General features: G+C 46.2%; 98 protein-coding genes and 2 tRNA genes (1 of these 100 running past the window's edge). 60 read left to right on the forward strand and 40 right to left on the reverse strand.

What is annotated here, in order from left to right; genetic code table 11:
• The 4 genes from AC1DFM_RS22800 to AC1DFM_RS22815 all read left to right on the forward strand — a co-directional run.
• Positions 1-119: IS3 family transposase (locus AC1DFM_RS22800; protein WP_477079316.1), on the forward strand; the 119-nt coding region annotated here is incomplete at its 5' end.
• A 75-nt stretch (positions 120-194) separates the two neighbouring features.
• On the forward strand, positions 195-437 hold the full coding sequence (locus tag AC1DFM_RS22805) for a cysteine peptidase family C39 domain-containing protein (protein WP_477079069.1): 243 nt from the start codon (positions 195-197) through the stop codon (positions 435-437).
• Positions 438-623: 186 nt separating this feature from the next.
• Positions 624-1,592, forward strand: a complete 969-nt coding sequence (locus AC1DFM_RS22810; protein WP_477079070.1) for an IS481 family transposase — start codon at positions 624-626, stop codon at positions 1,590-1,592.
• Between the two features lie 47 nt (positions 1,593-1,639).
• Complete coding sequence (locus tag AC1DFM_RS22815) at positions 1,640-3,568, forward strand: peptidase domain-containing ABC transporter (protein ID WP_477079317.1); 1,929 nt, start codon at positions 1,640-1,642, stop codon at positions 3,566-3,568.
• 287 nt (positions 3,569-3,855) lie between these two features.
• On the opposite strand, the gene AC1DFM_RS22820 is transcribed toward AC1DFM_RS22815, so the two are convergent.
• A tRNA-Lys gene (locus AC1DFM_RS22820) sits at positions 3,856-3,928 on the reverse strand.
• A gap of 400 nt (positions 3,929-4,328) precedes the next feature.
• Between AC1DFM_RS22820 and AC1DFM_RS22825 the strand changes: the two genes are divergently transcribed.
• On the forward strand, positions 4,329-4,919 hold the full coding sequence (locus tag AC1DFM_RS22825; protein WP_477079071.1) for a YdeI/OmpD-associated family protein: 591 nt from the start codon (positions 4,329-4,331) through the stop codon (positions 4,917-4,919).
• A 30-nt stretch (positions 4,920-4,949) separates the two neighbouring features.
• Here the strand turns inward: AC1DFM_RS22825 and AC1DFM_RS22830 are convergent, their stop codons facing one another.
• From AC1DFM_RS22830 to AC1DFM_RS22840, 3 genes are all read right to left on the reverse strand, one after another.
• Positions 4,950-5,639: a nuclear transport factor 2 family protein gene (locus AC1DFM_RS22830; protein ID WP_477079072.1), complete on the reverse strand. Its 690-nt coding sequence runs from the start codon at positions 5,637-5,639 to the stop codon at positions 4,950-4,952.
• Between the two features lie 230 nt (positions 5,640-5,869).
• Entirely contained in the window at positions 5,870-6,070 is a 201-nt protein-coding gene (locus tag AC1DFM_RS22835; RefSeq protein WP_477079073.1) for a hypothetical protein, read from the reverse strand.
• 64 nt (positions 6,071-6,134) lie between these two features.
• A complete protein-coding gene (locus tag AC1DFM_RS22840) occupies positions 6,135-6,503 on the reverse strand; it encodes a YccF domain-containing protein (RefSeq protein ID WP_477079074.1) in 369 nt (122 codons plus the stop codon).
• Positions 6,504-6,923: 420 nt separating this feature from the next.
• Between AC1DFM_RS22840 and AC1DFM_RS22845 the strand changes: the two genes are divergently transcribed.
• Together AC1DFM_RS22845 and AC1DFM_RS22850 are read left to right on the forward strand one after the other, a co-directional pair.
• Positions 6,924-10,355, forward strand: coding sequence for a SusC/RagA family TonB-linked outer membrane protein (locus AC1DFM_RS22845; RefSeq protein WP_477079075.1), 3,432 nt, complete (start codon positions 6,924-6,926; stop codon positions 10,353-10,355).
• Between the two features lie 31 nt (positions 10,356-10,386).
• On the forward strand, positions 10,387-12,063 hold the full coding sequence (locus AC1DFM_RS22850) for a SusD/RagB family nutrient-binding outer membrane lipoprotein (RefSeq protein WP_477079076.1): 1,677 nt from the start codon (positions 10,387-10,389) through the stop codon (positions 12,061-12,063).
• Positions 12,064-12,158: 95 nt separating this feature from the next.
• Here the strand turns inward: AC1DFM_RS22850 and AC1DFM_RS22855 are convergent, their stop codons facing one another.
• From AC1DFM_RS22855 to AC1DFM_RS22865, 3 genes are all read right to left on the reverse strand, one after another.
• Entirely contained in the window at positions 12,159-14,150 is a 1,992-nt protein-coding gene (locus AC1DFM_RS22855; protein ID WP_477079077.1) for a glucosidase family protein, read from the reverse strand.
• A gap of 159 nt (positions 14,151-14,309) precedes the next feature.
• Positions 14,310-16,184, reverse strand: a complete 1,875-nt coding sequence (locus AC1DFM_RS22860) for a M1 family metallopeptidase (RefSeq protein WP_477079078.1) — start codon at positions 16,182-16,184, stop codon at positions 14,310-14,312.
• Positions 16,185-16,250: 66 nt separating this feature from the next.
• Complete coding sequence (locus tag AC1DFM_RS22865; protein WP_477079079.1) at positions 16,251-16,457, reverse strand: hypothetical protein; 207 nt, start codon at positions 16,455-16,457, stop codon at positions 16,251-16,253.
• Between the two features lie 190 nt (positions 16,458-16,647).
• On the opposite strand from AC1DFM_RS22865, the gene AC1DFM_RS22870 reads away from it, so the two are divergent.
• On the forward strand, positions 16,648-19,017 hold the full coding sequence (locus AC1DFM_RS22870; protein WP_477079080.1) for an ABC transporter permease: 2,370 nt from the start codon (positions 16,648-16,650) through the stop codon (positions 19,015-19,017).
• Positions 19,018-19,019: 2 nt separating this feature from the next.
• Here AC1DFM_RS22870 and AC1DFM_RS22875 read toward each other — a convergent pair whose 3' ends face one another.
• Complete coding sequence (locus AC1DFM_RS22875) at positions 19,020-20,006, reverse strand: GlxA family transcriptional regulator (RefSeq protein ID WP_477079081.1); 987 nt, start codon at positions 20,004-20,006, stop codon at positions 19,020-19,022.
• A 131-nt stretch (positions 20,007-20,137) separates the two neighbouring features.
• On the opposite strand from AC1DFM_RS22875, the gene AC1DFM_RS22880 reads away from it, so the two are divergent.
• A complete protein-coding gene (locus AC1DFM_RS22880) occupies positions 20,138-20,986 on the forward strand; it encodes a DUF899 domain-containing protein (protein ID WP_477079082.1) in 849 nt (282 codons plus the stop codon).
• Positions 20,983-21,303, forward strand: a complete 321-nt coding sequence (locus AC1DFM_RS22885) for a hypothetical protein (RefSeq protein WP_477079083.1) — start codon at positions 20,983-20,985, stop codon at positions 21,301-21,303. The genes AC1DFM_RS22880 and AC1DFM_RS22885 overlap by 4 nt, the downstream gene beginning before the upstream one ends.
• A gap of 16 nt (positions 21,304-21,319) precedes the next feature.
• Here AC1DFM_RS22885 and AC1DFM_RS22890 read toward each other — a convergent pair whose 3' ends face one another.
• Together AC1DFM_RS22890 and AC1DFM_RS22895 are read right to left on the reverse strand one after the other, a co-directional pair.
• Positions 21,320-21,835, reverse strand: a complete 516-nt coding sequence (locus AC1DFM_RS22890) for a GNAT family N-acetyltransferase (protein ID WP_477079084.1) — start codon at positions 21,833-21,835, stop codon at positions 21,320-21,322.
• 97 nt (positions 21,836-21,932) lie between these two features.
• Positions 21,933-22,946 (reverse strand): zinc-dependent alcohol dehydrogenase family protein, encoded by a 1,014-nt coding sequence (locus tag AC1DFM_RS22895; RefSeq protein ID WP_477079085.1) that lies wholly within the window; start codon positions 22,944-22,946, stop codon positions 21,933-21,935.
• A 116-nt stretch (positions 22,947-23,062) separates the two neighbouring features.
• Here AC1DFM_RS22895 and AC1DFM_RS22900 point away from each other — a divergent pair, with 116 nt between their 5' ends.
• Complete coding sequence (locus AC1DFM_RS22900; protein ID WP_477079086.1) at positions 23,063-23,431, forward strand: winged helix-turn-helix transcriptional regulator; 369 nt, start codon at positions 23,063-23,065, stop codon at positions 23,429-23,431.
• A 3-nt stretch (positions 23,432-23,434) separates the two neighbouring features.
• Here AC1DFM_RS22900 and AC1DFM_RS22905 read toward each other — a convergent pair whose 3' ends face one another.
• Both AC1DFM_RS22905 and AC1DFM_RS22910 read right to left on the reverse strand, forming a co-directional pair.
• Positions 23,435-23,917 (reverse strand): hypothetical protein, encoded by a 483-nt coding sequence (locus AC1DFM_RS22905; protein WP_477079087.1) that lies wholly within the window; start codon positions 23,915-23,917, stop codon positions 23,435-23,437.
• A gap of 30 nt (positions 23,918-23,947) precedes the next feature.
• On the reverse strand, positions 23,948-25,033 hold the full coding sequence (locus tag AC1DFM_RS22910; RefSeq protein ID WP_477079088.1) for an AI-2E family transporter: 1,086 nt from the start codon (positions 25,031-25,033) through the stop codon (positions 23,948-23,950).
• A 279-nt stretch (positions 25,034-25,312) separates the two neighbouring features.
• On the opposite strand from AC1DFM_RS22910, the gene AC1DFM_RS22915 reads away from it, so the two are divergent.
• Positions 25,313-27,715 (forward strand): ABC transporter permease, encoded by a 2,403-nt coding sequence (locus AC1DFM_RS22915; RefSeq protein WP_477079089.1) that lies wholly within the window; start codon positions 25,313-25,315, stop codon positions 27,713-27,715.
• On the opposite strand, the gene AC1DFM_RS22920 is transcribed toward AC1DFM_RS22915, so the two are convergent.
• Positions 27,707-28,087 (reverse strand): hypothetical protein, encoded by a 381-nt coding sequence (locus tag AC1DFM_RS22920; RefSeq protein ID WP_477079090.1) that lies wholly within the window; start codon positions 28,085-28,087, stop codon positions 27,707-27,709. The genes AC1DFM_RS22915 and AC1DFM_RS22920 overlap by 9 nt on opposite strands.
• Before the next feature lie 483 nt (positions 28,088-28,570).
• Complete coding sequence (locus AC1DFM_RS22925; protein ID WP_477079091.1) at positions 28,571-29,173, reverse strand: hypothetical protein; 603 nt, start codon at positions 29,171-29,173, stop codon at positions 28,571-28,573.
• A gap of 120 nt (positions 29,174-29,293) precedes the next feature.
• Between AC1DFM_RS22925 and AC1DFM_RS22930 the strand changes: the two genes are divergently transcribed.
• Positions 29,294-29,863 (forward strand): Crp/Fnr family transcriptional regulator, encoded by a 570-nt coding sequence (locus tag AC1DFM_RS22930; RefSeq protein WP_477079092.1) that lies wholly within the window; start codon positions 29,294-29,296, stop codon positions 29,861-29,863.
• 3 nt (positions 29,864-29,866) lie between these two features.
• Here AC1DFM_RS22930 and AC1DFM_RS22935 read toward each other — a convergent pair whose 3' ends face one another.
• The 3 genes from AC1DFM_RS22935 to AC1DFM_RS22945 all read right to left on the reverse strand — a co-directional run bounded on the left by AC1DFM_RS22935 (position 29,867) and on the right by AC1DFM_RS22945 (position 33,689).
• On the reverse strand, positions 29,867-32,230 hold the full coding sequence (locus AC1DFM_RS22935; protein ID WP_477079093.1) for an ABC transporter permease: 2,364 nt from the start codon (positions 32,228-32,230) through the stop codon (positions 29,867-29,869).
• 143 nt (positions 32,231-32,373) lie between these two features.
• Positions 32,374-32,862, reverse strand: a complete 489-nt coding sequence (locus AC1DFM_RS22940; protein ID WP_477079094.1) for a phosphatase domain-containing putative toxin — start codon at positions 32,860-32,862, stop codon at positions 32,374-32,376.
• 26 nt (positions 32,863-32,888) lie between these two features.
• A complete protein-coding gene (locus AC1DFM_RS22945; RefSeq protein WP_477079095.1) occupies positions 32,889-33,689 on the reverse strand; it encodes a class I SAM-dependent methyltransferase in 801 nt (266 codons plus the stop codon).
• Between the two features lie 185 nt (positions 33,690-33,874).
• Here AC1DFM_RS22945 and AC1DFM_RS22950 point away from each other — a divergent pair, with 185 nt between their 5' ends.
• The 5 genes from AC1DFM_RS22950 to AC1DFM_RS22970 all read left to right on the forward strand — a co-directional run bounded on the left by AC1DFM_RS22950 (position 33,875) and on the right by AC1DFM_RS22970 (position 38,760).
• The gene (locus tag AC1DFM_RS22950) at positions 33,875-34,339 is read left to right on the forward strand and encodes a GbsR/MarR family transcriptional regulator (protein ID WP_477079096.1); all 465 of its coding nucleotides are present in this window, start codon (positions 33,875-33,877) and stop codon (positions 34,337-34,339) included.
• 65 nt (positions 34,340-34,404) lie between these two features.
• The gene (locus AC1DFM_RS22955) at positions 34,405-35,727 is read left to right on the forward strand and encodes a TolC family protein (protein ID WP_477079097.1); all 1,323 of its coding nucleotides are present in this window, start codon (positions 34,405-34,407) and stop codon (positions 35,725-35,727) included.
• Between the two features lie 6 nt (positions 35,728-35,733).
• Positions 35,734-36,813: an efflux RND transporter periplasmic adaptor subunit gene (locus AC1DFM_RS22960; RefSeq protein ID WP_477079098.1), complete on the forward strand. Its 1,080-nt coding sequence runs from the start codon at positions 35,734-35,736 to the stop codon at positions 36,811-36,813.
• Positions 36,814-36,816: 3 nt separating this feature from the next.
• Positions 36,817-38,079, forward strand: coding sequence for an ABC transporter permease (locus tag AC1DFM_RS22965; protein ID WP_477079099.1), 1,263 nt, complete (start codon positions 36,817-36,819; stop codon positions 38,077-38,079).
• A 3-nt stretch (positions 38,080-38,082) separates the two neighbouring features.
• On the forward strand, positions 38,083-38,760 hold the full coding sequence (locus AC1DFM_RS22970) for an ABC transporter ATP-binding protein (protein ID WP_477079100.1): 678 nt from the start codon (positions 38,083-38,085) through the stop codon (positions 38,758-38,760).
• Between the two features lie 8 nt (positions 38,761-38,768).
• Here AC1DFM_RS22970 and AC1DFM_RS22975 read toward each other — a convergent pair whose 3' ends face one another.
• The gene (locus AC1DFM_RS22975; RefSeq protein ID WP_477079101.1) at positions 38,769-39,371 is read right to left on the reverse strand and encodes a lysostaphin resistance A-like protein; all 603 of its coding nucleotides are present in this window, start codon (positions 39,369-39,371) and stop codon (positions 38,769-38,771) included.
• Positions 39,372-39,653: 282 nt separating this feature from the next.
• On the opposite strand from AC1DFM_RS22975, the gene AC1DFM_RS22980 reads away from it, so the two are divergent.
• The gene (locus AC1DFM_RS22980; protein WP_477079102.1) at positions 39,654-40,367 is read left to right on the forward strand and encodes a hypothetical protein; all 714 of its coding nucleotides are present in this window, start codon (positions 39,654-39,656) and stop codon (positions 40,365-40,367) included.
• Between the two features lie 73 nt (positions 40,368-40,440).
• Here AC1DFM_RS22980 and AC1DFM_RS22985 read toward each other — a convergent pair whose 3' ends face one another.
• The gene (locus AC1DFM_RS22985; protein WP_477079103.1) at positions 40,441-41,067 is read right to left on the reverse strand and encodes a MarR family winged helix-turn-helix transcriptional regulator; all 627 of its coding nucleotides are present in this window, start codon (positions 41,065-41,067) and stop codon (positions 40,441-40,443) included.
• Between the two features lie 126 nt (positions 41,068-41,193).
• On the opposite strand from AC1DFM_RS22985, the gene AC1DFM_RS22990 reads away from it, so the two are divergent.
• The 11 genes from AC1DFM_RS22990 (at position 41,194) to AC1DFM_RS23040 (ending at position 55,329) form a co-directional block, all read left to right on the forward strand.
• The gene (locus tag AC1DFM_RS22990) at positions 41,194-41,658 is read left to right on the forward strand and encodes a hypothetical protein (RefSeq protein ID WP_477079104.1); all 465 of its coding nucleotides are present in this window, start codon (positions 41,194-41,196) and stop codon (positions 41,656-41,658) included.
• Positions 41,659-42,047: 389 nt separating this feature from the next.
• Positions 42,048-42,485: a MarR family transcriptional regulator gene (locus AC1DFM_RS22995; protein WP_477079105.1), complete on the forward strand. Its 438-nt coding sequence runs from the start codon at positions 42,048-42,050 to the stop codon at positions 42,483-42,485.
• A 15-nt stretch (positions 42,486-42,500) separates the two neighbouring features.
• A complete protein-coding gene (locus AC1DFM_RS23000; protein WP_477079106.1) occupies positions 42,501-43,730 on the forward strand; it encodes an MFS transporter in 1,230 nt (409 codons plus the stop codon).
• Between the two features lie 19 nt (positions 43,731-43,749).
• The gene (locus tag AC1DFM_RS23005; protein ID WP_477079107.1) at positions 43,750-44,649 is read left to right on the forward strand and encodes a hypothetical protein; all 900 of its coding nucleotides are present in this window, start codon (positions 43,750-43,752) and stop codon (positions 44,647-44,649) included.
• 139 nt (positions 44,650-44,788) lie between these two features.
• Entirely contained in the window at positions 44,789-45,301 is a 513-nt protein-coding gene (locus AC1DFM_RS23010; protein WP_477079108.1) for a hypothetical protein, read from the forward strand.
• A 77-nt stretch (positions 45,302-45,378) separates the two neighbouring features.
• Complete coding sequence (locus AC1DFM_RS23015) at positions 45,379-45,927, forward strand: RNA polymerase sigma-70 factor (protein WP_477079109.1); 549 nt, start codon at positions 45,379-45,381, stop codon at positions 45,925-45,927.
• Between the two features lie 74 nt (positions 45,928-46,001).
• Positions 46,002-47,045, forward strand: coding sequence for a FecR family protein (locus tag AC1DFM_RS23020; protein ID WP_477079110.1), 1,044 nt, complete (start codon positions 46,002-46,004; stop codon positions 47,043-47,045).
• A gap of 86 nt (positions 47,046-47,131) precedes the next feature.
• Positions 47,132-50,587: a SusC/RagA family TonB-linked outer membrane protein gene (locus AC1DFM_RS23025; RefSeq protein ID WP_477079111.1), complete on the forward strand. Its 3,456-nt coding sequence runs from the start codon at positions 47,132-47,134 to the stop codon at positions 50,585-50,587.
• A 21-nt stretch (positions 50,588-50,608) separates the two neighbouring features.
• Positions 50,609-52,309 carry a SusD/RagB family nutrient-binding outer membrane lipoprotein gene (locus AC1DFM_RS23030; RefSeq protein ID WP_477079112.1) on the forward strand — a complete coding sequence of 567 codons (1,701 nt, stop codon included), beginning with the start codon at positions 50,609-50,611 and terminating at the stop codon, positions 52,307-52,309.
• Positions 52,310-52,345: 36 nt separating this feature from the next.
• A complete protein-coding gene (locus AC1DFM_RS23035) occupies positions 52,346-53,701 on the forward strand; it encodes a PhoPQ-activated pathogenicity-related family protein (protein ID WP_477079113.1) in 1,356 nt (451 codons plus the stop codon).
• Positions 53,701-55,329 carry a glycerophosphodiester phosphodiesterase family protein gene (locus AC1DFM_RS23040; protein WP_477079114.1) on the forward strand — a complete coding sequence of 543 codons (1,629 nt, stop codon included), beginning with the start codon at positions 53,701-53,703 and terminating at the stop codon, positions 55,327-55,329. Before AC1DFM_RS23035 ends, AC1DFM_RS23040 begins: the two co-directional genes overlap by 1 nt.
• On the opposite strand, the gene AC1DFM_RS23045 is transcribed toward AC1DFM_RS23040, so the two are convergent.
• Positions 55,330-56,187: a glycerophosphodiester phosphodiesterase family protein gene (locus AC1DFM_RS23045; RefSeq protein ID WP_477079115.1), complete on the reverse strand. Its 858-nt coding sequence runs from the start codon at positions 56,185-56,187 to the stop codon at positions 55,330-55,332. It abuts the gene before it with no gap.
• Between the two features lie 238 nt (positions 56,188-56,425).
• On the opposite strand from AC1DFM_RS23045, the gene AC1DFM_RS23050 reads away from it, so the two are divergent.
• The 6 genes from AC1DFM_RS23050 (at position 56,426) to hisG (ending at position 61,233) form a co-directional block, all read left to right on the forward strand.
• Complete coding sequence (locus AC1DFM_RS23050) at positions 56,426-56,914, forward strand: group II truncated hemoglobin (RefSeq protein WP_477079116.1); 489 nt, start codon at positions 56,426-56,428, stop codon at positions 56,912-56,914.
• A 276-nt stretch (positions 56,915-57,190) separates the two neighbouring features.
• Positions 57,191-58,615 carry a hypothetical protein gene (locus AC1DFM_RS23055; RefSeq protein WP_477079117.1) on the forward strand — a complete coding sequence of 475 codons (1,425 nt, stop codon included), beginning with the start codon at positions 57,191-57,193 and terminating at the stop codon, positions 58,613-58,615.
• Between the two features lie 10 nt (positions 58,616-58,625).
• A complete protein-coding gene (locus AC1DFM_RS23060) occupies positions 58,626-59,687 on the forward strand; it encodes a phosphoribosylaminoimidazolesuccinocarboxamide synthase (RefSeq protein WP_477079118.1) in 1,062 nt (353 codons plus the stop codon).
• A gap of 33 nt (positions 59,688-59,720) precedes the next feature.
• Complete coding sequence (locus tag AC1DFM_RS23065; protein ID WP_477079119.1) at positions 59,721-60,044, forward strand: hypothetical protein; 324 nt, start codon at positions 59,721-59,723, stop codon at positions 60,042-60,044.
• On the forward strand, positions 60,004-60,582 hold the full coding sequence (locus AC1DFM_RS23070) for a hypothetical protein (RefSeq protein ID WP_477079120.1): 579 nt from the start codon (positions 60,004-60,006) through the stop codon (positions 60,580-60,582). The genes AC1DFM_RS23065 and AC1DFM_RS23070 overlap by 41 nt, the downstream gene beginning before the upstream one ends.
• Before the next feature lie 3 nt (positions 60,583-60,585).
• Positions 60,586-61,233, forward strand: a complete 648-nt coding sequence (gene hisG / locus AC1DFM_RS23075; RefSeq protein WP_477079121.1) for an ATP phosphoribosyltransferase — start codon at positions 60,586-60,588, stop codon at positions 61,231-61,233.
• Here hisG and AC1DFM_RS23080 read toward each other — a convergent pair.
• Positions 61,230-62,393: an acyltransferase family protein gene (locus AC1DFM_RS23080; RefSeq protein WP_477079122.1), complete on the reverse strand. Its 1,164-nt coding sequence runs from the start codon at positions 62,391-62,393 to the stop codon at positions 61,230-61,232. The genes hisG and AC1DFM_RS23080 overlap by 4 nt on opposite strands.
• Before the next feature lie 152 nt (positions 62,394-62,545).
• On the opposite strand from AC1DFM_RS23080, the gene AC1DFM_RS23085 reads away from it, so the two are divergent.
• Complete coding sequence (locus AC1DFM_RS23085; RefSeq protein WP_477079123.1) at positions 62,546-62,917, forward strand: iron chaperone; 372 nt, start codon at positions 62,546-62,548, stop codon at positions 62,915-62,917.
• 74 nt (positions 62,918-62,991) lie between these two features.
• Here AC1DFM_RS23085 and AC1DFM_RS23090 read toward each other — a convergent pair whose 3' ends face one another.
• Both AC1DFM_RS23090 and AC1DFM_RS23095 read right to left on the reverse strand, forming a co-directional pair.
• Positions 62,992-63,333: a hypothetical protein gene (locus tag AC1DFM_RS23090; RefSeq protein ID WP_477079124.1), complete on the reverse strand. Its 342-nt coding sequence runs from the start codon at positions 63,331-63,333 to the stop codon at positions 62,992-62,994.
• A 21-nt stretch (positions 63,334-63,354) separates the two neighbouring features.
• The gene (locus AC1DFM_RS23095; RefSeq protein ID WP_477079125.1) at positions 63,355-64,968 is read right to left on the reverse strand and encodes a hypothetical protein; all 1,614 of its coding nucleotides are present in this window, start codon (positions 64,966-64,968) and stop codon (positions 63,355-63,357) included.
• Between the two features lie 364 nt (positions 64,969-65,332).
• Here AC1DFM_RS23095 and AC1DFM_RS23100 point away from each other — a divergent pair, with 364 nt between their 5' ends.
• The 6 genes from AC1DFM_RS23100 (at position 65,333) to AC1DFM_RS23125 (ending at position 74,452) form a co-directional block, all read left to right on the forward strand.
• A complete protein-coding gene (locus AC1DFM_RS23100; RefSeq protein WP_477079126.1) occupies positions 65,333-65,884 on the forward strand; it encodes an RNA polymerase sigma-70 factor in 552 nt (183 codons plus the stop codon).
• An 81-nt stretch (positions 65,885-65,965) separates the two neighbouring features.
• Complete coding sequence (locus tag AC1DFM_RS23105) at positions 65,966-67,012, forward strand: FecR domain-containing protein (protein ID WP_477079127.1); 1,047 nt, start codon at positions 65,966-65,968, stop codon at positions 67,010-67,012.
• 241 nt (positions 67,013-67,253) lie between these two features.
• The gene (locus AC1DFM_RS23110; RefSeq protein WP_477079128.1) at positions 67,254-70,637 is read left to right on the forward strand and encodes a TonB-dependent receptor; all 3,384 of its coding nucleotides are present in this window, start codon (positions 67,254-67,256) and stop codon (positions 70,635-70,637) included.
• 10 nt (positions 70,638-70,647) lie between these two features.
• On the forward strand, positions 70,648-72,555 hold the full coding sequence (locus AC1DFM_RS23115; protein WP_477079129.1) for a RagB/SusD family nutrient uptake outer membrane protein: 1,908 nt from the start codon (positions 70,648-70,650) through the stop codon (positions 72,553-72,555).
• A gap of 18 nt (positions 72,556-72,573) precedes the next feature.
• A complete protein-coding gene (locus AC1DFM_RS23120) occupies positions 72,574-73,743 on the forward strand; it encodes a DUF5000 domain-containing lipoprotein (RefSeq protein ID WP_477079130.1) in 1,170 nt (389 codons plus the stop codon).
• Positions 73,744-73,762: 19 nt separating this feature from the next.
• The gene (locus tag AC1DFM_RS23125) at positions 73,763-74,452 is read left to right on the forward strand and encodes a DUF4998 domain-containing protein (RefSeq protein WP_477079131.1); all 690 of its coding nucleotides are present in this window, start codon (positions 73,763-73,765) and stop codon (positions 74,450-74,452) included.
• 75 nt (positions 74,453-74,527) lie between these two features.
• Here AC1DFM_RS23125 and AC1DFM_RS23130 read toward each other — a convergent pair whose 3' ends face one another.
• From AC1DFM_RS23130 to AC1DFM_RS23150, 5 genes are all read right to left on the reverse strand, one after another.
• The gene (locus AC1DFM_RS23130) at positions 74,528-75,505 is read right to left on the reverse strand and encodes a Gfo/Idh/MocA family protein (protein WP_477079132.1); all 978 of its coding nucleotides are present in this window, start codon (positions 75,503-75,505) and stop codon (positions 74,528-74,530) included.
• 155 nt (positions 75,506-75,660) lie between these two features.
• Entirely contained in the window at positions 75,661-78,366 is a 2,706-nt protein-coding gene (locus AC1DFM_RS23135; RefSeq protein WP_477079133.1) for a ferritin-like domain-containing protein, read from the reverse strand.
• A 327-nt stretch (positions 78,367-78,693) separates the two neighbouring features.
• On the reverse strand, positions 78,694-79,197 hold the full coding sequence (locus AC1DFM_RS23140; protein ID WP_477079134.1) for a GNAT family N-acetyltransferase: 504 nt from the start codon (positions 79,195-79,197) through the stop codon (positions 78,694-78,696).
• A 72-nt stretch (positions 79,198-79,269) separates the two neighbouring features.
• Positions 79,270-80,238 (reverse strand): PKD domain-containing protein, encoded by a 969-nt coding sequence (locus AC1DFM_RS23145; protein WP_477079135.1) that lies wholly within the window; start codon positions 80,236-80,238, stop codon positions 79,270-79,272.
• A 78-nt stretch (positions 80,239-80,316) separates the two neighbouring features.
• Positions 80,317-80,754 (reverse strand): SRPBCC family protein, encoded by a 438-nt coding sequence (locus AC1DFM_RS23150; RefSeq protein WP_477079136.1) that lies wholly within the window; start codon positions 80,752-80,754, stop codon positions 80,317-80,319.
• A gap of 138 nt (positions 80,755-80,892) precedes the next feature.
• Here AC1DFM_RS23150 and AC1DFM_RS23155 point away from each other — a divergent pair, with 138 nt between their 5' ends.
• Positions 80,893-81,720, forward strand: a complete 828-nt coding sequence (locus tag AC1DFM_RS23155; protein ID WP_477079137.1) for an SDR family NAD(P)-dependent oxidoreductase — start codon at positions 80,893-80,895, stop codon at positions 81,718-81,720.
• A 4-nt stretch (positions 81,721-81,724) separates the two neighbouring features.
• Positions 81,725-82,540: a helix-turn-helix domain-containing protein gene (locus tag AC1DFM_RS23160; RefSeq protein WP_477079138.1), complete on the forward strand. Its 816-nt coding sequence runs from the start codon at positions 81,725-81,727 to the stop codon at positions 82,538-82,540.
• A gap of 32 nt (positions 82,541-82,572) precedes the next feature.
• Here the strand turns inward: AC1DFM_RS23160 and AC1DFM_RS23165 are convergent, their stop codons facing one another.
• Positions 82,573-83,232: a hypothetical protein gene (locus AC1DFM_RS23165; RefSeq protein WP_477079139.1), complete on the reverse strand. Its 660-nt coding sequence runs from the start codon at positions 83,230-83,232 to the stop codon at positions 82,573-82,575.
• Positions 83,233-83,525: 293 nt separating this feature from the next.
• Between AC1DFM_RS23165 and AC1DFM_RS23170 the strand changes: the two genes are divergently transcribed.
• The gene (locus AC1DFM_RS23170) at positions 83,526-83,813 is read left to right on the forward strand and encodes a hypothetical protein (RefSeq protein WP_477079140.1); all 288 of its coding nucleotides are present in this window, start codon (positions 83,526-83,528) and stop codon (positions 83,811-83,813) included.
• 78 nt (positions 83,814-83,891) lie between these two features.
• Here the strand turns inward: AC1DFM_RS23170 and AC1DFM_RS23175 are convergent, their stop codons facing one another.
• The 3 genes from AC1DFM_RS23175 to AC1DFM_RS23185 form a co-directional block, all read right to left on the reverse strand.
• Positions 83,892-84,281, reverse strand: coding sequence for a DUF1801 domain-containing protein (locus AC1DFM_RS23175; RefSeq protein WP_477079141.1), 390 nt, complete (start codon positions 84,279-84,281; stop codon positions 83,892-83,894).
• A gap of 15 nt (positions 84,282-84,296) precedes the next feature.
• Entirely contained in the window at positions 84,297-84,764 is a 468-nt protein-coding gene (locus tag AC1DFM_RS23180) for a hypothetical protein (RefSeq protein ID WP_477079142.1), read from the reverse strand.
• A gap of 114 nt (positions 84,765-84,878) precedes the next feature.
• Positions 84,879-86,258: an OmpA family protein gene (locus tag AC1DFM_RS23185; protein WP_477079143.1), complete on the reverse strand. Its 1,380-nt coding sequence runs from the start codon at positions 86,256-86,258 to the stop codon at positions 84,879-84,881.
• Positions 86,259-86,728: 470 nt separating this feature from the next.
• On the opposite strand from AC1DFM_RS23185, the gene AC1DFM_RS23190 reads away from it, so the two are divergent.
• Positions 86,729-88,372 carry a peptide MFS transporter gene (locus AC1DFM_RS23190; protein WP_477079144.1) on the forward strand — a complete coding sequence of 548 codons (1,644 nt, stop codon included), beginning with the start codon at positions 86,729-86,731 and terminating at the stop codon, positions 88,370-88,372.
• A 62-nt stretch (positions 88,373-88,434) separates the two neighbouring features.
• Here AC1DFM_RS23190 and ppsA read toward each other — a convergent pair whose 3' ends face one another.
• Positions 88,435-91,047 carry a phosphoenolpyruvate synthase gene (gene ppsA / locus AC1DFM_RS23195; protein ID WP_477079145.1) on the reverse strand — a complete coding sequence of 871 codons (2,613 nt, stop codon included), beginning with the start codon at positions 91,045-91,047 and terminating at the stop codon, positions 88,435-88,437.
• 344 nt (positions 91,048-91,391) lie between these two features.
• Between ppsA and AC1DFM_RS23200 the strand changes: the two genes are divergently transcribed.
• The 4 genes from AC1DFM_RS23200 (at position 91,392) to AC1DFM_RS23215 (ending at position 94,818) form a co-directional block, all read left to right on the forward strand.
• Positions 91,392-91,733 carry a HopJ type III effector protein gene (locus tag AC1DFM_RS23200; protein WP_477079146.1) on the forward strand — a complete coding sequence of 114 codons (342 nt, stop codon included), beginning with the start codon at positions 91,392-91,394 and terminating at the stop codon, positions 91,731-91,733.
• A gap of 77 nt (positions 91,734-91,810) precedes the next feature.
• A complete protein-coding gene (gene chrA / locus AC1DFM_RS23205) occupies positions 91,811-92,959 on the forward strand; it encodes a chromate efflux transporter (RefSeq protein WP_477079147.1) in 1,149 nt (382 codons plus the stop codon).
• 135 nt (positions 92,960-93,094) lie between these two features.
• Positions 93,095-93,898, forward strand: coding sequence for an SDR family NAD(P)-dependent oxidoreductase (locus AC1DFM_RS23210; protein ID WP_477079148.1), 804 nt, complete (start codon positions 93,095-93,097; stop codon positions 93,896-93,898).
• Between the two features lie 74 nt (positions 93,899-93,972).
• Complete coding sequence (locus AC1DFM_RS23215; protein ID WP_477079149.1) at positions 93,973-94,818, forward strand: RNA polymerase sigma factor; 846 nt, start codon at positions 93,973-93,975, stop codon at positions 94,816-94,818.
• 11 nt (positions 94,819-94,829) lie between these two features.
• Here the strand turns inward: AC1DFM_RS23215 and AC1DFM_RS23220 are convergent, their stop codons facing one another.
• Positions 94,830-96,146: a serine hydrolase domain-containing protein gene (locus tag AC1DFM_RS23220; RefSeq protein WP_477079150.1), complete on the reverse strand. Its 1,317-nt coding sequence runs from the start codon at positions 96,144-96,146 to the stop codon at positions 94,830-94,832.
• Positions 96,147-96,426: 280 nt separating this feature from the next.
• On the opposite strand from AC1DFM_RS23220, the gene AC1DFM_RS23225 reads away from it, so the two are divergent.
• The 9 genes from AC1DFM_RS23225 to AC1DFM_RS23265 all read left to right on the forward strand — a co-directional run bounded on the left by AC1DFM_RS23225 (position 96,427) and on the right by AC1DFM_RS23265 (position 108,947).
• Positions 96,427-97,029: an RNA polymerase sigma factor gene (locus AC1DFM_RS23225; protein WP_477079151.1), complete on the forward strand. Its 603-nt coding sequence runs from the start codon at positions 96,427-96,429 to the stop codon at positions 97,027-97,029.
• Positions 97,030-97,124: 95 nt separating this feature from the next.
• Positions 97,125-98,294: a FecR family protein gene (locus tag AC1DFM_RS23230; RefSeq protein ID WP_477079152.1), complete on the forward strand. Its 1,170-nt coding sequence runs from the start codon at positions 97,125-97,127 to the stop codon at positions 98,292-98,294.
• 329 nt (positions 98,295-98,623) lie between these two features.
• Positions 98,624-102,142: a SusC/RagA family TonB-linked outer membrane protein gene (locus AC1DFM_RS23235; protein ID WP_477079153.1), complete on the forward strand. Its 3,519-nt coding sequence runs from the start codon at positions 98,624-98,626 to the stop codon at positions 102,140-102,142.
• A 12-nt stretch (positions 102,143-102,154) separates the two neighbouring features.
• On the forward strand, positions 102,155-103,606 hold the full coding sequence (locus tag AC1DFM_RS23240; protein ID WP_477079154.1) for a RagB/SusD family nutrient uptake outer membrane protein: 1,452 nt from the start codon (positions 102,155-102,157) through the stop codon (positions 103,604-103,606).
• A gap of 23 nt (positions 103,607-103,629) precedes the next feature.
• Complete coding sequence (locus AC1DFM_RS23245) at positions 103,630-104,541, forward strand: hypothetical protein (protein WP_477079155.1); 912 nt, start codon at positions 103,630-103,632, stop codon at positions 104,539-104,541.
• A 28-nt stretch (positions 104,542-104,569) separates the two neighbouring features.
• Entirely contained in the window at positions 104,570-105,691 is a 1,122-nt protein-coding gene (locus tag AC1DFM_RS23250) for a redoxin domain-containing protein (RefSeq protein WP_477079156.1), read from the forward strand.
• A gap of 148 nt (positions 105,692-105,839) precedes the next feature.
• Positions 105,840-106,736: an alpha/beta hydrolase gene (locus AC1DFM_RS23255; protein WP_477079157.1), complete on the forward strand. Its 897-nt coding sequence runs from the start codon at positions 105,840-105,842 to the stop codon at positions 106,734-106,736.
• 791 nt (positions 106,737-107,527) lie between these two features.
• Entirely contained in the window at positions 107,528-108,295 is a 768-nt protein-coding gene (locus tag AC1DFM_RS23260; RefSeq protein WP_477079158.1) for a glycoside hydrolase family 11 protein, read from the forward strand.
• Between the two features lie 127 nt (positions 108,296-108,422).
• The gene (locus AC1DFM_RS23265) at positions 108,423-108,947 is read left to right on the forward strand and encodes a hypothetical protein (RefSeq protein WP_477079159.1); all 525 of its coding nucleotides are present in this window, start codon (positions 108,423-108,425) and stop codon (positions 108,945-108,947) included.
• 198 nt (positions 108,948-109,145) lie between these two features.
• Here the strand turns inward: AC1DFM_RS23265 and AC1DFM_RS23270 are convergent, their stop codons facing one another.
• The 6 genes from AC1DFM_RS23270 to AC1DFM_RS23295 all read right to left on the reverse strand — a co-directional run.
• On the reverse strand, positions 109,146-109,604 hold the full coding sequence (locus tag AC1DFM_RS23270) for a hypothetical protein (protein WP_477079160.1): 459 nt from the start codon (positions 109,602-109,604) through the stop codon (positions 109,146-109,148).
• Positions 109,605-109,663: 59 nt separating this feature from the next.
• The gene (locus AC1DFM_RS23275) at positions 109,664-110,323 is read right to left on the reverse strand and encodes a hypothetical protein (RefSeq protein ID WP_477079161.1); all 660 of its coding nucleotides are present in this window, start codon (positions 110,321-110,323) and stop codon (positions 109,664-109,666) included.
• A gap of 7 nt (positions 110,324-110,330) precedes the next feature.
• Complete coding sequence (locus AC1DFM_RS23280) at positions 110,331-111,710, reverse strand: AAA family ATPase (protein WP_477079162.1); 1,380 nt, start codon at positions 111,708-111,710, stop codon at positions 110,331-110,333.
• Between the two features lie 134 nt (positions 111,711-111,844).
• A tRNA-Lys gene (locus AC1DFM_RS23285) sits at positions 111,845-111,917 on the reverse strand.
• Positions 111,918-111,994: 77 nt separating this feature from the next.
• Entirely contained in the window at positions 111,995-114,421 is a 2,427-nt protein-coding gene (locus tag AC1DFM_RS23290; RefSeq protein WP_477079163.1) for a penicillin acylase family protein, read from the reverse strand.
• 52 nt (positions 114,422-114,473) lie between these two features.
• Positions 114,474-115,343 carry the 3' portion of an aminotransferase class I/II-fold pyridoxal phosphate-dependent enzyme gene (locus AC1DFM_RS23295; RefSeq protein ID WP_477079164.1) on the reverse strand. It continues 246 nt past the right edge of the window, so only the last 870 of its 1,116 coding nucleotides appear in the window; its start codon lies off the right edge, out of view; its stop codon occupies positions 114,474-114,476.

Below are 115,343 nucleotides of genomic sequence, written 5' to 3' on the forward strand. Positions count from 1 at the left end.
TGGCCGTATTCGAATATATAGAAATCTGGTACAACCGCAAAAGATTACATTCAGCCCTGGGATACATGTCTCCACAGGATTTTGGGGAATTTTTAAACAAACAAAATATTGCAGCTTAACCAACTGTCCATTTTATTGTTGCAATTCCAGTTGTGGGTCTATAAAATTAGCTTTAATATCGAGTGAATTCAAAGATGAAAAATAAAAGTTACTCAATAACCTTACAGCAAGATCAGAAAGACTGCGGCATAGCTTGTTTGATGTCAATTATCAAATATTATGATGGGGATTCTTCTTTAGAAAAACTAAGAAAATTAAGTGGAGCAAGCATATCAGGCACAACCCTTCTTGGTTTATATCAAGCATCTATTCAATCGGGATTTAATGCAGAAGGATGCGAAGCTGACTTAGAGTCTTTAATAAATCATAACGTGTGAAGTTTCAACAGATTCGCTACATTTTTCATATTTTTAATTGCGGAGTATTTCTTCTTTGGAATAGATGCCTTCTGTGATTAAGTCTAATACAAATCCTTCTGTTGCAAAAGGCATCTATTTCAAAGAAGATTGGCGGCCGCAGGAAATCCATGTCATTATTCTTCATCTATCTGTCCACGTTTGTTTATGAATGCAAAACAAAGGCAAATAAAGGCAAGAGAAAGCTGGATCAAGTGTTATCAAGACCTTGGATCCGTTAGTAAAGCTGCGCTCAAATGCGGCATCCCTAGATCCACGCTATATAGATGGATCAAACGATTTGAGGATAGCGGTATAGAAGCATTAAAGGGATTATCTCAACGCCCGAAGAACMTGGCTAAGCAAAAAATAAATAAAGAGATTGTAGCACTTATAAAATCAATTAGGCTAGAATGTAATTTCGGCCCACAAAGAATAAGTACTCACCTCCTTAGAATCCATAAAATCGACATATCGGCTCCAACAGTTTGGCGAGTAATTAAGGATAATAATTTACCTAATATCAAAAAGTATCGCAAGCATAATGATATAAAACGCTACAGTAGGCCAATTCCAGGGGATCGAGTTCAGATGGATGTTACAAAAATAGGCCCTAAATGCTATCAATTTACTGCTGTTGATGATTGCACCAGGCTAAGAACATTAAGGCTATACCCAAATAAAAGGGCCGATTCTACTGTGGATTTCTTAGGACATGTCCTGGATACCTTTGAGTTTCCAATCCATCGAGTGCAGACTGATTGGGGAACTGAATTCTTCAATGATCTTTTCCAGGAAGAATTAATGGTTCATTTTATAAAATTCAGACCTATAAAACCTAGGAGCCCTCATTTAAATGGCAAGGTTGAAAGGTCACAACTAACCGATAAATCAGAATTTTACAATACAATTCCGCGATCAGAAAAAAACATGGACTTAGCACCTCGATTGCTTGATTGGCAGAACTTCTATAATCATAAACGACCTCACGCTTCACTAAACGGAAAGACGCCATATGAGAAACTTTTAGAGCTAGAACACCTAATCCCGATACAGCCAGATGTAACTGGAAAATACTGGGAAAAAGAAGTTGACATCGTACCGCGGAATGCCAAAATGTACTACAGAAAACGATGACCATTTTGTCTCATATCTCTTGAAATATCACACATAACGATCCCTGCATCCTTCATGTTGTTATGGCAAATGGCATGGAACATTATGTTGTTTGTTACGAAACAATAAAACAAAACAAAGAATTAAAATTTATTATCGGCGACCCAGCTAGAGGGATAATCCATCTCACTAGCGATGAGTTGCTGCAAATATGGAAATCAAGGACATGCTTAATTCTAAAACCCAGTTCCAATTTTACTGTAAAAAAAGAAATTGAACAGGCAAAAATAAATTGGGTCAAGCAATTAGTAAAAGAAGATAATCCACTATTAATTATTGCAGCTTGTATCGGCGTAGTTATGGTTATCTTAAATCTGACAATGACCATATTTTCACAGCGCCTTATTGACGATATTTTGCCCCAAAAAAACATCACCAAACTTAATATAGGTATTATCTTGGTTTTAGTTTTACTACTATTCAAGGAAATCCTTTCTATAGTCAGACAATATTTCCTGCTTCATCAGTATAAGAAATTTAACGTACGCATAATTGATTTTTTCTACAATCACTTATTACATTTACCGAAGCCGTTTTTTGACAACCGGAAAATTGGTGACCTTACAGCTAGACTCCAAGACACTTCACATATTCAAATGGTAATTACTCAATTAGTGGGCAATGTTATTATTGACTTATTGGTATCCATTGTTGCTACTATCTTTATTTTCATCTATTCCTGGCAATCAGGAATTATCTCGCTGGCAGCTATTCCGGCATTTTATTATCTGATATATGTCCATAATAAAACAATTCAAGAGGGACAGCGGTCGATTATGGTCAATTATGCATTATCAGAATCAAATTACATATCTACTTTGCAAGGTATAGAGCCAATAAAAAGCCATAACAAAATATCTTTTTTTAGCAAAAAAAATAAAGACGTGTATAATACTTATCAGAATACTATTTTTTCATTAGGTAAGATTCAGATAAAGCTTTCTTTTTTAGCAAATAGTTTTGGCATATTTTTTTTATTGGGCATTTTATTTTGGGATAGTCATCAGGTTTTGAATAATCAAATGAAAACAGGGGAGCTTTTTGCCATTTTAGGTATGTGTGGCTCTCTATTGACAAGTATTTCAAATCTCGCTTTGGTAACTATACCAATAAATGAGGCAAAAATTGCTTTCGACAGAATGTTTGAATTTACTGGAATTGAACCAGAAAGAGAAACAGTGGGCAATAATATTACTATTTTCGAAAGTTTAAATGTTCAAAATMTTTCTTTTCGATTTGCAGGTAGAAGCCTTTTATTAAAAGATGTTTCTTTTAAAATTAACAGGGGGGAAATCATTGCCCTAATGGGAGAAAATGGATCTGGCAAAAGCACCTTATGCCAGATATTACAAAAGCATCAACTTTGGGAGTCTGGAGAGATCATTATTAACAGTAACTTTCCGCTAAGAAGCGTTTCTCTAAAAAACTGGAGGCAGATAGTAAGTATTGTACCTCAACATATTCACATCTTTAATGGGTCTGTATTAGAAAACATTGCTTTTGATGATGCGTTCTCCAATACACAAGCTGTTTTGCTGTTTTTACAAGATTATGGATTCACGCCTTTTATTGATAACCTTCCACAATCCTATATGACAATTATTGGTGAGGAAGGCATTAATTTATCCGGTGGACAAAAACAAATAATAGCTTTAGCACGAGCACTATACAATAAACCGCAGCTACTCATTCTTGATGAGGCTACTGCCTATATGGATAGGCAATCAGAACAGTTTCTATTACATCTGTTAAAACAGATAAAAAAAGATATGGGCGTAATTTTCATTACTCACAGACTACATATTTTAAAAAACTTCTGTGACAGGATTTATATTTTAGAAAATKGCACTATCAAGATACATGGARCCCATAACACATTATTACGGACAATAAACCTATATAGCAAATATTGGAACGACTTAACTGGAAAGTTCTAGTGATGAAAAATTATAGTGCATTTTATGAAAAAATTCAAACTGTGCTCAAGTTTCAAGCTCTCTTAGAGTTGGGTTATAAGTTAGCTTCTGCAGTAAGAATCCTCCTGCATATGCAATAAAATCCAAAGGGACCAATGACCATTGAAAAGAATTGTTGTAAATTAGTATAGACAAGTCAACCCAAATAAAACTAAGTAAACACGAACAGCAATTTCGCACTTTGATAGACTAACAAATAGACCAAAACAACAAAGCCCGCGACTAGCGCAGGCTTTGAAACTTTCCAGTGATCCCCTTGGGACTCGAACCCAAGACCCATACATTAAAAGTGTATTGCTCTACCAACTGAGCTAGGGAATCATATTACTGCTTTTACCGTAACACCCTTGTTGTTAAGGGATTGCAAAGATAGAAAAATATTTATTCCTGCAAAATATTTTTGAAACATTTTTATTTACAAAAATAAAAAACATAATGCCATGGCCGATTTCAAGCGTTTATTTATTTACAAATCTGCGTATATAGGTAACCGTTACACCAGCAAGGGGTGCACCATTGCTGGTGCTACCTTTGCAATAAGTGTTAAACATTCATTCATAGGCTGGGAATAAACTAAATACGCTATCTATCAAATAATATTAATAACACATGTAAACAGAGCGAATATTTAACCTATTAGATAAGAATACCGCTCATTAAAACGATAAAATTTATTTAACGGAGACGCCTACACGCGAATCAATGTCTTATCTTCGTACCTATGACAAAGCCGAAGGAAACACCTAAAGAATTATCGGTATTGGCCTTTGAAACCCAGGAACAGTGGGAACAATGGCTGGCTGAAAATCATACACAAACAGACGGTGTATGGCTGCTGATGTATAAAAAAGATTCCAAAATCCCTTCCATCAATTATGCCCAGGCATTAGATGAAGCCCTCTGCTATGGATGGATAGATGGCATGTCGAAGTCAAGAGATGCGGTATCTTTTGTACAGAAATTTACACCTCGCCGCGCGAAAAGCATCTGGTCTGAAAGAAATACCAAACATATAGAACGACTCACCGGCTTAGGCAAAATGAAGCCCGCAGGATTTGCCCAGGTAGAAGCCGCAAAAGCCGATGGACGCTGGGATGCCGCCTATGCCGCCTCCCGCGATGCTACCATTCCGGAAGACTTCATGACTGCCCTCAATAAAAATAAAAAAGCAAAAGCGTTTTTCGAAACGCTGAATAAACAAAATTTATTCGCCATCTATTTCCGGTTACAGAGCGCGAAAAAGCCGGAAACAAGGGCCAAACGCATCGTTACGTTCATCGAGATGCTGGCGAAAGGAGAAAAATTTTATTAGCCCCCCGCTCCATCACGGAGGGCTAACCCCTTATATCATACCATTGGTATGTGGTAGTACCGCAGGTACCACCTGCGCCACCCGCCAATGTTCTGCCAGCAAGCAATTCTCCACGCGACAGATATCATAAAATACCGCCGGTTGATCATCCAGCATGCCTGAAGATTGCACCATCACAAAATTACCCTCTCCTATGATGCGATGCACAGTCTGCTGCTGCGGCGAAAACGGCACTACATCATGATTCACGTAATCCGCCGCTAATAAAGCCGCATCGGGCTGATCGAAGAAACGCTGCGCCCACTGCTTATTTTCAGCTGTTGAAGCAATCCCGGTAACGACAGATGTACCATCCGTCACGTTGCTACCAGCAGGCTGCTCCTGCGTAGCATCCCAATGTTCAGCCAGCTTCCCCGCTTCGAGGCGATAAAGATCCACAATGGCCATTTTCCTGCCCATAAAAGCAATATCCATATGCAGCATCACATAATCCCCTTCTGCAATAGTGCGTACAATGGGAAACACCTGCCCCGCCGGTGCGGGCGGCAATTGCTTCATCTGATGAATAGCTTCCCGTAATCCTTCCTTGCCATCTTTTACCTGCGGACTGTGTTGAATATAGTTTTCGGGTAGAAAGATATCCACTGCATCCGCATTCCGCTCTCCTATGAGCGCCTTTACCGCTGCCAATACAATGCCCCTATTATTTATGATCGTCATTTTGTTTATTTTTTTGGAAGATAAAAAGCTTGTCCAGCGCATCGATGCGCCGAAAAAACAAATAGTATCAGTCGGAGAAATTAGTGAAAGGAAACCCTGCTTCCTTTCGGGAAGAACGGATCTTTAATGATCCTGATTTGATATTTGGAGAGAATTACTATGCTATAAACATACAAAAAAAAGCGTGTCCGTTATCCGGACACGCTAAAATATTTTATTCCTGCGGGCACTTAACCCATGGCATTACTATAAATGCCGTTTACTTCACGCGTTGCTTTTTTGGCGTACTTACCTACCGTATCTGTCGAATCCTGTACTAGGTCCCGGGCATCGTCTACAAACTGTTCTCCGGGATAACGCTTCCTGAGATACAATATCACCAGGGAGGCGGCAGCGCCTACTACAGCGGCGGCAATTAATATCTTTTTCATATTCCAGGTTTTAGTCTGACATACCAAAAACCAATAGTCGTGCCAACGCCGGCACACACAACCGTTAATAAATCTCTTTACCAAAAGGAGTAAAACTCAGACTCATCAGCTTGAAATGCTGACGGCCAAAGGGAATACCAATAATCGTGATGCAAAGCAGCAGTCCAAATCCCAGATGTGTCAAAGCAATCCAGATACCGCCCAGAAATATCCAGATAATGTTAAAAATAGTAGACAAACAACCCGTTTGTCCGGGTACATCCCGCACATGACGCCCAAAAGGCATCAGCGTAAAGAAACCAATTTTAAAACACTGCAAACCAAAAGGAATACCTATAATAGTCAAACAAAGTAATAAGCCGCTGACCATGTACTGCAGAAATGTGACGAAGCCCCCGAAAATAAGCCAGATAATGTTACCAATTAAATTCATATGTCAAATGTATAACGGAACACGGAAATTTGCATGCACACACGATAATTTCCAGCAAAAAAATAAATATCCGCATTTTATAACCCAACAGATAATAGTATCTTACTAATGCTTTATCTGTCAGCCTTTTTTTGACGGCAGCTATCAGAGCCMTATACATTCCAATTCCTGTAATATCCATCACCGGCGCCGGGAGAGCAACAGAGCGACTGGAGAAAGGACAAACATTTTTCATCCAAACATTTACCCAACCATCGTGTTAGTCAATCGAACAATGCATAGCGTCTCTTGCTGAAACTGTGAAAATGCCCCTTGTAGCGACCAGTCGAGCATCAATCAACCGTCATGAACAAATAAAACAATTGCACGCCATCGATCAATTATCACACTAGTTATTTATCAACCTGTAAACAAAAATGTATGTGGAAACTGCTACGCTCCTGCAAACGCAGGGCTATCTCCTTGTACCTGCTCCTCTGCTGCAGTACATTATTTGCCCAGAACATCAGCATCACCGGAAAAGTCACCGGCACCAACAAAGAGCCGATACCCGGTATATCGGTATTGCTGAAAGGCACTAAAACCGGCGCCGTTACCAATGGCCTCGGCATTTATACCATCACCGCCCCAGACAACGGTACCCTCGTATTTAATGCGGTTGGCTTTATAAAACAGGAAATCGCCATCAACCGGCAAACATCCATTAACGTCATACTGACGGAAGACAACAAACAACTCGGCGAAGTAGTGGTCACCGCGTTAGGCATCACCAAAGCCAAGAAAAGCCTCGGTTATTCCGCCACGGAAATTAAAGGCGCTGACCTCGCCGTCACCAATGAAGTAAACCCCGTGAATGCCCTGCAAGGCAAGGTAGCGGGCGTTCAGATAGATCAAGGCGCCGGCGGCCTTTTCGGCAGCAGCAAAATACTCATCCGCGGTAACTCCACGCTGAGAAGCAACAACCAACCGATTTTTGTGATCGACGGCGTAATCGTGGAAAACAACACGTTCAATGGTACGGGGCGCGACTTTGGTAACGACCTGAAAAACCTGAACATGGAAGACTTTGAATCCGTTACGGTGCTCAAAGGCTCCGCTGCCGCAGCCCTCTACGGCTCCCGCTCTATCAACGGCGTTATCCTCATCACCACCAAAAAAGGACGTGAACGAAAAGGTTTAGGCGTAAACGTTAGTCAGACGTTCAATGTATTTAAACCCTACTCCGGACCCGATTTTCAAAATGAATACGGCGGTGGCACCGTCGGCTACTTCTATACCGATAAGCGTGATCAAAATTATAAGGATACAGAAAGATGGAGAACGAAGGTGTTCCCCATAGATCCGCTCACCGGCAAACCTTATATAGACCGACAAATAAACCGGGAACTGGAAAACTGGGGCCCCCGCTTCGCCGGACAGGATGTGATCAACTACGATGGCACTCCCACCAAATATGTGGCGCAGCCCAATAACTTCCTGGATGCTTTCCAAACCGGCCACGGCTCGGCGACCAACATCGCATTAGATGGTGGTAACGACCGCTCCACCTTCCGCGTATCTTATACCCGCGACCAAAGCGAAGGCATTGTGAGAAAAAATGATATGCTGAAAAACAGTATAGACCTGCACGTTACACATATCATCAACAAATGGCTCAGTGCCGACGCCAGCGCCAACTACACCGACTTCTCCGGCAGAAACCCGCCACGCCTCGGCGGACTCGATGCCTTCGCCTCCTATAACTTCGGTAAACTATTTACCTGGATGCTGCCTCGTAACTACGACACAAAATACTGGATGCAAAAATCCAAATACACCAGCATCTTTGGTGGCGCGCCTAATCCGGAGAACGAGGACGAACCCAATAAAGCACCCGAATCCCGCTTCTGGTTCAGCCTTTTCGAAAATAACTACCTGCAGAATGAACAAACCATCCGAGGTCGCATTGCCCTTACCGCTACTATCAACCCCTGGCTGAAACTGTTGCTGGAAGGCAATGTCAATAACCTCTACACCAAAAATGAAAACAAAGAACTGGGACAAGATCCCAACTTCGGCGGCGGTTTATACGGTATCGGACATTCAAACAAAGAAAGCTACTTCCTGAAATGGATGGCCATGGTGAATAAAAGTCTGTCCAAAGACCTGGACCTCACCGGCTATATCGGTGGCGAAGCACAGCGCATGCAAACCTGGTACAACTATGATGAAACCGACGGCGGACTAAACTATCCCGGCAACTACTTTCTCGCCAATTCTAAAAACAAACCCAAGGCAACTGGTGGGCTGCGAAGCAGGAAAGCCATGAACTCTATCTACGCCAGCGCCGACCTGGCCTGGAAGAACCAGTTGTTCTTACAGGGAACTTTCCGCGGCGACTGGTCCTCTACCCTCGCTTATACCAATGGCTCCGGTAACTTCTTCTACAGCTACCCCTCTATCAGCGCATCATGGCTGTTCTCAGAAACCTTTAAGATGCCCGAATGGATTAGCTACGGTAAACTGAGAGGCAATATCGCCTGGTTAGGTAACGACACCGATCCATTTGTGATCAACCCAGGATTTGCATTCAACGGCTATACGCAATGGAATGGAATAGATTTACCTATTTCTACCCATAGCCGCTATACCGACCCACTCACAGGCGCTATCATTGCTATCCAGCCTAATATTAAGTCGGAGAGAAAGATTGCGAAAGAAGTGGGCGCGGAAATGCGCTTTCTCAAGAACAGAATAGGCTTCGATGTTTCCCTTTACCAGGATAATACCAAAAGACAAATCCTGAACATCGCGCTGCCACCGGAATCCGGGCTGCAAGGCGTTATCCTTAACGCCGGCAACATCCGGAACCGTGGTATCGAAATCATGATTGATGGTACACCGGTAAAAACTAAAAATTTCGAGTGGAACACTAACCTGAACTACTCCCGGAACAGAAACATGATTGTAGACCTGGCACCCGGCATCACCGACTTCGACCTGAAAGCCAATATCGGGGAAATCAGCACCTGGGCCACTGTTGGCAAATCATACGGTACCCTGCGTACACTGATTCACTCCAGACCCTACCAGGCCACAGATGCCAATGGCAAACCCATTGATGATCCTAACAACGGTAAACCTGAACTGGCCTGGCGTTCCGATGGCCGCACCGGCTTCCCCGCCCGCAGCAACACCATGCAGGACGTAGGAGATATCAACGCTAAATTCCGTGCAGGATGGGGCAACACCTTCCGCTATAAAAACTTTTCACTGAACGTATTACTGGATGGTAAATTTGGGGGAGATTTTGTACTCCTCACCTACCGCTATGGTACACATACCGGCGTATTCCCTAATACCCTCGCTGGCAGAGATGCTGAACACGGCGGCATTACCTGGAAAAGCGCCTATGATAACCAGGTATACGACGATGGTATTATCCCCGACGGCGTTTTTGCTAAAGGCCAGATGATCACCCAGGCCGACGGTACACAGATAAATGTAGGCGGCATGACCTACAAACAAGCCTATGATAAAGGTTATGTTGAACCCAGCCATGCACCACAATTCTACTATCGCTATGGCTCTTCTTCTACGGGCGTATCTGATTACTGGATCAAAAAGAATTCCTGGATTTCATTACGACAGGTGTCACTCGCGTATCAGTTCTCCCCCGCGATCTGCAAGAAAATGATGCTCAATAATCTTAGCGTAGCCATCATAGGCCGCGACTTATTATACCTGTACAATTCACTGCCTTACAATTATAACCCGGCATCCAACAACTCCAATAATACCGCCTACTCCGGGGAAGAAGGATTTCTGCCGATGGTGCGCTCCATTGCGGGTTCCATCCGGGTGGGCTTCTAGGTAAAAAATTGTACACAAAAAAACATCCAACATGAAAAATATAAAATACGCAATATTACTGGCACTCCTGGGCGCTACGGGCTGCGCAAAAAATTTCGGCGATATCAACACAGATCCCAGCCTCGTTTCTCAACCAGATATAAAATATCTCCTGAGCTATTCGGAAGATAAAATGATTACCTACCAGGGTAACGAATGGGTATACGAAAGCCTGGAACAGCTGATGCGGTTTACACAATCCATCACCACCAGTCCGTATGAAATGACATCCAATGTAAATAGCCGGTATACTAATTACTACCTGCAAATCCTGCCCAATCTCTACGAAATAAGAAGACAGGCCGACCTGAAACCCAATAAGGAGCAATACCAGCGTGCTAAAGCGGTATCGTATGTTTTACAGGTATTGCACGGCATCAAGGTAACAGACATGAATGGCTCCATTCCTTATTCCCAGGCCATCGAAGGACGTTACCAAAGCAACTACGGCCCTGTATTCGACGAGCAATCCGCCCTCATCAACAACTGGCTATCACAACTGGACGATGCCATCAAAGTACTATCTGATAATTCACTGACCACACAGATCAGCTACGGCCAATCGGACATCTTCTATCAGGGCGACTGGGCCAAATGGATCAAACTGGCGAATACACTTAAACTCAGGATCGCTGCGCGCCTGGAAAATGCCGACAATGCCAAATGCAAAACCATTTTCCAACAAGTGCTGAAAGATCCTACCGGTCCTATCAATGGAGATGATTCACAGGTAAAATATCTCAATACCACCTACTCGCCTTTCGGTACCAGCAGTGATGTGGATTATCGCAGCCGCCGGTATGCCACCACCTCCATGATGGCGTTCCTGAAGAAAAGCAATGATCCCCGGTTACCGGTATATTTTGAAACCAATGAATTGAAAGGAAGCTTTAAAGATAGTCTTGCTAAATACCATGTGACACTGCCTGCGTTCATTGATATCAATGATCCACTGATCATGTTCCAGGGAGGCCCGGCCGACTGGACCACCAATCCTACGGTAGCGGCTTATATAGGCACGTCGTTCCCCATTGGTCCGTATACAAAATACAACCTGATATCCGCCATCAACCGGAAATTCTTCTCTCCTAAACTCAACAATGCCACCAATAATTTCCTGGACGTATCTGTGACCTACGCAGAAACCTGCTTTTACCTGGCAGAATTTATACAGAAGGGATATGCAGGAGGTGTTGATACCAAGGGCAGTGCGGAAGACTGGTACAAAAAAGGCATCGCTTCTTCTATTCAAACGAATAATGCGATGGCCATCGCTGCAGCATCTACCACTGCTTATAACGGTGACGGGCAAACGGAGATCAATAACTATTTAAACAATCCTGCTGTCAAATTCAATGGCACCAATGACCTGGAGCGGATCTACATACAGGAATACCTGAGCTTTTACCGGCAGCCTAATGAAGCATTTGTTTTTTGCAGACGCACAGGCTACCCTAAAAATACCTCTGCGTATTACGCCAGGGAGACTTTTCATGAGTTGATCCCCCGCCGGTTCTGGTTGCTGGACCCGGGAGAAATAAACCGTACCAACTGGAATGCCGCTATGCAGCAACAGGGCTTTACCCCCAATGCACAGGATCTTCCTACACTTAGCACACAAAGAATCTGGTACGACAAATCCGCGCCGGATTTTGGTAAAGGACAATGAACCAGCTATTAGCGATTAGCTTTTAGCTTTTAGCAAAATGCAGCGGAGAACATGTTATATGTTTATCTCCGCTGCATTTTGCTAAAAGCTAAAAGCTAATCGCTAATAGCTATCTTCAACACATCTTTCCCATTCCAGTCTTTCTGCCACACCTGTTTTCCTTTATCCGTTACCGTTACTTTCAGTTGTTTGCCCGAACGCTTTATCAGTATATCCATATCAGCGCCAAATGCGCGGATATGGCGCAACGCCATCTGGTTCCAGCTGGCCGGCAAACGCGGACACATCTCAAATTGCCGCAAGCCCGTTGGCACTATTCCAAAAAGTCCTTCCGTAATCACCCGGCAATACAATGCACTTTCTGCAGAAAGGTGACGCTGATCACCTTCCGGCCACGCTTCTACCGGATACGGCACATGCTCTCCCAATAAACGCTGACGGGTATAATAAGCCAGATATTTCAGTGTAGTGTCTGTAGCGCCGGCGAAGAAAAGTCCGCGGAAAGCGTACAAGGTAGAACGGTCCCAGAATGTATGATCTCCGGATGCGGTGAGGATACCGTTATGCGTCCATAAGTAAGGCGAGAGCAATGCTTTCATGGTTGCATCGCGGCGCTCATTGATACCCATTACCAGTGGCAGGCAAATCCAGGAACGCAATACCGTATTCTCTTCATAGTAACGATAGGTATCAAAGCCCTGCACATTGTGACCAAAAAACTGCTCAATAGCACGCCCCATTTGCTGCTGACGATTGCGATACAACGCAGCTGTAGCCTTGTCGCCCAACGCTGTTGCTACGCAAGCAGCACTTTGATAAGCACCATACGCCAACGCATTCGTCGACAAATTAGCCTTCCCCGCCGGGAAACGGCCTTCCAGCTCATCTGCATCAGAGGTAATAATGCCATCAGGTCTTTTATGCAGCTCCAAGTATTGCAGACACCAGTTGATCAGCGGATACAATTGCTTTGCCGTAGCAGTATCCCCCGATGCCAGTGCAAAACGCGCCGCGCCATAGGCTATCATGGCCTGATCGCCGCGATCACCGGCACCGTTCCAGTATCCATCTCCCTCAGCTATCACAGAACTGGGAATAGGCTTATAATCTTTATTCATATAGCCGGCGAACAAACGGAAACTGTTGCGGGCCGACTCATTACCATTCGCATTTCCCAGAAAAGGAAAAAACGGATTGGCATATTCTGCCTGATCATTCGCCCAGATGGCTGCGTAATAGGCGCCTCCACCAGGACCATGCATCAATCCGGCTTTCGTATCGTAGATGCTCTCCGTGGCGCGGATTTTAGCAAAATCAAAACCTCGGTTGATGGTATCGTTAGGCGTTTCCAGCACCAGGTCCTGCATCAGTTCCTGCACAAAAGCAGTTCTGCGCGCTAACTCATACGCCGGCGAAAAATAATAAGCAGGCGTGTTGATTTTGCGGGCGGAATAAATAATCGCCAGCGAATGTTTCTCTCCCGGCGCCAGGTCAAAGCTGCCATAGCCGGTTACAGCGGATTGTATCACATATTCTCCATATACTCCTTTTGTAGCATCCGTATGTTGTTCCTTCACCAGGCTATCCACCTGCACGTGGCAGGTGCGGCCGCTGTTATTCACCAGCTCCCGCATTTGGATAAACCCTGCTTTATCTATGGATGGAAATAATATATCCGTTACCGTTAGCCCGGTGTTGGTACGGGCATTTATTTGTAACATACTTTTCAGATAGAAGTCGGCCGGCAATACTTTCAATGCCGCTCCATCTACTGTTATAGCCGGTAACTCCCTACCATCAAAATTTACTTTCAGGCTGGCATGGGTGTTATTCGGAATGGTGCGCAACAGGGGGAATACCAGTTGCTTCTTCAGTAACAATTCCTGCTGATCGGTCACCCCATAAGTGATAATGGCCGACAACTGCTTACCGCTCATTTCAATATGATCGGTATGCACGTCATTGGATTTCACCGTCTGACGGATACCGCCATCCTTTGCCAGGGCCCAGCGGGGCGACTGCGCATACGTATAACTGGTCATTGCTAACCAGCATCCCACTACCAGGAAAAATCTGCTACTATTCATGTATAATTTTTTTGCAAAGATGGCCGTTGATCAGGTGGGCGAAATTAGCAGATCAAAAAAACAGAAATAACACAGATATTACCTCATTTCAAAAGGATATTATCCTGAATGAGGGTTTATCTTGTATCACCACCCGATTACCCGTAAATGCAAGGTATTTTAGCGTGTCCACACATTATCTTTCTCGTTGGCATCCATAAATAAATTGCCATCCAGCTGAATGGATTTGATCTCTTTGGAATAGGACAAACTCAGCGTCACTTCTTTCTGATTCGCTTTCCATACTACCGGCGTTTGATGCACGGACTTCGTGGTGCCATCTTTAAAAGTAATCACTACATCAAAAGGTACGGCAAATCCTCCTGTGTTGACAATGCGCAATACCGCTCTTTTCCCGTTCAGCTTTACATCTGCCAGCGTAAGGTCGATGTAGTTATTACTGAAGTACCAGTTGTTCCAGAACCAGTTCAGATTTTCACCAGCAGCGGTGTTGAAAGAGTAAAAATAATCCCAGGGGATGGGATGCTTGCCATGCCAATTGTCCATGTAAGCGTGTAAGCATTTCCTGAATAAAGTATCGCCCAGCAAGTCCTTCAGCGCCAGGTACGACAACGATGCTTTGCCATAAGAGTTACTGCTATAGCCCATACCACTCACCTGGTTGGACATGGAAATAATCGGCTGATCTTCTTCCGTAGAAGGGTCATGGATATATTTGTTCACGCGAAACTTCCGGTAAAACTCATCTGCCGTTGCCTTTCCCTTCTCCGCTATCCCAATCAGGTATTCAAAGGTAGTGGCCCAGCCTTCGTCCATAAAGGAGTAACGGCTTTCATTGATGCCCATATAAAAAGGGAAATACGTATGTGCGATCTCGTGATCCTGCACCAGCTGTGCAAAGCTGAGGTCATCTCCTACAGAGCCATCATTCACCATCATCGGGTATTCCATATCGGCAAAGCCCTGCATGGCGGTCATCGCGGCAAATGGATAAGGTACGCCCGGCCATTTATGGGAGAACCAGTTCAGTGCATTGTGCGAAAATGCCACGGAATGACGGAAGTCGGCCGACGTATCATGATAGGCCGCCTGAATGCTGGCGCGGCGCATGGTGCTGCTATCCACTACCACACTGGCAGCGTCCCACACATAGTGATCGCTGGTGGCATAGGTTACATCCGCAATATTATTAGCGCTGAACTTCCAGGTATTACGCGGCTGTTGTTTCGTGACTTCTCCCTGTTGCATTTCCTGCCAGTTGGCAATGTGCGCAGTAATATCTGACGATAAAGATCGTTTCAGCCGGTCGGCAAATGCCGGACGCAGCACTGCCTCCGGATTCAGTAAGTTACCCGTACCCCATACCACAAAGTTCTTAGGCACGGTAACGGCTACGTTATAATCGTTGAAGTCACTGTAAAATTCTACACGGTCGGTATGTTCCAGTCCGTCCCATCCATTATAATCATCGTACACAGATACCCTCGGATAAGCATAGGCCATAAACGCCGTGGTACTGTCTATCATGCCTTCCCGGCCACTCAACACCGACAAATCATAGTGCCAGTTGATGTGCAGATGAATACTATCTTTCGATGCCAGCGGCTTGGGGAAAGCCACCCAGGCGGTAGTACCTACATTATTATTAAAGTTAACCGGTATCCCGTCGATGACCAGATGATCTATGCTAACCCCGTTTGTTAAAAAATCCTTACTCACATATCCGGAGCGCGGCGCCTGGTATTTATGCAAGTTAACGATGAGCCGCAGCATCATGCCTTTCAATACATCCGGGCTGTTGTTGATATAAGTAATGGTTTCCACACCCGTCACCGTTCTATCCGGCGGATTCACGGCCAGCTTAATATCGTATATGCCTTTATTCTGCCAGTAACGTTTACCGGGAGCGCCGCTCTTATCTCTTGTCTGGTTAACATATGCCTGTTTGATATTCCGGGGCATATACAATTCCTGCGCTGTTGCGATAGTATTGACACCTACTAACAACAGCAGGCTATACATAATTTTGTTCATACAGTTCTGCTGATTTCCAGGGATAAAAATAGGAAAACCCTAAAGAAAGGGGTACAAGGTATAGGTTTAGAAAAAATAAGATTCAATTTTTTGTGCCAGCCGCGATAAGAATTCGTTGGGAATATGATCATGCGATGCCTGCAGCTTCCCGTGTTCATCTGGCCGGAAAGTTACCTGGTGAGTATCTATTTCCACCATGTATGTTTTTTCGGTATCATTGCCGGGCAGTATATGATAGTCTTTACCGTCCAGATGAATGATTGCCTTTTCCATAGTAGTAACATTTTGCGATGAAGTTAACCAATTATGATGTGTTTACCTACCGGCGGCATGATAAAAACGACCACTACGTGTATTAAAAACGGACATATTATTATAATCCATTAACTATAATCACTTTTATTATTAGGGTTATTATCTTCGGTATAATTTTTCCGCTGATTGCTTTCAAAATGCCTAACAAATGCAGTTGTTAAAAATTACCTTCCGCCATTTACTGAAAAACAAGGGATACGCGGCCATCAATATACTCGGCCTGGCCATGGGGATGGCGGTTACCTTACTGATCAGTTTATGGATATGGGATGAGCTGTCTTTTAACCACTGGCACCCCCACCACAGCAGGATTGCACAGGTAATGGATGTGCAAACCATTGATGGGGAAAATACCACCAGCGAGGCCATTGCCATTCCATTGGCCAATGAACTGCGCAACAACTATGCAAACGACTTCAAAAAAGTAGCCATCCTCTTCCCTAACTTCATCCACTCCGTAGCAGTAGGCGATAATAAAGTGTCGCAGTCCGGCGTATGGGTACAACCGGATTTACCGGAGATGTTGTCGCTGAAAATGATCTATGGTAGCCGCGATGCACTGAAAGACCCTACGTCTGCTCTGATCACCCACTCCCTTGCAAAAGCATTATATGGCGATACAGACCCGGTGGGAAAAGGCTTCAAACTGGATAACCGCACCGACTTACAGGTAGGCGGCGTATTTGAAGACCTGCCACAAAACACCACCTTTCACGATACCAAAATGTTCCTTGCCTGGGATAAGGCCATCAGCACCCTTCCCTGGCTGAAAGATGCACAGGGGCAATGGGATAACCGCTATTGGAAATTATATGTAGAGCTGAACGATCATGTAACCATCAACACCGCCAACGCTCATATCAAAAACGTGGCGCAAAAATATATCAAGGGCGGCACAGAAACCTTACTCTTGCATCCGATGGACCAGTGGCACCTGTACAGCGAATTCAAAAACGGACAGGTGACAGGTGGCCGCATCCGCCTGGTGTGGCTGTTTGGAGTGATCGGTGCACTGGTACTGTTGCTCGCCTGCATCAACTTCATGAACTTAGCCACTGCCCGCAGCGCAAAACGATCCAAAGAAGCAGGTATACGTAAAGCCATTGGCGCCACCCGTGCACAGCTGATACAACAGTTTTTCACAGAGTCACTGGTATTATCGTTTCTATCGTTGCTGGTTTGCGCGATAATGGTGTACACCCTGTTGCCATTATTCAACCAGCTCACCGAAAAGCAACTCAGCATCCCCTTTGCGCAGCCCCAGCTGTGGCTATCATTACTGGCCTTTACGTGCTTCACCGGCATTATAGCAGGCAGCTATCCGGCCATCTTCCTCTCCTCTTTCCAACCCGTGAAAGTATTGAAAGGCCGGGCAGCTCCAGGACGCTTCTCCCTACTTCCCCGCAACGCCCTGATGGTAGTACAATTCAGCGTATCCATTGCTTTGATCATCGGCACCATCATTATTTATCAGCAGATACAATACGGTAAAAACCGACCCGTTGGTTATAATCGTAATGGCCTGATCAATGTAACCATGAGTACCGGTGAAATGTATGGCGCACCTTATGATGCACTCAGAACTGCCCTCCTGGAAACCGGCGCGGTAGCGGATATGGCCAAATCAGATATTCCTTCTACCCAAAACCCCGACTATAAAACAGATGTTACCTGGAAAGGCAAACCCGCTGGCAGTCAAACGCCGATAGGCGTGATTGGCGTTACACACGACTACGGCCACACCGTTGGCTGGCAGATCAAAGAAGGACGCGATTACTCCCGGAGTTATGCCACAGATACCGGTGCACTCGTGATCAACGAAGCAGCCGTTAAACTAATGGGACTGGCACATCCGGTAGGCGAAACTATTTACCTCAACGGTGCACCGCGCATGATTAACGGCGTGGTGAAAGATATGATCATGGAGTCGCCCTATACCCCCGTGGCGCCTGCTATTTTCAGCTTGCAGTATGGAATAATGAATGCCATGACGGTACGTATTAATCCGGCCATGTCTACGCATGAAGCACTGGCGAAAATGGCGCCGGTATTCAAACGGTTTAATCCCGGCGGTCCGTTCGACTACACCTTTACGGACGACAACTACGCCAAAAAGTTTTCAGATGAAGAGCGCATTGCCCGCCTGGCCACGGTGTTTGCGGTACTCGCCATTTTTATTTCCTGTTTGGGCGTGTTAGGTCTCGCGGCTTTCCTGGCAGAACAACGTACCCGCGAAATAGGCATCCGCAAAGTACTGGGCGCATCTGTGACGCATGTATGTGTATTGCTATCGAAAGATTTTGTAAAACTGGTGACCATAGCGCTGCTGTTGGCTTCCCCGGTCACTTACTACTTTATGCAGCATTGGCTGCATAATTATGCGTACCATACCACGGTTTCCATCTGGTTGTTTATAGGAGCTGGCGCCGGCACTATCCTGCTCACGTTGCTAACGGTGAGTTATCAGTCGGCCAAAGCGGCATTGATGAATCCTGTAAAAAGTCTTAAAACAGAATAGCTTTAATTGCTCAACTCGGATACCGACCGGCAATACTTCCGGCGGTATTCCTGCGGTGTGAGGCCGGTAATCCGTTTAAATACCAGCCGGAATGTTTTGAGGTCATTGTATCCGGCGTTATACATCAGCGTGCTGATGTTCTGGGAATTTTTCTCCAATTCTTTTTTGGCAGATTCTATTTTCACCCGCTGCAGGTATTCCAGTGGCGTATTCTGCGTGGCTACTTTAAAACGGCGTATAAAATTCCGTTTGCTCATATTGGCCTGCTCTGCAATTTGCTCCACGGATATTTGCTGATCATAATGCGCTTCAATGTAAGCCTGCGCTTTCAGAATTTCCTCGTCTTCATGCTGCCGCTGTCCCTGGAAAACTGCGAAATGCGACTGATTCATCCGGTCCATATCAATGGAAAACATTTTGCTGGTCCAGATGCTGGCATCGCGGCCACAGAATTTCTCGATCAGGTATAACACCAGGTTTAAGGAGATAAAAGCGCCGCCGCTGGTATAGATGCCTTCCTGATCGGTCATCACTTTATCCGGCAGGATGGTGATATCGGGATAGCGATTGCGCATATCGTCCAGCGCCATCCAATGCGAAGTACAGGACTTCCCTTTCAGCAGGCCCGCTTCGGCGAGGAAATAGCTGCCCAGGCATAAACTGGCTACTTCTGTGCCTCCCGCATGCATGGCGGCCAGCCAGTTCACCAACGCACTATTTTTGCGCAGCACGGCATCTGGTTCTCCGGCAAATGCAGGAGCGATAATAAGGTCAGTTTGCTTTACTTCATCGATTGTTTTATAACAGATAAACTGCGCCGGGAGCTGCAGCTGAATATTCTTCACTTTTTCACTGACCAGCTCTACATTAAAAGCCGGCTCCTGCCCTATTTGCTCCATGTACCGGTTTACACCCATCAGCATATCCATAGCGCCTGACACACAGGATAAAACGGCATCTTCATAAATCAGCAGAGAAACTGTTTTCATGGTAAAAAAGGTATGATCTGGTACAAAAATAACGGTTTTCATTGGCACAAATGCCCCCTAAATTAGGCGTGTTTGCACATGCGAAGTGTGGAGGGAAGAATGGACATTTGTAAGACCTAAAAAATAAAATCATGAGTACAAACGTAACGACTGGTTTTACACCATCCATAGTTGAACCCGGTCTCTCTCACAAAATTGTTTCTTCTGAAGAATGGAAAGCCGCCAGGATAAAGTTCCTGGAAAAAGAAAAACAGTATACCCGTTTACGTGATGAGCTCACCCGGGAACGCATGGAATTGCCCTGGGAAAAGGTGGAAAAAGAATATGTGTTTGATACTCCCAATGGGAAAGTCACGCTGTCCGATCTTTTTGATGGCCGCAGCCAGTTGATCATACAACATTTTATGTTCGGTCCTCATGAAAAAATAGGTTGTGTAGGCTGCTCTTTTTCCGCTGATTCTATCAACGGTGTGTTACCTCACCTGGAACACCATGATGTATCGCTGGTGGTAGTATCAAGAGCGGACATGCCAGTGCTGGAAGCCTTCAGAAAGCGTATGGGCTGGCAATTCAGATGGGTGTCTTCCGGAGAAAGTGATTTCAACTACGACTATCACGTATCCTTTCATAAAGAAGAACTGGAAAGCGGAAAAGTATATTTCAACTATGGTATCCTGGAAAATTTGCCTACCCACGTAGAGGATCTTCCGGGGTTGAGTGTTTTTTATAAAGATGAAGATGGCAATATCTACCATACTTATTCAACCTATGCCCGTGGTGGCGAACTACAACTGGTTGCTTATAACTACCTGGATATAGCGCCACTGGGCCGTAACGAAAAAGATAAAAATGGCGGGCTTACATCGTGGGTACGTCACCATGATAAATACGATGAGAAAGGCCATGTAGACGATACCGGCAGGTATCATGCAGATGAAACACCTGGCTCCTGCTGCAGCGGGGAAGAACATGCATCATGAAAACGAATTGTTCCTGCGAAAGCGCTACGGGCAGGGCTTCCCGCAAAACAACGGTTGCGCAAACCACAAGTCCGCTGACATTCCGGCAACGTATCACTAAAACCGTGCGATGGCTTTTACCGGGCATAACCCTCGCATTGTTGCCTAAGTGCCCCATTTGTCTGGCTGCTTATGTAGCCCTGGGTACCGGCATCGGATTGTCTGTAACCGCCGCCACCTGGCTGCGTACAGGACTTGTGGTGTTGTGCATCGGATCATTGACTTACCTCGTGATGAATAAAGTATGGTCGTTGTACAAACGGCAGCGGCAAGAATAGCTTGTAGGAAAGATCATTATTCAAATTCAATATTAAACAACATCAGCTCCATCGTTTCTCCCGGAGGATGAATAGTACCCTGTAACGTAAATCCAGAGCGTTCCAGCAGTCGCACCGACCGGTGATTACCCGGCTGTGTAATCGCAAATAACCTGGGCAATTCCAACTGCTGTTTTGTGTAGGCCATTGTAGCAGTAGCCGCTTCATACGCATAACCATGCCCTTCTGCTTCCGGTAAAAATGCAAACCCCAGATCGGGTTGCTCCAGGTATCTTCTCTTAAATAATCCGCAAATGCCGATGGGCAGGCCTGTTTCTTTCAGTACTACTACCCAGGCGCCATATCCTTGTTCAGCGTATAGGCGTAACAGGTTGTTCATGATATACCGTTGCGCATCCGCCAGCGTTTTCACTTGCCGATCGCCAATGTATTGCAGCCAGGTAGGAGTATTCAGCAATTCCAATACGAAGGTATCATCGGTAGCAGCGAAGGTGCGCAGCTGTAACCGCGGCGTTTCAAATAGAACTTTCATGCAAACAGGTTATTACGACTCCTTACAAAGTATCATTTTCCTGCGAAGGAAACAAATAAGCAGCCGTAACAATCTATATTTTTAGCCTGACAAGCCGCTACAAACTGGAATGATCGATGACGATTTTACCGAAATATTTTCCCTTCATATAATAGCTGAATGCTTCCCGGGCTTCGGAAAAGGCAAACACGCGATCAATCACCGGCTGCAATTGAGCGGCAGCAATCACTTTGTTCATAGCTGTAAACTGCGCTTTACTACCAATGGCTACGGGTACAATGCTTACCATGCCATACTTGAGGAGGTTAATATCCACCAGCGCAGGGCCTTCAGCCACACCACCTATCAATGCCACTTCACCATTCATCGCCGCCGAGCGGATAGATTGCTCCGTGGTTCCTCCGCCTACTTCAATAACATGATCTACACCGTTTCCATCCGTGTATTCACGCACGGCTAAATGCCAATTGGGCTGTTGTTGATAATTAATTACTTCATCCGCACCCAATGCTTTTAATTTCGCAGCTTTTTCTGCTGTTGAAGTAGTGGTTATTACCCGGGCGCCTGCTGCTTTTGCCAGCTGCAATGCAAACAAGGATACACCACCGGAACCTAATGTTAGCACAGTTTCACCCGCTACCAGCCCACGACCGCCACTGAGCGCATTCCAGGCAGTTAAGCCTGCGCATGGAATAGCTGCTGCTTCCACATACGATAAATGCGAAGGTATGCGTAACACTGCCTGCTCCGGCAATACAACATACTCCGCTAACATACCATCCATGGACCCTCCCAGCTGTGCGGCATACTCCATCCTAAAAGGACCATCCTGCCATTCCGGGAATACCTGCGCCATTACCCGATCGCCCGCTTTCACTGTAGTTACGCCGCTGCCAACGGCCACAATTTCTCCTGCGCCATCGCATAACGGAATCACATCCCGTTTTACCGGCAAGGGATAAAACCCATTTAGTATCATGATTTCACGGTAGTTGAGTGAACTGGCCTTCACCTGTATGAGGACCTCCCGCGGGCCGGGAACGGGGATCGCTTGTTCTTTGAGAGTTAATGCGGATAACCCTGCGCCTAAATTTATGTGGTAGCTTTTCATATTCCATTTTTATCACTTATCCAACGTGGATAAGGATACAAATGTGCCCCACTATCTTTACTTTTACAATAACGAACAAAAATGTTCGGATGTAGTTAAAGTGTAAAAATCGCCCTATGAGAAAAACGCAATCTACCAACTTCGAAAACCGCCAGAAAATCATTGCCGCCTGCCCCATTTCTTATACCTTATCCCTCATAGAAGGCCGGTGGAAACCGATGATATTACACCAGTTATTTTCAGGCGTATGCCGCTACAGCGATATCAAAAAAGCGATTCCTATTATTACGGAACGTATGCTCACAGCTGAATTGAAGGAACTGGAGCGTCGGGAGCTGGTGGAGCGCATTTCCTATGAAACGGCGATGCTGAAAGTAGAATACCGCTTAACAGACCGCGGGGAATCACTCCGGGCGGTATTCCAGCAGTTATGGCAATGGGGTAAAACAGATATGGCGGTACACACTACCGCGCTGATACCATAGGCGTTAATCCTCCCCGGAGAGCCGGTCTAATTGCCGCTGGTAGTCGTATTGCAGGTCTTCATGCTGCGCAGCAATCACCTTACCTATTTTCTTCAGCTGCTGCTCATAAAGGTTATTTAATTGAATACTATAGGAAGATAGTAAACCTGCCTGTTTCATTTTAGTACAGAAATAAATCAACAATTCTGCCTCTGCCTGTTTGGAACCAGTATAACGTATATGCTTATTCGTGATACGCAGTATTTTCCTTAACCGCTTTTTTGCGTGGTATAATTTATCGCCGGCCATCTCTGTGAATCCGTTGTCAATCTCAGCTTTCACGGCTTCTACGTAGCCTTGTTCATGATGTGCTTCGAACAACAGATAGGTCAGCAGCTCTTTGTTATCGTTTTTATATTTTGCCAGTCGCAAACACAATGCCGCCAGCTCCGCCGGTGCCAGTGTGCTCAGTTCTTTCTTTATTTCGCTGATAGTCGCAGCTTTCATATGATACGTTTCGGATACGCCGCGAAGGTACTATCTATTTTCTGCCCCGTGCGGACCATCTTTACGTTCCAGCCAGGAATTGAAAATTGTATAGAAGACCGATACAATGATAGCGCCTTTAAACATGCCGGTAAATCCCCAGGCAGCCACTCCGCCAATGACGCCGATAAACAGCACCAGGAAAGGCAGCTTGCCACTTTTAGCTATCAATACCGGCTTCAGGATGGCTTCTCCAATCAGGATGCCTGCGCCATATATGGCCAGGAAAATCGTCATGCCTGTATGCCCCTGTGTGGCCATCCAGATGGTGAGTGGCACCCACACCACAAGTGGCCCTATCTGTATGACCACCAGGAAAAATATCAGGGCTGCCAGTCCCAATGCAAAGGGAATTCCCGCAATGGTCAGGCCAATCCACGATACAATGGCAGTAATAAATGCCGTTCCCATTACCCCAATAGATACGCCCTTCACCGCCATGGTAGTGGCATTCAGTAAATCAGCCCCATCTTTACGCCCCAACAGATGTTCTACGGCAGCACGAATAGGTCGCACCGCCTTTTCACCGCCTACCAGGAAAAATGCCGATATCACAATACCGATAATCAACTGCACTGCGGTGCCGATAATACCGAAACCGCTGCTCACCACATGGTTGAGCACCATCCTCACCGGCTGTTCATGCGTATTTAAAGTCTCCTTGGGACTATCCTGCAAGTGCTGCCAGAAAGCGCTGATCTCGGCTCCTATGTACGGCATATTCACTACCCAGGCAGGTAATGGAGGCAATCCATTGTCTTTCATATCCCGTATCCAATGTATAGATTCCCGGACATGTGAGCTCATTTCTGCCACAATATAAGTGACGGGCAATGCAATGATTCCCACCAATACAATAGCATATATAATAGCCGTGAGTTTGCGCCTGCCGCCAAACCACCGTACAATGCGCTCAAACAGCGGGTGAAAGGATACGGAGAATATCAATGCAAAGGTGAGTACCCCAAAAAATAAATGCAATACCTGGTACAGCGCTAACAGCAAAGCCAACAGCAACAACAGTACGAGTATAGACTCTATCATATTTCTGGAAGCTGGCCGGAGGTGATTGTTCATACCATGAATTTTTAACAACAATTGGGCTTACCCTATAAATATAACACTCCTTCCTTAGTAAAGCAGCATATGCCCTTATTTACAGCCGAAAACGCACCGTACCGGCTTCCCTTCTCCCGAAATTATTAATATATTCGGGTACCTGCCAATACCGGACAAAGATGTCCATTTCCGGACAGCCAGAGCAATAATACCCGCCGGAAACACCCTGTGATGGCGATGCTATTAAATGGCAACCTTCTTGCGACCCGGAAAAGCAGTTCACCAAACAACCAAAATATGTGGCTGAATTACCTGAAAATATCCTGGCGCAATCTCAGAAAAGATAAATTCTATTCCATCATCAACATACTGGGGCTGGCGCTGGCTACAGCGGCGTTTTTGTTTATCATCAACTATGTGCGGTTTGAGTACAGCTATGAAAATTTTTATAAAAATGCCAATAACATTTATCGCATTACACTTGATAAATACAAAGGCAACGAATATGAAATGACGGACTGCGAAACGCATCCGCCACTGGGACCATTAGTCAAAAAACAATTTCCTGAAGTAGTAGATTATGTGCGGGTAGAACATATGGAAGAAATTCCTACGGTGGAAGCGGATGAAAAAGTTTTCAAAGTGGAAACATATGCAGTGGATAATTCCATGTTCAGCGTTTTCAACTATGACTTTATAGCCGGCAAACCCGCCACAGCACTCACCGCACCTAACCAGGCCGTTGTTACGGAATCCCTTGCCAAACGCATGTTTGGCAACCAGCCMGCAGTGGGAAAACTACTCCGCGACGGCGACCGGACCTATACCATTACCAGCGTCATCAAAGATGTACCACCCAATACCCATCTGAAGTTTGATCTGCTCATTTCCTTCAACTCCTTACTTGCCCGGGGACTTGATCCGGAAAGCTGGAACGGTAATAATAACTACACCTATGTACAGCTGCTCCCCCATGCCAACCTGGCGGCCTTCAACAACAAGTTAATGCAGATAGCCCGGGAAAAACTGAAGAATGACAAGCTCACGGCGGAGCCCATGAAAGATATACATCTGTTGTCACATAAATCGTTTGAACCGGAAGAAAACGGGGACCTGAAAACCGTGCAGTTTATGATGGTGATTGCGGCGCTCGTGCTGCTGGTAGGCGCTGTGAACTACGTAAATCTGACCACGGCCCGCGCCGCCGACCGCACCAAAGAAACAGGAATGCGCAAGGCATTGGGCTCGTCCAGAATATCGCTGGTAAAACAATTCATGACGGAAACTATATTGACAAACACCATCGCTATCACGCTGGCATTGGTACTGATAGCGCTATTATTGCCTTATTATGTAAAGCTAACCGGACGTCCTGTTACGGCAGATTTCTTCCATTCCGCCTTTTTCTGGCTTAGCACCGKCGCGCTCTTTGTATTCAATTGTATCCTCTCCGGGCTGTATCCTGCGCTGGTATTGTCTGCGGTGAAACCTGTCAGCGTTACACGCACCTCTTTTACTACTTCGTCCGGCAGCACGTTATTCAGGAGAGTGCTGGTAGTAGGGCAATTTGCGGCGGCCCTGATCGTATTGTCTGCCTCTCTCATCGTTTTCAAACAGCTGTCTTATATGCGCCACCAGGATCTCGGCCTCAGCACCGACCAGGTGTTAGTGCTCAGAGTGCCATCCGGACAAGGTAAAATAATGGACTCCATCCGCCGGCAGCAAACCACAGCCTATATCAACAACGTGTCACAACTACCGGAGATTGAAAAAATCACTGCGTCAGAAGCCTTACCCGGCGCAAGTTTGCACGAACTGGCTACGATGAGTGGCATTCACCGGCAGGGTTCTGACATCGGCCTGAACAATGTCATTTATGCTTATGGTATTGATGAAAATTTTCTGCCGGTAATGAACCTCAGATTATTGACCGGTGAAAATTTCAGGGCAGACTCCTCCCATAATGATAAGCTAATCCTTAACAGGGCAGCTTGCCGCCTTTTTGGTTTTAGTACCCCCGAAGCAGCCATTGGGCAAAAGCTCTCCTTTTCCTGGAACAGCCCCAACCACTTTAGCACTATTGTGGGCGTGGTGGAAGACTATCACCAACAGTCTTTAAAAACAGCGATGCTTCCTATGCTGCACTGGTATCGCGGTAATGGAGGCAGTTTCTTCTCTGCTAAATTACATACCAAAGATATTCCGCAGACCATTGCAAAGATGCAAACCCTTTGGCAACAACAATATCCGGGGTATCCGTTTGAATACCATTTCTTCGATGAACTGTATGATGAGCAATACAAAGCCGATCAGCAATTCGGTAAAATCGTGCAGCTCTTTTCCGGCTTTACCCTGTTTATCACCTGCTTGGGAATCCTGGGCCTTACCGCCTATAACATTACCAAACGCAGCAAAGAAATAAGTATCCGTAAAGTATTGGGCGCTTCTGTTTCCAGTATTATAAATTTACTTTCGGGAGATTTTGTTAAACTGGCGGCTATCGCCATCTTCATCGCCACCCCGGTAACCTGGTACATCATGGGGCAATGGTTACAGGAGTACGCCTACCGTATACAAATACAATGGTGGATGTTTGCCGTTACCGGCCTCATTATAGTAGCAATTGCCCTGCTGACGGTGAGTGTACAGTCGATCAAAGCGGCACTGGCAAATCCGGTGAAGGCGTTAAAATCAGAGTGATGCCATCGACAAGCGCATAAATTGCGTCACCTCCTCATTTACATCTTCCGGTGAATACATCCTGAAATGATGATTCACCTGATGTGCATCACCGGGTACAGGTGCTATTTTCTGGAAACATAAATTATCCGGATACGCCTTTTCAAAAGGGAATACGATGTGTACGAAGTTTTTTCCTAATTGCGTTACCCAGGCAACCCGTTTGTCGCCAACACCAATGCCAATCATGGATTTGGTGGGATACAGGTATATTTCATTATTCAGCGCAGCATATTGCCGGATGAAATGATTGAGCAACGATAGGGTTACCGGCGTTTTCCCGGCGATGAAAGATTTGACTAATGGGTCTTTGGAGGTGTCGAGGATAGACATTTTTTTTGAGATAAAGATAGAATTTTTGAAGATTACCTGACACGTACGTGTAGGCTGAGCTGTCGCCTAATCAAGCGTTTTAGATAATATTACCTTTTTTCTAATCTGCATAATACAAAATACTAAAAATGAAGGATAGAAAAATAAAGGTATCAACCTAATTATCTCGCGCATTAAAGCGCCTGTTCTACCTCCAAATATCAGATAATTCAAAGATGCGGTAAATTCCATAGAGGTGGGTTCTGCCGCTTTGGGGCTTATAAACAACAAACTATAAATTCCATAGCAACAGATCACAGCACCCATCATCCAAAATACACTTCGTTTTCCCAGCCAGGCCAGTACCAGTAAAAATAGCATCAGGCATGTAAACTTGTCCAATGGCCTGTGTTTAGCTATGGTTAAATAGCAACTAACGCATATAATGAAAAAGAAGAATGCAGGAATAAGCCATTTAGTAATTTTCATTTGGTAGTACTTTAATCATCTACGAGTAATAACCCCTTTGGCTTTACTACCTTCCGCCAATGTATTTGAAACATAAAATGCAACCTGCGTTGGTAAGGCCGATTTAAAATTAGTAACAACTACATCGTTCGAATTAGTCCCTTGATATGCAGGTACTTTATCGTTTTTATTTATAAGGTCACTTACTGAAAAGTGTGCCTGAAAATCAACTACTTTATGCCACCCATCTGAATAACATTCATACATGATAACATGTGCCCCGTCTCCATTATAGCAGATCAAATAACTGAGTATCCTTGTCACTTCTCCCGACTTTATTGTTTCAATAACAGACCATTCTTTATCCTTCCAATTAAACTCCTGGCTGATTTGTTCAAGGAAACGCCACCTCAAAGTTTGATTATCAGGATAATCGGAGTTACCCATCCAGAGATCTATCATGCGAGGCTGGCTTTGCTGATACAATTCCTTTTCAGTCTCATTGGCAGGAGAGGCTGCATTCCGTGTTAAAGTTGAAATACTCATTTTATTCCAATGATAGAATAAGCTATAAATATTAGCATCCTTTATATTGGCGGCGCTTAACAAACTGAAATAAAGACAAACAAGTATTTTCATGCCATCTATTATTGTAAAAGAATATACAGGGATCAAAAGGTATTAAGCATCTGAAGGTAATCAAAAAACAACACCCATCTCCCCCGGAAACCCTATCTTTCCGTTAAAAATATACTCATCTTGACGGAACTGGCACAATATATTAACGGTTACTTCGGCGTACCGAAAGAAGAAATAGAAAAAATCACCCCCTTCTTTCAACTTACCACCTTATCTAAAGGCGAATACTTCCTGAAAGCAGGCCGCATCTGCGATCAGCTGAGTTTTCATAAGTCCGGATTACTCCGTGTATACGCCAATAGTGAAGAGAAAGAAATTACGCAATGGATTTCTTATCAAGGCTATTTTGTGACAGATCTCGCAGGGATTATTTTCAACAAGCCGTCGAGGTATAATATTGTGGCGTTAACAGATTGCGAGTTTTATACCATCAACAAAACAGACTACCATAACATTGGCCAGCACATTCCGCAGTGGCACCTGCTGGAAAAACTGTTTATTGCCCGTTGTTTCAACCTGATGGAAGACCGCATCTTCAACCTGCTGTCGCTGACAGCAGAGCAACGATACCACCAGCTGTTACAGCAACATGGAGAGTTGTTTAACCTGGTACCGTTGCAGTATCTGGCTTCTATGATGGGCATGACACCCGAAACATTGAGCCGGCTGCGGAAAAAAGCGATGAAATAAACACTACTCTGCCCGCAAACTTTTCACAGGATTCATAATGGCGGCGCTTACACTCTGGAAACTCACGGTGAGCAAGGCGATGAGGAGGGTAACGATGCCGGCAATCCCAAACACCCACCAATCCAGTTCAATTTTATAAGCAAAACTTTTCAGCCAATAGCTCATGGCCAGCCAGGCCAGTGGTGTGGCGATGGCCATTCCTATTACTACGGGCTGCAGGAAGCTGGAAGAGAGTAATAGAAAGATGTTGGTGGCAGAAGCACCCAATACTTTTCTGACACCAATTTCTTTGGTGCGTTGTCCGGCTGTAAACAGCGCCAGGCCAAACAATCCTAAACAGGAAATAAAAATGGCAAGTGCCGCAAAGTAGTTACACAACTGACTCACCAGCTGTTCACTCTTATATAGCCGCGTATATTCCTCATCGGAAAACTGATACGTAAAAGGAAAATTAGGGTTCAGGCTCTTACTGATGTCTGCCAATCCTGCCAGCACAGTTTTGGTTTTACTACCAGTGGTACGCACCAGAATCGTCCCCCATTTCGGATGGTCATCGAGACGAATCACCAGCGGAGAAATGGTTTCGTGCATGGATGTAAAGTGGAAGTCTTTCAGTACCCCAATAATTTTTCCGGATACATTACCGAGTGTAAAAGGTTGTCCTATCGGATTCGTATACCCCGTTCTTTTAACAGCGGCTTCATTCAAAATATAACTGCCGGAATCATTGCCATATTCACGGGAAAAATCGCGACCATCCAGGAGTTGCAGGTGCATCGTTTTTACAAAGTCGTAGCCTACAGCGGCATCGGCAAAAGAAACGTCCTGGTTGGGATCTTTACCAGCCCACTTGATACCACCTTTATGATGTTCTATCACGGTGGGGGTCTCTTTCATTTTCGTAATAGCCAGCACGCCGGGCAGGTTCATGGCTTGTTCCTTAAATACGTTGTATTTGGAAAGCAGTTCCCCTTCCAGCGGAATATAGAGTAAATGTTGCCGGTCGTAGCCCAGGTTTTTAGTTTGTATATAATCCATTTGCCGGTAAATCACCATCATCCCCACTATCAGCACAATAGACAAGGTAAACTGAAAAACGACGAGCCCTTTGCGGAAATGAGTGGCGCCACTACTGAATCTCAGGGCTCCCTTCAGTACGCGGGCAGGGTCCAGCGAGGACAAAAACAAAGCGGGATAACTACCCGCTACGAAACCTGTTACCAGCATTAATCCTGATAACACCAGCCAGAAAGTGATATTATTGAATGGCAGGTAAAGTTGCTTTCCACTCAGGTGATTAAATGCAGGTAATAGTAAGATGGATACCAATACGGCGATGCCCGTAGCTACAAATACCAACAGGAGCGCTTCGCCTATGAACTGACCAATCAATACACCACGACGCGCACCCACCACTTTTCTCACCCCTACTTCTTTGGCTCTTTTGGCGGCGTGTGCAGTAGCCAGGTTCATAAAATTGATGCAGGCAATGAGTAAAATGAAAACGGCCAACAGGGTGAAGAGCCGCACGTACGCAATACGACCGCCGGCAGGATGTCCATCTTCAAAGGTGCTGTGAAGGTACTTTTCGCCGTAGGGTTGCAACCCCAATTCCGTAGCTGATTCTTTATTTTCAGATTGATATTGGTGGAGAAAATTTTTCAGTTTGGCGGTGACTTTGGCCGGATCGGCCTGGGCACGGAGCTGGATATACGTAGCAGGACTGGCACTGCCCCAGGTTTTTGTCCATGGGTTGTTGGCCACAAAATCATCCCAGCTACGGATAAAATCAAATTGAATGGAGGAAGTTACAGGCACATCGAATACCGCGTTAACAGCCAGGCTGGTGGTATCTTCAAACCGGATAAGCTGACCAATAGCTTTTTCCGGGCTTCCGAAAAACAATTCCGCCATATGCCTGGAAATGGCGATGGTACCGGGCGCGCCCAGGGTCACATCTTTACTTCCCTCTAAAAACGGATAACTGAACATGCGCAGGAAATCAGCGCCTGCATAGCCACCCGCCATTTTTAGCACTTTATTATTTGTCTGGAAAGCCACAGGCGGAAATGCCTGCCATCCACTGGCGAACTCCACTTCGGGTACATCTTTCTTTAAAGCTGCTGCCAGCGGGCCTTGTGTGAGATAGCTGCCATCTACTTTACCATCGGCCGATTGACGCTGGTATACCTGGTAGAGGTAGTTGTGGTGATCGTGAAACTGATCCATGCTGCGTTCATCCTGTACCCACAGCAACATCAACAGGCTGCAAGCCATACCCAGCGCCAATCCCATGATGTTGATAGTGGAAAATGTTTTGTTGCGTACAAGATTACGCCAGGCAATCCTGAAATAGTTGCTTATCATGATCGTGTGTATCAGTTTTATAGGACACCGAAAAAAACTGTGCCATGGTAAGCGGAAATAAGCATCAACAAATTAAGTAGTATTTATTTTCTAATATGTTCGTTTTTGATACAGGCAATGACCGGTAATATCATTTGCTGTTTTTAGCTTGCTCTGTTTTTCAGCCAGGCCACCTGTTCTTCAGTATCCGGCACTTTCAGGCCACGGGCTTTACTGATTTTGGCAAGCAGGTCATCGTAGCGGGCTCCTTTTAGCATCATCAGGCTGCCGGCAATAACCGCAGATCTGCCGATGCCCATCCTGCAATGGATACAAATGGTGGCTCCTTCGTCAATTGCTGCTTCCAGTGTGCGAAGAAACTTTTCTGTATAGGAGCTAACAGGAGGCGCTTCCCGGTCCGGAAAAGGGAAATGAATAAACCGGAGACCGTTTCTGATGGCCGTTACCTGCTCCATCGTAAGCGATAGCTCCCTGATTTCGGATGGTTCCAGCAGGCAAACCAATACATCCACGCCCTGCTTCTTTATGCTGCGCATGTCGTCTTCCAGCCAGTCGTCGCCACGGGGCCGTGGCATAATGCCCAATGAAGCACCGTTGGGGAATTTCTCCAGCCAATAAATGCGTGTTTTCATGTAATGATGGATTCCGTTTTATAAACTTAAACAGTGGCTCTCACTTCTGTCAGCTTCATCACCATTTCTTCTGCGGCCGTATCGATCCRGGTATTATATTCGGTAATGGCTGCCAGTCTTTCGGCTTCTGTAACAAAGCCGGCTGCCACCATTTGCGGGCCGCGCAGTATTGCTACCTTAGACCAGATACCTGCTTTTTCTGCAAATGCAGGATGAATCCTGTTGTACACTTCATCTGCCGGTAATGCTTCGATGTTGTGTAATGCCAGGTGCGTAAAAATATCCGGCAAATGATCCGCCATATCGTTATCCATGCCTGCATCGGCCCGCCAGCGAAGGAAGGCGTCGTAGAAATGCTGCATGGCCGGAGGCGGTGCAGGTGTCCATTGCAGTTGGGTGTGATTATAATCCAGTATAGAAAGGATACCACCGGGGCGTAACAGCGACTTCAAATGCTGCAACGCTGCTGCCGGATTATTTAACCATTGCAGCACGCGGGCGGCAACAATGAGATCAAATTTTTCTGCAGGTGCATAGGTGAATAAATCGGCTGTCAGCAGCGTGAGTTGCGGTATGCCGGCATGATCTTCCTGTCCTTTGGCAATTAAATGTGTACTGCTGTCGATGCCAACAACGGTACCCGTAGGTCCTACCGCTTCGGCAATACCGGCAGAAATAGCCCCCGTTCCACAACCTACATCGAGTACCCGCATGCCCTTGCGGAGAACGGGTATTAAAGTACCGTAACTATTGGCCAGACTTCGGTTGTCTAAAACGCTGCTGTCGCCTTCGGGCATCCGCGCCCTTTCTGTGGCGGTGTTACTCATGTCTGCTTATTTATTTAGTTTTTCTTCGGGAGAAGAATACCTCCATAGCGTGCTCCCATCTCCGTTACTACCAGTACGATGCTTTTAAAGATACTGGAGCTGAAGGGAAAGAAAAAAATATTTGGTTCTCTTAGAAGAAAACCAAATAACTTCTCTACCTTTAGGCCCGGACATCTATAACACGATTGGAAAAATACAGAGCGAAAATAGAACAACACAGTAATGCCATGGAAAACATGGGGCTAAGCCCTGTGGCTGCCAGGATATTCATTTACCTGTTGCTGAGTGAACAACACCAGGCTACTTTCGAACAAATGGTGGGATACTTCGGCGTCAGCAAAAGTGCGGTGTCCAATGCGCTGAAAATGCTCGAAGCTGCCCTGATGGTAGAAGCCAAAACCATTGGTGGACAAAGGAAACGCTACTTCTCTATCAGCATGCATAATATGTTCAGCGAGGCAGCGTTGTCGCAAAAAATCAAAGAGTTCTATACGATACTCGATGATATCAGGTCCATGAGAAAAGTGGATGACGACTTCAACGCAGAGCTGGAAGATATATCAGAACTATATAAAATGATGTTGTTCGAAATTCCGCTGATCCTCGAAAGATGGAAAAGAACGGTGGAGTTAAAAAGGAAAAACAAGTAATCACTTTTTTTTTGCACTCAATGGTTCTTTTATTTCAGAACTAAAAGAATTACAAGCATTTTCAAATGAAAACAGGTATCCTATTACTGTTGCTGACCATCCATGCCTGGACAGCAACCGGACAAACCATGTCTGCCAACACCACACCACCACAATGGACGCTCGACCAATGCCTGGCATATGCCATCGAACATAATCCGCAGATCAGCGCCCAACAACAACGCACTGCAGCCGCCACACAAGATCGCAAAGCAGCCACCGCACAGCTCCTGCCGGAAATAACCATCAAAGGCGCCGTTGACAACTACTGGAAAATACCCGTACAGGTATTTCCCGGCGAACTCGTTAACCAACCCGCCGGCACCTTCGTACCCATTAGAATGGGCACCCCATGGATGGGCAGCTATGGCGCCGATGCCGTACTCCCACTCGTAGATGTACAACGCTGGCAACAAATAAAACTAGCCCGCCTGCAACAGCAAGCAGCCCAAAGCGAATCCTACGACCTCCGGCAAACGCTGCTGAAAAACGTACGCATGGCCTATTACAGCGTACAGCTACAACAGGAATACGTAACCGTTACCCAACAGCTGTATGAAAATTATCAACACATCCACTCCCTCATTTCACAACAACTGGAAAAAGGATTCACCGATAAAATAGCCGTTAATCAATCCGCTACCCTGCTGCAAAACCGCGCCATCGAAAACAACAAAGCTATGACCAGCCTGCAGCAAAGCTACCTCGACTTAAAATTCTGGATGGGCTATCCTTTACCCGATACGCTGCTGCCTGTACCCACAACAGAACTGCCTGCACCTGCCAGCAACGGATTTACGCCGCAGCAACTGCCCGGTTATGCTAAAGAAGCACTACAGGTAAGCATTGCACAACAGCATTATAAAAATGCACTGGCAGCACGTTATCCGTCGCTCCAACTGCAAGGTACCTGGGAACAACTGGGCTTCGGTGATCAGCTCAATTTTATTACCCGCTCCCCCTGGTTCACCGTAGGCTTTGTGGGCCTTCATCTGCGTGTACCCTTGTCGTTGTCCACCATGATCTATACACCACGCAGCGAAAAAGCCCGCTGGGAAGCCGCTGCCGCGCAGCTCAACAACTACACCGCGGAACAAACGAAGCAATACCAGCAGGAAAATTTAGCACTGCAACAAGCCGCCACCGATATACAACTACAACAGGATAATATTCGCCGCGCTACGGAAAACGAACAACTCAGCACCCTGAAAATCAATAAAGGCATTATCGACATGATTCAGCTGAAAGAAGTACAGAAAGACTTATACGAAGCACAGGCACAGCTGAATGATGCCCGCCTTGAATTCTTTAAACACTATACAGCCATCAACTACTTACAAAATAAATAATACGGCATGAAAAATCGCCTGATCATAGCAGGAATAGCCATGGTGGCCACCGCCTGCAAAGAAAAAACAACTACCTATACGGTGCAAGCACGTACATTAAATGAAGCCGTATACGCCTCCGGTGAAATAATGCCGGCCGTTTACTACTTCCTGAAATCCAACAACGCCGACTTACTGTTACGCCTCAACGTAAAAGAAGGCGATGCCATTACCCGGAATCAAACCCTTGCCACGCTCGGCACACCAGCGCAACTGACCCAGCTAAACCTGCTCCAGCAACAGGTGACATTAGCGGCCAATCATGCCGCTCCGCTGAACGAACTACAGGAAAAAATCGCACAGGCACAGCAACAATACGAGCAAGACGCCATCAATGCAACGAGATATACCGATCTCGCCAACGCGAAAGCCATTCCAGAAAAAGACGCAGAACAAAAAAGACTGGATGCCGCCAACAGCCTGCATCAATGGAAAGCACTACAACAACAGTACCTCGCACAAAAAAATGACCTCGCCGGCAAACTGCTGCAAAGCCGCGAACAGCTGGCCGCCAATAGCCAGATCCACGAAGGGAAAGAACTGAAAAGCCCGATGGATGGCAGTGTGTTCCGGGTATATGTGAAAGAAGGGGAACTGGCCGCACTCAATAGTCCCTTACTGCTGGTAGGTCTCCCCGGAAAATTCAAACTTGAACTACTGGTAGATGAACGGGATATCAGCAAAATCAAAACAGCACAAAAAGTATATTTCGAAACAGCGGTATACCCAGGCAAACAATTCCGCGGTACCATCAATAAAATCATTCCCGTATTACAAAAAGAAAGCAGAAGCTTCCAGGTGGAAGCCGCTGTGGACGACAGCAGCGCATTTTATCCGCAGTCGTCCGTAGAAGCTAACATTGTGATCCGTGAAAAAGTGACCGCCCTCATGATTCCGGCCGACTACCTCCTGAAAGGCGATAGTGTATACCTCCAGCAAGGTAAAACGCTGCAAAAAATACCCGTAGGCACCGGCGCCAGAGACGGCAACTGGATAGAAATCACCAACGGCCTGCAAAAGGATAATATCATCGCTAAAAAAGATTAAGCCATGAATGTCATCACCAACTTACAGCTGGCGGCGTCTATTTCGTTTACGCATATGCGTAGCCGGCTGAAACAAACCGTTATTGCCACCATAGGCGTTACCATCGGCATCACCGTATTTATATTCATGCTGAGCTTTATTACGGGCTCCAATGAATATATCCGCGCCGTGGCCTTTGACCAGTCGCCGCATCTGCGCCTGTACAATGAAGCAGAAACCGCCGCCGGCACTATTCTCGATAAAGTACAGCCACAAACGCTCAATATCGTGGATCATGTAAAACCCAAAGACGTACTACCCGGCCTGAAAGATGGAAAACATATTGTACAGCTACTCGAACAGGACCCACGCATCAGCGCTATTGCAGGATCGCTTCATGCACAGGTGTTTTACCGCGTAGGCTCCGGCACCGTCAATGGCACCATCAACGGGATTACATTTGAATCAGAAAACGCCTTGTTCAATCTGCAATCCAAACTGGTAGATGGCAGCTTCAAAGATCTCAACACCATGCCCAACAGCATCGTTATGGGCGTAGGACTGGCCAAACGCCTCAACGTCAAAACCGGCGATCACCTGGCATTGACCACCGAAAACGGAAACAACTTTTTTGTTACGGTGGCCGGCACGTTTAAAACCGGCATGACAGACATCGACAAGCAACAAAGCTATGCCAGCTTAAACACGGTACAACGTTTTCTCGGTGTTCCCGCTGCTTATATCACCGATATCAAAATCAAGTTGCACGATATGAACCTGGCCCCTGCTATGGCCAGGGAACTGGAGCAGCAATACGACTTTCAGGGGTCCGACTGGCAACAGGACAACGCCGCCATCCTGCAAGGCGATGTGCTGCGCAGCCTGATCGTATATGGAGTAGCCGTTACCATTTTATCGGTAGCCGGCTTCGGGATCTTCAACATCCTCACCATGATGATCTATGAAAAAATGAAAGACATCGCCATCCTGAAAGCCATGGGCTTCTCCGATGCAGATATCCGCCGGATTTTCCTGTTGCAGGCATTGATTATCGGTATCACCGGTGCGTTGCTGGGATTGGCGCTCGGCTTCCTGTGCTCCTGGGGCGTTTCCAAAATGCCGTACAAAAGCGACGTTATGATTACCCTGGATCACCTGCCGGTAAGTTTTAATATCAACTATTATATCACTGGCTTTTTCTTCGGTATTATGACCACCACCCTCGCCGGCTATTTGCCGTCGCGCAAGGCTTCCGGGGTAGATCCCATTACTATTTTAAGAGGTTAAACTATGCAGCTGATTCAAGTTAACAACGTCAATAAATACTTCCTGCAACCTGCAAAAACGCAGGTGCTGACCAATATTGGTTTTGAAGTACCGAAGGGAAAATTCCTCACCATTACCGGCAAATCGGGCAGTGGCAAGTCTACCCTCCTTTACCTGCTCTCTACCATGGATACACACTTTGAAGGCAGTATCCGTATCAACGGCGAAGAAATGCAGGGAAAAAGTAATGCATGGCTGGCCAACTTCAGAAATCATTACATCGGTTTTGTGTTTCAGTTTCACTACCTGCTACCGGAATTTACCGTACTCAAAAACGTGATGCTCCCCGCATTGAAATTACGAAAATACAATACCGGAGAAACCGAACACCATGCCATGGAACTACTACAGCTGCTGGGCATCAGCGATCAGGCCAATAAAAGGGCTTCGCTGCTCTCCGGCGGGCAACAACAACGGGTAGCCATTGCACGGGCCCTCATCAACGAACCGCTGATTATCATGGGCGATGAGCCTACCGGTAATCTCGATAGCTACAACGCTGCGGTAGTATTCGATTTGCTGAAAAAATTATCTGCAGAAAAAGGACAAACGATCCTCATGGTCACCCATGATGAAGACATTGCCGCCAGGTCTGATCAAACCATCCATCTGGTAGATGGAAAAATTGATAGCATTCACTAATGCCGCCTTTATAAATATCCCATCCTGATGGCAGTGAACAGAAAAATATCGCTGGTAATATGGAAAAAGATGAGATACCATAAATTCCCCTTAAAAATACGATACAGCCAGGTGATGAATAATGCCCCGATGAAAATAGTCAGCACCGCGGAGGCGCCTTCCTGTATATGATAAAAGGCAAACAAGATACTGGTCAACAACCCACTGCAAGCGAAGTTCCATTTTCCTGCCGGCAACATCTCCCGTATCCGGGTGAATATAAATCCCCTGAAAATAATTTCTTCATAAGGAATGGCCACCAGCGAAGCCACCGTTAGGAGGATAATGAATCCCATGGTATTGTGCCGGATATAATAGAAAGCCGAAACATCCGCGGGTGGCCAGCCTGTGACCCGGAGGATCAACGGCCCCAATACCGCGCACAAAAAAAATGCATAGGCCACTCCTATGCCACCTCCCAACAATAACGCGCGCCAACGGAAATCAGCAAAACGAAATCCGATGTCGCTGAATGTCTGTTTATTCATTCTCAGATACCACCAACAAATAGCTAATACAACCGGTACATATCCAAAAAACGGGAGAGGCACCAGATGGGGAAACAGCACCATAAAGGCGATCATTAAAATATCGAAAACTATTCTGTTGCGGGTGGTAAGCATATGATATAACGTGAAATGTAAAACCAGCACCATGTCGAATATAGTGCCAACCGCTAACTTATTGATGTTCAGACACCGCTCATTTCGTTACTGTTCATTTTCGATACCCGCTTCGTTCATAGATGAACACCTGCTTTTTCCCGATTGCGCAAATCATTTTCCTCTTTTGAACAGTTATCCTCACCATCGCATGCTAGTTTTATCGGCTGTAATGATCTAAATATATATAGAATGAAAAAATTCCTGTTTTCTGTTATTTTATGCTGTAGCATACAAGCGCTTTTTGCCCATGCCATCTGGATAGAGACCAGCACCAACGGCAAAATTGGTCAGGCACAAACCGTGAAAGTGTTCTTTGGTGAATTTTCTGAAAATGAACGCGACTCTACCCAACACTGGTTTAGTAATCTGTCGGCCTTCACATTGTTCCTTGTTACACCAGACGGACAAAAAACGCCGCTCACCTGCACGCCTGCCGGCAACCACTTTACGGCTTCCTTTACACCGAAAGTGGCCGGTGCACATGTGTTGTCCATCGACCATACGGTGCAGGCAATTTATGGCGATAGCAAAATTCACTATTATGCATTGGGACTGGTAAAAGTAAATGGCTCGCTCAAAGGAGTAGATAACCTGCCCGCCTATACGGATTTCGCATTGATGGCGAATCATCAGCAGACGCCTAAGCTGCATCAGCCGGAAAAGATTCAATTGAGCTACAAGAATGCCCCTCCCGCAGAGAGCGACGTTACCATTCAATCTGCCGAAGGATGGTCTAAAAAAATCAAAACCAGCCAACAAGGCGATATTACATTCTCCCCGGCATGGGTGGGTCGTTATATGCTGGAAGGCACCTTCACTGATGCCAACAGCGGCGAACACGAGGGCCAGGCATTTAAAAAAACCTGGTACTGCGTGACCTGGTGCATGGAGGTGGCGAAATAGCCGCTAGCCTTAAGTAAAACGCCGCGAAGATTGACATACATCATCTTCGCGGCGTTTTACTGAAGGCTAATAGCTACTTCACTATCTCCTTATAAATCTCCTCAAAATCCTTTCCCTTATGGGATTGCCAGACACTGGTAAATTTTTCCTCTACGCCCTTTAGCAACTGAAAAGCCAGTTGCTTATCATCTTCTGCCATATCATGAAACATTATCTCCGCCAACTGGCTGATACGTTTCCTGCAAACAACCAATACCTTTTCTCCTTTGGGCGTTACTTTTAGCCGCTTGGAGCGCTTATCTTCCTTATCGTCATATTCCGCCAGATAACCGAGCTTTTTAAGCCGGTTTAGCTTATCTGTGCCGGTAGAAAGCTCCTGCAGTGCGGCGTAGATAGCTTCCGTTTTCCGTGGTTCGTTGAGTTGTGCCACGGTGTTCAACAGCGCGTATTCGTCAATATTGTTGATACCAGTGCCTTCCAGCGCGGCCACCGTATAAATGGTGTGCAGCTTAAAGATCCGGCCAATGCTGCGCATCAGTATCCCATCATTGCTGATCGGCATAAAACGTCCGCCAGGAGAGGCTTTCACTTCACTTTTCTCTCTGGCCAGATAACGGCGGCAAAAATCTTCCAGGCTACTTTCGGGATGGTTAGCGTCGAAAGTACCCCATGCTGTAATCAGCGCTACGGCTTTATTCATGTAACAGTTGTATTATTTCCGAAGTAAAAATATTAAAAATACTTCGGAAATTTTGTTTTTACTATATTTTCGATATACATTTACTAAAAGTATTTCGATATTACAGTAATTAAATAAACCATACTCATGTCAACACAAACCCTTTTTCAAAGCCTCGTCGTTATACATCTTATCGGATTCCTGCTATTCGCCGGATCTACCATTGCTGATTTTATAGGTATCCGTCAATTCTGGAAGCAATACGCGCTGGATGCGGGCAAGGCCCCCGCCGTGTTACAGGCGCTGTCAGCTCTCGGGTTAACAACTCGTATAGGCATCGGCGTGATTATTCTATCCGGCGTGGGGATTATGGCCATGACTCACGGCGTATTCGGAGAACAGATCTGGTTCCGGATAAAGTTCGGACTGGTGCTACTTGTTATTGCCAACGCCCTCGTAATCGGGCAACGACAACGCTCCCGCCTAAACAAGGCCGTCATAGCCAATGACACCATTTCCGGAAAAATAAAAACCGGCCTAAAAAACTATCACCTGGTACAAATTAGTTTCATTTTCATCATCGTGCTGCTCAGTGTTTTTAAATTCAACTAGCCTCAAAAAAAGTGGTGCCCGATGTGGTATATCCATTCTTGTGCTTGCCGGAATGATATTATCGCGGTTGGCTTACGTATTAACCCATACCTGCAAAGCAATGTTGCGGGTATGGGCATACCTGACCCACTAACCCGGCAGCAGACCTGGAAAAATTTGCCAACCATCCGTATCATGAAAACGGTGTTCTTTCGCTTATATAACTACTGGCTCCTGCTACTGGTGTTGTGTACGCGCGACAAAAGAATACCATTCACTTTGCTTAGGGATATACTAAGCCTGTTAGCCAGATACAGATAGATTTCCCACATACCCAAAAATCCGCTACCCCCCTTTCACTAAAAAGCAGTATATTTGTAAGGTAAACTTATAACTTTACCTTACTAATTATGCCCGCTAAAAAACAGGATGCATTGGCCGGACAACTCCGTCCCCTGCTGGCACGACTGGTACGCAAGCTACGAAAGGTATCACCCGCCAATGAGTCATTGTCGCAAAGTGCCCGCTCCGTATTGGTGCTGCTGGACCAACACCAGCGGCTACTCTCCGCAGAACTGGCCGTGATGGAAAAAATGACGCCACAATCCATGGGGCAACTACTGCTGCAACTGGCCGCATTAGGACTGGTTACCAGAACACCTTCCAACAGCGATAAACGAAAAATTTATGTCTCCTTGTCGCCCGCCGGCAAGGAACGGATAGCACGCGTACGACGGGAACGCGATGAATGGCTCAGTAACGCTATCGCCACCGTATGCACCAAAGAAGAGCAGGCTATCCTGCAAGCAGCACTGGCGCCATTAACCAGGCTGGTGGAGTTTGAATAAAAGTGCCAACGAAAAATGAACATTACTACTTTCAATGCATTTCGCAGCCGCAATTACCGGCTCTATTTCATGGGACAATCCATTTCCCTGATCGGTACCTGGATGCAGAAAACCGCCGTCAGCTGGGTGGTTTATGCCCAAACCCATTCTAAATTCATGCTGGGCGTTACCCTTTTCGCCAGCATGTTTCCTTCCTTCGTTTTCTCCTTCCTGGGCGGCGTGGTAGCCGACCGGTACGATCGCTTCAAACTGCTACTCGCTACACAGATAGCCGCGATGCTACAGGCGATAGCCCTCACGGTGTTGATTTATTTCCAGCACTACTCGGTATGGGAAGTGATTGCACTCAGCGCTTTCCTCGGATTAATCAACGCCTTTGATGTGCCCGCCCGGCAATCGCTGGTGTATGAAATGGTGGAAGACAAAGCCGATCTCCCCAATGCACTGGCGCTGAATTCTTCTATGGTAAACCTCTCCCGCCTCATTGGCCCCGCTTTAGCAGGACTGGCACTGGAAAAGTTCGGGGAAGATATCTGTTTTGGTCTCAATGCGGTTAGCTTCATTGCGGTGATAGGTTCGCTGTTACAAATGAAATTGCCGGCGTATACCGCCAAAGCACATACGAAAAATATAGTGGGTGAGTTGAAAGAAGGATTTACCTACATCCGCGAAACACCGGCTATTTCCCTGATATTGCTCACGCTGGCTTCCGTTAGCTTGCTGGTACTCCCTTATACCACCCTGATGCCCGTATATGCCAAAGATATTTTTCATGGCAGCGCCGCTACTTTCGGGGTAATAGACAGTGCCATCGGCCTCGGCGCTTTCTGCGGCGCTATTTTCCTGGCTTCGTTAAAACCGGGAAAAAATTTGCGGAAAATACTGGCGATTAACACCCTGATTTTCGGCGCAGGCCTCGTATTGTTTTCACATTCCACTTATTATCCTATTGCGCTGGTATTTGCTACCCTGGCAGGTTTCGGCATGATGTCGCAAATTACTATCAGCAATACGCTGATTCAAACAACGGTAAACCCTGCCATGCGCGGACGGGTGATCAGCGTATATGCGATGGCGTTTTTCGGTATGCAGCCAATCGGCGGATTGTTGGTAGGCGCCATGTCTCAACTGATCGGCACTCCTAACACCGTGTTACTGCAAGGAGTCATCACCATAGCGATTGGAGGACTGCTATTCAGACGGATGCGGCAGCCCCGGGCCATAGAAGTGCCGGTTCATTCCTGAATAACGTATCTTTATCCGCATGTTAACCAGCTTAAAAATTTCATTCATTCTCCTTTTCTTTTCACTTCCCCTGCAGGCACAAAATCTGCAAGGCGTATGGAAGGGTTATACCGCTATTAATTACGACGGCTGGGCAGGTCAGGATGGCATTTACATTCTGCAGCTGCAAACAACGGATAGCGGCTATTCCGGCAAAGCCTGGTTTTACGAAACACCCACACTCTATGGAGAAATCAACGTTACCGGGCAACATAATAATAGCGGTAACAACTGGCTTTTTAAAGAAACAAAATTCAACCAGCTGGTGATACCCAAAAACTATACGGCCCGCCTGGCTGATCTTAACCTGAAATGGTTTGACATTGACGGGGAAATAGTCTTACAGGGCAATATCATCTCTTACTCAAAGTATACCAACAAAATCCACAGCAAAAGATTCATTCGCTTATCCAGGTTGTCTGATATGGAGATAACACAACTCAGCTTACCTGGCGGCAGGCAGTTGCTGAAAGACAATGGGCCAACGATTACCCCTCCGCATATGCCTGCGGCAGACAGCCTCGCCGTGAACCGCCGCAAAAACAAGTTACAGGGTTCCTATGAGATCAGCCACCCTGCCATTGATATTCAACTATACGATTATGGTACCATCGACCACGATACTGTGACTGTTTATTTTAATGGCGTTAAAATCGCCGACAGGCAGGAACTCACTGCCCAACCAATACGCCTGCAACTGATAGCTGATCCGGCAAGAGAAGTACAGGAACTGATATTACATGCCAATAACCTGGGAGATATCCCACCTAATACTGCCAAAATGATTATTCTCACCAGCGACAAGCGTTATGAGCTCACCGTATCCTCTTCCGAAACGGAAAATGCCATGATACGGTTCCATTACACCCCTACCCGCTAAATATTGTATTACAGCCACTTACCTTTCCCTATGTGAACTAATTGTTAACCCGTGAGGGATTTATCATTTCCAAACGAATACATTATAAAGGCTGCTGTAGCCAATCATTCATCATCCCTATCATTTAACGTAAAAAGTTATGCGTAATTCTATCCCTGTAAAAGTACTGGCGCTATTGGCAGCAGGGCAGCTGCTGACGGCGTCCTGTAAAAAGAATAAGGACGCTGCTCCCGAAAAGTCGGAGAAATACGGACTGGTAGCAGGTAACTGGCAACAAAAGGATATTGTTTTTGCTGTACCGGTAAAGCTGGGCGGACAAAATATCCCGGCCGGTACCAGCATTATTAAACTGGCTCCCTTGTTAGGCGCGGCAGGCGCACTCTTTACCTGCACCACCACTAATACCTATCAGTTCGGCGCTGATGGCCAGTTTAACATCAAAGGTTGCACCGACCTGATACTGCCCACTGCCGGCAATACAGGCACCTGGAAACTGGATGTGCATGACGCGGTATTCTTATTAACAAACGGAAAAGGCGACAAGGACCCACACTGGATACAAAATGTTAGTGACTCTGCCCTGGACTTGTCTATTACAGTCACCATTCCCAACGTTGCTACGGCGCCGTTAGTATTGAAGCTGAAGAAATAAGGAGCGGCCAAAATAACAATAATATAATCAGTAATTCCTTGTATCTTGTTTAGGTCCATTAGATATTTGCGATCATTATGGAAAGTATCGTACAGGATATAAAGAATGGAAATATCGAGCGTTTCAAAATGATATATCAACAATATCATACAAAGCTCTATTTCTACGTATTGAAATGTACACATTCCGCTTACCTCTCTGAAGAGACGGTACAGCTATCTTTCATATTACTTTGGGAAAAAAGAGAGAAACTATCAACAAATTATAATATCTCCGCACAGCTGTTTCGTATAGCCAAAAGCGTGATGACGGATCTCCTGCGCAAACAACAGGTCAGAAACCGGCATACCGAGTCGATGGTGCGGGAAACACCCGACTGGCACATGGAAACAGACCTTACCGTGAAAGAAGAATTAACGCGGGTATATAATAGTATAGAACAATTATCTCCCATCAGGAGAAATGTTTTTAAACTAAGCCGCTTTGAAGGACTTCCACATAAAGAGATCGCCAAACAGTTATCCATCTCTCCCAAAACAGTTGAAAATCACATTGTACGTGCAATACGGCAGCTGAAAGATTCCCTGCTATTGTTATTACCAGCCATCGTTGCCTGGCTTTGCTGATCCTTTTTTCTTACCCGAATATTTACTTATTGTTAAGCAGTGAGGGATTTACTGTTTTCAAACGAATACTACATATGAAGCATCCGGCAACATTACTTGAAAAGTTTTTCCGGGGAGAATGTAATGAGGCAGAAAAGCAGGCTGTCACCGCTTATTTCGCGGAGCATCCGGAAGCGCTGCAGCCCTGGCTAACAGAAGAGAGCTGGCATTCTTTTCATCCCGGGCATACTTTATCCACCGACATTTCCGACAAAATGCTGGCCGTCATTGAAAGTCGTACCTGGCAGAAGAAAAAGGTAAAAACCATTTACTACAAATGGATCGCTGCCGCTGTACTGGGTGCTGCCATTACCGGTTTTGTATGGAACAGATACCATCATCAGCCCGTGGCGCCAATAGCAGCGGTAACACCCGTTGCAGGCCCTGCTGCGGTACCGGATACTTATGTACAACAGGCCAATCATACGCGGAAAATAATGTTGTTCCACCTGAAAGATGGCAGCACGGCAGAACTAGCCCCAGGTAGTCAGCTAAAATACCGCTCTTCTTTTGCCGTTACCGGCCGGGAAATATTTTTAACGGGAGAAGCCGTATTCAAAGTAGCGTCCGACAAAAACAAACCATTTACCGTGCACGCAGGTAATCTGGCTACTACCGCATTGGGAACCGTTTTTAAAATCACTGCCTGGAACGCCATAAAAGGGCCCATCCGCATTCAACTGATCAGCGGCAAGGTAAAGGTGCAACCAGATAGTTTGGGAAGCAGCAATGGGTTAAAAACCACTTATCTGCTGCCCGGAGAAGACCTCTCGTTTGATCCGGTGAATAGGACAGCTGTAGTCAATAAACCAGTACACACACCCAACAAACAGGTGATCGCGAAACCGGAAAAGGAAATATTCACGTTCAACAATGAACCGCTGGCAAATATTTTCAGGCTGATGTCGGAGAAATATCACCTCACCATTCAATGCCAGGAAGGTACGCTCACAGACATGAGCTTTACCGGAACATTCGATAGTAGCAAAGAATCCCTGACCGATTTTCTGTCTACCATCGCCACGTTAAACAACCTGACGATGAAGCAAACAAACAATGTTATTTACGTAACACCGTAAGCCGGACATAATCATCTTTAAACTGTAACTAACTGCATCCTGAAAAGGGTGCCCGAGATTCCTTTTGCCTAAAAATGAAATATTTTATGCGTGTAAACATCCGACAATCCCGAAAAGATCGTCCCACCAAAACGATTTGGCTGCTGCTGTTATCGCAGTTATGTGTAGGCAGCCTGTTGGCACAGAATACACACCCCGCCGCCATCGGCATCATCAAAAATGCCAACAACGAAATTCTGGCGCGGGTGATGGTAAGAGTAGAAAATGCAGACAACCAGGTATTGGCCAATACCCTCACCAATGAAAAAGGTATTTTCACCTTCCCGAAACTACCCGCCGGCGGCCCCTATCGCTTTATATTTAACTATGCCGGCTATACAACAGATACCCTCAAAGGCTATACGATTAGTGATTCCAGCAAATTATCGCTGTCAGTTGTCATGAAAAAAAAAGTGGAAGAGCTGGAACAGGTACTCGTCACCGCCCTCGGCATTAAAAGAGAAAAGAAAGCACTGGGCTACTCCGTAGAAGAACTCGGCGGCAAAGAATTTAACCGCGTTACGCAGGAAAACTTACTGAACTCCATGTCCGGTAAAGTAGCAGGCGTCACTATCAATTCTACCGGTGGTCCCGGCTCTTCTGTCAGCATGATCATCCGCGGCGCCACCTCCCTCAGCAGCGATAACCAACCGCTCTTCGTAGTAGATGGCGTACCACTGGCCAACACCGTGAACAACGTTAGCCAGATCGGACAGGACAACAAAGTAGACTATGGCAACGCTATTTCTGATATCAACCCCGACAACATCGAAAGTGTCACTATCCTGAAAGGGCCCAGCGCCGCCGCATTATACGGCTCCCGTGCAGGCAACGGCGTAGTACTGATCACCACTAAAACCGGTAAAAAAGTAAACCGCGCTACCGTCAACGCTTCTGTAAATACCGTATTTGATATCCCTTACAAATTCCTGAAATGGCAAACCAAATTCGGATCAGGACAATTCTCCGGTATCCCGGTATCCCGCAGCGGTAACATGCTGACCAACCCTTTTGGCACCATTGTCACCGAAAATATTGATGCCACCTTTGGCGCTGAGCTGGATCAGGGTTATGAAGAAGTACAATGGAACAGCCCAAAAGATCAGAACGGCAAACCAATTCCCATGCCGCTGGTATCGCATAAGGACAATGCGAAGAACTTTGTAAACACTGGCATGACCACCACCACTGCCGTTTCCCTGGCTAACAACAATGAAAAAATTGCTTATCGTGTAGCCTATGCCAACATGACCAGCAAAGGCATCATCCCTAATACCGACTTATTTAAAAATGCGCTGAACCTGAATTCCAGCTTACAAGCCAACTCGAAACTGAGCTTTACTACCAACATTGATTTCAGTCGCACCAACTCTAATAACCGCCCGGCGGGCGACAGAGGCGCCAATCCACTACAAGCCGTATACTCCATTTCGCCACACATCGATGTGCGCGACCTGAGAGACTACTGGATGCCCGGACAGGAAGGACTGCAACAACGTACACAAGCCAACGGTGTTTTCAACAACCCCTACTTCCTGGCGTATGAAGTGAAAAACGGATTTGTGAGAGACCGCGTATTCGGCAACATCAGAGCCGATTGGAAAATACTGCCCTCCCTCACCTTCATGGCCAGATATTCACTGGATACCTACAATGAAAAAAGAGAAACAAAAATTGCCAACAGCTACATCAACAATCCCGGTGGCGCCTATGGTATCATCAACCTCAGCAACTTTGAACGGAATATAGATGTGTTGCTGACGTATAAGAAAGATATCGGCAACTTCGACTTCTCTGTTTCTGCAGGCGGTAACAAACGCTATCAGACCGGCAAAAATATTATTACGGCTACAAAAGATGGTACCGGCTTAAATACCCCCGGCGTATACACCATTCAAAACATTGCACCGCAAAACCTGAACTATAACAGTACCATGTTCGAAAAAGGGGTGAATAGCGTGTATGGTATGTTGAACGTAGGCTATAAAGGCATGGCTTACCTGGATGTAACGGGTCGTACCGACTGGTCCAGCACCCTGCCGAATGCAGCGGCCTATTTTTATCCTGCTGCCTCACTGAGCTTGCTCGTGAATGAAATGGCACACCTTACCTCCGACAACATTAACCTGATCAAACTGAGAGCCGGCGCCGCCCAGGTAGGTAACGACGCCTCTCCTTATCAGTTGCTGGGTACCCTGTATAATGCCGGCGCGTGGGGAAATATTCCGCGGCTATCAACTTCCGGTAACCTGCTCAACCCCTTCCTGAAACCGGAGATCGCTACTTCTTACGAAGGTGGTGCTGATATCAACCTGTTCAAAAATCGCCTGCGTTTTGCCGCTACCTATTACATGGTGGAAAACAAAAACCAGATCTTTAGTCCTAAAACGGCACCGTCGTCTGGTTACTCCTCCCGCAATATCAACGCGGGTTTGCTGAGAAGCCGTGGTATCGAATTAACGCTCGGTGGTACACCCGTACAGCAAAAAAACTGGAGATGGGATGTGAATGTAAACTTCACCCGGAACAGAACTAAAATCATTTCCCTGCCCGACGACTTGCCTTACTACACGCTCTGGCAGGAAGGTAAAGGAGGTGCATGGACGTACGTAGGAGAAGACATTGGTGATATTTACGATGCACAACTGGTGACCGTTACCGATAAATCATCTCCCTATTACGGCTATCCGCTACTGGATAATACCGGTAAATGGCAGAGTGTAGACGCCACGAATGCCCGTAATAAAATCGGCAACTTCAACCCCAACTTTATCATGGGTCTGCAAACCAGCATCAGCTATAAAAACTTTACGCTCAGCATGACCTTCGACTGGAGAAACGGCGGTGACTTCGTTTCCCAGACCTATCGTTATGGAGAAGAAAAAGGTAACTCGCAACTCTTCCTCGATAAACTCACCAATCCCGGTAACATGAAAGGACAGGAACTCAGAGACTATCTCGTGAGTCACCAGGATGAACTGATTATCCCCAGCGGCAATAAGTTTCCATTAGTAGGCGGCCCTACGCCGGAATACAACGGCTATGGATTTGCTTATGGTCCTTATGTACTGCCTTATGGCGGTGTATTTATCCCCGGTGTAAGAGCTAAAGGATATGATGCCAATGGTAACCCTACCGGCTATATTGAAAATCTGGGCGGCGCCGGCACTACTACGCTTCCTTATGCAGGTAGTACGGCCTGGTCTTTCACCAGAGCATTTCTGTTCCCGGCATCGTACCTGAAACTGCGGGAGGTATCACTTTCTTATGAGCTGCCTAAGCGCCTGCTCTCCGGTGTGAAAGTACAAAACGCCAGTGTGTCTATCTACAGCAGAAATATTATCCTGTGGACAGCCGCTAAAATTGGTATTGATCCGGAAAACGCCTACCAGCCTTCCACCAGCGTACAAGGCTCAGGTATGCAGTTTATGCAGGGCATTGAAAGATACAATGTTACTCCCTGGTCTATTCCCATGGGCGCTAAACTGAACGTTACTTTTTAAGAGCTCATTTAACTCAGCAACATGAAAACAGTTACTAAATCAATTATACTTTGCCTTGGGTTGTTAGGTACTTCCATGACCGCGTGTAAAAAGGACCTGATGAAACTGAACGAAGACCCCAACGGCTCCAATCCGGCTACCATCAATCCCAACCTGGTGATGTCAACCGTGTTAACGCAGGCTGGCATTGAAATCGTCACCCTGGGCTACCAGGACATGGCCGGCGTGATGCAACATACGCAGAAAGACGGCTGGACCACCACCCACAATGAATACGACTGGGGTGGCAGTAATAGCTGGACCGCCTACTACGACATTCTGCGCAACAACCAGCTGGTGTACAACCGCGCCGTTACTTTACAAAACGAATTGCAGCAAGGTGTATCCCTCGTCATGAAATCCATGATGTTCGGTCTCATCACCGATCTGTGGGGGGATGCACCTTATTCCCAGGCACTGAAAGGAGAAAATGGTCCGCCTGCCACTACACCCGTGTATGATCCGCAACAGGATATTTACGCTGGCATACTTTCCGACCTGGACAAAGCCAACACTTTACTTTCCAAGCCTAAGAGCGCTTATCCGGCTCCAATTGACGCCGTTGACGTGTACTACCAGGGAGATCCTACAAAGTGGCGCAAAATGGCTAATTCACTCGCTTTACGCTATTACATGCGTTTATCAGAGAAGCTGCCGGCCATCGCCAAAGCGGGCATTGAAAAAATAGCCGGTAATCCGACCCAGTATCCGATCATCACAGATGCCGCCGACGATGCTACCATGTCGTTTCCCGGCAACAGCAACGCCGACTCCTGGCCGGCGAATGCTATCTATGATAGCGACAGCAGCAACTATCGCCGCCTGAAAATGTGCAATACATTCGTTACCTCCCTGGAATCACTGCATGATCCGCGTCTCGGCGTATGGGCCAACAAAGTACAATGCTTCCTGGTGGTAGACGATAAACAGCCTCCCGGCACTGGCAACGTATACAAAGCGGTAGACACCGTAGTAAACGGCGAAAACCGTAAAGTAAGATACATATCGCCTGATGTACTCGCCTCGAAAGGACTGACCCTGAAGGATATTAACCAGGACGTGAACTATGTGGGATTACCTCCCGCTATTCCCGGTCCGGCAGTATATAATTTAAGTCCGGATGCGGCGCAGGCCTCCCGGAATCCGCATGTATCCTGGCTCAACGACATCTACAAACAAGCCAAAGGTCCATTGCTGAAAGCCCGCCTGATCTCTGCAGCAGAAGTACACTTCATCCTGGCCGAAGCCAGCGCCATCAAAGGCTGGGCTGCCGGCGATGCCGAAACACATTACAACGCAGGGATAAAAGCTTCGTTCAGCATATGGGGCGTGAGTGGCAACCTGGCCGCATATCTGTCTCAGCCAAATGTAAAATTCAACAACACACAGGAACAGATCATTACCCAGAAATGGATCGCCAGCTGGACCGCCGCCACAGAAGCCTGGGCCGACTATAAACGTACCGGCTATCCGAACTTACATGCAGGCCCTTATGCCAAAGCACCTGTGTTACCGGTACGGCTATACTACATGCTCGATGAAAGGAACCTGAATAAAATCAATGTCACCGAAGCCATGAAACGGCTGGAAGTAACATCTCAGTCCGCCTTTGGCGCCAACGGCCCGCAAAACAGTCCGTGGTCAAAACCATGGATTATTCAAGGCACCGGCAAACCATGGTAAACATTTTTTATCTTACTTTAAATCACTCCTCCGCATATGAAACAACGCTTTCTGAAAACAACGGCCGCCCTGTTCGCCCACCTGCTTTTCTTTGTAGCAGCATTTGCACAGCAAACCGTTACACCTGCCAATGCACTGCAAAGCTACCTGAACAACGGCGACGCTTCTTTCCATTACGAACTGAAAGACTCTTTCAATATCAACCAGGTAAAATGCTATAGCATTTTACTCACCTCTCAAAAATGGCGCGAATATACCTGGACACACCAGCTGGCTATCTTTGTACCTGCCAACGTGAGCTATGATGGTGCCCTGCTGTTCATCACCGGCGGTTCGGTAAAAAATGGCCTTCCTAACTGGAACGGACCTACGGATGAACTGTATCAGCAAATTGCATCCGTAGCCAGCACCAATAAAGCCATTACCGCGGTACTCAGACAAACACCCAATCAGCCGCTCTTCAAAAACCTGACGGAAGATGCCCTCATCTCTTATACTCTTCATCAGTTTAAAGAAGATGGCGACTATAGCTGGCCCCTGCTGTTCCCCATGGTGAAAAGCGCAGTGCGTGCTATGGACGTAGTACAGGCATTCTCCAAAGAAAAGCTGTCGCAAAATGTGAACCGCTTCGTGGTATCCGGTGCTTCCAAACGTGGCTGGACCACCTGGCTCACCGGTGCAAACGATAACCGCGTAGCCGCTATTGCTCCCATGGTAATTGATGTATTGAACATGCCGGTAAGCCTCGACTATCAAATCAAAACATGGAAAGAATACAGCATACAAATTGAAGATTACGTGAAGCTGGGTATTCCGCAAGCCGCCCACACCGACGGCGGACAAGCCATCAACACCATGATAGATCCTTATTCCTATCGCCAGCTGCTCACCATGCCTAAAATGATTTTCATGGGCACCAACGATGAATACTGGGTAGTAGACAACGTTAAAAACTATCTCGATAGCATCCCCGGCAAAAACATGCTCAACTACACGCCCAACGCCGGACATAACCTGGGCGATAAAAAACATGCCTTTGAAGCACTGAGCGCATTCTTCGGCACCACGATGGCAAAACAGGCTTACCCTTCCAGCAGCTGGACTACCAGTACCCGTCGCGGAAAAGTAAAACTTACCGCCAAAGCCACCGCTGATCAGCTGGTAGATGTCATCCTGTGGACCGCCAACTCTACCGACCTGGATTTCCGCAATGAGAAATGGTCGTCGCAAAGCCTGGGACAAGCGCATAAATCAACCGTAAAAGTGAGCACGCCATTGCCCGCCAGCGGCTACCGCGCCTTTTACGTAGACCTTCAATATATGAATCCAACCGGCGGTACTTATTCCGTAAGTACCCGTGTATTCGTGACCGATACTAAACAGATCCTGTAATGATGAAGCGTATATTCATTTTTGCCGGCGCCTGTCTGTTGATGCAAACTACTTTTGCACAACAGGCAGCGCCGCTGCCGGCTACCAAAAATAAATTTGTAGTAGTAGCACATCGTGGTAACCATGTAGATATGCCGGAAAATACCGTAGCCGCCATCGCCGCCACCATTCAATGCGGCGCCGACTACGCTGAACTGGACCTCCGCACCACCAAAGACGGCCAACTGGTACTCATGCACGACGCCACCGTAGATCGTATGACCAACGGAAAAGGAAAAGTGGCAGACCTCACCTGCAAAGAAATACAACAGCTTAAAGTCAATAGTAAAGACGGGAAAGACTACCGCGTACCAACCTTCGCAGAAGCCCTGCGCGCCAGCAAAGGGAAAGTCAATATCTATCTCGACTTCAAAGATGCCGACGTCACCGAAACCTGGAAACAGATACAGGCCGCCGGTATGGAAAAACAAGTGGTGGTATATCTCAACGCCAGAGAGCAATATAAACCGTGGAGAAAAACAGCGCCACAACTGCCACTGATGACCAGCATGCCCGATGAAGTCACCACTGCCACCCAACTCAATTTCCTGCTCAACAACTTCGCGATTGCGGTATTGGACAACGTCACCGACAGCGCCATGCTGGCTGTTACCCGTCAACACGGCGTATCGGTTTGGCTCGATGCACAATCTTCCTCAGAGGGCCCAGCCAGCTGGAACACGGTATTGAGCAAAGGTGTACAGGGTATGCAGAGTGATCATCCGGAAGCACTGGTTGACTACCTGAAAAAAAATAATCTTCGCGATGGCAGCGCTGGCGCTCCTTTACCAGCAGTAGCCAGCAGCAACAAGTATATCACCATGCGGAATGTGCCTTATGGCGATGCAGGAGAAGATAATACACTCGATGCTTATCTTCCCGAAAACCATTCCGCCAGCACTAAAATAATTGTGTACCTGCATGGCGGCGGCTGGACAGGCGGTGATAAAAAAGAATTTCCCAAACAACTCATCGAAGAATTGGCCGGACGGCTGCACTATGGCGTAGTATCCATGAACTACCGCCTGATCCGGGAAGATCACCAAAATACTTACCCCGCTCAACTGGACGATGTAAAAAAAGCACTGGCATTCATATCTTCCAAATCTAAAAAACTGCAATTCGATGGCAACCAGTTTGCTTTGATAGGTGGTAGCGCCGGCGCTTATCTGGCCCTGCAATACGCTTATGCCTGCGATAGTTTACGGCAGATAAAAACAGTGGTGGATTTATGGGGGCCAACAGATTTTACTGATAAAAAAGTAAGGCAGGAAAATAAAGATGCCGATGAAAAAGTAGCACGCCTGCTGGGTGAACCAGATCCGGCCGCCAAAATTGCATTTGATGCCAGTCCTTACTACCAGCTCACCAAAGCCAGCGGTATTCCTACTATTTTGTTTCACGGCGGCCAAGATCCGCTCGTAGATGTTAGCCAGGCAAAAAAGCTGCATGAAAAACTAACGTCACTCAATATACCCACACAGCTGGAGCTTTATCCGGCAGAAAAACATGGGATGGGGTTAACAGCTTCCATGGATGTGTTTGCGAAAGTAATCAGCTGGTTAAAACAATATTATCCTGCTGAATAATTATTTGTGCAGGCCTTTCTTACGCAGGTATGCCAATAGCTTTTCCGGATAATCTGTTTGAATAGCATTGGCATACTTTGCATCTTTCAGGCGTTGATCAAACCCACTATCCGCCTGTTTCTCCTCCATCTTATCATAATCCCCCAGGGTATTGATCCATATCCGGGTACCGTTGTTGGCTACACGCTGCATGGTAGAGTCGGTGTAAAAATCATCATCAATATGAATCACCGGGAACTTACCCATTTTCTCTATCTCATGTATTTCGGCAATACTATGTGCCCGTGGCATCACCTGTAATTTCGCATTCCATTGCAGCAACTGCGTAGCATAAGGATGCTCATAAATGAAGAACAATACCTGTTGCTCCATGTGATGCTTCGCGATCATGTCTACCGTTTGTTTGGCGGCCGCGTCGCCATCTGCTTTGAAGTCAACATCCACCATGATCTTTCCTTTAGTGAGCTGTAACACCTGCTCAAACGTCGGGATCTTTTCTTTAGTAGGTTGTCCGTTAAACAACAACGGAAACTGTTGCAACTCCTGATAAGTATAATCGGTGGTTTTACCTGGCTTACCGGTAGTACGCGTAATTTTTTCATCATGCATAATAATCAGCACGTGATCTTTGGTTTCCCGCACATCAATTTCAACAATGTCGATGCCCTGTTTAATGGCTTCCTGAATGGCTGCCAGCGAGTTTTCCGGGTATTTGGTATGCGCGGCACGATGCGCGGTGACCATGATATGCTCCGGATGATGATAAAACTCATCGATGATAGTTGCTACGGGCTGGGCTTTTTGCGCAGTAGCGGATAAGGAAGTAATGACTGACACGATAAAAAAAATGCGTTTCATGACGTTATTTATTTTCTAAGATGACGGGATAAATTACCGGTTAGGACGCTACGGGCGCTTGCTACAGCGCGTTCAAAATTTCCGGAACAGAACATACCATACGCACATGACCACGGAAAATACGCAAGGTATTCAACGAATGCAAACTTATTTTTTAAATGGTGTTACCCTTTTGTTAAGCCATGGGCGCCTACTCTTTAGTAAGCTCTTGGAGTTCTTTGTTAAACTTTCTAGCTTTATGAAAAAAGAGATGACCAATAAACCGATACCCACTTTATATGAATGGGCCGGCGGAATGCCGGTATTTGAACAACTCATCCGCGCTTTCTATGATAAGGTAGTATTGGACGATTTAATCGGACCAATATTTAAGCATATGTCGCCCTCCCATCAATTGCATGTTGCCCACTTCATCGCAGAAGTATTTGGTGGTCCGAAACTATACAGCAACGGCGAAGGTTCCCATGCTACCATGATTCAGAAGCATCTGGGCAAACACCTCCAGGAAGTCCACCGCCAAAGATGGGTGCAGTTACTCCTGGCTACCGCCGACGAAATGGATCTCCCGGCAGATCCGGAATTCCGTGCTGCCTTTGTAGCGTACATTGAATGGGGCACCCGTATTGCCGTCATCAATTCCAATGAAACCAATTTGCCGGTGAAGCCCGATGAACCAATGCCTAAATGGGGATGGGGAGAACCCGGCGGACCTTATCAGCCAGAATAACGGCTGCTATTAGCATTTAGCTGTTCGCAGCTAAATGCTAAACTTTTTTTATTGCTGAAAATTGCCTAACTTTAAATAGATCGCTGTTAAACAGCAGTCACTTGTTAATAGCATACCTCAAAATAATTTGAACGAACCCCATAGACCGGAATTTTTAATTTGTGAGAAACGATCGCCTCCCCCAGGGCAACAAAAAAGTATCTTTTCCCATAAAGCATTGCAGCAAATCTGGATTTTTCAGCAGCATTCAGGCGTTATTATCTCATCTCTTTTACTTTGAAAGATCAACTGTTTATACCACCACCCGTGGATATGAGCCCCTTCTCCTCCATATTTAAACATAAATATGCCGGCTTCCGCGTGGTTACCATGCCACCAGGATGGCGGGAAAAAGAAGAAAGCGATTTCACATTTGTCCTCTTCCAGGAAGAACTGGATGAATCCGAACTACGTGAATTCTTCACCCTCGCTACCACACTGCAACTGGTAAACCCACGCCCCGTCAGCCGTCAGCTGCTGGAGCTATCGTCCCTGTTTCACCCGCTGTTTTTTGAACGCTTTGTACAGGAAACCCACACCACTCCGGCCGATGAAGCCTACCGGCAGTTTATACAATCGTTGCAAACATTTCATCCACTGCTACCGGTAGATCCCAATACCGGCATGGGTACTAACCGCTACTACCTGCAGTCGCTCCTGTTCCTCGCAGGGTGCACCCTTAGCGCAGCCATCATACAAAACCGATTCACAGAAGCTACTATTCAAAGTAAACTGGACCGGCTCTGGCAAATATCAGCCTATCTCGAATCACTGGATATAACGATCATCAGCAAAGAGGCATTGCAACAATTTGTGCTGCACTACGGCTACGCTACGGACCTCTCTGCCTTCGAGCGCATCAGTGCGATCAAAAAGATGTATGGCCGGCTGCTGACGGCGCTCAGCGACGGCGTTACTACTACACCGTTACTGGTGACAACCAGTACGCTCACCGCCGCCCAGCAAACACGATTCGGCTTTACGAACCAGCTGCGGGAGGTTTTGTCAGACAACCTGCTGGCTATATTCGTATATGGTTCATCCGTTACCAGCGAAAGCTTCGCCGATTATGACGTGATCCTATATGTGAAATCATCGGATATCGCATTGCAGGCTTTGAGAGGACAAAATCCGTCGTACCAGGGCGTAGATATCAATATCAGTGTATACGATGAAACAGATTTCTATGGATGCCAGTCGTTGTCCGGTGATAACCTGAATCAGCATGTACTTTGTTTATACGGACAAGCCATCATCCCGGTTAAACCGGCGCATGATCTGCTATACCGCAACTTCAGCTTCGGCTATGTACGCATGCGGCAATTACTGGGAATGGCGGGCTTTCTGGCAAAAGAAGGCACGCATTTCGGACTGGAAGGGAAAGCGAATCTTTACCAGTACTTTATTAAAATACCCATGCATATTACCAAAGGTATGCGGGCCGCCATGCAGGAACCCAACAACAAGGAACTGATCAACGCCTGGACTACCTCCACCCTTCACTACGCCATAGAAGATCAGGTAGCCCTCTGTGAAAACGGACGCCCCTGGGAAGCGATCGCCAATGCATACGGCGCCACCCTTCAGCTCCTGTATGTACTCAATAGTGCTTATCACGCGTTCGACTATACGGAATACGATCTGCCTGATTTTTTACGATAAACTATAAAGCATGCATCATATGACGCCCATCAATATTATCAACGAATGCCGTACAACGCCTGATGACGCCGTATCCGCGGCTATCCGGCAACTACAGGAACTGGACTTCCCCGTGGTGGTAACGACGCAGCCGCTGAGCGCTCCTCACCAACCCTTCCTTATGCTGACCGATACCAACCATACAAACGGAGACGTACCTACGCTCCTGATAAAACCGAATGAACGGGTAGAAAGCATCGTAGAACGTATCCTGCAAAAAATCCCTTTTAACTTTGAGCAGCTGCCACTACTCATAGAAGGAGAAAGCAAAATTATTAAGTACTGGACACCCCGCGTAGTGATAGAAAAATTTAAGCCCACTGTATACTCATATACCCATAACCGTTATGGTATGGTAGATGGTACCGATAATATCCGGATTAAATTCACCACCGCCGTATATCGTAAAATGGCACACAATGGCGAAGGCCGCGCATATGCTCCTGCCAGCGCTTTTCTGGCGGAAATAGAAAATGAACAGGGCTTGTTCATTGTACAATTACTGGTAGATAGCTGCAATATAGAAACCAGGATTAAGAGATATCATATCGGCTCACCAGTGCACCGCTACCGGTATACCGACCAGTATCCGTCTACCATGCCGGGCGCGCTCCCTATTGCCCGCTGGACGCGGTTCGATGCCCCTATCGTATGCTTCGACTGGCGCCATCCGCTGACCGATGAGAACAACATCCGGCTGGCAGATGAACCCATCTCCGACGACTACGCCGCACTCTGGATACAGGATCTTCCCTTCGCTAAAAAAATGGCGCTGGAAACTTTCCTGTGGCTGGAAAAAATGTTCTTTCAATCAGGCATTACCCTCATTGACATGTGCATTTTCATTGATCGCAGTGGCAAATTGATTTATGGTGAAATTAGTCCGGACTGCATGCGTATCCGCTGGAATAGCCTCCATCCGGAACAGGCGGAATCAATGGATAAAGACCTTTGGCGAAAAGGCGCTGCACCGGAAAAGCTATATGAAAATTATGAGAAAGCGTATTCGTCGATGTTTTCAGTAAACGACTAACCACTTATTCATCTCACAAAAAAAATAAAAACAATGGCTACTTCATTTAAAGAAAACCTCAGCAGCAGAACCATTTCCCCTGCCGGCATGATCACCCTCCCTCCTGCTGCCCGGACCCTGCTCAAATTCCAGAAAGGCCAGGGAAAACGTATCGGCTTTTCCGTTGAAAAAGATAAAATAACACTTTATCCAACGGCAACGGATAAACGTCCTTTTAAAGAAGTGTCTGCCCGTGGACTGATGAAATTGAATCAGGCAGCAGGCGCTATCCTGAAAAATGGCCACAAAGGCGCCGGCAAATACGAAGTAAAACTGGATGAAAAAGGCGGTAGCGTGGCACTGCACCCCCATCATTAATGTAGTTGGCAACAAACGTATGGATAAACAACGACAGCGCATACTGGCCATAGACGGACATGACGGCGCCGGCAAAACCACCATGGCGACCCTACTGGCACAAGCCACCGGTGGAACTTATCTCCGCCCCTTTGGTGGAAAAACCGGCGCCGCCCTCCTTGCACACGCCGCAAAAAAAGAGTACCAACAGGTAGCAGATCTCGGCAAAGCCGCTATCCATCAGCTACTGGCAGCAAACAGCGGGGATATGCTCATCTTCGACCGGCACTGGATGACCATTTTCACGCTCATCCCTGCCAGCTACTACCAGGACTGGCTGCCCATTCCGCCTACTACGCTTTGTTACGCAGGCATCAGCGCCACTTTACAAAGGCTCGCTACGAGAACAGAAGAAACATTCGATGTGGCCTATCATACCGGCTATATGGCCCAATACCTGCAGCTAGGGAAAACGTATGGCGCCAATATCCTCAGAACAGATCAATATAGCCAGGAAGTATGTTTGACTAAATTGCTCTCCTGGGCTAATAATTTATAATATATGCAACTGCCACAAACTGATATCTCTCTACGTCCCCCATCGCCGCTGCGGATCGCTGTCGGGAAAGGAAGGGGGTTTGCAGAATCAGTATCATTACTGGAGATGCCGGACACACCGGCGTTTAATAGCTTCATGAAAGGCGACGTACCCGTATTTCACGATAACCACCGCAATATCACGTTGGTGACTATACGTAGCCGCGACCTCTGCTGGATGCTGGAACAGAGCCATGTTGATGTGGCCATCGGAAGCAGCATCTGGTTCCAGGAATACGGACTATCTACGCTTAGCTGCCTGCAACCATTACCCATGCAGCAATGCCGCCTGTCGCTGATAGCACCGCAAATCATCCATCCCCGCCATATCCATACCATCTGCACAAAATTCACGTCGGTAGCACAACGATATATAGCTGCCCATCATATGACCGCCCACATTATACCCATGGAAGGAGCACATGAAACGGCGCTCTACCTGCACATAGCAGACGCGATTATAGATGTGATTGAAACCGGCCGTACCATCCGGCGAATGGGATTCCGTGAACTGGACACCATTACTGCCCTGCACCATGAAATATGGACCCGCAAAACGGACGTGACGACGCCCGAAATATTTATGTCTTATTTAAAGCAACCGGTTTGTTAGGCCCGCAGGTGTTCCATTGCCGCCACTTCCTGCGTCCCTTTTCTTTTCTGTAATATTTGCTGCCGCAGCCGCAAACACGGCGCCTCTACCAACTTATTCAGTATAAAAGCTGCCACTACCGCTGCCAGCAAACAGGTAATCAGCATGGCATTGCCCTTTGGCGCCAGTCCTGCTTTTTCGAAAAGCGGCTGCACCAGGTGTATCACGCCCTTATGTGATAGGTATAATACGAAAGATAATTTTGCGATCAATGCCGTAACGCGACTATTAAACCGGTATAAAACATTACCCGGACTCACTGCTCCCATTACCAACAAGACATACCCGATGGCGATGATCGGATATCCAAAAATGGAAGCCCCAAAGCTTTTCTGCTCTTCACATAAAAACCAGGCGCCCGTTAATACCAGCAGCCCGGCCACTAAAATGACATGGCTATACCGGATGATCCACGCTTTAACGGCCGGCAGGAAAGTAAACAATGCCGCACCTGCAACGCCCGCCAGCAGGCCATCCAGACGGTTATAAGTAGGATAGTACATGTGCATGTACCAATATTTCCAGTAATCTTCTGCTTCTTCGTGCGGCGCAATCAGGTAATGCCAGCAATACAGGCGAATCAGGAAGCCTGCTAAAAACAAGGCCACCAGCAGTATCCAGCTCTTCCGGGTAGCCTTCCATGCCACCAGCCCCGTAAGTACCAGCGGTAGCAATAAATAAAAATGCTCCTCTACACACAACGACCATACATGAGAAAAGGTACCATCCGTTTTAATATCCAGCCCAAAGTTTTGGGTAAACGTCAGATACTTCCATAATGGCGCCAGTCGCTCTCTTTCATGGAAAGCCGGAATGAATACATAGATAGCCAGCAGCAATAAGTAAGGAGGAATAATCCGGAAGAAACGCTTGATAAAGAATTCGGATAAGGAGATGGCTTTTCCCTTTGCCATCTGCTCAAACAACTGCGAGGAAATCAGAAAACCGCTCAATACAAAGAATAAATCAACACCTGTCCAGCCAAAGCCTATTACATCATCCACCCATTGCGGATGCGCAAACATCCGATAGTGATACAGTAACACCAGCGTGATGGCCAGCGCTCTCAAATGATCTAAACCCAATAACTTTTTGGATGCGGGCAGCGTGATGTTTTGCATAATTTCTTATATACAGGGGAGCAATCTGATAAAGATAATGATAACCCTTACTTTTTTCTATTATTTTGTCGGGTTCAGCACGGAGTATGTCGCGTTTGCACCGCCTTCCGCTCAGCGGGAAACGGTAAATTTGTATTATAACCTCTAACGCTATGACAAACGCAACCACTATAGATGAATACATTGCCGGCTTTCCACCGGATATTCAGCACATACTGGAACAAGTACGCAGCACGGTGAAAAAGGCAGCGCCGCAGGCTACCGAAGGCATTGGTTACGGCATGCCGGCATTTAAACAAAACGGTCCGCTCGTTTACTTTGCTGCCTATCCCCATCATATTGGGTTCTATCCTATCCCGTCGGGACTGGAGGCATTTAAAGCCGAGTTATCGAAATATAAAACAGGGAAAGGTTCTGTACAATTTCCGCTGGATCAGCCCATGCCGCTGACGTTGATTACTAAGATGGTGAAATTCCGGGCAAAGGAGAATGATGCGAAGCTGGCCGCGAAGAAGAAAAAATAGGGAATTAGGGAAGATGACAACGTCCTGATCCCTGCTTGTCTGCGGGGCCCAACACGTTGCCATCATTTCCCGCATTACGGGATCACCCGTATATACTTACTCAACCGATAGGTACAACCACCTTTCGTAATGATGTCAAGATGGTAAGTACCACTGGTGGCTGCCGTTACATTATAGATAATGGCTTCCTCTTCCCGGTGTGCAGAAAAGTGATTAGGTCCATACCAGTTATAGTACTGCACGTCATTGAATGGAATTTCAGCCGGTGCGGTGAATTTTAATGTTGCACCATTGTGTAAGAGTGTATCTGCCGGCATAGACAGCTCTCTTATATCATCGCAGCTGTAGTGCTTAATACAGCCTGTAAAAAAGTATAGGCAGCCAATAGAGCAAAGGGCCAGTATATAACGCTTCATAGCAGAGAAAATCTAATCTTATTAAAAATTGTTTTGACGGCCTCCAAAAACTACTCCATAAGTTAGCTGGAAATATGCATTGGCAGAACTGGGTAAAGTGGGCCCGGGACGTAATCCTAATTCAATAATATATTTGGTGCCGAAGAATTTCCCCATGCTCATCGACTGATAACCTATTCTGGCGCCAGTTCTACTGAAAGGAGATGTTACCGGTAATATTTCATACATCTGATTCGACTGATAAACATGATAGGAATATAACAGGTCTTCATACTTCATAGAAGGCGCATACATCACGTCTATAAAAAGATCAGTTTGTGATTTCAAATCCCTTTTCCCTTTGTATTGCTCATCTTTAAGATTAATTTTCATGTCGCGGTAAGTACTCAACGCAATACCCGCTGTAATCACTTCCGATTGCAGGAAGGCGGTAGAACTTTTCAATCCTGTTCTATCCAACTCCTGATCTGTACCATCGTCCATATGCAATACATAAGGCGCTTTGCTGGTTTCCAATGGCATTACGCCATTGCCCTCAATTTTCTTCAGATCGTGGATGAATCCCAACCGGCCGGAGATAGCACGCAGCATAGTACCTGGCACACTACCAGACATCTCTCCTTCTCTGGTGTAAGAGACATGCATAGGGTATTTAATCTCTTTTGTCCAGGAGCTTAAGGTAAACTTGGTTTGTAATTCCAGTCGTTTTGATGCGCGGTTTTTTACCGGCACACCATATGATTGATAAGAAGGTTTGTCACTTCCATGAATACCATCCAGGTTTTCCAGGTAGCTCATTTGTGTATTGAGGCTCACGCCAAACGCGCTTTTATAGGTATAGAATACCCCAATACCACCGGAGATACTTAAATTAGGTTTGTAGGCATCGAGTACAACAGGGTGTACAGAAATTCCATACAAATTGGAATGTGCCGGCTCATTACGCACCAATTCATACAATACCGTATCCACATAATTCTTCCGGGGAGAGGCTTTTACTTTTCCGTTTGTTGCAGTGGTGGATGCGGCTTGCGTACTATCCGGTTTAGGCGGTATATAACAGCTTTTGTTATACACATCCACAGAACTCCGCAGGTGCTCATCCGCCCGTTTATGCAGTATCCAGGAGACAATACCACCTGCCAGCATGGTTCCCACTCCCACACCAAAACTGGTGAAGAAGGCAGCGGTTGATTTATCTTCCGGCACCTTCGTGGAAAGCACAATCCCACCAACTGTCATTACTCCGGCAGCGCCGAAACCACCCCAGAAAAACCTCGATGCTTTTTTATTGATGTGACGGGATTCATCGAGCTGCTGCATGGCCAGCGGACATTTAGTATAGTACTTCCGGAGTATTTCTCCTTTTCTGTCTAATGCCACCGGCTTAGCGCCATTAACACTCACAAACGGTTTCTGATAAGTGTTACTGGAATAGCGATGCGTATTGGGATTATAATAGGTAGAGGTATATGTTTTATACACCAGTTCCAAGCCAACCTGGCTGGTTGGCTTCTTTGTTTTCACCGGCCGGGCAATAATTTTACTCTTCAATGCAGAATCAGATTGCGCATGGGCGCCCAATGTAACAGCTACAAGCATGAGTGCCGGTATGAATTTCATACAGGATTTCATATGAGGTATAAGGTTTAGGGCGGCGAAAATAGGTAATTAAGTTATACATTAATAATAATGCATATGCTTTTTATAAAAGAATGATTATCATTATACCTATTCACGGCAAATGTTGTTTGCCAAACTTCTCCTGAAAAAAACCGTCATGATAAGTTCAAACATTAAGATTTATATCTTCCCAAAACCTGTTTACTAAAACCTTCTCTACTACGTTTATGCTCGCCCGTTAAAACTTCCATCATAACAGATAACAAGAATAAAAAGCAGATTCTGGCAAAATGATATTCTTATTCGGCAAAATGCTATTTGAATTATATGTATTTAGCAGGTAGATTTAGTTCAACAAACAGATCCTTCCTATTCCATGAGAGATGTATTAACGGCTGTGATGAATGGTGATGAATGGGCGTTCCGCCAATTCTACTATCATTATTTTGACCGTCTCTTTAAATTTGCCTGCTCCTACCTGGAAGTAGCCGAAGAAGCAGAGGAAGTAGTATCAGATGTTTTTCTGAACATCTGGTTAAAACGGGAACAACTCAGCCACATACAAAATATTAATACCTACCTGTATACCGCAGTACGCAATGCAGCACTGAACTGCGTTAAAAAGAAATACTCCGTCGGCAATATGCTGAAGGATCAATACCTGCAGATTAAAACCGATACCGCCACCATTCTTCCCGATGATATCCTGATCAGCAAAGAAAATGAACAGGCCATGGAAAAGGCCGTGAATCACTTACCACCGGTATGTAAAATGATCTTTCGCCTGGTACGGGAAGATGGCCTGAAATACAAAGAAGTAGCCGAAATCCTCGATATTTCCGTGAATACCGTGAATGTACAAATGAGTATCGCCGTGAAAAAACTGAGTAAAAGCATCCGCCTGGAACGGAAACTGAACATCCTGTAAGCATCTCTCAAAAAAAATTTCACTTTCCTTTAATAGCATCTTTAAAAATTGTTGTCTTACTACAAGACATAATCTTCTTACGTGGATAAATCAGCAAAAGCCTGGGAACTTTTAGCAAAAGCGCTGGCTAATGAACTGAACATAAAGGAACGACGGGAATTTGAGCAACTGCTTCTCACCGACCCTGACCTTGCAGCTACCTACCAGGTATTGCAACAGGCATCTGTGAATAGCTCCTTGCCTGCTGTGCCGGCCAATAACAAAGACTTACGCCTTTCCGCCATTTTTGCGCAGGCACAGCCAACTCCCGTACGCCAACGGTTCCTGATAAGACCCTGGGGCATTGCGGCAGCAGTACTTGGGATATCCGTTACCGTAGGAGCCGGATTTTTACTGCGTAATAACCGGCAAAGCACCCTTGCCGGCTGGACACATATTACCACTAAACCCGGCACCCGCTATAGAATTGTACTGCCCGACAGCACGGTGGTAGTACTCAATGCCGGCAGCGCCTTTTCTTATCCCAACGATTTCCAACAAGGAAACCGCGAAGTAAAATTAACAGGAGAAGCTTATTTCAATGTTACACAAAATGCCCACGCACCATTTATTATACATACCGATGAAGTAGATGTTAAAGTGCTCGGAACTGCCTTTAACCTGAAAGCATACCCGGATGACCATAAAACGGAAACCGCTTTAATCAGCGGCGCCGTAGAAGTAACCGTAAAAAAATATGGCGGCAGGAAGATACAACTGAAGCCCAATGAAAAAGTAACCATATTAAAGGAACCAATATCATCGAATGAGGAAAATGTAACAACCATAAAACCAGCAGCCAACCAACCTACCGTTCACGCAGAACAGGCCATCACCAAGGGTCCGGCGGCAGAAGAAACCGCATGGATGGAAAACCGCCTGCCATTCCGCAATGAACGCTTTGATGACCTGGCATTAAGCATTGAAAGACGCAATGATGTGAAATTCGTATTCGGCAACGAAAACGTTCGCGCATTCATCTTCTCCGGCAATATCCAGGGGGAATCATTAACCGATATACTTAAAATCTTACAACAGATCCATCCATTTGAGTACACCATTTCGGGTAAAACGGTCATTATTAATTAAACCAAAAATCTACGTTTATGAAACAATCCTGCTTAAACAGGTTCACTTAATTACGAAGCTATTTAAATAAAAAACGGGGAATGCGGCCACATCCCCCGTTTGTCAAGTAAACAGGAAATCTTTACAAATAAGGATTTCAAGATTTCCTATTGTCTGAACTCAACCATTCTAAATTATGAATTTAATTCTGTACCCGGACAAATTTATTTGTCTCCGGGCTGATAAGCTCTTTATCAAAATCATGAAGCTTACACTATTCCTTATCATCGCTTTTCTTCAGGTGTCAGCCAGCGGCTACTCGCAGAAAAAACTGCGGGTCAACTTCCCGGCCGTCACTTTAGACAGCCTCATTTCCTACATGGAATCCAATTCAGGATACCGTTTTTTCTATAACAGCACCGATATAAATGCCGATAAGGTCATGGAGCTGAAAATGAAAAATGCCACTGTGAAAGAGATCCTGGACCGCGTTTCCTCTTCCCTGCATCTTTCTTATAAAGAGCAGCGAAACCAGGTGATCATCCTCACACAACAAAACGACAACACCGCCGATGCCATGACAAGCAATACCATGGCCAATATCACCGTTACCGGTACCATTAGGGATTCCTCAGACGTACCCCTCCCCGGTGTGACGATCCTGCTGGAATCCAACAAGAGCATCGGTACCACTACCGATATCAACGGAAAATTTGTACTGGATGTACCGGAAAACAGTACCCTCCTGCTGTCATTAACCGGATTTACACCACAGAAAATAGCCGTAGGCAATAAAACGGTTTTCAATATTGTGATGCGGATCGACGCCAAAGAACTGGACCAGGTAGTGATCACCGCCTTCGGTAGAAAACAACGCAAAGAAGCCGTCGTAGGGTCTGTCACCTCTATTTCTCCTAAAGACCTGAAAATACCATCCAGCAACCTGACCGCCGCCCTGGCAGGAAGACTGGCCGGTGTTATTTCTTATCAACGTAGCGGGGAACCAGGCAGAGATAATGCCCAGTTCTTCATCCGTGGTATCACCACCTTTGGGGTCAACAACTCGCCGCTCATCCTCATTGATAATATAGAACTCACCACCACCGACCTCGCCCGCCTGCAACCGGATGATATCGCCAGCTTCTCCGTTCTGAAAGATGCCAGCGCTTCCGCACTCTACGGCGCCAGAGGCGCTAACGGCGTTATCCTGGTAACTACCAAAGAAGGAAAGGAAGGAAAAGTAAAGGTAAACCTCCGCCTGGAAGACGCCCTCTCCGCTCCTACGCAAACCGTTAAACTGGCAGATCCGATCACTTATATGCGGTTGTATACACAAGCCCAGCTTACCCGTGGCGACCTGAATGTGAAATACAGCCCCTCACAAATAGATCATACCATTGCCGGCGATAACCCATACGTATATCCTAAAGTAGACTGGCAGGATTTGCTCTTTAAGAAAAACACCATGAACCAACGCGGTAACCTGAGCATATCCGGTGGTGGCCCAAAAGCGCAGTACTATGTATCCGGTAGCTACAACAGAGATAATGGTATTCTAAAGGTGCCTAAAGTCAGCAACTTTAATAATAATATACGACTCAATACTTACCTGCTTCGTTCTAACGTAAACATCAACGTTACCCGTACTACGCAACTCATCGTAAGACTTTACGGTACATTCGATGAATACAATGGTCCGATAGATGGTGGCTCAGAACTCTATCAAAGATCACTACAGGTAAGCCCTACAGCGTATCCCGCGTTTTACGCGCCTGATACCGCCAATCAAATCACCCAGCATATTCTTTTCGGCAACTATGGCAAAGGACAATACACCAATCCCTACGCCGACATGGTGCGCGGATACAAAGAATACTCGCAGTCCCGCATGCTGGCACAGTTTGAGTTAAATCAAAATATGGAAGCGATCACGCCCGGCCTCAGCTTCCGCGGGATAGGCAGCACTAACCGGTACGCCTACTTTGAAGTATCCAGGGGCTATAGTCCTTACTATTATAATATCGGTCAATACGATAAGTTCAGCGACACCTATTCACTGCAATGGCTAAACGAAGCCAACAATCCTACGGAATATCTCAGCTACAATCCTGGCGAAAGAAACCTCTCCACGCAGCTATACCTGTTGGGCGCACTGGATTATAACCGCATCTTCAATACCAAACATAGTGTATCCGGTAGTATTATCGGCACCGTAGAACAACACCAGAATCCCAGCTCCGGCAGCTTGCAGCTTTCCCTGCCCAGCCGTAATACCGGCATTTCGGGACGTGCCTCCTATGGATACGACAGCAAATACTACCTGGAATTCAACTTCGGTTATAACGGTTCTGAGAAATTCTACAAATCCAAACAATTTGGGTTCTTCCCGGTAATAGGCGCTTCCTGGGTAGTTTCCAATGAAAAATTCTGGGAAGGACTGTCCAAATCCATCACTAAAGTGAAACTACGTGGTTCTTACGGCATGGTGGGTAATGATGCTATTGGGAGAGCAGATCAGCGATTCTTTTATCTCTCCAACGTGAACCTTAACAACCCCTATAAAGGTGCGTCATTTGGCTTTAACAACGGGTTTTCCCGTCCTGGTGTTTCCATCAGCGCCTATGGCAATAACGACATCACCTGGGAAACATCCTATGATGGCAATCTCGCCCTGGAAGTAGGCTTCAAAGGTAAAGCGAACCTCATTGCAGAAATATATAACCGCAACCGGAAAAACATCCTGATGCCGCGGAACTCTATTCCTGCATCCATGGGTTTGTCTACTACCACCTACGCTAACGTAGGCGCTGCCACCACCCAGGGATTGGATCTCGCCCTCGACTATACAGAACAATTTAATGCCAAGGCATGGTTAACGGTAAGAGGCAACTTCACCTACTCTACCAGCGCCTACAAAGCATATGAAGAACCCGCCTATACAGAACAATACCGACTGCATCCGGGACAATCGCTTGCGCAGAACTGGGGCTTCATCGCGGAACGCCTGTTTATCGATGACAAAGATGTACAGAATTCTCCGAAACAAAACTTCGGTCCCTACGGCGCCGGTGATATCAAATATGCTGATTTAAACGGCGACGGCCAGATTACCTATGCCGACGTGGCGCCTATCGGTCATCCTGTTACGCCGGAAATCATCTATGGCTTCGGATTCTCCGCCGGCTATGGTCAGTTCGATATTTCCGCCTTCTTCCAGGGCTCTGCCAGATCTTCCTTCTGGATAGACTCCTGGGCCACCTCTCCGTTTATAGATCGGGCCAGGAGCGGCATCGGAGAAAATGCACTACTGGATGTCTATGCCAAAAATCACTGGTCAGAAGAAAACCGTAATATTTATGCGTTATGGCCAAGATTATCTACCATGCCAATAACAAATAACCTGCAAACAAGCACCTGGTTTATGTATGATGGTTCTTTCGTACGACTGAAATCACTGGAATTCGGATATACGCTTCCCAAGCGCCTGTTACAGCGAATGAAAGCTGAAAATCTACGTGTATACTTCAGCGGTATCAACCTGCTCACCTTCAGCGCCTTCAAATACTGGGACCCTGAAATGGGAGGCGATGGCCTGGGATACCCTGTACAAAAGGTTTTCAATATTGGTATCAACCTAAACTTCTAATATCACCGTTATGAAACGACTGATTTGTTTTATATGTTTACTGGCCGGTCTCGCGTCCTGTAAGAAATTCCTGAATATCATACCGGATAACGTAGCCACCCTGGAATATGCCTTCCGCAACAGGATGGAAGCACAGAAATATCTTTTCACCTGTTATAATAGTCTGCCTTCCCTGGGCACCCTCTCCGGTAACCCAGCCTTACTCGGCAGCGATGAACTGATCACCAACTATCCCGGCTACAGCTCCTATGGCGATATCCCGGGCTACAACGCCGGCATTTTGCTCGGGCAACAAAGCCGGGTAAATCCTATCTGCGACTACTGGGAAGGCGGCAACAATGGTAGAGCGTACTTCCAGGCATTACGTGAATGCAATATTTTTCTGGAGAATATCGACAAGGTACCCGATATCACCAGCCTGGAACGCAAAAGATGGATTGCAGAAGTGAAGTTCCTGAAAGCCTACTATCACTACTGGCTATTCAGAATGTATGGTCCTATTCCTTTGATCAAAAAGAACCTGCCTATCGCTACCTCCGTGAATGATTCGAGGATTCCCCGCGAACCCGTAGATGACGTAGTAACCTATATAGTATCGCTGCTCAATGAAGCCATACCAGATCTGCCCACCGCGCTGATGAATGAAACCGAGGAATTGGGACGCATTACACAAGCCATTGCATTATCGGTGAAAGCAGAAGTGTTGGTAACCGCTGCCAGCCCACTTTTCAACGGCAACCCAGCATATGCTAATTTCAAAAATAAAAATGGCGCCGCCCTTTTCAATCCTGCTTTCTCTGCAGAAAAATGGACGCTCGCTGCTACCGCCTGTAAAACAGCAGTAGACGCCTGTGAAGGTATTGGTATGAAACTGTATAAATATGTGCCCCGGGTACAAACGTATGCACTGTCCGATACCACGCTCACACAAATGAGTATCCGCGGCGCGCTTACCGACAAATGGAACTCCGAAATCATCTGGGGCGCCTCCAATTCCGGCGCCGACTGGACCCTGCAGGTGAATGCACAGTGCTATCTCAGCCCACTGGGTTCCAATAGCACCGTGAGACAAAACCTCGCCGTGCCGCTCAATATGACCGAATTGTTCTACACCAGCAATGGCGTGCCTATTTCGGAAGACAGATCCTACGATTACGGTAACCGCTACACGCGGTTAAGACAATCCAACGCAGATTATCGTTTCTATATCAAAAACGGCTATACGACCGCACAGATCAACTTTGACCGCGAGCCCCGTTATTATGCCGACCTCGCTTTTGATGGCGCCATCTGGTATGGTTCCGGCCGACTGGATGATAATGCTCCATTCTGGGTAGAAGCGAAATTAAAACAGGCCGCAGGTTCCGGTGTGGGCACCAACTTCAGCGTATCCGGCTACTGGCCTAAAAAGCTGGCCAACTTCAACAACGCCTACACCGAAAAAGAATATACCGTAGAAGTTTATCCCTGGCCAATCATGCGCCTCGCCGATTTATACCTGCTCTACGCAGAAGCGTTGAACGAATCAGCCGGGCCTTCTGCTGACGCATACACGTATATCGACAAAGTAAGGGCCAGAGCCGGACTGACAGGCGTCATAAGCTCCTGGCAGAACAATTCTACCAAACCTACCAAACCTGCTACCAAAGATGGACTCCGGGAAATCATCCAACAGGAAAGAATGATAGAACTTGCCTTTGAAGGTAAACGATTCTGGGACCTGCGCCGCTGGAAAACAGCCATGCAATATGTCAACCAACCACTCATCGGCTGGAATATCACCGGAACGGTACCGGAAGACTACTACCACATCAAAGTATTGTATACACCAGGCTTCTCTCAAAGGGATTATCTATGGCCTTTATCAGAAAATACCGTGACGGTAAATCCTAATCTCGTTCAAAATCCAGGATGGTAATCCAGTAAAATGTTTTTTATGAATGCAATCAATATTTTCCGCCTGCCTTTCGTCCTGTTACTGGTACTCTTGTATAGCTGTACCAAAATGGAAACGCGTAAGCCACTTTCCACCGGAGGCCCCAAACCTAATATAGTAAAGGATATAAACGTGGTAAATGGCAAAGGTTCCGCCACCATCAGTTACACGTTACCTGCTGATCCCAACATCCAGTATGTAGTAGCGGAATACAACGTAAACGCTACTACGAAACGTGAAGCCAAAGTGTCACGCTATGGCAACAGTATCACTGTGGATGGGTTTAATAATAAAGGAGAATACCCGATATCCCTTTATACGGTGAATAGTGAAGAAGTGAAATCTGATCCGCTGGTAGTAAAAGTAAATGTAGACACGCCAGCCTTCCGTATTGTATATAAAGACCTACTCATGCAGGAAGACTTCGGCGGCGTAAGCGCTTCATTTACCAATCCTACCAAAGCCAACATCGCCATCGCCATCATTGTACGTAATAAAAATGGCGAATTCACACCTACAGAAACCTTCTATACCGCGTCAGACAGCGGTCGCTTCTCAGCCAGAGGCTTTGATACAACCAAACGGGTTTTTGGAATTTACGTAAGAGATCAGTTCAACAACTACTCTGATACGTTATTCAAAACGATGTCCCCTTTCGAAGAGCAAATGCTCGACAAAGGTAAGTTCCAGCCTTATGTACTGCCTACCGACATGCCTTCTGCCTATAGCTGGGTGGTATCAAACATCTGGGACAACAATCTCGGTACGGGCTATCACAGCCCCGAACCTGTTCCCCTGCCCGGACATATCACCTTTGACCTGGGTGTAACGGCTAAACTCAGCCGGTTTAGACTATGGCAAAGAGAAGGACTATACTACGCCTGGGGCAACCCGGCCAGATGGGCCATGTACGGCTCCACCAATCCTGATCCCGGTGGTAGCTTTAACGGCTGGACGCAACTCCTGTTATGTAATTCCCGTAAACCTTCCGGCAGCCCACAGGGTACCAATACGGAGGAAGATATCAACTACATCAAAGCAGGGGAAGAATTTAACTTCCCCATCACTAACCCTCCGGTGAGATATATCCGGATGGAATTCTATGAAAGCTGGTCTTCCAGCCCACGTATTCACTTTATGGAAGTTACCTTCTGGGGTACCGTCCTATAACATTTAAATCATGCACTACATGAAATATTGCTCCTACTTTCTGCTTATCAGCGCCCTGCTTCTCTCCTGTAAAAAGTGGGATGACTTCCGGCAACTGGTGCCCAACGGAGAAATCCGCTATCCCGGGATAGACTCCGCCGTTATTGGCGGTCCCGGGAAAAATCGTATTCAACTCACCTGGCATCCTACACCAGATGCCAGTGTAAAATACTATATGATTTACTGGAATAGCATGTTGGATTCCATGAAGATAATGGCCAAATCAAGCAATCCTAAAGATACCCAGCAAGCCCTGATCTCTAACTTGCCGGAAGGCGCCTATACCATTACCGTATATGCCTTTGACGGGGCAGGCTACCGCTCTATGCCCAGAGAAGTAACCAATGCCCGCACCTACGGTGATATGTACCTTAAAAACCTGTACAACCGTTCCCTAATGGCATCCAAACCATGGGAATATGTAGATGCGGCAGCAGTAAGACTGTATTTCAACCGGCCGGACAGTGTTAATATCACCACGGAAATAAAATATACCGATCAGCAGGATCAGTTGCAATTAACGTATATCCCTCCCAGTGATACCAGCATTACACTGGCCAATATTAAACCCAACAGCTGGGTGTCGCGCCGATCGTCTTTCGTCCCTATACGAACGGCAATTGATACCTTCTATGTTAGCAGATATGACTCTGTTTTTATAGCGCAATAAAACAAACAGGGCGTCTCCGCGGAGGCGCCCTGTTTGTTTTAAACGTTCACTGATATTGAATTTTTCGGGAGATATCTAACGCCGTTTCGTAAAGCTATCCATCACCTGCATGGATTGTATCGCCTGTTCCCCGGAACATGGATTCGGTCCCCTACCTAAAAAATAGTTGGTGACGGCCGCTATCATTGGTTGCTGCACATGTGGCAAGGCATCGAAAGTAAACGTTTCCKACAAGCCATCTTTATGCAGCGTTACTTTACTACCAAACACCGGGAAACTTATGGACCCTGCAGATCCGGTGATTGTGCACACGTCAGTCTGCTCTTCTTTGGCTACGGAAAAACACCAGGTACCATCGAAAGCTACACCGCTTTCAAATAAGATATGCCCGGTAACGAAATCATCTGCCGGCGACAACCCCGCCTGATTCAACGCTATTCCTGCCGCATATTGCGGAGCGCCAAAAAAGTAAATCATTAAGTCCAGCTGATGCGGCGCCAGGTCATGAAACAATCCACCACCCGAAACAGCCGGGTCTAATCGCCAGTTATTCCCCGTGCTGGCAATCAATTTGGAGGATGGCGGCTGCAACATTTGCAAGGAGGCAAAACGCACCGCGCCAATAGCATTACTATCTAACAGCTCCTTTATTTTCAGGAATACCGGTTGCGCTCTTCTGTAATGCGCTACACTTAACTTCACCCCATGGCGGATCGCGGCTTCATTCATACGGATCGCAGCAGCAGCATTCAGCGTCATCGGTTTTTCTACGTACACCGGCTTGCCGGCGGCAATGGTCATCAGCGTATAGTCTTCATGCTGTAAAGGCGGCGTAGCAATGTATATGGCGTTTACTTCCGGATCATTGATCAACTGCGCTGCATCGCTGTACCATTTTGGTACGCCATGACGCCGTGCATAATTTTCCGCTTTAGCCGCATCTCTGCGCATCACCGCCACCAGCGAAGAATCAGGAACTTTATTAAAAGCCGGCCCGCTTTTCACTTCAGTCACATCTCCACAACCTATAATGCCCCACTTGATTGTTTCCATAAATCTATATCCGTTTACAGCAATATAGTATTTATAAGCAGAAAGCGGAAAGCAGAAAGCAAAAAGCTATTATAACGACTGATCTGCGTGTAGGATTAATATCCGCTCTGATCAATCGTTATAATAGCTTTTTGCTTTTTGCTTTCTGCCTTCAGCTACATCACATACGGCAGTTGAAATGCTGGTCCGGCAGTAGTTCCATCATTCAAACCAGATGGTGTTTGCATGAGCTTACGTGCCAACAGGTCCAGCGAATACATGGAGCCAATTGCTTCCCGCAGGAAGTGTGGTTCTCCATTAAACGTCCGGTGTAAACCATTCAGCAATGCCTGGTAACCGTGTGCAAACTGGCTGGCTAAAATATGCTCCGTAGATCCTTTTGGATAATTGGCTGGCTGCGGATCATCTGCCATGGGGTATACTCCGGCGGGATCAAATGGGATAGCAGTCCCTGTGTACGTATAGGTTTCACCGTTACTAACGATGTGATGCCCATTCACGATCTCCGCAAATTTATAGTAGTGCGCCAGTTCCCCTTGTCCGTCATAAGGATTGGTTGATTTGGTACCTTCTCCCTGGTCCATAATTTCATCAATGGCATTCAGCGCATCCTCCAGCGAAGTGATCACATATAATTTACCCATACCACTCCAGTCGGATACCTGTTTGTCTACATTGCCAAACTTCAGCTTACCCATCGCATTCAAGTCTACGAGTGCCTTTTTCAACTGGTCATAGAACCAGCCAATCGTATACWGGCTTTCTTCTCCCATCAGTGCAGGACGCAGCGACCGGAAACGTTGCTGGATAATTTCTTCCGGTTCTTCGATCGACATAAAGCAGTCGCGTATCTGATCAATAGAGCAGCGCCTTAAACGCACCGTAAGACCGGCACGCAGCCCACCTGGCAGAGAGCCCGGGTATTTAGGTACAAAGCGGGAATGGTTAATATTCGGGCTACCGCCTAATGAAATCATGATATTGCATACCAGCGCCATGTGCAGCATTTCCTCTATTACTACGCTGCGGATTAAGCCAGACACTTCTATGTTACAATCGGGCTTAATGCTGTATAATGCGCAGAGGTAAGGCGGAATAGTAGAGTGTTCCAGCTCAATAGCTGTTTGCAATGCACGGTGCAGGTTCTCCACGGAATCCAGGTTCATGTACACCGGATTATCCAGCCATTTGCGGATCATATGCAGTTTACCGCCAGACAGGTCGCGGGTAACCGGCATATAATTGGGGCTGCTGATAGGCGTGTGAAAAACATTCTTCAGGATGTTGATACGCTGCCTTACCTGCGCATAATCCGACAAATCCACGATAGGCCGCATGATGGGATACAGATCGGCGTACTGCTGGAAAATCGGTTGTACGTGTTCCACCCAGTTAGGCACATCTGGTATTTTATACTCCGTAAATACGTGTGCATTTAACAGCTGGTTACCATTTTGTATGGCGCCAACAATGGGCGGTGTAGTGCCCAGCTGGTAGGCTACGCCGTATACTTGCCCGTCGATATACTTTCTGGGATTGCCTGGGTTAGCGGCCGTCAATGTCAATTCCACGGTACCATCTGCACCCGTAGTAATAGAAGTAGGAAAGGTGAAGGCTGATTGGGGTTGTCCTACATTGGTAGGCCCGGACACTGGTCCCTGTTTAATTTGCCCTTCTATGGTAGTAGGATCATAAATCAGGGTAATGGGTGCATTAGGCATTGGTTGTCCGAAGGCGGTGGCATAAAACTTCGTAACGACCTGTTCGCCGGGGTCCATGCGGAATACAAATTTATCGGCCCGGACAAAAGTGCCGGCGCTATTTTCTGATAACACGGTTGGCGTTAATACTCCGGGGTAGCCCGCAAATATGGCGAGTGGGTTGGATGCTACCATAGTGGCTTGCTCGGAGGTAAGGGTGATGGACACAAGTCCGCCGGAAAGCGTATACCAGCCTGGGTCCAGGTAGCGGATTTCCGTCAATGATACCGGTGTACCATTAGCGGGAGTTACCCCCAGGTAAAGCTTGCCATTATCTACCGGGGGACCGCCAGGACTTTTGCAGGGCATACTATTACCCAGGTCGATCGTTAACACATTTTTATCTACTATGCAGTACGCAATATTAGAAGTAAAAGGAGCACCTGGCACAGGACTCAGCATTCTGCCTGCAGTGAAGTAATCCGGTTCTTTCACGCCTTGCTGACCAATGGTGCCCACCACGCGGCCCAGTGTAAAATCAGGCTGTGTGGAATCATCCTGGAAGCCGTCTACATTGAATTTGATACTGAGTTTTTCGGGTACTACACCGGTAGCGGATACAGACGCCAGCTCTTTCATGAAACGGGATTCTCCCAGGTTCACCCATTTCTTAATGCTTAATATACTCTGGTATTGGGCGCCAAAGAAGGAGTCGGGCTGCCCTTGTGCATAACGCACCCAGATGTCTCCAAACGCCGCTTCTTTATAATCTCCTTTGAAGCCGAGCGTATGGTCATTCCCTACAATTACCTGGAAGCCCCACAACTCAGATACCATCTGTTGTTCCGGGTCCAGGTCTACAATTTTTCCTTCTGCCCGTCCATCTGCACCGGTCACGGGCAAGCCTACCACCGGGTCCTGTGCCGGATCATCGCAGAAGGTACCATCCAGATAATACACCCGCTTTACGGAACAATCATACAGGCGCCAGGCACCGGTACCATTGGGATTCCACCAGCCATTGCTGGCGCCCGGACCGGGGAGGTCATAACTGGTTTGAAACTGAGGAGTATTAAAGTGTTGCGGATCGTTATTAACGGTGGAAGGATCTGCCTGAAACTTCCCCGAAAACTGTAAACGGGGGCTCTGTAAATAACTCATAGTTAAATAAGTATTTGGGTTTTATAAGAAAGAGTGGAAACAAGTCATCGTTATATGCAATCCCTGCTTCACAACAGGACACGACAATCCAGCATATTACCCATGAGCAAATGCGACATCAAAACAATGAAAAAACAGGTGACTACCTATCCGAAGAAATATGTAGGTGCATCATAAGTTTAGTAGTTATTATGAGGAATATCAAAAAATATGTAGGCTCATCTGATTGAGCTGGTCGTTTATAAAAATAGGGGATTTTTGGATAACTTATAACTGATTAACAAAATCGCTTAAAAAAATCCTCTTATAAAAAGGTAGCGATCCAAACTATTCGGATCGCTGTATAACAAAATAGGTAATCTCTCCATCTTCTCTCACTAAATTCGGCAACCGCTTAAATCCTGTTTTGGCTAACACCTTTTGGGAGCCAATATTCTGTGGATCTGTTACCGCCACCACTTCGCTGGTATCGGTATTGGCAAAGCAATAATCCACTAACGCCCTACTCACAGCAGCGGCAATGCCTTTCCCCCAGGACGCCTGATTTAAAACATATCCTATTTCCAGTTGAGCAGGTACTTCTGCAAAAGGCCGCGCCAGGCAGGTGCCGGCAAAATGATGGGTAACGGCATCAAAAACAGCCCACCGGCTGAGCAATCCTTTTTTATAATCTTCCAGGGCGATATGGAATAGCTCTACATATTGCTCCGGTGAACGATAAGGAATGTATGCCGTTACCCGGGGATCTTCAAACAGTGTAGTGAACAATGAGATTTCTGCAGGTAAAAATTCCCGGATAATAATCCGGTCACTCTGATAAAGTATGTGCATGGCCAATGGTTAAGAAAGGGAAATTAATTCACTTCTTCCAATCAGCCATATTTAATTACCATCTACTAATGATCATCTGAAAAATGGGCTGGCATTCAGGATGGCTTTATCCGCAGGCAGCAAAATACAGTTCGGATAATTGGCGTAGCCGGTCCACATAATAGCGGCAGGGTCCTGGTTGTCGGGATGTGCCAGTCCAAACGCATGGCCTAACTCATGCCCGCCACCACCAATCCATCTTTTGGGATTCAGGTTCTCCGGGTTGGTACCCAGTAGCCCCTTCAGATCCTGATCTCCCATGGCACAGAAACCGCCCGCTCCCGCACCTCCGCCCGGAGCCGCTACATACACAAAGTATACGTAGTTGCTGGTATTAAACTTATTTCCCAGCAATTGTTGCACATCGTTATATGTGTTGTAATAGCCATAAAAACGGGGATCGGTGCCACTGATACTACCGTTGTTGCTGTTGTACCAGGTGCTATCGTGTCCCCCTGTCAAAGTATCCACCACAAAGGAATTCAGCACAAAGGTTTTATTATTGCCCATTTGATTTTTATACCAGGTTTGCAGTTCCAGTATGGTATTTTTCAGTACCGTATAATAGTCAGCGTTATACTTTTTATCGCGGGGAGTGATCAGGTACACCACGACCGATTTATCCAACAATGGTTTCCCTTTTTCTGTGATCACTACTTGTTTTACTACGCTATCTTTTCCGCCTTCTCCGGCTACCAGCAATTTCACCTGGTAAGTGCCGGCGGCAGCAAATTGATGTTGGGGATTTTTTTCCGCCGACGACTGACCATCACCGAATGTCCAGGTGTAGGTAGTCCCATTGGTGGATGCATCTGTAAAATTCACGATACCCGGCAAGATGCCCTCATTCGTCACGGCGAAAGAAAAATCCGCTTTGGGCGCTGGTTTGGGAGTAACCGGCGTGACGGGTGTTACCGGCGTATCTTTGGCATCCTCTTTTTTGCAGGCCATCAGCACCATGCAAAACAATAATGAAAGTGTAAAAGCAAGGCATCTTTTCATCACACAAAAGTACGCGCGTCGTTTCCGGGCAACAACGGCCATTTATAGCTATTCTTTCTGTGATGAAAATGGTTTACTTTATACGTTATTTTTTTCCACGTGTCGTTTTAAGATGGCCAGGGTACCATTCCAATAGAAGTTCAGATGTTGGTAAATTGTGTCGGTGGGGAAATTGGAGATGTCCAGCAGCAACTGCGTATGTGCATCTTCCGGCTGCAATACAAACCGAAGCGCCGTATGATTAGCGGGGATATCCGGCAGGCGCGATAAGGAGCTTAAGAAGTTATAGCTCAACACTTGTTCTGGTACATATTCCAGCACCGTTCCTTTATTTTCAAAGGGCAGATGATGAAAGCCACGGATCACAATAGGGCTGCCGGGCTCCCAGGTGGTGGCTATTTCCAGTTTCATATCCGGGTCTCCCATCCAGGTGGTCATGCGTGGCAGCGTGGTTAACGAGTTCCATACCGCAGACACCGGCGCGAGGATCATTATTTTTTTATTGATGGCTTCCATTTGTTATTTATCTCCCGAAATTTTCCGGTATATCTGCAAATATCTACAAACATCCGGAACGTTTCAACAAAGTATGATGAACGTTTTAACAAAGTACTTTCTCCATACGATACCGACCTTTGTCAGAAATATAACAAGATGAAAAAAGTTTGGCTGATCACTGGTAGTTCCCGTGGATTAGGAAGAAGTATCACGGCTGCAGCACTCGCCTGCGGCGACCTCGTAGCCGCTACTGCCCGTCGCCCGGAAGCCCTCGATGACCTGGTTGCGCAATACCCCGGACAAATATATCCGCAACAACTGGATGTGACAAACGGCGAAGATATCGCTGTTGTAATAGAAAATACCCTCGCAAAATTTGGTCGTATAGACGTGCTGGTTAATAACGCCGGCTTCGGCATTTTGGGAGCCGCGGAAGCATACAGCGATGAGCAGGTAGCGTCACAGCTGGCCACCAACCTCTACGCCCCTATTGCCATCACCCGCGCCGTACTGCCCCATATGCGGCGGCAACGGAGCGGCCATATCCTCCAGATCAGCTCTATTGGCGGCAGAGTGGGCAATGCAGCACTCACCATCTATCAGGCCGCTAAATTTGGCCTGGCGGGCTTCTCAGAAGCACTGGCTAAGGAAGTACTTCCACTGGGCATACGGGTAACCAGCGTGGAGCCAGGCGGCTTCCGTACCGACGCTTTTAGCGGCATGACCACCGCCCCTGCCATACCAGGTTATGAAACTACCGTGGGCGCCAGAATAGAAATGTTTAAAAGCAGTAACTTTAATCCGCCGGGTGATCCGGCTAAAGCGGCAACAGCCATCCTCCAATTGGTGAATAGTTCGACACCACCCATACATCTGCTATTAGGCAGCGATGCCCTAAAGCGGCTGGAACAAGCAATGGAAGAGCATAAACAGGAAATGGAAAAATGGCGTCCGCTGAGTATTTCTACCAACACCGCTGACTAATCATATGACAACCTCCACACTTCATAAGTATCATTCGCCGGTGGCCTCCTCCTGCTACACCACTTTGCACCGGGAAGGAGAACAATTTATTCCGGAATTCGTATTCAGCTACCAGGTATCCGGTACCATGGTAATGAATGATGGCCAGCAGTCTTATACCTTCCATCCCGGCGAGTATAGACTGGGACGACGTAATCACCTGATGAAGTTTCAGAAGATACCACCGGAAGGAGGCGAATTCAAATCGCTTTCCGTACAACTGGATCAGCCCTTTTTACGGAGTATCAGCCTGGAAGCCGGAGAGGTATCCACTTCCGCTGTTACCCGCCCACCAGTCATCTGCCTGCCACCTGACCCGTTGTTTAAAAACTATTTCGACTCGCTCCCTGCGTATCTCCCGTTGCATGAAAAAGACGATGTACTCCTCGTCACCCTGAAACTGAGAGAAGCGGTGTTGCTGTTGCTAAAAGTAGACCCTACGCTGAAGGACATCCTATTTGACTTCAGCGATCCCGGTAAAATAGACCTGGAAGCATTTATGCACCAAAACTACCACTTCAATGTACCACTACAACGATTTGCATATTTAACCGGCAGAAGCCTGGCTACTTTCAAAAGGGATTTTGAAAAGATATTTCATATAACGCCCAGCCGGTGGCTGCTGCAAAGGAGATTACAGGAAGCGCATTATCTGATCCGGGAAAAGGGGCTGCATTCGGCGGATATATACCTGGATCTGGGATTTGAAGACCTCTCCCATTTTTCATTTGCTTTCAGGAAGCAATTTGGCGTAGCGCCTACAAAAATCATTGCAAAGTAACAGCCCCGCTATAGCGGGGCTGTTAATATTTGTTACGCCAGTACGGGCTCCGTATTCTTATCTGCCCAATAACCCAGTATTACAAACAACCACTGAAACTGTGCGGACCAGGCCAATGCCATTACACTCGCCGGTGCATCACCCCAGTAATTCGACAATTGTACTGCCAGCAATAAAACGATGTTGATCCAGAAAATGATTCTTGCTTTGGCATTCAATGGCCGCGTAGCCCGCAGATACAGGATAATACCCGTGATGAACAAAATCAGTTCCACCACCAATGTTCCCACTACGGACGACCAGAGTCCAAATCCAACTTTGGCCGCACCTGCCGCCGGAGTTAATGGTAAATCATGAAAGTGCACCACCAGGTCCAGCAACCAATGGCTCAATACCGCCACTCCCAGGATCAGGGCGTGCCGGAAATTTCTTTTAATGGCATAGTGAACAGCGCCAAACAGGATACCCAGTATTAGGGCGCCTACGAGGCTGTGTGTGAAGGGATAATTGGTAAATTCGATGGTTCTTGTACCGCCCAGTTCCGGATGTAATGCTACTTTTTCTACTCCCAACAGCAGTAAAGTAGGCCATACAAGGTCAGAAAACTGAACAGCCATAAACAGTGTTCCTAGTGAAAGCGTGGGGGCTAATTTTTTTGTGGCCATCCCAAGTCCAAAGTGTCCGATAAACATAATAAACAGTTTTAGGTTGCCATCGCTATGGTTTAAACGATCAGCATTACAAATATTACATTTGTCCCGCATAGTCTGCTTGATAAATATCAAGAAAATTTCCAATGGCATTTTTCTTATCCAGATGGTAAAAAAACAGGGTAACGTACACCCCTATACGGACCGTCCATTTCCGGACATCATTTTGAGGGATGATGAACAGTTATAGAAAAAAAACATACATAAATAAGGGGGTAATATACCGTTGAAATGTGGCAATCTTCTTGTGGTAGCCACTTTATAACATTAAGTGTATGAGCCATATTGTCATTCCTATTCCTCCACTTCCGGGTAAACAGGAAATAGAAGTGGAAGTAACCATCAACAACCAGAAGCAACAGTTGCGGTACCGGGTAGAATTATTCTACTGGGATGATTGCACCAATCCCATGGGACATCGGGCCGATTGTATCAGTGAAATGTTGTCACACCATGATCCGGAGTGGATCGTGTATTATATCGGGGCGCCTACCGACAAGTTTGTACCCATCACATTTGTGAGTAAGGAGAGCAGGAAGTTATTGCACCCGGCGAAAGTGTAGATAACGGGGGCACTACTATTCCCTTTTCGTATAGCCAATAAGGCTATTGGGGAATTTTTGTGCTAATATGTAGCCCTATCAGGACAATCGTTCCAATTTACCTTTACGCTTTACAATGTTTTTGTAATCCCATTGAATCCGCGCCGCATTCTCCAGCCAGCGGGCCATCTGCGTGGTATCAATTTGTTGGGCGTCCGTAAAGCGTATTTCAGCCGCCTTGAAAGTTCCCTCCGGCTGTAACCCTTCTTCCTCAAACGATTGCCCGCTCCAGAACAACAGGCGTACACTATCTTTCAATTTGCTATACCCCACAATAGGATTACCGTTCAGGAACCATACCGGATGCCGGTGCCAGATTTTATTTTCTGCCTGCGGCAGATGTGCATCAATTTCCTTCGCTAACTTTTGAACGATGGCCTTGTCGGCCGGAGATAGCGAATCATTGTATACTTTGATATCTGCATGCATGTTATTGGTTTTTTATTAATAGACATCCAGGATTACTACCTCCTGCTTATTAAATATAAAACGCTCTCCTGTTTTTTTATTAAATAATAATTTTGCCAGTGGTGTATAGGGAGATAGAAAAAAAATAGTGTGATCGTTGATCAATTGTTTGCCCAATCCGGCTAGTATAAAAAAGGATTGTGCTTCGCAGCGTACCAGGGCACCGGTTTGCGCAGCGATATAGATTTTATCTGTATTGACGCTTTCCAGCAATGCCAGTTCCTTTAAATTTTCTGATTGTTGTTTTGCGTACATATCTTTCTCCAGGTGTCCCATGGCGCGTCCTGTTTCATATTTATCACCCGCAGAACTTTTTTCTTCACTATTGGCGGCGGCCTGTGCATTGTCGATGGCCGCTTTTGCCATATCGATGCGCTCCTGTATCAGCGTGCGGCCTGTTTGTTTCAGCTGGTGTTTAAAAGCAATCTTTTCTGCTGTTGTCATAAGTTACCCATCTATTGAATCTCATCTAAATTAAGATTTTTCCCGGCGGATGCAACATAAAAAAAGCGACTCCTGGAAGGAGCCGCTTCTACTTATGCAAGCAAACAACTGTTATTAGTATAAAGTAAACTCTACACGTCTGTTTTGCTGACGACCTGCAGCAGTTTTGTTAGACGCAATAGGTTGTGAAGCACCATATCCAACGGCTTCAATCCGGGAAGCATTGGCACCTTTAGATACCAGGTATGCTTTGATCGCTTCTGCACGTTCTTTTGATAAGCGCATGTTAGTAGTAGCGGAACCGGTGTTATCGGTATGACCTGCTAATTTCAGGCTGAAGTTTTTCTCCACCAGCAGGCTGGCTACTTTATCCAGGCTGGCGAAAGAGGTAGGTCTGATGGTAGCTTTACCCAGGTCAAATTCCAGGTTATCGATCGCATCTTTTACTACTTTCTTATCCGCTTCTGTGATGATGATTTTTTCTTTCACGATCTGTGGTGTTGGTAATGGGCAACCTGCACCATCTACTTTAGTACCAGCAGGTGTGTTCGGGCATTTATCCAGATAATCAGGAACGCCATCACCATCAGTATCTAATTTCATATCGGCTACTTCTTTCTTCAAACCGTCGATAGCTGCCTGGTTACGGGAATCGCTTGCGTCGAGTGAATTTTTCAGCGCCGCATTTTTATCCCATAAATCCATCGCTAATTGTGCAGCAGGATTTACTACCGCTAACTGTGGCTTCTTCTTTTTACCAAGAGCGAATTCAACACCCAGTCGCGCAGTAGAGAATTTATCTTTGGTACCGTTGTCGATGCCATCAAACTTTTTGCTGTTCACGAAATTCACGTTATAAGCCAGGTCGATATTCACACCGCGGGCCACTACAAATTTAGCACCCACGCCTACCGGAATAAATAATTCTCTGTGTGTTTTACCACCATCTGAATTCAATACCGCTGTTTCTGTACCATTAGCAGTAGCTACTGCAGGTTTAAAGGCAATGGCACCCGCACCGGCAGATACATATGGAATGATAGAACTCTGTTTATTTAACCAGTTGATATTAGCAATGCTGAATACACCACTCACCGCTGCTGACCAGTCGATATCTGTTTTAAAAGTAGAGATACCATTGGTGAGTTGCTGAGATGCTTTGGTAGCGCCTTTCACCTGTCCTCTCATGAAGTCGGCCTGTAAACCAAAGTTATGTAACAGTTGCTTCTTCACGTAGCCACCGTATACGAAACCAACATTATTAAAATCGAAGTTGTTGAAATAGTAAGGGCCACCAAATGGACCAAATGCTGCAGAACCACCGCCCCACGCACCAACAGACCATGTACGATAATCTTTCACACCATTGAAAGGAGTTACACGAACAACTTTGCTACGGGTGCTATCCTGCGCAAATGCAGTAGTGGATAACGCCAATACAGTTGAAGCTAATAAGAAAGATTTTCCAGCAATCCTGTTTGTAAACGTACTCATAAAAAAACCTTTTTGGGTTGAATAATATCAATTTCACATTACGACAATCAATTCTCGTTGCTAACAAAAAACGGTACCGAGTTAGAACGAACCGCACTTTGCAAAGGCTGTGCCAACATGCCAAAAATTAACATTAACATATCTTTCAAATCCGATAAAATACATTTGGAATCCTTACTGACAAAGGATTTAACATTTCTATAAAAAACAGCCTTCAAATACAATAAAACAGACATACAAAGGCAGATATGACCGTATAAAAAAATATATGCTAATGATCATCGCCACTTTTTTCCCCATGAAAAAAGGCATCTATTTTAATTAAATAAAATATTTTAATCCTTACATATAGCAGTGATCAGATGCCCGTTATTCACTTCTTTCCCTTATTTTAGCGGTTTGGCGGTAACGGGTATATCTTTTTGCGGCCAGTAAATAACCTATGTCATAGCTATAGCATTTTCTTTTTTATGAGTAAACCACGTAGTCATCCGGCGGCATTGCCTTTTCTTTTTCTCTCTGAAATGTGGGAGCGATTTGGTTTTTATCTGATACTGGGCATCTTCCAGTTGTACMTTACAGACACTTCCAAAGGTGGCTGGGGCATGGACCGTGCTACCGCAGCAGATATCTTCGGTACCTTTATCGCATTCGTATATCTTACGCCTTTTCTTGGGGGATTAATTGCTGACCGCAAACTCGGATACAGCAAATCCATTATTATTGGCGGCATCTTAATGGGTATCGGATATATAGGACTGGCGGTACATCATCTCACGGTGTTTTATTTGTCGCTGGCCCTGATCTGCATTGGAAACGGTTTTTTCAAGCCTAACATCTCTACGTTACTGGGAAATGTATATAATGATGAAAAATACCGTAGTCGCAAAGACACGGGCTACAACATCTTTTACATGGGCATCAACATTGGTGCATTCATCTGTAACTTTTTTGCGGCCTTTCTGCGGAATACCGTAGGTTGGGGCGCTGCCTTCATTGCAGCGGGTATCGGCATGTTCCTGGGCGTATTGATTTTTGTGATTGGCATGAAACATTACAAACATGCAGATGTACGTAAACCAACGCAGGAAGGTGATATGTCTCTGAGTCAAATTTTTTCCGTCGTATTCCTTCCCGCCATTATAGTGGGTTTGGGCGCGTGGTTTATCCCCGGCAACATCTTCGGATCTGATTCTACCGATGCATTCATCTTCGCCTGTATTCCTATCCTGTTCTTCTTTGTATCACTTTTATGGAAAGCAGATGCAAAGGATCGCAAGCCAATATCAGCGCTACTGGCCATTTTTGCGGTATCTATCGTATTCTGGKCGGTATTCAAACAGAATGGTACTGCATTAACTACCTGGGCGCAATACTATACCAATCGCGAGATTCCGGCGGTGATTGAGCCACCTGCCAAAGGACTTTATCTTGTGGAAACAATCGCCAACAAACCGGATTCTGTAACGGCATACGACAGCGAATTCCGCGTCATGCGGGATGCTGCAGGCAAACCGCTGAAAGTATGGGACAAGCTGCCTTATTTCAGAAATGTGGCGCCGGAGAAAATGCCGGCAGAAGGACAAAGTATCAGCTTATACAATACCGAACTATTCCAGTCTATCAATCCGTTTTTTGTCATCACGCTAACGCCGTTGATTGTACTGCTCTTCGCCTTACTGCGTAAACGTAACCGCGAACCGTCCACGCCCTCGAAAATTGCATGGGGGCTGCTGATATCTGCCTTATCCACCCTGATGATGGTAGGCGCGGTATATGTATGCAGCAACGGCGCGGTAAAAGCTTCTCCATGGTGGCTGATTGGCTGTTACGGTGTGATTACAGTAGGAGAATTATTCCTGAGCCCCATGGGATTATCACTGGTATCTAAACTGAGCCCGGTGCGTATTACCTCCCTGATGATGGGAGGCTGGTTCCTGGCTACTTCTATCGGTAATAAGTTATCCGGTATCCTCGCTACATTATGGGATAATTACGATAATAAAGCGAACTATTTCCTTGTCAACTTCCTCTTATTAGGTGGTGCAGCGGCGATTATATTTGCCATGTTGCGCTGGCTGAATGGTATTTTTAAATCGCAGGTAAAAAATTAAATTTTAATAAGACAGGGAACAAGACCAGCCATCACTGGCTACGGTCTGTTCCCTGTTTTCTTTTATAGTATTTCTACAGTTCCGTTAGTTCCGTTCAGGCGTATCCGTTGCCCGTCTTTTATCAGTTTAGTAGCCTGCTCCACTCCCACTACTGCCGGCAATCCGTATTCACGTGCAATCACGGCGCCATGCGTCATTAGTCCGCCCACTTCCGTAATGAGTCCTTTGACAGATACAAATAACGGCGTCCAGCTGGGATCTGTAAAGGTAGTGACCAGGATATCTCCTGCTGCGATATCTGCGTCTTCTACGCGCAGGATCACGCGGGCACGCCCTTCTACCACGCCTGACGACACCGCCAGGCCTACCAGTGCGTTGGCTGGAATGTTTTCACGTTTGTATTTGCCGGCAATGATTTCGCCCTCGGAAGTCATGACGCGTGGCGGCGTTAGTTTTTCAAACAATTGATACGCGGCTTTTCGTTGATCGATCAACGTGGCATCGATTTGTTGTGTGCGCACCGCTTCTCTCAGCTCTTCAAAAGTAAGGTAATAGCTATCTTCTTTTGTGGCCAGCACACCTACCTGTATGAGTAGCGCCACCTCCTTCAACAAGGCCTGTTTATAGGCGTAATAGCGGCAAATTTTGCTGTACTTGGGGTATTCCCGGTAGCCAACGAAATTCCGGATGAGGTCAATCATTCGTTTTGTTTCGCTGACTTTTTCCGCGCTATCCGGTAGTTCACGCAACTTTGTTAATAACATTTTTTCTTTGCGGGCAGCTTCTTCCAGTCCCTGCGTAAACTTCCGCGCAGCAGCACCCGGTTCGAAGTTGCGGATATTACTCAATATCATCGGCACAAGGGCAGCTGGTTTTTCGCTCCAGCGGGTGCTGGTGATGTCTATCTCTCCTATACATCTCATGCCATATTTACGCAGAAAAGCATCAACTGCCTCCCACGATGCGGGTCCACCGGGCAATGACAGCAATCCATGGAGGAAATCGTCGGCTTTCATTTGTTGCAGGTACGTTATCACTTCCGGATAGGGACGAATAGCATCGGCCACGTCCATCAATGCCAGTCCCATTTCAGAAGTAACGTTGTTGGGAGCCGACTGCGACAAAGTATCTGCCATGCCTTTCTCGCCGAGCCACTGCTCCATTTTTTCATTGATCCAGATACAGGCATTCATGGCCGCGATGACCACGCCCAATATTCTCGGATCAAACAAAGTAGTTCTTAGCCGGTGGAGATCATCCAGGATAAAATCAAAAACGGCTACACCGGATTTTGTTTGTATCTGCTGCGTGAGTTCCGCAATGGAAGCTTCGCTGCGGGCAATCAACTCATCTACAAGGGCAGGATCTCCTTCGCTGATGGTGGGTACCCCTGGGAATAACTGCGTTTTTTCGCTGGCCCCTTCTTTTTTCTCTTCTTCCGGTAACAAGGGTATAAAATTCCTTTCTACCAGGGTCATCAGGGCATCCTTAATGAGCGGGTCCGACTGGCCGAGGGCGTTGATGATGGCTTCCCGGCCTCCGGTGGTAGCCATGTTGGGGGCAATATCCACAAATAACCGGCCGGCGGCGGCATACATCGGTCTTGGCGTAGTTAACTGAAACAAGGATAGTCCCAGTGGCTTCAGCGGGTCCGTCATCATTTGCTGATGCGCAACGGATATATAAACATGCCGCTCTGTATCCTGGATAACCGGAACAGGATACAAAGTAGTGATGGGGCGGCTCTGCACAATGTAAAACGTTTCATTAGCCCAGCACCATTCGATGTCCTGCGGGCTGCCAAAATGTGCGGCAATCTTGCTGCCGATAGCGGCAAGGGCCAATATTTGCTCCGCTGTTAACACGGGTTTGTTTTGCATTGTGGGGTCTGGTATTACCTCTTTCACGCCCCCTTCTTCCCGGGCGTAGATGGCCAGTTGCTTGGTCGCTATCTGCTGCGCTATCACTTGTCCATCACGCACCTTATAGTGATCTGCATTCACTAATCCGGCTACCATGGCTTCCCCTAAACCATAACCCGCATCAATACACGATATATTTCTGTTGCCCGTTACCGGGTCTGCAGTAAATAAAATTCCGGCGGCCTGTGGAAACACCATTTCCTGTACCACCACAGCCAGGTGCACTTTACGGTGATCAAAGCCCTGTTGAATCCGGTAAATGATCGCGCGTTCTGTAAACAGTGACGCCCAGCACCAGCTGATATGTTGCAGGATAGCGGCTTCGCCGGTAATATTCAGATAGGTATCCTGCTGGCCGGCAAAAGATGCGTGGGGCAAGTCTTCCGYGGTGGCGCTGGACCGAATAGCATACGCCGTTTGCTCCTTCCCCGCCAGGAATTGTCTGATCGCGGCTTGTACATCACCCGGGATCACCGCACTCTCAATAACGCTGCGAATCCTGCTACTTAGCGCATGTATAGCTTCCTTATCTGTTACCTTCAACACCGACAACCGCTCCAGTAAATCATTCATCTCCCCTATGTCATCCAGCACACGTTGAAATACCACCGTGGAAATACAAAACCCATCGGGTACCTGGATGTCATCCAGTTTGTATAACTCGCCAAGGTTGGCCCCTTTTCCACCTACCAACGGAAAGATGCCGTGATCGATATCGGAGAATTTCCATACCAATGAATGTGGATTAATCATAGTTTGTATGTTAAAGGTTTTGGTTAAAAAACAGTACTGAGGCACCAAAAGTATCTAATGCATACGGGCGAAAAAATCATTTTAAAGTATATTTTTTTTACGCAATAAATGCTTTTATAACGGCGTTTATCTAACAAAATAAGCATCCCAACGCGGGCAAGGGGTCCTTACAAAAATCCGCCACAGTAGCCCTTCTACAAAAATCACCTGAAAACTGGTCCTGAAAACATTTTCCTCCCCGGGGTTGACAACTACCGCTTTAAAACCTATTTTTGATTCGCAAAAAAACGAGGTGTGCCGAAATATGCTTCCGGCTTCTTATCAATTTCAACTTATTATTTCAAATGAAAGGGGAACTCACAACATTAATTGAACAGTTAAAAAATCAGTCGATCACTTTTAAAGAAGTGATTGCATTTATAGAAAATCATTACCAGCATCAGCCTACCGCATTTAAAAACGGGGAGACCTATAACGAAGCTACACAAAACCAGGGCAGTGCTAAAGTATTTGCGTTTGCGCAATTGCAGCAACTGGACAAAGAAGATACCCTGCAGTTGTTTGCAGAACATTACCAGGCGGTATTGCAGCATCCACATGAAACAGATCATCAGAATATCCGCCAGTTTATGGCGCATGGATGGGCAGGCATTGCGTTTGAAGGCACTGCGCTCACCGCAAAATAACATACACAAGACCTGCACCCGGTGCGGGTCTTTTTTTTTGCAGATAGCTGCTTTAGTTACCCTATTAAATCCAGGAAATGTCGTTTGAACCCAATCATCATCGTCCGGAAAATGAATTCACGAAACTAAAGGAAATTGCTTTCTCCTGCCTGAAGCTGGGCACCATTGGGTTTGGTGGCATAGCGGGCATGGTAGCAACTATCGAAAACGAAATGGTGGTCAGGCGTAAATGGATCGATCATCAACATTTTATGGATGTACTGAGTGCGTCTTATATTATTCCCGGCCCCAACGCCGTAGAAGTAGTGATGCACTGCGGAAAAGAGCGTGGTGGCCGTTTGGGACTGGTAGTAGCCGGCATCTGCTATATTCTGCCTGCTATGTTGATTTGCCTGCTTTTCGGCTACTTTTATCAGCGATACAGTGCACTTCCGGATGTACAGGATTTTATCTATGGGCTAAGACCCGCCACCACCGCGCTGGTGATTGGTACTGTATTCCGGCTTTCTCAAAAAACATTACGTAATAATTTCATTCTGGTGATACTCTGCCTCCTGGTATTTGCCGGTTCACTATATGGTTTGAATGAAGTGCTGCTCATCATCGCCGCGGGTATACTCAACTATATCGCACACACACAAAAGAATAAAATCACGCTGTTCACCGGCTTTATATATGTGCCGTTAGTGTTGAACACCCGCTTTTCCAACAGTAAGCTATTCTTCATCTTCCTGAAAATTGGCGCGGTGCTATACGGCAGCGGCTATGTATTGTTTGCATACATGGATGAATCGCTGGTACGACACAACCAATGGCTCACCCGTCAGCAACTCATGGATGCCATTGCGGTGGGCCAGATTACGCCGGGACCGATATTGTCGAGCGCTACTTTTGCCGGGTATCTGATTGGCGGCACGACGGGTGGCGTGATTGCCACCGTAGGTATCTTCCTGCCTTCTTTCGTCATTTCCTTCTTCCTTCACAAACTACTCACCTCCGCACGTAAGAGCGAGCGGCTGCGGCTTTTCCTCGATGGACTGAGTGCTGCCTCTATTTCTATTATCGCCGTAGTGGCACTTCATTTATTCTCCTCGTCCGTGGAGCGGTGGCAGGGCGCCGTGATATTGTTAGTCTGCCTCGCATTGATGCTTATTTTTAAAAATCTGAGCACTGTGGTGATTATCTTAATTGGGAGTATAGGAGGATTTTTGTTGTTAAGCGTTTAGGGAGATGGATACCTCAGTTAGCTCTCTTCTCCTAAAAAATTATCAATCAATCATTTATATAATATATTTATTTTTCTTTATAAAATTCCGATCATTTCCTCCTGCCTGTACGTCGGAAAACTAAACTGACGTAAAATGAAAAATCTAAAAGACAAAGTAGCCGTCGTATTCGCGGCCTCCGGCGACATTGCAGGCGCTGTAGCCAAATCGTTTTCCCAACAAGGCGCAAAGGTGTATGTCACCGCACGGAACCTGGATGCTGTCACCGCATTGGCAGCCCACATCAATTCAAATGGTGGCGAGGCCGAAGCGGCCAAAGTAGATGCCATGAATGAAAGCGACATCGATCAGTTCTTACAACAGGTCATTTCAAAACACGCTAAGCTGGATGTGGTGTTCAATGGCATCGGGGTTAGCTACGAGGAAATGGGAGGTCGTCCACCTACCACCCTGGCTACACTTCAACAATTTATGGCACCCATGGAAAAGATTTGCGGCTCTCAATTTCTTACCTCCCGGGTAGCCGCAAAATACATGATACAAAGTCAATCCGAAGGCACCATACTACTACTCACCGCAGCATTGTCCAGATCGAAACTACCTAACCTGGCAGGCATCACCGCCGCCAGCGCCGCCATGGAAGGGCTCACCCGCGTCATGGCCACCGAATGGGGCGGACATGGCATCAAAGTAATCTGTATTTGTCCTGGTCCATTAGTAGAAACCAAACGCATCTCCGGCTGGATACAGGGCGCAGCAAAGGAATCCGGCATTCCGATGGAACAATTAATTGCGCAATACCAGGCCTTCGATATCCTCAAAGCCACCCTCACCCTGCAACAACTCGGTGATACCGCCGCCTTCCTGGCCTCTCCGACAGGCATAGCGTTTAACAGTCATGTGGTGGATGTGGATTGTGGTAAGCTGAACATTTTATAGTAAATTAAACGACGCTTTTGGTAGTCCCCCGCTATACGCGGGGGCTACCTTATTTTTATTGACCAATACATCCAATGGAAAAAGACGACCTGCTACCATCAGCCATATCCGGCGATATCAATGCCTTCCAGTCATTGTTTGCGGCCTTTCAACCGCATCTGAAATCTTATTTATATCGATTACTCACCAACCGCAATGATGTAGATGACCTCACGCACGATACCTTCATCAAAGCATTTACTAAAATAGCTACCTTCAAAGGAGAAGCAACACTGAAAACATGGGTATTCAAAATAGCTACCAACCTCGCCTATGATCATCTGCGCCAACAAAAAAGATGGCGCCCCGATGCACAGGATCGCGCCGCCGATCTGGCCATCCGCTCAGAAGAAATCAGGGAAGTATTCTGGGCAGTACATAATACTTCTCCTGCCGGCGCATATGAAATGAAGGAACATATCGACTACTGCTTTACCTGCATCTCAAAAACGTTACCCATCGAAAATCAGGTAGCCCTGATCTTAAAAAACATCTATGACTTCCAGGTAAAAGAAATTAGCCATATTCTGGAAAAAACGGACGCCGTCATCAAGCACCTGTTAAACGATGCCCGAAATACCATGACAGATATATTTGAACACCGGTGTGCACTAATCAATCAAAAGGGTGTTTGTCATCAGTGCAGCCACATCAACGAAATATTCAACCCCAAACAAAATCAACAGGAAGCGCTGATGAAACTGGAGCTGGTGAAGGCTTCCAAGAAATATAACCGGGAGCAGCTGTTTAACCTGCGCACCCTGCTGGTAAAATCGATTGACCCGCTACAAGCAACAGGCACCGATTTTCACGAAGAAATCATGAAGTGCCTGAGAACAGCGATCGGAGAAAAAAAAGATTTTTTTGAGCCCGAAAGATAGCAAGCAAAAGATCACTGACGATTGATCTTCATCACCTGTTTCCCACCTTCATAAATGATCAGTGATTGCGTATCCGGAAATTCGATCTGCACATCATATCCTTCGAGGAAAAATTTATGGGTGGACTCCGGATACAACAACGCCGTTGGCACACCGTCACCAGATACTTTAATAGCATTCCCTTCCTGCTCCACCTTGATCACCTTGCCGTTGCTTTGTACATAGTTACCGGTGTAGCTTTTGATTAACTCATCTGCAATCGTGATTCTTTCGTGGCTAACAGCGCCTTTGTTCATCGTTTCCTGCAGCAGGGCACCAACGGGCAGTGCACGTTTTATCACCTGATCAATTACAAACATACCGTTGTCTGCATTGGTCATTACCACCACACCGCTTTGGGATTTTGGTAGAAAAACGGCCATGGTACGCACGCCCACATCGGAGCCGCCATGTTCCAGTGCATATTCTCCGGAAGGTAATCCGGTTACCAATCCCCAACCCAGGCAACGGTAATAGTTTTCTTTTGCCTTCACCTGTGGACGAACCATGTCGGCAAAAAGCGTGTCTGACAAACCCAAACCATTCATCGTAGCAATGCCGAATTTGCAGTAATCTTCCACCGTTGTGATTAAATCGTCTGCTGCACTCACCGGTGTTTGTATTGACATGGCATAGCGTTCCCCTTTTCCGTTGTGCCACATGGCAAACCGGCTGGTATCCAGCTTTCCGCTCCAGTATTGTGTATTACGCATCCCGAGTGGCTTAAAAAGGTACTTTTCCATCAATACATTTAGTGGTTGATGAAATTTATTTTCCAGCGCACGCCGCAAATATTCAAAGCCTTCTCCGGAATAGCGAAATTTGGTGCCGGGTTCGAAAGTAAAGCGCAGCTTCGTATCTCCGTTATCACTGCGCCAGTTCGGAAAACCGGTTTGATGGCTCAATACGATGCGGGTCGTGATTTTATTCAGCCAGGGATTGTCTGCAATATCCGGATCAATCCAATAATGAGAAAGTGGTTCATCCAGGTTCCACAGGCCGGCCTGTATGAGCTTCATCGTCAGCATGGCGGTTACCGGCTTGGTTTGCGAGGCGATATTAAACAGGGTATTTGCGGGCGCGGGATGGCCGTCTTTTACATCACCGAATGTTTTCAACCATTTGATACGCCCGTTCTCAATCAGGCCTACGCCCGCGCATGGAACGTGGTTTTGCGCCATCCAAACGGGGATATCACGGATTAGGGACGGAATAGCGGTATCCTGCTGGGCAAAAATAAGATTGCTGATGAACAGGAAAATAAGAAGGGGCGTGTGGCAGATTTTCATAACCTTAAGATAATACACCAAAAGTACCCTGAACACAAAAGATAAAAAAATAAAAAGCTTTCCGCCTGCAGCGAGTCATCAATAACGTCGTGGTATATACGACGCCATTTAAAGTTCACGCTATTGACTTCCTTGTAAAGGAGGAAGCTCAACAAGTAGTCCTGACAATATCACCTCAAATGCCAGTAAACAACCCGTGTTTGTGTTTTTAAAAAGATTTTGATACTTTAGTGCGGAAACCAGCCTAACCAACTGTGAGCAAGGGGATATACTTTAACTGATGAAGAGCAGCCAATATAATGAAAGGGAAATCATTGCCCGCATAGCCAAAGGTGATKAATCTGCATTCGCTGTCTTTTTCCGTCATCATTACCAGAAAATTTATGAAGTAGGACTAATGCTGACGCAAACGGAATCCATTGCGGAAGAGTTGGTGCAGGATGTATTMCTGAAAGTATGGAAACAACAGGCACAGTTGCCGGATATCCTGGATATCCAGGCCTGGTTGTTTATCATTGTCCGCAATGATGCCTACAAAGCGTTACGGCGCAGCACAAGGCTAAAAGTGATCCTGGATACCATTGAGTGGCCACAGCCAGTTTCCAACGAAACCGATGAACAAATTATTTACCGCAACTACCACGAGCTGGTGAACAAAGCCGTGGGGCAATTACCTGCGCGACAGCAAACCGCCTGGCGTTTAAGCAGGGAAGAGGGCTTGAAGCGGGAAGAAATAGCTGCCAGAATGCAGATCCGGCCGGATACGGTGAAAGAACATTTGTCGCTGGCCATTAAAAACATCCGCAGCTTTCTGGAATCTCATGATGCTTTCCTGATTGGAGCAGAGCTGATCTTTATTTCCAGCCTGCAATGCCTCAATTAAAAAAATATTTTTCCGGATACCCCCCACCCGTTCTCCGAGCTGGATCTTTATGATAGGAACGCGTACCACCACTATTACGCTTCTTTACAGCTTATATGGACCAAAATCGACTGGAATATTTATTTAACAGGTATGCTGCAGGTCAGGCTACGCCCGAAGAGCTCCGGGAATTTGCCGCACTGGTACAGCAACCGGAACACGAAACCACCTTAAAAACGGGAATAGACCAACTGCTCCGCACCACCAGCGGAACAGCCACCATGTCTGAGAAAGCCATACAGGCTACTTTACAGCATATCACTGGTAAACCGGCCACTTCACGGGTCGTTCGTTATCTGCGACGTCACTGGTGGGCCGCGGCTGCCGCGCTTTTATTACTGGGCAGCAGTACTTACCTGGTTACCAGGCCACGCCACGAGGTAATGACGCCATTGGCCGACAAAGCACCCGGCGGTAGTAAAGCCGTGCTGACCCTTGCCGATGGTAGCACGGTAACCCTTGATAGCAGCGGTCAACAGGTGATTAGTCAGCAACAAACAGCTATCCGTCAATCCGGCGGACAACTGCAGTATTCCGTGCAATCGCCGGGCACTGATAACAGCTACAATACGCTGACCACCCCACGCGGAGGACAGTTCCGGGTCATCCTGCCCGATGGTACCGCCGTATGGTTGAATACCGCTTCCTCCCTGCGTTATCCTACTGCCTTTAATGGCGCCAGCAGGACGGTAGAGTTACAGGGAGAAGCCTATTTTGAGGTGGCGGCCAACACCACACAGCCGTTCAAAGTAAAAACAACCGCACAGGAAATTCACGTGCTGGGTACCAGTTTTAACATCAACGCCTATACGAATGAAGGATATACGGTGACCACACTTGTTACCGGACGGGTGAAAGTGAACACACCCGGAAAAGACGCCGGCATCGTTCTGGAGCCGGGACAACAAGCCATCGCGGCAAACAGCGGAAATTCGCAGCTCACCACTGCTCACGCTATTGCACCTGACGTAATCGCCTGGAAAGACGGACTATTCCTGTTCGACAATGCCGATCTCGAAACCGTGATGCGTTGCCTGGAACGCTGGTACGATGTAGCCATCAAGTATGAAGCGAAGCCTGATGTACACTACACGGGGCAAATCGCCAGAAACGAGCCGTTGTCCAAAGTAATACGTATGCTCGAACAAACCAGCCAGGCCCGTTTCAGGCTTGTCAGAGCCGGGCAGGGACATCCCGCAAAAGATATGATCATCATACTGGAATAAAAAATGGCAGGGAGGGCCATACCATGATATTTAATTAATACAAACCGCGAATTAAACAACCACCATTAAAAAACCGGAAACGTTGACGCGTTCCCGGTGCATGCAGGATCTTCCATGCCTGACACAGGCTCGTATTCCATCGCCAGGCAGGATCATGATTTTTACAAACCATCATCGTAAAATCCAAACGACACGAAGATATGAGAGAAAACTTATTCTCCAAAGGGGATTTATTACCCTATTGTATACCAATATCATCAACCAAAATTCCGGCAGATCCCACCACCAGCTTGTCTGTCCGGAACCGATTAAAAAAAGCAATCATCATCATGAAACTTACAGGAATGTTGTTGCTAGCGCTTTGCCTGCAAGTAAGCGCCCGGGTATATTCCCAGAAAGTGACGCTAACGGAGCGGAATGCCTCCGTACAACAACTATTTAGCAGCATTCGCCAACAAACCGGTTACCTGTTTCTGTACAGTAACGAAACGCTGAAAAATACACATGCCGTTTCTGCTCAACTAACAGACGTGCCGCTAAAAGAAGCGCTGGACCGTATCACCGGCAACCAGCCAATTACCTACAGCATAGAGGGAAATAATACCATCCTGATCAAGCCAAGAGAGGTAATCGTTACAGCAGCACCGGCTATACTGTATCTCAGTGGTACCGTGACGGACGCCAAAGGCGTGCCACTCATTGGCGTAACCGTGAAAGTAAAAGGAACCTCTAATGGTGCTATTACCAATGAACAGGGTATGTGGTCACTTCGGGCAGCAGACAATGCCGCCCTGCTCACTTTTTCGTTTATTGGTTACAGTAGTCATGAAGAAGCTATCAATGGCAGAACTACTATCAATGTAGTCCTCAAACAGGAAGACAAAAACATGAGCGAAGTAGTAGTAACCGGCTACCAGAAAATAGAACGCCGCACGCTCACCTCGTCCATCACGTCTCTTAAAACCGAAAACCTGAAGACCATCAACCAGCCGAACATCGACAAGCTATTGCAGGGACAGGTACCAGGCATGGTAGTGATGAGTACTTCCGGCGCTCCCGGCGCCATGCCGCAGATCCGTATCCGTGGTACTTCTACCCTGAGTGGGAACACACAACCACTGTGGGTAGTAGACGGGATCATTCTCGATGATCCTATCAGCGCTTCGGTAGACGATATCATGACCAACCGTAACCTCATCGCCTCCGGTATTGGTGGCATCAACGTAGAAGATATTGAGTCTATCAACGTGCTGAAAGACGCCGCAGCTACTGCGATCTACGGTACCAAAGCGGCCAATGGGGTCATCGTGCTGACCTCTAAAAAAGGTACTGCCGGCAAAACCCGCATTAACTTCAGCAGCTTTGCTACCGTTGGTATGCGCCCCCGCATAGAAGACGCATATATGATGAACTCTAAAGAGAGAATGGGCGTAAACCTGGAGATGGTACAACGCAGTGTATTGCATGCTACCTCACCTCATGCCGGCGATTATGGCACTGCTACCGACTTTGAACGTGCACTGGTAGATGTACACGATCATAAAATCAGCTGGTCCGACTTTGAACAAAAGGCAAACCAACTGGAGCAGGTAAATACCGACTGGTTCCAATATCTCTTCCGTAACTCCTTCACCCATCGCCAAAACCTGAACATCTCCGGAGGTAACGAGAAAACAACTTTTTATCTCTCCGGTAGCTACATGGATGAACAAGCCACCGCACTCCAAACAGGGATGAAAACATATACCGGCTCATTGAAAGTATACACCAAAGTACATCCTACCCTACGTGTAGGCGGTATGCTGGACGTTACCCGCCGCGACAACGGCAGTTTCTTTGCCACAGATTCCCGCGAGAACCCTTTCGAATGGGCGATATACACTACCCGTGCGCAAAATGCATACGATCCCAATGGCCAATATAACTACCTCTATTACGAAGGTCTTAAATACAACTTTATGGAAAACCGCAACTACGGCTGGCGGAATTCCCAAAACTTTGGCATCCGCGGTACCGTAGACCTGGAGTGGAAACCAATCAATCCACTCATCTTCAGCAGCCTATTTTCTTTTGCCAATCAGAACACCACTGATGAAGATATCGCTACAGAAAACAGCTATTTTGTACGCAGCAGGCAACGGGACTACATCACTGTTATTGATTATAAAGGAGTACAGTTGTGGAAAGACGGCGGCTATCGCAAGGGCCGGAACAATAACAACAAGTCCCTTACCCTCCGCAACCAGGTGGCCTTTATGCCAGTGCTGAATGCCAACCATCGTTTCGATGTGATGGCCGGCCAGGAAATACGTACCTCCAAATATGAAGATGAAACCACTGAAATATATGGCTATGTACACGATCGTGGCCGCCAGCAAATGTTACAGCTAGGCGTACTGCAGCAACAGGGCCGCCCTTACTGGTCGGAAAACCTGAACCAGACAGCAGCTGTTTCCTATTTCGGTAGCACCGGTTACACCTTCAAAAATCGTTATACCGTTAGTTTCAACGCCCGCACGGATGGTTCCAACCGCTTCGGTCTTCGTACCAACCAGCTGTTCCAGCCACTTTGGGCCGTTGGCGCCAACTACCAAATGAAAGAAGAGCAATTCTTCGCTAACAAAGATTGGTTGAGCTACCTCACCCTCCGCGCTTCGTATGGTAGCCAGGGTAACGTAGCCTCCCAGGCCTATTCCGACCTGGTAGCCACCATCGGCAAACCCGATCTTGCCAACACCGACAACTACCTGGTGATTAACGCACCCAAAAACCCTAATCTGAAATGGGAAAAAAACTACACTACCAACCTCGCATTGGAAATAGGTTTGTGGAAACGCCGTGTGATGGCAACATTTGAATGGTATAGCAAAAAGGGTGTAGATCTGCTCGGCAGCAAACAGGTATCACAGGTGTCTGGTTTCAATACCCTGCAGGTAAACTGGGCTTCCATGAAAAATACCGGTGTGGAAGTATCTATCAGCACCATTAACATCGATACAAAAAATTTCCGTTGGTCTACCAACATCAATGCTGGTTATAACAAAAACGAAGTACTGGATGTATACTCTCGCCCTGCGGTTGATGGTATGACCAATGCACAACGTTCCGACTTCGCGTCATCTGCAGTAGTGGGCAAACCAATTAACGGTTTATGGTCTTATCAATATGCCGGATTAAACAAAGACGGTCGCGCTACTTTTTACACAGCCAAACCGGGTGAAAAGGTGTCCAATGGTATGCGTAATATCGCTGGCCTGGTATACTCTGGTACTACGATGCCTGTTGTGCAGGGAGGTTTTACCAATACATTTACCTATAAAAAGTTCACGCTGTCGGCATTGTTTATCGGCAGTTTCGGTAACGTGATCCGTTTGCGGAATCTTACCAGTGGTACGCTGTTCAATTATCCGGAACCCACCCAGAACCTCTCTGCAGAATGGGTAAACCGCTGGCAGCAACCCGGCGACGAAACAAAAACCAATATCCCCAGGCTGGAATCAGAACCCGTTATTTCAGGATTAACAGATTTATCACCTTACAATGGCACCATGTATAATAACAGTGATCTGCGCACCGTGAAAGGAGATTTTGTTCGTTTGCAAAACCTTTCCCTTAGCTACGACCTGTATAATGCACGCCTACGCAAAGCCGGCATTCAAAACTTACGTTTCATGCTACAAGGTAACAACCTTCATGTGTGGAAGAACAGCGAGCTAAAAGGCCAGGACCCTGAAGCAACCGGCTCAGTGATGAAGTACAGCGCGACCAACTCCGCTAACGTGTCTTTTGGTAATACCTATCTGCCGTTGCCTCGCTCCTATTCCTTCACCTTTTCCTTACAGTTTTAAAACAGTACTATCATGAAATTTAAATACCTGACACGGCTGCTATTGTTCTCACTGGTTTTTGCCAGTTGTAACAAAATGCTGGATATAAAACCTGTCAACAGGATGATGCCGGTAAGCATTGCTGACTACGAATCGGTGTTACTGGGTGGATATCCGCGGACAGATTATTTTATGAAAACAGAGCTGATGACCGACAATGTATACGCCAACCTGAACATTGTTGCCAGCGTCCAGAAAGATTTTGACTTGTGGTTCACCTGGAGTCCGGCCAAACAGTCGGATGCCCTGGAACCAGATCCCTATTGGGGCCAGCTTTATAGCTCTATTTATTATGCCAACACCGTATTGGATAACTTTAGCAGCCGGCAACCCGCCACCAGCGAACAGGAGTTATTTGAAACCGTTAAAGGAGAGGCATATGCCTTGCGGGCCTGGTGTTATTTCTACCTGATAAATTACTATGCAGAATCTTATAGTGCTGCCACGCTGAAAGCAAATGGTGTTCCCATGCCATTGACGGCAAAGGATGTTCATCAAAATACACAAAACAACGTACGGGAGCCACTGGAAAAGGTATATGCCCAGATTTTATCCGACCTTGATCAGGCATCCTCCTTCCTGGCCGGTAAAAAATCCCGTAATAAATTCCGGTTTGATGCCAGCGCAGTAAAAGCATTTCAGTCCCGTGTATATCTTTTCATGGGCGCTTATGACAAAGCGATTGCTGCCGCCACAGATGTGATTGTCAACAAACCACTGTCTGACATGAACAACATGCAGGCACATATCGATGATAAAAAAGACCTGTATGCCTTTAGCGGCAACGTAGGATTTATAGACGGCGGTGATTACAAAAACGAAATATTGTTTTTTACCGGAGGTAGCGCCAATTGGAATATTTACTATCACAGTAACTATATGTTCAGGCCTTCTACAGAGCTGTTTGCGCTGTGTAACCGCCCTTCCGGCGGCAAAGACTATCGCCGTTACGTTTTTGCCACCTTCGCTGACCCCACTACACCCGCAGGAAAACAAAATGGTCCTACACTCTATAATATGTACGCCAAACAGGAAAACCCCTGTTACTATATCGGCCTGAAACTGGGTGAGATTTACACGATACGCGCAGAGGCCTATGCCCGGTTAAAACAGAAAGATAAAGCTATCGACGATCTCAACACCTTGCTATTACGTCGTATCAGAAAAGGTGAATTTGTGCCATTAGTAGCAGCCAACTTCACCGACGAAACTGCGCTGACCCGCGTACTGGAAGAGCGTCGTGTGGAAACGGCTTTCGAAGGAGGATTACGTTGGATGGATCTGAGAAGAAATGGTAAACCTGCACTTTCTCATGTCTATAAAAACGGGCAGGTCTATGAGTTGAAGAATAATGATAACCGTTACCTGCTGCAGATACCACTCTCTGAAATCATCAACAGCCCGGATATTCCAGTAAACCCATGATCACCATTAAAACAAAAGCACACATGAAACCAATATATGTTTCCCTACTTGCTTTGGCAGCATGCTGTATGGGATGTTCCAAAGAAGCACAACCGGAAATGACACCCGACATCGGCATTGAAAAGCAGTTTACACCACCTGCCGATAGTCCTGCTGAAATAAAGGATATGTACAATCACTATGGTGTGTGGGTACGCATGGACTTCAAAGACTGGAAAGAAGTCACCAACGGCGTATTGGCAACAGACCCCAATAACCGCTGGGGCGCCACCAAAGTAGATACCGATCAACGCGCTGCCATTACCATGTATTCACAGGCACTACTGTCAAACGTAACTGACCAATTCGCCAAAAAGTTTTTCCCGCTCGAGTTTTTCTTTGTAAAAACCTATGGCGGCAGCTTTTGGATGGAAGATCTTAAAATACTCGGTCGCAGCCGGCTGATCATCACCTGGCCCAATCAGCTATATGGCACTTTGCCTGTCACTGATCCGGTAAACCATTACTATAAAGATTCTGTACTCGCCCGCCAAATCTGGGGCAGTATCGGCACCATGATCGCGGCCAGGTTTGATGCGCCCATTACCGAATTTGTACTGGCCGGCAAAGCCTATGATGGCGGCGAAGCCAGAGATAAAGTATTTGATCAATATTTTAAAGACTATGATGAAGTAGCCCGCGACAAAGCTTTTGAGCAAATCGCACTCAATGGCGGTTATATCAGCGCCACTGGCTCCACCTCCTTCGACAACGATTTCTCCGAATGGATAAAGGTGCTGGCTACTGAATCGTACGATAATATCAAAACCCAATACCTGGACAACAGCCCCGCCCGCGCCCGTAAATATGAAGTGATTATTCGCTTCCTTAAGGCCCAGGGTTGGGATATTCAGCCCCGTGGCAACTATTACCGCGAACGATTAAATCATCCATAACAACAACATCAGATAAACCAACGACGACATGAGAACAATTACATTAACAGCCGCCTGCCTGCTGCCTGTACTGGCATTTGCCCAGGAAGCGCCCTACACCATTAATGGTAGCGTAGGCAAAGAAAACAAGTACGAGAAAGCGTACCTGTACAGTAGCAACAGCAAAAGCAGGATCATCGATTCCGTGGCCATCAATAACGGCACGTTTACTTTCACTGGTAAAACAGATATCGCCTCCAGGGCCTTCCTCTTCACCGGCAATACCCTGGCCTCCTCCTATACCGCCAACCGACTGGTGTTTTACCTGGAGAAAGGCAATATCCGTATTCAAAGTGCAGATTCCATCATGAACGCCACCGTGAAAGGCGGCGCCGCCAATACGGTATACCAACAGTATAAAACTGCTGCTGCCGACGTTAATAAACGTTCCGACGCATTAAGCAAAAAATACTATGATACCCCCGTATCAGAAAGACAGGAGGAAGCTTTCAAACAGCAGTACCAGGCCGAAAACAAAGCTATTTCCGCCGCTCAACAGAAAGTGCTGACCACCTTTATCAAAGGGCATCCTAATACCTCTGTCAGTCTTGATGCGCTTACAGAATGGGCCGGTTACGATCCGGAGCCCGAAGTAGCCGAGCCGGTATTTAAACTGCTGTCGCCGGCCATTCGTAACAGCAAATCCGGAGAGCAATTTGCCCATCAGCTGGAAACACAACGCAAAACCGCCATCGGCATCTTAGCACCTGAGTTCACTCAAAACGATACCCTCGGCAATCCCATATCACTGAAAGATTTCCGTGGCAAATATGTATTGGTCGACTTCTGGGCCAGCTGGTGCGGACCATGCCGCGCAGAAAACCCTAACGTAGTAACGGCCTTTCATAAATTCAAAGACAAGAACTTCACCATCCTGGGCGTATCGCTGGATAATGAAAATGGTAAGTCGTTCTGGATGCAGGCTATTCACGATGACAACCTMGCATGGACACAGGTATCTGATCTGAAAGGATGGAAAAACGAAGCGGCGAAGATGTATGGTGTGCAAGGGATTCCGGCTAACTTCCTGATTGGACCGGATGGAAAAATTGTTGCTAAAAATCTTCGTGCAGATGCGCTGGAGAAAAAATTGGCTTCATTGTTAGATTAGTATTTTTAACAGCCGTTTCTTTAAGGAAACGGCTGTTTTGCAAAAACACAAGTTCATCAAAACTGCCCACAGCGATGTATATTGGATTATATTGTAACGGAATCTGGTTCACGTAAAACCACATAAACATCTTTAACCCTTTATTTGTATGWATTACCGCAGCTACTTAAAACGTTACGTTGGGAACAGCCTAATCTATATTCTTTTTGCCCTGTTAATTCCTAATGGCCTGCTTGCGCAAACCGACCCGGCGTTTAAACCCATATCAGCAGATATCATCCAACTTTCGTCTAAGGTGTTGAGGGAAGACCGGAAAGTTTATATTTATGTACCGCCTGCAGATACTTCGCAGCCCGATAAACGTTACCCTGTATTATACGTACTTGACGGGGACAACCATTTTAGCCTGCTGGCAGAATATTGCCGATATCTTAGCCGCCGGGACGTAAATGTTGTGCCCGAAATGATGATAGTCGGTATCCCTAATACAAACCGCACAAGGGATCTTACACCAACCAATAGTATTACTGATTATGACGGAAAGCCTGATACCAGTTCAAACTCCCGGCTTAAGGCAAGCGGCGGCGGTAATAAGTTTTTGCAGTTCATTGGTGATGAACTGATCCCTTATATTGACGCACATTACAAAACACAACCCTTCAAAATTTTTGCAGGACATTCATTTGGTGGTATCACCAGCATTAATTGCCTGTTAACACACCCCGATATGTTTGAGGCTTATATAGCGATAAGTCCCTCCTTTTGGTGGGATAAGGGATATTTACTTAGACTCGCTGATGAAAAGCTAAAAAATGATCGGACTATAAACAAAATGATCTTTTACAGTGATGCCAACGAAGGGCTGTCAGACGGGGATTCTACCTTCCATAAGGCTCTTTTAAAATTCGACACTATCATAACCCAAAGAAAGATAGCAGGGTTAGACCATAAATATGTTTGCTATCCCGAAGACACACATATGACAGAACCCATAAAAGCCTATTATGACGCTTTGCGATTTATTTTTAGACAATGGCACCAATGACAGATATGAAATCATTGAATACTGCTATTGTGAATCAGCAAAGTATCTACAATACTATTTTATAAAATTCAGCTAAAAAATTGATTGACGTATTGTTAGTTCCATCCAGATAGATCAGCGTACATGTGTTTTGATAGCTACCTAAATAAAAAAAACCGCGCCTCGCGCAGGTTTCAAGCTTCTCCAGTGATCTCTTTGAGCGTATCACGTTTGTCCGTAGTTTCTTATCGAATCTACATTTGTGGTGGTAGTCGTTTATTGACAACCATTATGCAAATCTGATTAAGCCCAACAGTTAGTAATCATAAGCAAACGTAAAGAAACTCACGTCACCAATTAAACGATTAGTGTACTTTCAACCATTGGCCAAATTCATACCCTAATACACCTATTTATTAGCTATTGCTACTGCCACCAGTAAGAAAGGGACTACTTTCATAACTGGCTTACCCTTAATTTCAGGCAATTTTGAATTGTGCATTTTTTCTATTTTAGGATGTTGTGAATATAAGTACACCATGGAAATAAATCATTTAATTCATAATTCCGATGTTAAATTTATTTAAGTTTCAAAATGACATATTTAAATAGTATATGGCCATTACATGACTATTATCCTATACCCTGAAAAGTATCATTTTTGAGTAATTTTTGCAGCTAATGTTACACTTTTGAGTATAAGTTAACAATCAGCAGTGCATAAACATTTGTGTAAGAAATTTGGTGATTATTAGCATTGTTCCATTTTTAAACATGCTTTTTTTGCTTTTTTCTAACCAAAAAACCACGATATGAAAAAGCAAAACTCACTCACAAGAGTAACCAGGAAGGTTGCTTTTGGTGCTGCTGCAATTGTTGTACTTGCAGGCGCTACAATTTTAACAAGCTGTAAAAAAGAGGCTAAACCCCAGCCCGAAGTAAATGGTATTGAGCGTCTTTCCAATGCTGAAGTCGCGGCCGCCCAATTCTATCAATCGGGTACACATAACGGCTTCTTTTGGTCACTTTGGAAAAGTGATGGCGCTACCGGCACCGTTAATTATGCAAATGGCCCTGGTGGAAATTACAGCGTTAACTGGAACGGATTTAATGGCAATTTTACGTGTGGCAAAGGCTATTCGGTAGGCTCTACATCTTACAAAATAGGATATAATCTTGGTACTTATTCAAACTCTGGTGGTGGTACTTTCGGCTGGTACGGATGGAGCAGAAACCCTTATTATGAGTATTATGTAAATGAAACATGGGGTGCAGTATCACCGCATACCGGCACTTTTTTAGGGGCATTTGACAGCGATGGCGCAGGCTATAATGTATGGACCCGCTGGGTGACAGGTAAAAATATCGATGGCGGTGATGGCTTCCGACAGATTTATAGCTCCAGAGTTACAAAAGTTACTACCGGACAAAATCGCGTCATCACTTTTGCCAACCACTATAACAAGTGGAGTAGCTTAGGATATACACTTGGTCAGTTAAACATTCCGGCTATTATGGTTTCGGAGACCTGGGGTACCAATACCAACGGCAATATTAACTGTACTATTTGGGCACAATAAACATTGCTTTAAATTAATACCTGCACTAAATACTGCGTGGCTTTCTGCCAGGCAGTATTTAGTGCAGGTATTTCCTATCACTTACCCGGGTTAAGAATGCCTTCTTAATATTATTTAACGATTAGTTATGATAAGATCAATACCTTCTTTTCTTGCATTTTTCATTCTTGCTCTTTCCGCCTGCGATTCACCAAATCATAAAAACATGGAAGGAAATAAAAAATTGCTAATCGGAAAATGGCATAGGATTTCAATGGCAAATGGATATAGCGAATTTGATATTGATTCGCAATACATAATTTTTTATAATCAGAAAGTGGGTCGGTTTGGGCTTCCTTACAAAATAGAAAATGATTCTTTGAAATACCTTACCAATCATTACGCGGCTAAGATTACAGACTACGGCGACTCAGTACTTCTTGAAGGCAACGATAGTACTAAAGCCACTTTATATAGGTTTCAGGAATCGCATGTTCCCTTTAAGACAATTCCTGAAGTAAAAGATTCTTTGTCATTTGCCTCCTACATCGAAGGTTTCGATAAAAGATTAATCCTGGAATTTGAGAAAGCCGGAATAAAAATTTCTGATGGTACGGAAAAGTCTGAGGAGCCTGCGTATCAAGAACTGCTGAAAAAAAGCAATAACAAGTAAAACAATGGGAGGCTGATGGGAAAATTGTGGCGAAGAATCTAAGAGCGAAGGCGTTGGAGAAGAAATTGGCTTCTTTGCTAGACTAGTATTTTTAACAGCCGTTTTCTTTTTTCGGAGACGGCTGTTCTTTTATTTATTCGAACGTAACCCTATCATACTTCCGGTTGTATCTTCTATCAACGCAACTGCGCATTGCCTTCAATAATACATCACCCCACCGGTATCAGGTTCAAACAAGGCCATTCTCCGCGCTTCTCCTATGGACAGCGAATCATATTTAAATGGAATCTTCATACGCCTTAATGAGTCCACCGGGATATTAGCCGGATAGGGAGCAGACAGGCTTAAAGAATGCCGGCCAGACTTGTCTGTGACCTTAAAACTCGTATCTATCAGGAGACTGCCTTTATAGTATGATTTGAAAGCAACAGATGTTCCAGCTTTCATATCCGGATTTAGATAACGTAAATAGTAATGGCGATCCTTCAAAGCATTGGTAGTATCAAATAATACTTCCTTTCCATTAACCAGTACCTGTAACTGTTCATCCCGAAAAATACGGAAAGCATAAAAGGTGAGTGTAGCGGCTTCGCGCGTATCCACGCGATAGTTGGGACGCTGGCAAGCCGTGCATAGTGTCACTATGAATAGTAACACGGTTAGATATCTTAGATAGTTACTTGGGAAAAGCATATAATCTCGCATCATGTCACACACTATACCACTTGTGTTACAGCCATTTCAAAAGCAGTATAAAACTGAGTTAGTTTAACCCGGGCCTGATCTGCTGTCTGGGCCTGATATTCAATATCCGTCAGGTAAGGCGCCAAATACTCTTTTCTGATATCAATGATAGGTTCAAAGTTCAAACCAAGGCATGTCAGATCATGGCGTACTTTTTCCTGCATTACAAAATCAAGATTTCTATTGGGTATAAAAATATGATCTGGCAGCTTATACTCCAGGTATACATTAGGATCAAAAGTTCTTTTATCGGGCTTTAAAATGCCATTGGGCCGCTTTTCACGCTTACCTTTTACATTCACATCTGCATCTATGAGAAAAAAATTATTCCAGTCCCATCCTTTGGTTTTCTTTAATGTTGCATCATAATGGTCCAATTGTCCGGCGAACTGGAATTGTTTGTACGCCCCATCCTTCCAGTTTTCTGGTGCACACTTTGCGGGGTCCTGCATCTTCCTTTCAGAGTAGGCACACAGCCCTTTCTGCGACCATACAAGATTGCCAATTATATCGTAATAATATTTGAAATTTGAAGACGTGTATTTGGGATGAGCTTTGCCTTTAGCCGCCAAGTCATCTAACCACTCTTTGTACTTGGTAGCTAACAATACAGATTTATCAATTTTTCGCATAATTGAATCATTCAGTTTTCCATGCTAACTTTTTAGCCAGTAATTTATAACGTGTGAGTATGTCTTTCGCTTTGGAGGTTTGCAATTTACCTTCCTGTTTCAGTTGATCTAATTGATTCTTTAGCATGGATAGTTCTACCAGAGCCTCCATTCGCATATCTGTACTGGTATCTTTTAAATCAAAAATCTTCTTCAGAATAAGGTCGTAGTCCAGGTATCGCGGATCAACAAAATAATTGTCAACGTGATTCTCGTCTTGGTAGTACAACTCTCTATAAATCTCACCACTATCATTGAATTTCAACTCAACAATCTCCCAAGGCTCAAAATTAGACGCTATAATAGGAGAATGAGTAGAATAAAAAAACTGACAATTCTCAGTTAATGACTGATAATATTTAACTATTTGCCTTTGCAGATCCGGATATAATGAACGTTCTGGCTCGTCAAACAGGATAATCGTATTTTTTGGTTTTAGCAGATATAATGGAAGTGCGCTTAAAATCACCTGCTTGGTTCCCGTGCTCCACACAGAATGTGGAATCTCATTCTTATTGAAGTCTTCAATTTTGATAAATCCGAGATCCTCTTTTTTCTTGATATCCAGTTCTCGTTTTACGCGAACTTTAAAATGGGCCAATAATGGATCTAAACAGTTTTCAGCTACATCTGCAATTGGATTGAATTCATTCTTCTTCCACGCTTCCAGTTTTGTTAATGCTGCTTTAATGGTTTCAAGGTCACTGAAAGACTCTTCAACTGTTTTAGATATTTCCTGCCTGATTTGTAGTTCCTGTTCCTGATATTTTTGAATGGTTTCCAGGAGAAGGTTCCAAACTGCAGAAACATTCTGTATACTAAAATCAATTATATCATCCGTATCAAAGCCAATCCCTTCCGAAGGGTCTATTTCGAAATTTAGGTTTGCAGGAAAATATACTAATTTGCTTGCTGCAAAACCATACCATTCTTTGTCAAAGTAATCGGCCCATGAATCCCAAAGTATGCTTCTTTCCTCGTCTGTTAAGCCATCTTTAGCACTCTTTAATTTAGCAGGAAGTTGCCACTTCCAGTCACTGTCATCCCCTTCTTCCTTAGAAACAAACTCAATATGAAATTCGCACTCATTTTTATGACCAAAAAGCAAAGCCAGTGTTAGTTTCCCATAATAATTCTCAACATCATCAGAAAAAGAATTCGTGTCATAATCAAATAAAAACTTCGGAATCATTTCTAACAAAGTAGTCTTCCCTGTTCCACTTTGCCCGATAAAACATACCTGATCCAGCGGCTCCCCCGCTTTAGGGTGACCAGCAGGATACGTGAGATCAAGCTCTAAATCTTTAAACTGATGAAAATCCTTTATAGAAATCTTACTTACTTTCATTCTTGTATATTCTATCTGTAATATAACAATAAAAGAAGATTATTGTCAGCGATAAATGAAAGATGAAAATATCAATTGAACAAACAATAAAAAAAGGCTTGACAGTATTAACTATCAAGCCTTTTAATCTTCTGTGATCCCCTTGGGACTCGAACCCAAGACCCATACATTAAAAGTGTATTGCTCTACCAACTGAGCTAGGGAATCATTGACCCCGTTTGTTTAACGGAGTGCAAAGATAGTAATTATTCAATTCCTACCAAATTTTGTTGAAATTATTTTTATCATTTCCCTGTAAACACCACCTTGTAGCGGATTACAGCGTCATCTTTTTCTGAAGGATTAAAAATACGCAGCTGATAATACTTGCCCGATGCCCAGTCATTTACACTGTTATCATAAAACGGACTACCAGGATTTCCACTTTGTCCGCCGGGATAGATACCGAATGCTTCTGTTTTATCGGAGAGCTGTACTATCATCCGCCAGGAAGGGCCATGGGTTTGCTTTGTAGCGTTTACAATATGTTGACCACCACCGGTGTTGAGATGTTGTGCACTGAAAGCAGGAATACCACGGGAAAGGTGATTGATATCAGTGCCGCGGGCTTTGCCGAGTTCCAGTTTACCGGCTTTATTCAGTTCTGCCATGTCTTTTACGGTGGCTACGAAGGCGCCGTGCATCAACTGCGACAATGTTTCCTTTTCTGGTGTGTTGATGTTATCGATAAAATGAAAAGCGGTATCATGTAGCAGCAGCTGCAGCGTGGTGATAGATTGCGGATAGGCGAGAATAGTGGTGTCTTTAGGCTTCAGCTCATCCTGCCAGATGGTATCTTCCAGGCGGCTCCAGAATTCGTTGAAGATGGTAGCTGCTTTGCTGTCCGGGGTGGCCATGAAATCCCAGGAGGAGAGCAGTTGCCAGTACGGTTGTTCCTGTGCGGTGAGTGAGGCGCTGTCGATATGCTGTTTGATCATGGGTAGTGCGGCGGCGGCAAAAAGATTTTTATCATCATTTTGCAGGTGCTGCATATCCAGGGTGGTGATAGCATTCATGGCAGTGAGCCGTTCGTTGATGCGTGCGCCGCGATACAGGTCATACTCTCCGTACAATGCGTAGGGATAAGTGCTGTCGGTGGCGCGTTGATTGGCGGAGCTGACGAAACCGCGGGCAGGATTCTTGATATGTGGCAGCTCTTCATGCGGGATAAATCCTTGCCAGGCGTAGCTGCTGTCGGTGCCGGGCATGATCCATTTGCCCTGATCTTTCCAGCGTAATGGATATTGACCATTGTGCCAGATGGCGATATCGCCGGCCTTATCGGCGAATACGAAGTTCTGGGCAGGACAGGTATACGTAGCCAATGCGGCGGCGTAATCGTCGTAATTACGGGCTTTATTGAGCTTATTGAACGTAGCCAGTTCATTGGAGGGGTCCAGGGCCTTCCAGCGCATAGCCAGGAAGGTTTCGCGGGAAGTTTTGTCGGGGAAGGTGTTATCAAAGATCACGGGGCCGAATACGGTATACGCCACGGTGTCGTGTATGGTGGCGCCTCCGCGTACTTTGATGTCTTCTACACGCAGGTCGGCTTTGCGATAGCTGCCATTGTAGAGATATTCGCTGATGCCGTTGCGGAACTGCATGCGGTAATAATCTTTCACATCTTCTTCTCCGTTGGTAACGCCCCAGGCGATATGGTCGTTGAAGCCAATGATGACGCCAGGCGCGCCGGGTAAAGAGGCGCCATACACGTTCATATCGGGTGTATGTATTTGTATTTCGTACCAGAGTGAGGGCAATGATAATCCCAGGTGAGGATCACTGCATAGGATAGGTGCACCGGAGCGGGTTTTGCTGCCTGCAACGGCCCAGTTGTTACTGCCATTGGCCGGATCTGGTTTATCCATTTTAAATTTCATGAAGGCGGCATCGGCGGCCTGAATGCTGTCGGGCGGCGCAGTGGCTTTGGCGGAGGCTTTAGCAAATGTGGTGCCTTTGGGAATAATCGGGTCGGTGGCTTCATGAAAATCCGGGTAGAGGAGGTTGAAATCCTCCATGGAAAAGAGGCGGCGGGCATTGGTAAACTCGAGGTCGTTGCAGAAGCCTGCCAGGTCATGTGCCATGTATTTCAGCAGCAGTGCGGATTTGATCACATCCCACTGTTCTGGTTTATAGTCCAGGATTTTATATTCTACGGGATAGGTAGCGGGTGAGAGTGTGGCAATGTAGGCGTTAATACCGGCAGCATAGCTGGTGACAGCTGTTTTGGTGGCCGGATCTGCCATCATCTCTTTCACGGTGCCTTCTGCGGCGTATACCATGCCGAGGCGCCGTTGTCTGCGATCATACTGGATCAGCTTAGGGCCGAGTATTTCGGATAAGCGACCTGCGGCCGCCATGGTTTGCAGTTCCATTTGCCAGAGACGATCACGGGCGGTAACATATCCTTGCACATAGTAAGCATCCGCTTCATTTTCCGCGAATATATGCGGCACCATACGGTCATCGTACCATACTTCTGTTTTGCCGGTGAGTCCGGGTAATACCAGTTGTTCACGGGGGAATTCACCAATAGGTTCGGCATTTTGCCAGAAGCCGGTCTGCGGACTTAACAGCTTGCCCAGTGGTGGTATTTGTCCCAGTTTGTGACTGAAAGCATAAGTGAGTGATAATGTAACAGCGGCGGTAACAATTGCGGGAATGAGTCTCATATTACAAATCGGATGTAATATGTAAAATACATCAAATTTGATTCATAACCGCCTATGCCGTTAATACTTTTATCAACTCATTTACTTCTGCCGTCGTATTAAAACTATGCAGTACAATCCGCAGTCGTTCAGCTCCTTTAGGCACTGTAGGATGCAGAATAGGACGCACATCCAGCCCTGCCTGCTGCAGTGTGGCGGCGATCTGCCGCGTACGTTCATTACCGCGGATCAACACCGCCTGTATGGGTGTGGTGCTGGGCAATAGCTCCATTCCCTGTAATCCTGTTTGAAACTGACGAATCAAGTGTTGTAATTGTGCCCTTTCTGCCTCCATATAAGGGAAAGCAGCATAACCTGCCTCAATAGCGGCCAGTGCGGCCGGTGGAAGTGCGGTGGTATAGATAAACGACCGGGAGAAGTTGATCAGATAATCACGTAAAAGCTGCGAACCCAGTACCACGGCGCCATGACAACCAAGCGCTTTTCCGAAAGTATGTATGCGGGCAAAGCAGGCCTCAGTTAATTGCAGTTGTTGCACCAGCCCTTCTCCCCTGTTGCCAATAACGCCCGTGGCATGGGCCTCATCCACCATCAGGTGAGCGCCATATTGGCTACAAAGGGCGGCCATGGCGGTGATCGGCGCCAGGTCGCCGTCCATGGAATACACGGATTCTACAGCGACAAACACATTCCCGGTGGCATTTTTAATTTTCTTCTCCAGATCTGCGATATCATTATGCAAAAAAGAAAACGACTGTGCCGCGGATAACCGCACGCCATCGCGGATGGAGGCGTGTATTAACTGATCATAAATAATCGTATCTCCTTTTCTGCCAACACAGGAAAACACGCCGATATTGGCATCATAACCGGAATTGTACAATAATCCGGCGGGGGCCTGATGAAAATCCGCCAGGTCTTT

The organism is Chitinophaga sp. 05T412 (assembly GCF_056396465.1).

Bases quoted from the DNA above. Each gene is read 5' to 3' on its own strand.
- AC1DFM_RS22805 (WP_477079069.1), top strand. From the start codon at position 195: ATGAAAAATAAAAGTTACTCAATAACCTTACAGCAAGATCAGAAAGAC.
- AC1DFM_RS22825 (WP_477079071.1), top strand. From the start codon at position 4,329: ATGACAAAGCCGAAGGAAACACCTAAAGAATTATCGGTATTGGCCTTT.
- AC1DFM_RS22830 (WP_477079072.1), bottom strand. From the start codon at position 5,639: ATGACGATCATAAATAATAGGGGCATTGTATTGGCAGCGGTAAAGGCG.
- AC1DFM_RS22835 (WP_477079073.1), bottom strand. From the start codon at position 6,070: ATGAAAAAGATATTAATTGCCGCCGCTGTAGTAGGCGCTGCCGCCTCC.
- AC1DFM_RS22840 (WP_477079074.1), bottom strand. From the start codon at position 6,503: ATGAATTTAATTGGTAACATTATCTGGCTTATTTTCGGGGGCTTCGTC.
- AC1DFM_RS22845 (WP_477079075.1), top strand. From the start codon at position 6,924: ATGTGGAAACTGCTACGCTCCTGCAAACGCAGGGCTATCTCCTTGTAC.
- AC1DFM_RS22850 (WP_477079076.1), top strand. From the start codon at position 10,387: ATGAAAAATATAAAATACGCAATATTACTGGCACTCCTGGGCGCTACG.
- AC1DFM_RS22855 (WP_477079077.1), bottom strand. From the start codon at position 14,150: ATGAATAGTAGCAGATTTTTCCTGGTAGTGGGATGCTGGTTAGCAATG.
- AC1DFM_RS22860 (WP_477079078.1), bottom strand. From the start codon at position 16,184: ATGAACAAAATTATGTATAGCCTGCTGTTGTTAGTAGGTGTCAATACT.
- AC1DFM_RS22865 (WP_477079079.1), bottom strand. From the start codon at position 16,457: ATGGAAAAGGCAATCATTCATCTGGACGGTAAAGACTATCATATACTG.
- AC1DFM_RS22870 (WP_477079080.1), top strand. From the start codon at position 16,648: ATGCAGTTGTTAAAAATTACCTTCCGCCATTTACTGAAAAACAAGGGA.
- AC1DFM_RS22875 (WP_477079081.1), bottom strand. From the start codon at position 20,006: ATGAAAACAGTTTCTCTGCTGATTTATGAAGATGCCGTTTTATCCTGT.
- AC1DFM_RS22880 (WP_477079082.1), top strand. From the start codon at position 20,138: ATGAGTACAAACGTAACGACTGGTTTTACACCATCCATAGTTGAACCC.
- AC1DFM_RS22885 (WP_477079083.1), top strand. From the start codon at position 20,983: ATGAAAACGAATTGTTCCTGCGAAAGCGCTACGGGCAGGGCTTCCCGC.
- AC1DFM_RS22890 (WP_477079084.1), bottom strand. From the start codon at position 21,835: ATGAAAGTTCTATTTGAAACGCCGCGGTTACAGCTGCGCACCTTCGCT.
- AC1DFM_RS22895 (WP_477079085.1), bottom strand. From the start codon at position 22,946: ATGAAAAGCTACCACATAAATTTAGGCGCAGGGTTATCCGCATTAACT.
- AC1DFM_RS22900 (WP_477079086.1), top strand. From the start codon at position 23,063: ATGAGAAAAACGCAATCTACCAACTTCGAAAACCGCCAGAAAATCATT.
- AC1DFM_RS22905 (WP_477079087.1), bottom strand. From the start codon at position 23,917: ATGAAAGCTGCGACTATCAGCGAAATAAAGAAAGAACTGAGCACACTG.
- AC1DFM_RS22910 (WP_477079088.1), bottom strand. From the start codon at position 25,033: ATGAACAATCACCTCCGGCCAGCTTCCAGAAATATGATAGAGTCTATA.
- AC1DFM_RS22920 (WP_477079090.1), bottom strand. From the start codon at position 28,087: ATGTCTATCCTCGACACCTCCAAAGACCCATTAGTCAAATCTTTCATC.
- AC1DFM_RS22925 (WP_477079091.1), bottom strand. From the start codon at position 29,173: ATGAAAATACTTGTTTGTCTTTATTTCAGTTTGTTAAGCGCCGCCAAT.
- AC1DFM_RS22935 (WP_477079093.1), bottom strand. From the start codon at position 32,230: ATGATAAGCAACTATTTCAGGATTGCCTGGCGTAATCTTGTACGCAAC.
- AC1DFM_RS22940 (WP_477079094.1), bottom strand. From the start codon at position 32,862: ATGAAAACACGCATTTATTGGCTGGAGAAATTCCCCAACGGTGCTTCA.
- AC1DFM_RS22955 (WP_477079097.1), top strand. From the start codon at position 34,405: ATGAAAACAGGTATCCTATTACTGTTGCTGACCATCCATGCCTGGACA.
- AC1DFM_RS22960 (WP_477079098.1), top strand. From the start codon at position 35,734: ATGAAAAATCGCCTGATCATAGCAGGAATAGCCATGGTGGCCACCGCC.
- AC1DFM_RS22965 (WP_477079099.1), top strand. From the start codon at position 36,817: ATGAATGTCATCACCAACTTACAGCTGGCGGCGTCTATTTCGTTTACG.
- AC1DFM_RS22970 (WP_477079100.1), top strand. From the start codon at position 38,083: ATGCAGCTGATTCAAGTTAACAACGTCAATAAATACTTCCTGCAACCT.
- AC1DFM_RS22975 (WP_477079101.1), bottom strand. From the start codon at position 39,371: ATGGTGCTGTTTCCCCATCTGGTGCCTCTCCCGTTTTTTGGATATGTA.
- AC1DFM_RS22980 (WP_477079102.1), top strand. From the start codon at position 39,654: ATGAAAAAATTCCTGTTTTCTGTTATTTTATGCTGTAGCATACAAGCG.
- AC1DFM_RS22985 (WP_477079103.1), bottom strand. From the start codon at position 41,067: ATGAATAAAGCCGTAGCGCTGATTACAGCATGGGGTACTTTCGACGCT.
- AC1DFM_RS22990 (WP_477079104.1), top strand. From the start codon at position 41,194: ATGTCAACACAAACCCTTTTTCAAAGCCTCGTCGTTATACATCTTATC.
- AC1DFM_RS22995 (WP_477079105.1), top strand. From the start codon at position 42,048: ATGCCCGCTAAAAAACAGGATGCATTGGCCGGACAACTCCGTCCCCTG.
- AC1DFM_RS23000 (WP_477079106.1), top strand. From the start codon at position 42,501: ATGAACATTACTACTTTCAATGCATTTCGCAGCCGCAATTACCGGCTC.
- AC1DFM_RS23005 (WP_477079107.1), top strand. From the start codon at position 43,750: ATGTTAACCAGCTTAAAAATTTCATTCATTCTCCTTTTCTTTTCACTT.
- AC1DFM_RS23010 (WP_477079108.1), top strand. From the start codon at position 44,789: ATGCGTAATTCTATCCCTGTAAAAGTACTGGCGCTATTGGCAGCAGGG.
- AC1DFM_RS23015 (WP_477079109.1), top strand. From the start codon at position 45,379: ATGGAAAGTATCGTACAGGATATAAAGAATGGAAATATCGAGCGTTTC.
- AC1DFM_RS23020 (WP_477079110.1), top strand. From the start codon at position 46,002: ATGAAGCATCCGGCAACATTACTTGAAAAGTTTTTCCGGGGAGAATGT.
- AC1DFM_RS23025 (WP_477079111.1), top strand. From the start codon at position 47,132: ATGCGTGTAAACATCCGACAATCCCGAAAAGATCGTCCCACCAAAACG.
- AC1DFM_RS23030 (WP_477079112.1), top strand. From the start codon at position 50,609: ATGAAAACAGTTACTAAATCAATTATACTTTGCCTTGGGTTGTTAGGT.
- AC1DFM_RS23035 (WP_477079113.1), top strand. From the start codon at position 52,346: ATGAAACAACGCTTTCTGAAAACAACGGCCGCCCTGTTCGCCCACCTG.
- AC1DFM_RS23040 (WP_477079114.1), top strand. From the start codon at position 53,701: ATGATGAAGCGTATATTCATTTTTGCCGGCGCCTGTCTGTTGATGCAA.
- AC1DFM_RS23045 (WP_477079115.1), bottom strand. From the start codon at position 56,187: ATGAAACGCATTTTTTTTATCGTGTCAGTCATTACTTCCTTATCCGCT.
- AC1DFM_RS23050 (WP_477079116.1), top strand. From the start codon at position 56,426: ATGAAAAAAGAGATGACCAATAAACCGATACCCACTTTATATGAATGG.
- AC1DFM_RS23060 (WP_477079118.1), top strand. From the start codon at position 58,626: ATGCATCATATGACGCCCATCAATATTATCAACGAATGCCGTACAACG.
- AC1DFM_RS23065 (WP_477079119.1), top strand. From the start codon at position 59,721: ATGGCTACTTCATTTAAAGAAAACCTCAGCAGCAGAACCATTTCCCCT.
- AC1DFM_RS23070 (WP_477079120.1), top strand. From the start codon at position 60,004: ATGAAAAAGGCGGTAGCGTGGCACTGCACCCCCATCATTAATGTAGTT.
- hisG (WP_477079121.1), top strand. From the start codon at position 60,586: ATGCAACTGCCACAAACTGATATCTCTCTACGTCCCCCATCGCCGCTG.
- AC1DFM_RS23080 (WP_477079122.1), bottom strand. From the start codon at position 62,393: ATGCAAAACATCACGCTGCCCGCATCCAAAAAGTTATTGGGTTTAGAT.
- AC1DFM_RS23085 (WP_477079123.1), top strand. From the start codon at position 62,546: ATGACAAACGCAACCACTATAGATGAATACATTGCCGGCTTTCCACCG.
- AC1DFM_RS23090 (WP_477079124.1), bottom strand. From the start codon at position 63,333: ATGAAGCGTTATATACTGGCCCTTTGCTCTATTGGCTGCCTATACTTT.
- AC1DFM_RS23095 (WP_477079125.1), bottom strand. From the start codon at position 64,968: ATGAAATCCTGTATGAAATTCATACCGGCACTCATGCTTGTAGCTGTT.
- AC1DFM_RS23100 (WP_477079126.1), top strand. From the start codon at position 65,333: ATGAGAGATGTATTAACGGCTGTGATGAATGGTGATGAATGGGCGTTC.
- AC1DFM_RS23110 (WP_477079128.1), top strand. From the start codon at position 67,254: ATGAAGCTTACACTATTCCTTATCATCGCTTTTCTTCAGGTGTCAGCC.
- AC1DFM_RS23115 (WP_477079129.1), top strand. From the start codon at position 70,648: ATGAAACGACTGATTTGTTTTATATGTTTACTGGCCGGTCTCGCGTCC.
- AC1DFM_RS23120 (WP_477079130.1), top strand. From the start codon at position 72,574: ATGAATGCAATCAATATTTTCCGCCTGCCTTTCGTCCTGTTACTGGTA.
- AC1DFM_RS23125 (WP_477079131.1), top strand. From the start codon at position 73,763: ATGAAATATTGCTCCTACTTTCTGCTTATCAGCGCCCTGCTTCTCTCC.
- AC1DFM_RS23140 (WP_477079134.1), bottom strand. From the start codon at position 79,197: ATGCACATACTTTATCAGAGTGACCGGATTATTATCCGGGAATTTTTA.
- AC1DFM_RS23145 (WP_477079135.1), bottom strand. From the start codon at position 80,238: ATGAAAAGATGCCTTGCTTTTACACTTTCATTATTGTTTTGCATGGTG.
- AC1DFM_RS23150 (WP_477079136.1), bottom strand. From the start codon at position 80,754: ATGGAAGCCATCAATAAAAAAATAATGATCCTCGCGCCGGTGTCTGCG.
- AC1DFM_RS23155 (WP_477079137.1), top strand. From the start codon at position 80,893: ATGAAAAAAGTTTGGCTGATCACTGGTAGTTCCCGTGGATTAGGAAGA.
- AC1DFM_RS23160 (WP_477079138.1), top strand. From the start codon at position 81,725: ATGACAACCTCCACACTTCATAAGTATCATTCGCCGGTGGCCTCCTCC.
- AC1DFM_RS23165 (WP_477079139.1), bottom strand. From the start codon at position 83,232: ATGTTTATCGGACACTTTGGACTTGGGATGGCCACAAAAAAATTAGCC.
- AC1DFM_RS23170 (WP_477079140.1), top strand. From the start codon at position 83,526: ATGAGCCATATTGTCATTCCTATTCCTCCACTTCCGGGTAAACAGGAA.
- AC1DFM_RS23175 (WP_477079141.1), bottom strand. From the start codon at position 84,281: ATGCATGCAGATATCAAAGTATACAATGATTCGCTATCTCCGGCCGAC.
- AC1DFM_RS23180 (WP_477079142.1), bottom strand. From the start codon at position 84,764: ATGACAACAGCAGAAAAGATTGCTTTTAAACACCAGCTGAAACAAACA.
- AC1DFM_RS23185 (WP_477079143.1), bottom strand. From the start codon at position 86,258: ATGAGTACGTTTACAAACAGGATTGCTGGAAAATCTTTCTTATTAGCT.
- AC1DFM_RS23200 (WP_477079146.1), top strand. From the start codon at position 91,392: ATGAAAGGGGAACTCACAACATTAATTGAACAGTTAAAAAATCAGTCG.
- chrA (WP_477079147.1), top strand. From the start codon at position 91,811: ATGTCGTTTGAACCCAATCATCATCGTCCGGAAAATGAATTCACGAAA.
- AC1DFM_RS23210 (WP_477079148.1), top strand. From the start codon at position 93,095: ATGAAAAATCTAAAAGACAAAGTAGCCGTCGTATTCGCGGCCTCCGGC.
- AC1DFM_RS23215 (WP_477079149.1), top strand. From the start codon at position 93,973: ATGGAAAAAGACGACCTGCTACCATCAGCCATATCCGGCGATATCAAT.
- AC1DFM_RS23220 (WP_477079150.1), bottom strand. From the start codon at position 96,146: ATGAAAATCTGCCACACGCCCCTTCTTATTTTCCTGTTCATCAGCAAT.
- AC1DFM_RS23230 (WP_477079152.1), top strand. From the start codon at position 97,125: ATGGACCAAAATCGACTGGAATATTTATTTAACAGGTATGCTGCAGGT.
- AC1DFM_RS23235 (WP_477079153.1), top strand. From the start codon at position 98,624: ATGAAACTTACAGGAATGTTGTTGCTAGCGCTTTGCCTGCAAGTAAGC.
- AC1DFM_RS23240 (WP_477079154.1), top strand. From the start codon at position 102,155: ATGAAATTTAAATACCTGACACGGCTGCTATTGTTCTCACTGGTTTTT.
- AC1DFM_RS23245 (WP_477079155.1), top strand. From the start codon at position 103,630: ATGAAACCAATATATGTTTCCCTACTTGCTTTGGCAGCATGCTGTATG.
- AC1DFM_RS23260 (WP_477079158.1), top strand. From the start codon at position 107,528: ATGAAAAAGCAAAACTCACTCACAAGAGTAACCAGGAAGGTTGCTTTT.
- AC1DFM_RS23265 (WP_477079159.1), top strand. From the start codon at position 108,423: ATGATAAGATCAATACCTTCTTTTCTTGCATTTTTCATTCTTGCTCTT.
- AC1DFM_RS23275 (WP_477079161.1), bottom strand. From the start codon at position 110,323: ATGCGAAAAATTGATAAATCTGTATTGTTAGCTACCAAGTACAAAGAG.
- AC1DFM_RS23280 (WP_477079162.1), bottom strand. From the start codon at position 111,710: ATGAAAGTAAGTAAGATTTCTATAAAGGATTTTCATCAGTTTAAAGAT.
- AC1DFM_RS23290 (WP_477079163.1), bottom strand. From the start codon at position 114,421: ATGAGACTCATTCCCGCAATTGTTACCGCCGCTGTTACATTATCACTC.